The sequence below is a fragment of the Fibrella rubiginis genome (assembly GCF_017353185.1).
Lineage (GTDB): Bacteria > Bacteroidota > Bacteroidia > Cytophagales > Spirosomataceae > Fibrella > Fibrella rubiginis.
This window is the reverse complement of record NZ_JAFMYV010000012.1, coordinates 1-115,343: the sequence shown is the minus strand read 5'-3', so window position 1 is coordinate 115,343 and position 115,343 is coordinate 1. Positions and strand designations below refer to the sequence as shown.

General features: G+C 53.9%; 97 protein-coding genes (1 of these 97 running past the window's edge). 43 read left to right on the top strand and 54 right to left on the bottom strand.

The window, feature by feature from the left end; translation table 11 throughout:
* Positions 1-716, bottom strand: partial view of a helix-turn-helix domain-containing protein gene (locus J2I47_RS21285; protein ID WP_207366636.1) — the 5' end (the start) only. 778 nt of this gene lie to the left of the window's left edge; the window shows 716 of its 1,494 coding nt (coding positions 1-716); its start codon is at positions 714-716; the stop codon falls past the left edge of the window.
* A 215-nt stretch (positions 717-931) separates the two neighbouring features.
* Here J2I47_RS21285 and J2I47_RS21280 point away from each other — a divergent pair, with 215 nt between their 5' ends.
* Entirely contained in the window at positions 932-1,801 is an 870-nt protein-coding gene (locus J2I47_RS21280; RefSeq protein ID WP_207366635.1) for an SDR family oxidoreductase, read from the top strand.
* A gap of 79 nt (positions 1,802-1,880) precedes the next feature.
* Here the strand turns inward: J2I47_RS21280 and J2I47_RS21275 are convergent, their stop codons facing one another.
* From J2I47_RS21275 to J2I47_RS21235, 9 genes are all read right to left on the bottom strand, one after another.
* Positions 1,881-2,525 (bottom strand): NAD(P)-dependent oxidoreductase, encoded by a 645-nt coding sequence (locus tag J2I47_RS21275; RefSeq protein WP_207366634.1) that lies wholly within the window; start codon positions 2,523-2,525, stop codon positions 1,881-1,883.
* A 428-nt stretch (positions 2,526-2,953) separates the two neighbouring features.
* The gene (locus J2I47_RS21270; RefSeq protein WP_207366633.1) at positions 2,954-4,147 is read right to left on the bottom strand and encodes an MFS transporter; all 1,194 of its coding nucleotides are present in this window, start codon (positions 4,145-4,147) and stop codon (positions 2,954-2,956) included.
* Positions 4,148-4,429: 282 nt separating this feature from the next.
* The gene (locus J2I47_RS21265) at positions 4,430-5,170 is read right to left on the bottom strand and encodes a hypothetical protein (RefSeq protein WP_207366632.1); all 741 of its coding nucleotides are present in this window, start codon (positions 5,168-5,170) and stop codon (positions 4,430-4,432) included.
* A 175-nt stretch (positions 5,171-5,345) separates the two neighbouring features.
* Entirely contained in the window at positions 5,346-6,836 is a 1,491-nt protein-coding gene (locus tag J2I47_RS21260; RefSeq protein WP_207366631.1) for a glutamate synthase subunit beta, read from the bottom strand.
* Between the two features lie 147 nt (positions 6,837-6,983).
* Entirely contained in the window at positions 6,984-11,585 is a 4,602-nt protein-coding gene (gene gltB / locus J2I47_RS21255) for a glutamate synthase large subunit (RefSeq protein ID WP_207366630.1), read from the bottom strand.
* Between the two features lie 438 nt (positions 11,586-12,023).
* Positions 12,024-12,674 carry an NAD(P)-dependent oxidoreductase gene (locus J2I47_RS21250; protein ID WP_207366629.1) on the bottom strand — a complete coding sequence of 217 codons (651 nt, stop codon included), beginning with the start codon at positions 12,672-12,674 and terminating at the stop codon, positions 12,024-12,026.
* 96 nt (positions 12,675-12,770) lie between these two features.
* Positions 12,771-13,562 carry an FHA domain-containing protein gene (locus tag J2I47_RS21245; RefSeq protein WP_207366628.1) on the bottom strand — a complete coding sequence of 264 codons (792 nt, stop codon included), beginning with the start codon at positions 13,560-13,562 and terminating at the stop codon, positions 12,771-12,773.
* Between the two features lie 97 nt (positions 13,563-13,659).
* Positions 13,660-14,280: an FHA domain-containing protein gene (locus J2I47_RS21240; protein WP_207366627.1), complete on the bottom strand. Its 621-nt coding sequence runs from the start codon at positions 14,278-14,280 to the stop codon at positions 13,660-13,662.
* Positions 14,281-14,395: 115 nt separating this feature from the next.
* Complete coding sequence (locus J2I47_RS21235) at positions 14,396-15,256, bottom strand: hypothetical protein (RefSeq protein ID WP_207366626.1); 861 nt, start codon at positions 15,254-15,256, stop codon at positions 14,396-14,398.
* Positions 15,257-15,536: 280 nt separating this feature from the next.
* On the opposite strand from J2I47_RS21235, the gene J2I47_RS21230 reads away from it, so the two are divergent.
* Positions 15,537-17,210: a glycoside hydrolase family 5 protein gene (locus J2I47_RS21230; protein WP_207366625.1), complete on the top strand. Its 1,674-nt coding sequence runs from the start codon at positions 15,537-15,539 to the stop codon at positions 17,208-17,210.
* A 9-nt stretch (positions 17,211-17,219) separates the two neighbouring features.
* On the opposite strand, the gene J2I47_RS21225 is transcribed toward J2I47_RS21230, so the two are convergent.
* Entirely contained in the window at positions 17,220-18,716 is a 1,497-nt protein-coding gene (locus tag J2I47_RS21225) for a capsule assembly Wzi family protein (RefSeq protein WP_207366624.1), read from the bottom strand.
* Between the two features lie 221 nt (positions 18,717-18,937).
* On the opposite strand from J2I47_RS21225, the gene J2I47_RS21220 reads away from it, so the two are divergent.
* The gene (locus tag J2I47_RS21220) at positions 18,938-22,102 is read left to right on the top strand and encodes a TonB-dependent receptor (RefSeq protein ID WP_207366623.1); all 3,165 of its coding nucleotides are present in this window, start codon (positions 18,938-18,940) and stop codon (positions 22,100-22,102) included.
* Between the two features lie 124 nt (positions 22,103-22,226).
* Here the strand turns inward: J2I47_RS21220 and J2I47_RS21215 are convergent, their stop codons facing one another.
* The 10 genes from J2I47_RS21215 to J2I47_RS21170 all read right to left on the bottom strand — a co-directional run bounded on the left by J2I47_RS21215 (position 22,227) and on the right by J2I47_RS21170 (position 34,123).
* Positions 22,227-22,676 (bottom strand): hypothetical protein, encoded by a 450-nt coding sequence (locus J2I47_RS21215; protein ID WP_207366622.1) that lies wholly within the window; start codon positions 22,674-22,676, stop codon positions 22,227-22,229.
* 430 nt (positions 22,677-23,106) lie between these two features.
* A complete protein-coding gene (locus J2I47_RS21210; RefSeq protein WP_207366621.1) occupies positions 23,107-23,787 on the bottom strand; it encodes a HEPN domain-containing protein in 681 nt (226 codons plus the stop codon).
* Between the two features lie 668 nt (positions 23,788-24,455).
* Positions 24,456-24,965 carry an SgcJ/EcaC family oxidoreductase gene (locus J2I47_RS21205; RefSeq protein WP_207366620.1) on the bottom strand — a complete coding sequence of 170 codons (510 nt, stop codon included), beginning with the start codon at positions 24,963-24,965 and terminating at the stop codon, positions 24,456-24,458.
* A 77-nt stretch (positions 24,966-25,042) separates the two neighbouring features.
* Positions 25,043-25,873 carry a helix-turn-helix domain-containing protein gene (locus tag J2I47_RS21200; RefSeq protein WP_207366619.1) on the bottom strand — a complete coding sequence of 277 codons (831 nt, stop codon included), beginning with the start codon at positions 25,871-25,873 and terminating at the stop codon, positions 25,043-25,045.
* Between the two features lie 436 nt (positions 25,874-26,309).
* Positions 26,310-26,747: a hypothetical protein gene (locus J2I47_RS21195; protein WP_207366618.1), complete on the bottom strand. Its 438-nt coding sequence runs from the start codon at positions 26,745-26,747 to the stop codon at positions 26,310-26,312.
* A 493-nt stretch (positions 26,748-27,240) separates the two neighbouring features.
* Positions 27,241-27,747 carry an ester cyclase gene (locus tag J2I47_RS21190; protein ID WP_207366617.1) on the bottom strand — a complete coding sequence of 169 codons (507 nt, stop codon included), beginning with the start codon at positions 27,745-27,747 and terminating at the stop codon, positions 27,241-27,243.
* A gap of 624 nt (positions 27,748-28,371) precedes the next feature.
* A complete protein-coding gene (locus tag J2I47_RS21185; protein ID WP_207366616.1) occupies positions 28,372-29,562 on the bottom strand; it encodes a tyrosine-type recombinase/integrase in 1,191 nt (396 codons plus the stop codon).
* Positions 29,563-29,651: 89 nt separating this feature from the next.
* Positions 29,652-31,175, bottom strand: coding sequence for an L-piperidine-6-carboxylate dehydrogenase (amaB, locus tag J2I47_RS21180; RefSeq protein ID WP_207366615.1), 1,524 nt, complete (start codon positions 31,173-31,175; stop codon positions 29,652-29,654).
* 111 nt (positions 31,176-31,286) lie between these two features.
* Entirely contained in the window at positions 31,287-32,537 is a 1,251-nt protein-coding gene (gene nspC, locus J2I47_RS21175) for a carboxynorspermidine decarboxylase (protein ID WP_207366614.1), read from the bottom strand.
* Positions 32,538-32,692: 155 nt separating this feature from the next.
* Positions 32,693-34,123 (bottom strand): aldehyde dehydrogenase family protein, encoded by a 1,431-nt coding sequence (locus tag J2I47_RS21170; protein ID WP_207366613.1) that lies wholly within the window; start codon positions 34,121-34,123, stop codon positions 32,693-32,695.
* Between the two features lie 321 nt (positions 34,124-34,444).
* Between J2I47_RS21170 and J2I47_RS21165 the strand changes: the two genes are divergently transcribed.
* From J2I47_RS21165 to J2I47_RS21150, 4 genes are all read left to right on the top strand, one after another.
* Positions 34,445-35,644: a helix-turn-helix transcriptional regulator gene (locus J2I47_RS21165; RefSeq protein ID WP_207366612.1), complete on the top strand. Its 1,200-nt coding sequence runs from the start codon at positions 34,445-34,447 to the stop codon at positions 35,642-35,644.
* 227 nt (positions 35,645-35,871) lie between these two features.
* Positions 35,872-36,147: a 30S ribosomal protein S15 gene (gene rpsO, locus J2I47_RS21160; RefSeq protein ID WP_207366611.1), complete on the top strand. Its 276-nt coding sequence runs from the start codon at positions 35,872-35,874 to the stop codon at positions 36,145-36,147.
* A gap of 290 nt (positions 36,148-36,437) precedes the next feature.
* A complete protein-coding gene (pnp, locus tag J2I47_RS21155) occupies positions 36,438-38,573 on the top strand; it encodes a polyribonucleotide nucleotidyltransferase (protein ID WP_207366610.1) in 2,136 nt (711 codons plus the stop codon).
* A 72-nt stretch (positions 38,574-38,645) separates the two neighbouring features.
* Positions 38,646-39,509 (top strand): sigma-70 family RNA polymerase sigma factor, encoded by an 864-nt coding sequence (locus tag J2I47_RS21150; protein ID WP_015331426.1) that lies wholly within the window; start codon positions 38,646-38,648, stop codon positions 39,507-39,509.
* 77 nt (positions 39,510-39,586) lie between these two features.
* Here the strand turns inward: J2I47_RS21150 and J2I47_RS21145 are convergent, their stop codons facing one another.
* From J2I47_RS21145 to J2I47_RS21115, 7 genes are all read right to left on the bottom strand, one after another.
* Positions 39,587-40,846, bottom strand: coding sequence for a hypothetical protein (locus J2I47_RS21145; RefSeq protein WP_207366609.1), 1,260 nt, complete (start codon positions 40,844-40,846; stop codon positions 39,587-39,589).
* Positions 40,847-40,885: 39 nt separating this feature from the next.
* Entirely contained in the window at positions 40,886-41,242 is a 357-nt protein-coding gene (locus J2I47_RS21140; protein WP_207366608.1) for a hypothetical protein, read from the bottom strand.
* A 72-nt stretch (positions 41,243-41,314) separates the two neighbouring features.
* Positions 41,315-42,592, bottom strand: coding sequence for a hypothetical protein (locus J2I47_RS21135; RefSeq protein WP_207366607.1), 1,278 nt, complete (start codon positions 42,590-42,592; stop codon positions 41,315-41,317).
* A gap of 8 nt (positions 42,593-42,600) precedes the next feature.
* Entirely contained in the window at positions 42,601-45,240 is a 2,640-nt protein-coding gene (locus J2I47_RS21130; RefSeq protein ID WP_207366606.1) for a hypothetical protein, read from the bottom strand.
* A 351-nt stretch (positions 45,241-45,591) separates the two neighbouring features.
* Positions 45,592-45,951, bottom strand: a complete 360-nt coding sequence (locus tag J2I47_RS21125; protein WP_207366605.1) for a hypothetical protein — start codon at positions 45,949-45,951, stop codon at positions 45,592-45,594.
* A gap of 174 nt (positions 45,952-46,125) precedes the next feature.
* Positions 46,126-48,660, bottom strand: a complete 2,535-nt coding sequence (gene uvrA, locus J2I47_RS21120; RefSeq protein WP_207366604.1) for an excinuclease ABC subunit UvrA — start codon at positions 48,658-48,660, stop codon at positions 46,126-46,128.
* 91 nt (positions 48,661-48,751) lie between these two features.
* Positions 48,752-49,366 carry a 3'-5' exonuclease gene (locus J2I47_RS21115; RefSeq protein WP_207366603.1) on the bottom strand — a complete coding sequence of 205 codons (615 nt, stop codon included), beginning with the start codon at positions 49,364-49,366 and terminating at the stop codon, positions 48,752-48,754.
* A gap of 197 nt (positions 49,367-49,563) precedes the next feature.
* On the opposite strand from J2I47_RS21115, the gene J2I47_RS21110 reads away from it, so the two are divergent.
* Positions 49,564-50,448, top strand: coding sequence for an NAD(P)H-binding protein (locus J2I47_RS21110; RefSeq protein WP_207366602.1), 885 nt, complete (start codon positions 49,564-49,566; stop codon positions 50,446-50,448).
* Between the two features lie 99 nt (positions 50,449-50,547).
* On the opposite strand, the gene J2I47_RS21105 is transcribed toward J2I47_RS21110, so the two are convergent.
* Positions 50,548-50,988 (bottom strand): cold-shock protein, encoded by a 441-nt coding sequence (locus tag J2I47_RS21105; protein WP_207366601.1) that lies wholly within the window; start codon positions 50,986-50,988, stop codon positions 50,548-50,550.
* Between the two features lie 192 nt (positions 50,989-51,180).
* Here J2I47_RS21105 and J2I47_RS21100 point away from each other — a divergent pair, with 192 nt between their 5' ends.
* The 3 genes from J2I47_RS21100 (at position 51,181) to J2I47_RS21090 (ending at position 53,648) form a co-directional block, all read left to right on the top strand.
* Positions 51,181-52,074 carry a helix-turn-helix domain-containing protein gene (locus J2I47_RS21100; RefSeq protein WP_207366600.1) on the top strand — a complete coding sequence of 298 codons (894 nt, stop codon included), beginning with the start codon at positions 51,181-51,183 and terminating at the stop codon, positions 52,072-52,074.
* Positions 52,075-52,167: 93 nt separating this feature from the next.
* Positions 52,168-52,824 (top strand): NADPH-dependent F420 reductase, encoded by a 657-nt coding sequence (locus J2I47_RS21095; RefSeq protein ID WP_207366599.1) that lies wholly within the window; start codon positions 52,168-52,170, stop codon positions 52,822-52,824.
* A complete protein-coding gene (locus J2I47_RS21090) occupies positions 52,821-53,648 on the top strand; it encodes an SDR family NAD(P)-dependent oxidoreductase (protein WP_207366598.1) in 828 nt (275 codons plus the stop codon). The genes J2I47_RS21095 and J2I47_RS21090 overlap by 4 nt, the downstream gene beginning before the upstream one ends.
* Here the strand turns inward: J2I47_RS21090 and J2I47_RS21085 are convergent.
* Together J2I47_RS21085 and J2I47_RS21080 are read right to left on the bottom strand one after the other, a co-directional pair.
* Positions 53,645-54,097, bottom strand: a complete 453-nt coding sequence (locus tag J2I47_RS21085) for a GNAT family N-acetyltransferase (RefSeq protein ID WP_207366721.1) — start codon at positions 54,095-54,097, stop codon at positions 53,645-53,647. The genes J2I47_RS21090 and J2I47_RS21085 overlap by 4 nt on opposite strands.
* 127 nt (positions 54,098-54,224) lie before the next feature.
* A complete protein-coding gene (locus tag J2I47_RS21080) occupies positions 54,225-55,262 on the bottom strand; it encodes an RluA family pseudouridine synthase (RefSeq protein ID WP_207366597.1) in 1,038 nt (345 codons plus the stop codon).
* Positions 55,263-55,390: 128 nt separating this feature from the next.
* Between J2I47_RS21080 and J2I47_RS21075 the strand changes: the two genes are divergently transcribed.
* On the top strand, positions 55,391-56,341 hold the full coding sequence (locus tag J2I47_RS21075; RefSeq protein WP_207366596.1) for a 1-aminocyclopropane-1-carboxylate deaminase/D-cysteine desulfhydrase: 951 nt from the start codon (positions 55,391-55,393) through the stop codon (positions 56,339-56,341).
* Positions 56,342-56,418: 77 nt separating this feature from the next.
* Here the strand turns inward: J2I47_RS21075 and J2I47_RS21070 are convergent, their stop codons facing one another.
* The gene (locus J2I47_RS21070; RefSeq protein ID WP_207366595.1) at positions 56,419-57,573 is read right to left on the bottom strand and encodes a hypothetical protein; all 1,155 of its coding nucleotides are present in this window, start codon (positions 57,571-57,573) and stop codon (positions 56,419-56,421) included.
* Complete coding sequence (locus J2I47_RS21065) at positions 57,570-57,800, bottom strand: hypothetical protein (protein ID WP_207366594.1); 231 nt, start codon at positions 57,798-57,800, stop codon at positions 57,570-57,572. The genes J2I47_RS21070 and J2I47_RS21065 overlap by 4 nt, the downstream gene beginning before the upstream one ends.
* Positions 57,801-57,938: 138 nt before the next feature.
* On the opposite strand from J2I47_RS21065, the gene J2I47_RS21060 reads away from it, so the two are divergent.
* Positions 57,939-58,550, top strand: a complete 612-nt coding sequence (locus tag J2I47_RS21060) for a DUF4136 domain-containing protein (protein ID WP_207366593.1) — start codon at positions 57,939-57,941, stop codon at positions 58,548-58,550.
* A gap of 110 nt (positions 58,551-58,660) precedes the next feature.
* Positions 58,661-59,935, top strand: a complete 1,275-nt coding sequence (locus J2I47_RS21055; RefSeq protein WP_207366592.1) for an ABC transporter permease — start codon at positions 58,661-58,663, stop codon at positions 59,933-59,935.
* A gap of 63 nt (positions 59,936-59,998) precedes the next feature.
* Here the strand turns inward: J2I47_RS21055 and J2I47_RS21050 are convergent, their stop codons facing one another.
* Positions 59,999-60,862, bottom strand: coding sequence for a TraB/GumN family protein (locus J2I47_RS21050; RefSeq protein ID WP_207366591.1), 864 nt, complete (start codon positions 60,860-60,862; stop codon positions 59,999-60,001).
* A gap of 137 nt (positions 60,863-60,999) precedes the next feature.
* Here J2I47_RS21050 and J2I47_RS21045 point away from each other — a divergent pair, with 137 nt between their 5' ends.
* The 10 genes from J2I47_RS21045 (at position 61,000) to pheA (ending at position 74,828) form a co-directional block, all read left to right on the top strand.
* Positions 61,000-64,347, top strand: coding sequence for a methylmalonyl-CoA mutase family protein (locus tag J2I47_RS21045; protein ID WP_207366590.1), 3,348 nt, complete (start codon positions 61,000-61,002; stop codon positions 64,345-64,347).
* Between the two features lie 758 nt (positions 64,348-65,105).
* The gene (locus J2I47_RS21040; protein WP_207366589.1) at positions 65,106-65,975 is read left to right on the top strand and encodes an FAD binding domain-containing protein; all 870 of its coding nucleotides are present in this window, start codon (positions 65,106-65,108) and stop codon (positions 65,973-65,975) included.
* A 21-nt stretch (positions 65,976-65,996) separates the two neighbouring features.
* The gene (locus tag J2I47_RS21035) at positions 65,997-66,500 is read left to right on the top strand and encodes a (2Fe-2S)-binding protein (RefSeq protein ID WP_207366588.1); all 504 of its coding nucleotides are present in this window, start codon (positions 65,997-65,999) and stop codon (positions 66,498-66,500) included.
* 136 nt (positions 66,501-66,636) lie between these two features.
* Positions 66,637-69,006 (top strand): aerobic carbon-monoxide dehydrogenase large subunit, encoded by a 2,370-nt coding sequence (locus J2I47_RS21030; protein WP_207366587.1) that lies wholly within the window; start codon positions 66,637-66,639, stop codon positions 69,004-69,006.
* A gap of 75 nt (positions 69,007-69,081) precedes the next feature.
* A complete protein-coding gene (locus J2I47_RS21025; RefSeq protein ID WP_207366586.1) occupies positions 69,082-69,621 on the top strand; it encodes an SRPBCC family protein in 540 nt (179 codons plus the stop codon).
* A complete protein-coding gene (locus J2I47_RS21020; protein ID WP_207366585.1) occupies positions 69,596-70,471 on the top strand; it encodes an AAA family ATPase in 876 nt (291 codons plus the stop codon). Before J2I47_RS21025 ends, J2I47_RS21020 begins: the two co-directional genes overlap by 26 nt.
* A complete protein-coding gene (locus J2I47_RS21015) occupies positions 70,443-71,582 on the top strand; it encodes a vWA domain-containing protein (protein ID WP_207366584.1) in 1,140 nt (379 codons plus the stop codon). The genes J2I47_RS21020 and J2I47_RS21015 overlap by 29 nt, the downstream gene beginning before the upstream one ends.
* On the top strand, positions 71,575-72,558 hold the full coding sequence (locus J2I47_RS21010; protein WP_207366583.1) for an XdhC family protein: 984 nt from the start codon (positions 71,575-71,577) through the stop codon (positions 72,556-72,558). The genes J2I47_RS21015 and J2I47_RS21010 overlap by 8 nt, the downstream gene beginning before the upstream one ends.
* Entirely contained in the window at positions 72,555-73,682 is a 1,128-nt protein-coding gene (locus J2I47_RS21005) for an XdhC family protein (protein WP_207366582.1), read from the top strand. The genes J2I47_RS21010 and J2I47_RS21005 overlap by 4 nt, the downstream gene beginning before the upstream one ends.
* Before the next feature lie 72 nt (positions 73,683-73,754).
* Positions 73,755-74,828 carry a prephenate dehydratase gene (gene pheA / locus J2I47_RS21000; protein ID WP_207366581.1) on the top strand — a complete coding sequence of 358 codons (1,074 nt, stop codon included), beginning with the start codon at positions 73,755-73,757 and terminating at the stop codon, positions 74,826-74,828.
* Between the two features lie 185 nt (positions 74,829-75,013).
* Here the strand turns inward: pheA and J2I47_RS20995 are convergent, their stop codons facing one another.
* Genes J2I47_RS20995 through J2I47_RS20985 form a run of 3 tightly spaced genes read right to left on the bottom strand, consistent with a single transcriptional unit; the run spans position 75,014 to position 77,396 of the window.
* The gene (locus tag J2I47_RS20995; protein WP_207366580.1) at positions 75,014-76,351 is read right to left on the bottom strand and encodes a spinster family MFS transporter; all 1,338 of its coding nucleotides are present in this window, start codon (positions 76,349-76,351) and stop codon (positions 75,014-75,016) included.
* A gap of 28 nt (positions 76,352-76,379) precedes the next feature.
* The gene (locus J2I47_RS20990; protein WP_207366579.1) at positions 76,380-76,790 is read right to left on the bottom strand and encodes a GNAT family N-acetyltransferase; all 411 of its coding nucleotides are present in this window, start codon (positions 76,788-76,790) and stop codon (positions 76,380-76,382) included.
* Positions 76,791-76,799: 9 nt separating this feature from the next.
* Positions 76,800-77,396 (bottom strand): Uma2 family endonuclease, encoded by a 597-nt coding sequence (locus J2I47_RS20985; RefSeq protein WP_207366578.1) that lies wholly within the window; start codon positions 77,394-77,396, stop codon positions 76,800-76,802.
* 228 nt (positions 77,397-77,624) lie between these two features.
* On the opposite strand from J2I47_RS20985, the gene dnaK reads away from it, so the two are divergent.
* The 6 genes from dnaK (at position 77,625) to J2I47_RS20955 (ending at position 83,529) form a co-directional block, all read left to right on the top strand.
* Positions 77,625-79,565 carry a molecular chaperone DnaK gene (gene dnaK, locus J2I47_RS20980; protein ID WP_207366577.1) on the top strand — a complete coding sequence of 647 codons (1,941 nt, stop codon included), beginning with the start codon at positions 77,625-77,627 and terminating at the stop codon, positions 79,563-79,565.
* A gap of 114 nt (positions 79,566-79,679) precedes the next feature.
* Positions 79,680-80,120 (top strand): DUF6934 family protein, encoded by a 441-nt coding sequence (locus J2I47_RS20975; protein WP_207366576.1) that lies wholly within the window; start codon positions 79,680-79,682, stop codon positions 80,118-80,120.
* 25 nt (positions 80,121-80,145) lie between these two features.
* Positions 80,146-80,346 (top strand): hypothetical protein, encoded by a 201-nt coding sequence (locus tag J2I47_RS20970; RefSeq protein ID WP_207366575.1) that lies wholly within the window; start codon positions 80,146-80,148, stop codon positions 80,344-80,346.
* Between the two features lie 508 nt (positions 80,347-80,854).
* The gene (locus J2I47_RS20965; RefSeq protein WP_207366574.1) at positions 80,855-81,742 is read left to right on the top strand and encodes an AbiTii domain-containing protein; all 888 of its coding nucleotides are present in this window, start codon (positions 80,855-80,857) and stop codon (positions 81,740-81,742) included.
* Positions 81,743-81,944: 202 nt separating this feature from the next.
* Positions 81,945-82,160 carry a hypothetical protein gene (locus J2I47_RS20960; RefSeq protein ID WP_207366573.1) on the top strand — a complete coding sequence of 72 codons (216 nt, stop codon included), beginning with the start codon at positions 81,945-81,947 and terminating at the stop codon, positions 82,158-82,160.
* Between the two features lie 430 nt (positions 82,161-82,590).
* Positions 82,591-83,529 carry an NAD(P)-dependent alcohol dehydrogenase gene (locus J2I47_RS20955; RefSeq protein ID WP_207366572.1) on the top strand — a complete coding sequence of 313 codons (939 nt, stop codon included), beginning with the start codon at positions 82,591-82,593 and terminating at the stop codon, positions 83,527-83,529.
* A 71-nt stretch (positions 83,530-83,600) separates the two neighbouring features.
* Here J2I47_RS20955 and J2I47_RS20950 read toward each other — a convergent pair whose 3' ends face one another.
* Together J2I47_RS20950 and J2I47_RS20945 are read right to left on the bottom strand one after the other, a co-directional pair.
* Entirely contained in the window at positions 83,601-83,798 is a 198-nt protein-coding gene (locus J2I47_RS20950) for a hypothetical protein (protein ID WP_207366571.1), read from the bottom strand.
* Between the two features lie 97 nt (positions 83,799-83,895).
* Complete coding sequence (locus J2I47_RS20945) at positions 83,896-84,153, bottom strand: hypothetical protein (protein ID WP_207366570.1); 258 nt, start codon at positions 84,151-84,153, stop codon at positions 83,896-83,898.
* 237 nt (positions 84,154-84,390) lie between these two features.
* Between J2I47_RS20945 and J2I47_RS20940 the strand changes: the two genes are divergently transcribed.
* Both J2I47_RS20940 and corA read left to right on the top strand, forming a co-directional pair.
* Positions 84,391-85,587 carry an MFS transporter gene (locus J2I47_RS20940; RefSeq protein WP_229374841.1) on the top strand — a complete coding sequence of 399 codons (1,197 nt, stop codon included), beginning with the start codon at positions 84,391-84,393 and terminating at the stop codon, positions 85,585-85,587.
* 92 nt (positions 85,588-85,679) lie between these two features.
* Positions 85,680-86,630 carry a magnesium/cobalt transporter CorA gene (gene corA, locus J2I47_RS20935; RefSeq protein ID WP_207366569.1) on the top strand — a complete coding sequence of 317 codons (951 nt, stop codon included), beginning with the start codon at positions 85,680-85,682 and terminating at the stop codon, positions 86,628-86,630.
* A 105-nt stretch (positions 86,631-86,735) separates the two neighbouring features.
* Here corA and J2I47_RS20930 read toward each other — a convergent pair whose 3' ends face one another.
* The 3 genes from J2I47_RS20930 to J2I47_RS20920 all read right to left on the bottom strand — a co-directional run bounded on the left by J2I47_RS20930 (position 86,736) and on the right by J2I47_RS20920 (position 90,625).
* Positions 86,736-87,221, bottom strand: coding sequence for a Dps family protein (locus tag J2I47_RS20930; RefSeq protein ID WP_207366568.1), 486 nt, complete (start codon positions 87,219-87,221; stop codon positions 86,736-86,738).
* Positions 87,222-87,344: 123 nt separating this feature from the next.
* Entirely contained in the window at positions 87,345-89,810 is a 2,466-nt protein-coding gene (locus tag J2I47_RS20925; protein WP_207366567.1) for a TonB-dependent receptor, read from the bottom strand.
* Between the two features lie 11 nt (positions 89,811-89,821).
* On the bottom strand, positions 89,822-90,625 hold the full coding sequence (locus J2I47_RS20920) for a hypothetical protein (RefSeq protein ID WP_207366566.1): 804 nt from the start codon (positions 90,623-90,625) through the stop codon (positions 89,822-89,824).
* Between the two features lie 224 nt (positions 90,626-90,849).
* Between J2I47_RS20920 and J2I47_RS20915 the strand changes: the two genes are divergently transcribed.
* The 3 genes from J2I47_RS20915 (at position 90,850) to J2I47_RS20905 (ending at position 93,819) form a co-directional block, all read left to right on the top strand.
* Positions 90,850-92,319, top strand: a complete 1,470-nt coding sequence (locus J2I47_RS20915) for an arginine deiminase family protein (protein WP_207366565.1) — start codon at positions 90,850-90,852, stop codon at positions 92,317-92,319.
* 68 nt (positions 92,320-92,387) lie between these two features.
* A complete protein-coding gene (ctlX, locus tag J2I47_RS20910) occupies positions 92,388-93,317 on the top strand; it encodes a citrulline utilization hydrolase CtlX (protein ID WP_207366564.1) in 930 nt (309 codons plus the stop codon).
* Between the two features lie 40 nt (positions 93,318-93,357).
* Positions 93,358-93,819, top strand: coding sequence for a MarR family winged helix-turn-helix transcriptional regulator (locus J2I47_RS20905; RefSeq protein WP_207366563.1), 462 nt, complete (start codon positions 93,358-93,360; stop codon positions 93,817-93,819).
* Positions 93,820-93,889: 70 nt separating this feature from the next.
* Here J2I47_RS20905 and J2I47_RS20900 read toward each other — a convergent pair whose 3' ends face one another.
* Positions 93,890-94,477: a hypothetical protein gene (locus J2I47_RS20900; RefSeq protein WP_207366562.1), complete on the bottom strand. Its 588-nt coding sequence runs from the start codon at positions 94,475-94,477 to the stop codon at positions 93,890-93,892.
* 58 nt (positions 94,478-94,535) lie between these two features.
* Between J2I47_RS20900 and J2I47_RS20895 the strand changes: the two genes are divergently transcribed.
* Both J2I47_RS20895 and J2I47_RS20890 read left to right on the top strand, forming a co-directional pair.
* Positions 94,536-94,982, top strand: coding sequence for a hypothetical protein (locus tag J2I47_RS20895; protein WP_207366561.1), 447 nt, complete (start codon positions 94,536-94,538; stop codon positions 94,980-94,982).
* A 103-nt stretch (positions 94,983-95,085) separates the two neighbouring features.
* A complete protein-coding gene (locus J2I47_RS20890) occupies positions 95,086-95,568 on the top strand; it encodes an MOSC domain-containing protein (protein ID WP_207366560.1) in 483 nt (160 codons plus the stop codon).
* A 17-nt stretch (positions 95,569-95,585) separates the two neighbouring features.
* Here the strand turns inward: J2I47_RS20890 and J2I47_RS20885 are convergent, their stop codons facing one another.
* Positions 95,586-96,242 carry an HAD family hydrolase gene (locus J2I47_RS20885; protein ID WP_207366559.1) on the bottom strand — a complete coding sequence of 219 codons (657 nt, stop codon included), beginning with the start codon at positions 96,240-96,242 and terminating at the stop codon, positions 95,586-95,588.
* A 57-nt stretch (positions 96,243-96,299) separates the two neighbouring features.
* Positions 96,300-97,481 carry an MFS transporter gene (locus J2I47_RS20880; RefSeq protein WP_207366558.1) on the bottom strand — a complete coding sequence of 394 codons (1,182 nt, stop codon included), beginning with the start codon at positions 97,479-97,481 and terminating at the stop codon, positions 96,300-96,302.
* 137 nt (positions 97,482-97,618) lie between these two features.
* On the opposite strand from J2I47_RS20880, the gene J2I47_RS20875 reads away from it, so the two are divergent.
* Complete coding sequence (locus J2I47_RS20875; RefSeq protein WP_310587701.1) at positions 97,619-98,470, top strand: AraC family transcriptional regulator; 852 nt, start codon at positions 97,619-97,621, stop codon at positions 98,468-98,470.
* Between the two features lie 8 nt (positions 98,471-98,478).
* On the opposite strand, the gene J2I47_RS20870 is transcribed toward J2I47_RS20875, so the two are convergent.
* From J2I47_RS20870 to murI, 6 genes are all read right to left on the bottom strand, one after another.
* Positions 98,479-99,645, bottom strand: coding sequence for an ATP-binding protein (locus J2I47_RS20870; protein ID WP_207366557.1), 1,167 nt, complete (start codon positions 99,643-99,645; stop codon positions 98,479-98,481).
* A gap of 57 nt (positions 99,646-99,702) precedes the next feature.
* Entirely contained in the window at positions 99,703-100,335 is a 633-nt protein-coding gene (locus J2I47_RS20865; protein ID WP_207366556.1) for a ribonuclease H1 domain-containing protein, read from the bottom strand.
* Between the two features lie 110 nt (positions 100,336-100,445).
* Positions 100,446-100,793, bottom strand: a complete 348-nt coding sequence (locus J2I47_RS20860; RefSeq protein WP_207366555.1) for a DoxX family protein — start codon at positions 100,791-100,793, stop codon at positions 100,446-100,448.
* Between the two features lie 48 nt (positions 100,794-100,841).
* Complete coding sequence (locus J2I47_RS20855) at positions 100,842-102,395, bottom strand: hypothetical protein (RefSeq protein ID WP_207366554.1); 1,554 nt, start codon at positions 102,393-102,395, stop codon at positions 100,842-100,844.
* 167 nt (positions 102,396-102,562) lie between these two features.
* Positions 102,563-103,669, bottom strand: a complete 1,107-nt coding sequence (locus J2I47_RS20850; protein ID WP_207366553.1) for an acyltransferase family protein — start codon at positions 103,667-103,669, stop codon at positions 102,563-102,565.
* Between the two features lie 138 nt (positions 103,670-103,807).
* Entirely contained in the window at positions 103,808-104,671 is an 864-nt protein-coding gene (gene murI, locus J2I47_RS20845) for a glutamate racemase (protein WP_207366552.1), read from the bottom strand.
* A gap of 102 nt (positions 104,672-104,773) precedes the next feature.
* Between murI and J2I47_RS20840 the strand changes: the two genes are divergently transcribed.
* Positions 104,774-106,474, top strand: a complete 1,701-nt coding sequence (locus J2I47_RS20840; RefSeq protein WP_207366551.1) for an IlvD/Edd family dehydratase — start codon at positions 104,774-104,776, stop codon at positions 106,472-106,474.
* Between the two features lie 94 nt (positions 106,475-106,568).
* Positions 106,569-107,354: an SDR family NAD(P)-dependent oxidoreductase gene (locus J2I47_RS20835; RefSeq protein ID WP_207366550.1), complete on the top strand. Its 786-nt coding sequence runs from the start codon at positions 106,569-106,571 to the stop codon at positions 107,352-107,354.
* A gap of 110 nt (positions 107,355-107,464) precedes the next feature.
* Here J2I47_RS20835 and J2I47_RS20830 read toward each other — a convergent pair whose 3' ends face one another.
* A complete protein-coding gene (locus J2I47_RS20830) occupies positions 107,465-108,664 on the bottom strand; it encodes a saccharopine dehydrogenase family protein (RefSeq protein ID WP_207366549.1) in 1,200 nt (399 codons plus the stop codon).
* A 358-nt stretch (positions 108,665-109,022) separates the two neighbouring features.
* Here J2I47_RS20830 and J2I47_RS20825 point away from each other — a divergent pair, with 358 nt between their 5' ends.
* Complete coding sequence (locus J2I47_RS20825; RefSeq protein WP_229374839.1) at positions 109,023-109,664, top strand: TetR/AcrR family transcriptional regulator; 642 nt, start codon at positions 109,023-109,025, stop codon at positions 109,662-109,664.
* 116 nt (positions 109,665-109,780) lie between these two features.
* On the opposite strand, the gene J2I47_RS20820 is transcribed toward J2I47_RS20825, so the two are convergent.
* Complete coding sequence (locus tag J2I47_RS20820; RefSeq protein ID WP_207366548.1) at positions 109,781-111,073, bottom strand: aminopeptidase P N-terminal domain-containing protein; 1,293 nt, start codon at positions 111,071-111,073, stop codon at positions 109,781-109,783.
* A gap of 129 nt (positions 111,074-111,202) precedes the next feature.
* On the opposite strand from J2I47_RS20820, the gene J2I47_RS20815 reads away from it, so the two are divergent.
* Positions 111,203-112,762 carry a S8 family serine peptidase gene (locus J2I47_RS20815; protein WP_207366547.1) on the top strand — a complete coding sequence of 520 codons (1,560 nt, stop codon included), beginning with the start codon at positions 111,203-111,205 and terminating at the stop codon, positions 112,760-112,762.
* Between the two features lies 1 nt (position 112,763).
* Here J2I47_RS20815 and J2I47_RS20810 read toward each other — a convergent pair whose 3' ends face one another.
* On the bottom strand, positions 112,764-113,891 hold the full coding sequence (locus J2I47_RS20810) for a glycoside hydrolase family 10-like protein (protein WP_207366546.1): 1,128 nt from the start codon (positions 113,889-113,891) through the stop codon (positions 112,764-112,766).
* Positions 113,892-113,993: 102 nt separating this feature from the next.
* Here J2I47_RS20810 and J2I47_RS20805 point away from each other — a divergent pair, with 102 nt between their 5' ends.
* Positions 113,994-115,283: an OmpA family protein gene (locus tag J2I47_RS20805; RefSeq protein WP_207366545.1), complete on the top strand. Its 1,290-nt coding sequence runs from the start codon at positions 113,994-113,996 to the stop codon at positions 115,281-115,283.
* Positions 115,284-115,343 lie beyond the last annotated feature (60 nt).

Genomic DNA, 115,343 nt, shown 5'->3' with positions numbered 1-115,343 from the left:
TGAAAACCGGCTTCACGCGCCAGGATGTAGGCTTTTTGCGCTTCCGACAAACTCACGTTCAGGTGTAGGGTGCGTGATTCGGGCTTATAGACGGAGCGTAGCTGGGCCAGATCCGGCTGCTGAATGGGGTCGAATAGGACCAGCGACACGTCGTAGCGTGTTTTGAGCAGGTTGGTCAATAGCCCGGCGTCAACGCGTTGACCGGCGGGGGCAAACTCGTCCAGGAACCGCACGGCATCGGCTTCGATATCCTCAAAATGGTTGTCGTTAATCTCCTGATACGACCGCAACATGGCGAGGTACAGCCGCTCCACGCTCATGTTGTAGCTCAGCGCAATGTCCATAAACGTGCGGATCATGGCGCTCACTTTATCGGGTGCTTCGGCCAGCAGTTCGATCAGATCCGACGGGTCGATGCCGAAGAGTTCAAGGGGTATTTCGGTCAGGAACTTCGAGCGGAGCAGGTCGGCGATGGGGGCCAGTTTCTTGTTGACTTTCAGCGACACCAGCGTGTCATAGTCTACGTTAAGGGCGTTGGCCAAGCCCGAAATCTTGTCCGCTTTGGGGTATTTACGGCCTTTTTCAATTTCAGATATATAGGAAATCGCCATGCCCGACCGCCCGGCCAGTTCACTCACAGAAAGGCCTTTCTCCAGGCGAAGTTGACGAAGTTTCAGCCCAAACAGCAGGCGAATGTGATCGGTGGGGTGTGTCACGCGGGTACGTTTAAATTACCCTAAAGATAGCAGTGCGCCGGTTTAGTAGTTGCAGGGTGGGTGCTGTTGCGCCCCAAAGCCCTACACGCTATGACTGTAACCGTTGTTAGGCCGTTTCCTCCTATTCGTTGAACAAAAACGTTCATCACGACTATATAGGATGGGGTTGCGGCACCTTTGACCGCCGTATGACCAGCCAACAATTGTTTAATGCTATGGAACAACAAGAAAATTATCCGCAGGCCGAGGAGCTTAAAAGTGACGTTCAGGAATTTCCGGCTATTCAGGCCAAAATGACGCCCGAACCCAACAGTGATTTGTCGAATTACAAAGCTGCGGGAAAGCTGGCTGGTAAAGTGGCCCTGATCACCGGTGGCGACAGCGGCATTGGTCGGGCGGTGGCGGTGGCGTTTGCCAAAGAAGGAGCCAACGTAGCCATCGTTTACCTCGATGCTGAGGAAGAAGACGCCCGGGAAACGAAGCGGCTGGCCGAACAGTTTGGTACGAAATGCCTGTTGCTGCCGTCGGATGTACGGAGTAAGGCGAAGTGTCAGGAGGCTGTAGACCAGACAGTTAATGAATTTGGTAAGCTGAATATCCTGGTGAATAACGCGGCGTATCAGCATATTCAGCAAAAGATTGCCGACATCACCGAAGAGCAGCTTCGGCGCACGTTCGATACCAATATTCTGGGGTATTTTTTCATGGTGCAGGCCGCCCTGCCACACCTGCACGAAGGTGATTCAATCATCAACACAGGCAGTATCGTAGGAAAGAAAGGCGAACCGCAGCTAGTCGATTACGCCTCTACGAAAGGGGCTATTCACGCATTTACCCTGTCGTTGGCCAATCAGCTTGGTGAACAAAAGATCCGGGTAAACGCCGTGTTGCCCGGCCCGATCTACACGCCATTTTTGCCCGGCGCCGGCATGGGTCCGGAAGGCGTAGTGAAAGCGTCGAGCAAGACAACGCTGCAACGTCCCGGTCAGCCCGAAGAACTGGCCCCCGCCTACGTGCTGCTTGCCTCAACCGATGGTTCCTACATCACGGGCAGCCTGCTGGATGTAAATGGTGGTAACGCGTAGGAACACGTTGTTAGCCATGAAGTTGTCCGTACAGGGCTACGTCTGCGCAGACGTAGCCCTGTACGGACAACTTCTTTTTTTACGTATTCGCTACAAAGGGCGATTTCCTGATAAACGCTTCACTGTCAAGTTGTTTTAGCAGAAATGTTGCCAGGTCGGCCACCGCTAACTGGCTTCCGGGCATATACCCCAGCTGTGTTTGAACGGTACCCACCACGGGAGACTGCACGAGGTAGGGAATACGCACGTACGTCCAGTCCAGATCACTGTTTTGCAGCAGTTGGTATTCACGAACACGGTCGGCCATGAAAGCCGGAAAATGCTGCTGCATAAACGCCGCCGACAGCCGGGTTTTTTCATCGGCTTGCTCTCCTTCCGTCGCATACAGACTAGTCAGGGTTATGTATCGACTGATGCCTTCTGCTTTCAGCGCAGGTAGTAGTTGCTCAGTTACCTGACTCAGTATAGGCGTGTTCTCGCCCCTGGGGTTGCCCAGCGTGCTGACCAGAGCAGCACTGCCTTTTACTACGTGTCTTATAGCCAGGGGGTCCCGTGCATCGCCGGTAATGATGGTGAGTCGGTTGTGACTAAGCTCAAACTGGCTGGGGTGACGCAGCAACGCCCGGACGGTATATCCCTGCCGCAACGCTTCTTCGATCAGCGGACGACCAGCCTTGCCCGCCCCGCCCAATACGGCGACAGTTGGTTTTATGGAGATTGACATTAACGTAATGGGTTGATTAACGATTGGTTAATTATGGATTCCATGTCTTGCTGGTGCTGGAGGTGGCCAGGGGCTAGTGTGGCTATGTGCTCTAGGTTGCTGCCGCCTGGCCCTTCGACAAGCTCAGGGTGACAGCCCATTTGAAACAATTCGAGGAGCTGATTCTAGTTTCCTGTCACCCTGAGCTTGTCGAAGGGCCAGGCGGCAGCAACCTAGAGCGTGTCAGCCACATTAGCCCCTAGCCACCTCCACCTCCAGCAAGACAGCAAAAAATAAATAGAAGTCAAAGACCGGAATCGATCTTCAAATAGGTTCCAAGGCGCAGTGCGTCAGTGCTTCCGCAGGTGAGAAGCAGGAACCGTGGGGCGATATATTAGCCGAGTAGAATAAGTCAAATGTACGGGAGGTAATTGACTTTTCATGACTGCCTACCCGTTGCTGTGGTCTTTCCGACCAGCCCAGACACCCAGCATCGGTCCCGGTAGGAGCAGGTAAAATAACCAGACCGACGGGCTATAGTGAGCTGTCAACCACGCCATGGTTTGAATGGAAAGCACGGTGATCAGGAAGCCGATGCTGACCACGAGCGTGATAACGCTGCCTTTGGTGGCTACCGGTGCCCCGTTCGCCACCAGCGTTGAAAACTGCGGTGAGTCGCCCGCTGCGGTCAGGCCCCAGATAAAGAGAAACAACCCAAACAAAAGCGGAGGGAGAGATAACAGCCAGGGAACAAGGGCGATGCAGGCTCCTGAAATGGCCAAGAACGTACGGGCTACGTGGCGGCTACCGCTCTGCAAGGCCCAAAATCCGCCCGCTACGCACCCAACTGCCCCTGCCGCAATAGTGCCAAATGACCAGATCGACACGTTTATCCGGGCCAGCGGGTGCTGCGTGGCATAGAGCGAAATCAGCATCGGTGCAAAGGCCCACAGGGTGTACAATTCCCACATGTGCCCGAAATAACCCAGCATGGCCGGTCGATAAGTTGATGGCCTGAACAACGCCGATAGCTGCGTGAACTGGAACCCGCCGGGCTGTTTAGTAGTGGGTTTCGACGGAATAAAAAGGGCCAACACCAAACCACCGATGACGGATAAGGCACTGACGAACAGCAGTATAGTACGGTAGGGGAGAGTAGCGCCTAGCCCACGGACAAGGTGCGGAAATGCCGTACCAACAACTAATGCGCCCACTAGAAATCCCATAGCCCGGCCCAATACCGGCCTGAACCAGTCGGCGGCGATTTTCATGCCTACAGGATACACTCCCGCCAGAAAGAAGCCCGTGAAAAAGCGGCTTGCCAGGATGTTATCGGCCCTGACCGGCCCCAGCAGCCAGGCTATGTTGGCCACCGCCGCCAGCGCCACCGAGACCACAAACACACGCGAAGCCGGGAACCGGTCGGGAATGGCCAGCAGGGCATACAGCAAGGTGCCGCACACAAAGCCAACCTGCACCGCCGAGGTAATCCAGCCCGTCAGGCCGGGCAGCGTCCGGACCAGATCAGGTAGTACGGCGTTGCCCGCAAACCAAAGCGACGTGCCGGCAAATTGCGCAAGGACTATGATGAGCAGATGACCATTGCTGAGGGCTCGGTGGGCGGGGGCAGTCGTTGTTTCCAAGGGAGCAAAGTAAGGCGCTTACCCCGCCCGCCGCACCAGTTGTTTCCGATTATTTGTCCGGTTAGCCTCCGGCCAGGCACCCGGCGGCTCAATAACCACGGTAGCCGCGTTGGCCGGGCGGGGGAGCCAGATTGCTTATGGACCAGTTGTTCGGTCCCGCCGTATTGAGCGTTATTTGCTTGCCGCAGATGAGGCGATTATTGGCATCGAGCAGGATAAACGGCTACCATAGCTCAAACCTGGTAATGCGTAATAAATCATGCATGGGGTTGAAAGGTTGAGTTACAGGAAATCGCTCATTTGCTTGAAAATAACGGCGTATTCGAGGATGAGATGACCTTTTTCCGGGTAATAGCGTATTGATTTGATGGCCTTCCTGAAGCATCGATGCGCCTTTTTGGCATTCTCCTCGTTGGCGTACAAGCCTTTCCAGGGCCTGTTTTCTTCGAAATTGGCCAGTCGCAGGGCACCGTTGTAAAAGCGGATAGGCATGCCCACAGCGGCCGGCTTGAACCGGTTGAGCTGATTGGCATAAATAGCCTTGAAATAAAGGGCATAAAAAGCCAGGCAGTTCTTTACCCGAACCCGAATCTGATCGTCTGTTTCAGGGCCTGAAGGATGGCTAAACACCGCCTCTGCCAGCGCCAGCAGCCGTTGCTTGTCATGGCCGAATTCAATCTTATGCAAGGCGCACCGCAGTCCGATGCTTCCGGAATCGACCGAAACGGGAATGGTCATGGTGAAGCCGGTTCCCGTTTGCCGCACGTTCTGGTATGATAGCCTGGGCGTGATTAATTGCTTTTCCTGAAGGCTGTAGCGGCTTTTTAACAGCCTGTTGCGCTGAATCAGGTCACAGGTGCCGTCTGGCGAAAACGCAAACAAACTAAACTCCATAGCCCCGATAACCGAATCGGCCTGTTGTTGCTCCGGCTGCGTTAAGGAGACGACGTAGGGCAGTGGCTCAACTGCCGTCACCAGATACGTACTGGCTGAATAACGGGGAGTCAGCCAGTCGGCCGTCATTTGCTGGGTAGGAGCATCGGATTGGCAAGACCAAAACAGGGGAAAAAGCCCAATGGCTGTAATAAAGAGGCAGCGCCGTGTCATTAACCAATACTACTAAAAAAAGCCGCCAGTCAGAAGACGGGCGGCTTGGTTACAAGTAGTTTATTAGCTTACGGCGGTATCCTTACTCGTCTTAGGCTATAGTCAGCATCGACACGGCTTTGGCTTCCAGGAACGATTCGCCCATGAGGTATTCGTCGGCGGCGCGGGCAGCTTCACGGCCTTCCGAAATAGCCCACACTACCAGCGACTGTCCCCGACGCATATCACCCGCCGCAAAGACGTTGGGATTGGTTACGGTCTGGTAGTTCATCGTTTTCACGTTGCCCCGCTCGTCGCGCTCCAGGTCGAGGTCGGTAAGCAGGCCTTCGTGTTGTGGGTGCAGGAAACCCGCCGCCAGCAGAGCCAGTTCGCAGGGAACGTCGCGTTCAGTGCCGGGAATTTCGACCATTTGCATCCGACCGTTTTCGCTTTTCCATTCCAGATCTACCAGCCGCAGGGCTTTCAGATGGCCGTTCTCATCGCCGATGAATGCTTTCGTGTTGATGCTCCAGTGGCGGTCGCAACCTTCTTCGTGGCTGGTGCTGGTGCGGAGCATCATGGGCCAATGCGGCCAGGGCGTGCTGGCGGCGCGTTCCACGGGGGGCATTGGCAGTAGTTCAATCTGCGTCACGCTTGCAGCGCCGTGCCGGTTCGAGGTGCCCACGCAGTCGGAACCCGTATCGCCGCCGCCAATTACCACCACATGTTTACCCGTTGCCAGTAGGTCGCCGTTGGCATAGGCCACGCCCCGGTGGTCGACGGTAACGGGTCGGTTGGCGTTGCGTTTGTTTTGCTGACTCAGGAATTCCATCGCCGGGTAAATACCCTTGAGGTCACGCCCCGGAATAGGCAGATCGCGCGGAACGGTGGCCCCACCCGTAAGCATGACGAGGTCGAAATCGGCCAGCAGTTCTTTGGCTTTGATGTCGACGCCTACGTTCACCCCCGTACGGAAAACAATGCCCTCGGCTTCCATCACGGCCAGCCGACGGTCGATAGTCCATTTTTCGAGCTTGAAATCGGGGATACCGTAGCGCAGCAGCCCACCAATCTGATCGGCCCGTTCAAAGAGCGTCACGCTGTGGCCTGCCTTGTTCAACTGCGTCGCGGCGGCCATGCCCGCGGGGCCGGAGCCTACCACGGCTACGGTTTTGCCGGTGCGTTTCACGGGCGGTTGTGGCGTCACGTAGCCATTGGCGAAAGCTACTTCGGCAATCGATTTTTCGATAAACTCAATCGCCACGGGCGGCTTGTTGATGCCCAACACGCAGGCCGACTCGCAGGGAGCCGGGCAGATACGCCCCGTAAACTCCGGAAAGTTGTTTGTCGACGACAGGATCTCCCAGGCATACTGCCAGTTCTGCTCATACACGGCGTCGTTAAACTCCGGGATGATGTTACCCAGCGGACAGCCACTATGGCAGAATGGCGTACCACAGTCCATACAGCGGGCGGCCTGTTTCTGGGTGATCTCCTCAGAATACGGCTGCTCAATTTCTTTGTAGTCGTGTACCCGCTCGGCAGCGTCGCGCTTCTTTGGCAGTTCGCGGGTAAATTCCAAAAATCCGGTAGGTTTGCCCATTTGGTGAAAGAGCGAAAGAGTTAATGAGTGAATCAAAAAAGGTTTTAGACAGGATTTCAGGATTTGCAGGATGAACAGGATCTTTAAATTCAATCAAATCAATCAATCCTGTTCATCCTGCAAATCCTGTCTAAAATTATTTTATAACTACCCCTGCACCACGTCAACCGTAATGTCTTGGTAAACAACACTTTTGTCGCGGATCTGGTCGGCGAGGGAGATGCCCCGGCTGGCGAGGGCGGCCTTGAAATCGGCGGGGAGCACCTTCACAAACTTGCTCAGTTGCGCGTCCCAGTCCTGCATCAGGGCCAGGGCTACGTTGCTGGTGGTGTGCTGAAAGTGCTTTTCTACAAAATCGCGCAGGATCGTCTGGTCTTCCTCGTTCAGCGGTTCCAGACTCACCATTTCGCGGTTGACATGGGTTGGGAAGGTGCCGTCGACGTCATACACATAGGCCACCCCACCACTCATACCCGCCGCGAAGTTGCGACCGGTTTTGCCCAGCACCACCGCCACGCCACCCGTCATGTATTCGAGGCCGTGGTCGCCCACACCTTCCACTACCACTTTCGCGCCGGAGTTACGCACGGCAAAGCGTTCGCCCGCCATGCCGCGGATGTAAGCCTCGCCCGAGGTGGCACCGTAGAATGACACATTGCCCACAATGCTGTTTTCTTCAGGCTTGAACGTAGCCGTGCGATCGGGGTAAACAATCAGTTCAGCACCGCAGAGGCCTTTTCCGAAGTAGTCGTTGGCATCGCCCTCCAGTTCGAGACGCACCCCGGCGGTATTGAACGCGCCGAAACTTTGGCCCGCCGTACCCCGGAATTTGATGTGAATCGTATTCGTCGGCAGGCCGGGACCACCGTAGTTTTTCGATATCTCGTTCGACAGCATGGTGCCAATAGCCCGGTTGATGTTCTGCACCGGAAATTCAGCGTAGACTGATTCTCCGTGTTGCAGCGCGGGTTGGGCCACCTCAATTAGTTGACGATCAAGGATATGGTCAATGCCGTGATCCTGATCTTCCTGCTTGTACAGGGCCACGTCGAGGTTAGCCGGTTCGCGGTAGAGCAGCGCCGACAGGTCCAGCGTTTTGTATTTCCAGTTGGTAATATCGGACCGCATGTCGAGCAACTGCGCCTGACCAATCATCTCAGCCACCGTGCGGAAACCCAGTTCAGCCATGATCTCGCGGAGTTCCTGCGCCATGAACGTAAACATATTCACCACGTGTTCGGGCTTGCCGGTAAACAGAGCGCGGAGTTCCTTGTTTTGCGTGGCTACGCCCACCGGGCAGGTGTTCAGGTGGCATTTGCGCATCATAATACAGCCAGCGGCCACCAGCGCGGCGGTGGCCACGCCAAATTCTTCGGCCCCCAGCATGGCCGCAATGGCAATGTCACGCCCGGTACGAATCTGCCCGTCGGCCTGCACCGTGACGCGGCCCCGGAGCTTGTTTTTCACCAGCGTCTGGTGTGTTTCGGCCAGACCCAGTTCCCAGGGGAGACCCGCGTGACGAATACTCGACAGCGGCGATGCACCCGTGCCACCGTCGTGGCCCGACACCAGGATATGGTCGGCGTGGGCTTTGGCAACACCTGCCGCAATGGTGCCCACGCCTGCTTCCGACACCAGCTTCACGCTGATGCGGGCGGCCCGGTTGGCGTTTTTCAGGTCGAAAATAAGCTGCGCTAAATCCTCAATAGAATAGATGTCGTGGTGGGGTGGGGGCGAAATCAGGCCCACGCCGGGAGTGCTGTGGCGGGTACGGCCAATCCAGTCGTCGACCTTGTGGCCGGGCAGCTGTCCACCCTCGCCGGGTTTGGCACCCTGCGCCATTTTGATCTGCAACTCGCGGGCGTTGCTCAGGTAGTGGCTCGTAACCCCAAACCGGCCCGACGCCACCTGCTTGATGGCCGAGTTCATGTTGTCGCCGTTGGGCAGCGGGCTGAACCGAAGCTCGTCCTCACCGCCTTCGCCCGAGTTGCTTTTGCCGCCAATGCGGTTCATGGCAATGGCCAGCGTGGTATGCGCCTCCCACGAAATAGACCCAAACGACATGGCTCCCGTGGCAAACCGTTTAAAGATCGCCTCGACTGGTTCAACCTCTTCGATAGGCACCGGTGTGGCTTTCTTGAATGTTAGTAAGCCACGCAGGGTAAGTGCATTTTTGGTTTGATCGTCAATGAGTTGGCTGTATTTTTTGAACAGTTTATAATCACCTTTTTGTGTCGACTGCTGCAGCAGGTGGATGGTGTCGGGGTTGAAAATATGCCGTTCGCCGCGCTGTTTCCACTGGTAGATACCACCTACTTCGAGCCGCCGCGTCGCCACCGAAGGCACCGGCGGGAAGGCCGTGTGGTGCCGCACCAGCACCTCGCGGGCAATTTCGGCAAGACCCATGCCCCCAATGCGTGACACTGTGCCCGTGAAATAGCGGTCAACCACCGATTTGTTAAGCCCAAGGCACTCGAAAATCATGGAACCCTGATACGACTGCAAGGTCGAGATGCCCATCTTCGAGAAAATCTTCAGCAACTCGCCGTTGACCGCCTTGATGTAGTTCTTGTTCAGCTTATCAACGTCATACTCAACCTGTAGCTGGTTCTTCTCCTTTAAACTGGCAATCGTTTCAAACGCCATGTAGGGGTTCACCGCCGAGGCACCGTAACCAATCAACGTAGTTACGTGGTGCGTTTCCCAGACGTCGCCCGCCTCTACCAGAATACCCACCTTACCCCGCAGGCCTTCCCGGATCAGGTAGTGATGCACCGCCGACGTAGCCAGCAAGGACGGAATGGGCGCGTGGCAGGAGTCGATGGCGCGATCGGAGAGGATCACGATGGTGTAGCCGTCTTCAATGGCGTCTTTGGCGTAGCGGCATACCCGATCCAGCGCCCGTTCGAGCGATTCGCCCTTGCCGTCGGCCAGAAACAGGGTGTTGATGGTCTTGGCCTGAAACTTACGGCGGTCGATGAACCGCAGCTTGTCGAATTCCTGGATGGTCAACACCGGCTGATCCAGTTCCACCTGCCGGCAGTGTTCGGGTGACTCAGACAGCAGGTTGCTGGTGGCTCCCACGAATGAGATCAGCGACATGATGGCCCGCTCCCGGATCGAGTCGATAGGCGGGTTGGTGACCTGGGCAAAAAGCTGTTTGAAGTAGTGGCTCAGGTGCTGACTCTGCTCCGATAAGATAGCCAGTGGCACGTCGGTACCCATCGAGCCGAGGGCTTCTTTGCCGGTCTCGACCATCGGAGCCAGTATCATGCGGAGGTCTTCGGAGGTGAAGCCAAAGGCCTGTTGCAGTTTCAGGAGCGTGTTTTCGTCGTAACGGCTGTAGGTTCGGGCGGGAGCGGTGAGGTCGGCAATCTTCACCTTGTTCTCATCCAGCCACTGCTGATAGGGCTGCGCTGAACAGATGGTATGCTTGATTTCTTCGTCGGCGATGATGCGGCCCTGCTCCATGTCGACAACAAACATTTTGCCCGGCTGCAACCGCCCTTTGCTCACCACGTTGGCCTGGTCCACGTCGATCACCCCGGCTTCGGAAGCCATAATTACCACGTCGTCATTGGTGACCCAAAAACGCGAAGGACGCAGGCCGTTACGGTCGAGGGTGGCCCCCACGATGCGGCCGTCGGTAAACGAAATGGAGGCGGGGCCATCCCAGGGTTCAATCAGGGCGGCGTGGTATTCGTAGAATGCGTGACGCTCAGGGTCCATGTCGGCGTTGCCGTCCCAGGCTTCGGGAATGAGCATCATCATCACGTGCGGCAACGACCGGCCGCTCATCACCAGCAACTCAATGGCATTGTCAAGGTTGGCCGAATCAGACTGACTATGGTCGCAGATGGGCAGGAGCATGTCCATCTCTTCGCGGGTAAACTGACTCGACTCCAGCAGTGCTTCGGCAGCCTTCATCCAGTTTACGTTGCCTTTCACGGTGTTGATTTCACCATTATGGGCAATGTAGCGGAATGGCTGTGCCAGTTTCCACGAGGGAAACGTATTTGTCGAGAACCGCGAATGCACCACGCCCAGGGCCGATACAACAGCGTCGTTTTCCAGGTCAGGGAAATATGGCTCGAGTTGTTCGGTAGTCAGTTGGCCCTTGTAGGTGATGGTACGGCACGACAGCGACGAGAAATAAAAGTTCTCCACGCCCGCCACAGTCTCGTTGACCATGCGGGTGCTGACGTTGCGCAGAATGTATAGTTTTCGCTCGAAATCGTCGGTGGTTAACACCGTTGCGGGACGCCGGACGAAGAGTTGCTCCATCTGTGGCTCTGCCGAGCGTGAGGTCTCGCCCAGGTCGCTGTTGTTGACCGGTACCACACGGTAGCAGAGCAGTTCGAGGCCCAGCTTCTTCATTTTCCGGTTCAGCACGGCGCGGCACTCTTCGCGCAGCCACACATCTTTCGGGAAATAGACCATGCCCACGCCATACTGACCGGCGGCGGGCAGGTGAACACCCAGTTTGCGGCATTCGTCCACGAAGAATTCGTGTGGTAACTGAATCAGCAGACCGGCTCCGTCGCCCGAATTGCCTTCGGCACCTACCGCACCCCGGTGTTCCATCCGCCGCAGCATCGACAGCGCATTGGCCACGATGGTGTGCGACTTACGGCCCTTGATGTGGGCAACAAAGCCAATGCCACAGTTATCGTGTTCAAATTCGGGATGATACAGGCCCGCCTGCGTAGCAGAAAACGGGTCGCTGGGTTGGTCGACTTGATCAGACATGAACAGTTGAACGGGTTAGCAGGTTGGCGTATCCGAATAGATGGATCAGCCCACGCTGGATGACGACATTGACAAGGAACGGGTCAGCTACATTAGTCGCAGAGACGCTCTGAACAGGTTGACTAACGAGTGATAATGATGAAGGCTATGCAATATAATAGGTGTTTTGTATGGAGAAAAGAAGGTTTGCCCAAATTTCATTCGTTAAAAGGGCACATATTGCTACGATTATAAAAGTTCATGGAAAATGAATAGTACATAAGGATAAGGGCCGGCGATTGCCGTATTTGTAACAGATGGATACATTTGTTGACGCTTTACTAAAAATAGACGGTGGTTACTGCAATATGTGTTATATGTATAAATTAGTAGTTTAACGAATTTTATAAAAGCTACTGTCGCTGACCTGCTAACAGCAGGTCAGCGACAGTTTATTGATTATCCATTGGTCACAAACGGGAATTTACCCTTCCATTGGCCCGTTTCCCATTCCTTTAGAATAAAAGCAGCCAGATCAGCGCGGGTTAGTTTGATGCCCTTAACCGTACCGACATACCCTACCTGATAAATGCCTTTGGTGGGTTCATCGGTGAGCATAGGCCCACGCACAATGGTCCAGTCGAGGCCACTTTGACGAATAAGCTCTGCATGGCTGATGCCATCCATAAGGGCATTGCGTGCACCGGCACCGGCCACGTTTTTCATGATAAAAACGATCAGGTTATCCACAAAGCCGGGCTTGTCATGCGCCTGGTCGCGTACTCCGCCGCCCGTCAGGCTAATAAGCCGACGAAGGTTATGCTGCTTTAAACTGTGGATGATCAACTGAGTAGCCCGGGTTTGCAGATCGGGCTGACTGGCTTTATCCTGCCCCAGTAGACTCACCACGCCGTTGCTGCCCCTGATCGTTCTGTCAACGTCTGCCGGGTTAAGCGCGTCGCCTTTTATGAGCTTAAGCTGGGGGTGAGCCATGGGCATCTTGGTGGGATTTCGCACCAATGCCTGAATGGAGTGTCCGGCATCAAGCGCCTGCCTGACAAAATGAATGCCGGTGCGCCCTGTACCGCCAAAGACAGCAATAGTTGCCATAGAATAGATAGATTGTGTTTGTACATACAAACAAGATTTGCGTTCTTTTGTCTACCAATCTTCTTTGTTTTTATTACCGGCAGCCAGCGGCGTATTCTAAAATACGGTTGTCCGGTTAGGGTCGTAGTTGGCCTGGTCGGGCGTATCGTTCATGGAGAACGTCGATTTAGCCACACTATCGATGGTGAAACGCAGGATGGTGCTTCCCGCCATGATGAGGTCGTTGGGTTCGAGGCAAATGCCGTCCAAGGCCTGCTTGTTATCTTTTTCAGCGTAGAGTTGAATGTTGCTCACTCCGTTCATGCCCTGCCGCGAGAGGCGGGTACCGTGAACGCTGCCCAGGTCCGAAATAATGTAGGACGGCTGACGGTTGTGCAGCCGCGTTTCGATCTGAAAGTGCAGCCGGCTCATCTTTTTGTCGTCGGTTTGAATTGGGTGATCGCTCAGGTCAAAGTCCGACTTGCGACCGTAGGTCTGCACCATCCCTTCGCCAATGGCCAGTCGTAGAATGCCCCCATCCATGCTCTGCATTTCCAGATACGCTACGCGCCTGGTGGGCATGTCTGGCTCCTCAAGCTGAATGGTGGGAGTAGACGAAGGAGGGGGGGGCGGGGTAGTGGCTTTGGGGGGTGTGTCCTGCTTCGGTGGGGCGGTGCTGGCGGCAGGCGGTGTGGCTGGTGGTGCCGTGGTGCGCGGGTCGGCAGGGGGAGGCACTTCCGCAATGGACTGCTGAAGTGCCTCCGATAATCCCAGACACACAACGGTACACTTCGGCTGCTTACCCGACAGGCAATTCACCGACGCTTTCTGGTCGGCCTGCCAGTTGATATCGCTGTCGACGTCGAACTGTTTAAGGCAATCGGGGCAGCTGAATTTATAAATTCCCATGGTGGTGAACGAGTGGATAGCAGATGCTAAATATTGGACATCAGATAGTCAGTTTTTGGCTTCAGACGTCCAGCATCCAACGCCCAAGATCCAGTATCTATATTGTCCAGATAGCTCCACAACCGGCCAGGCAATGGCCCTGTTTCTGGTTAATCGACCGTTGCATGAGCATCTGATAACTCGAGTCGCGGGTGAGGGGAAAGGGCGTGCCGCATTTGGGGCAGGCATATACCTGGGTCATGTGCGCTTCCAGGTCGGCCAGTTCGCGGCGTTTACGGGCACTGCGCTCGGCACCTACCAACCGGCCCAGTGCCAAGCCTATGAGCGGGACACCCACGGCCAGGTCCGCAATCTGATCGGAAATGCCCCGGTTTTCCAGTTGCGCCTTCAGGGCTACGTATTCATTCCAGACGCCCTCCAACTCGGCAAATTCGCGGGTGTAATCATCTGGGTTGCGTGAGAACGCCTTAATCAACCGGCGGTAGGTGATCGGCTGGTTACCAATCCGCACCTGATCGTCGGGTTGAAGGCGTCGTTTCAGAATCCGAAACTCGTTGACGTAGGTACCATTGGAACTGTTGTTATCTTCCAGCCAGTATTCGTTACCCACCTTCGTCACCCGCGCGTGCAGATCGGTAACGGAGAGCGTCGGCACCACAATATGGTTTGTTTTCCCCCGTCCAATGGTGATGTACTTGGCGTTTTCGGTTGCTTGCATGGCAGATAGGTTACAGGTCAATGGGTAAGGTCCAACCGCTGAAGCTGACTGACGCAAGCGTGTTAGTGCGTAAGTGAACTTCAGCGGTTGGACCTTAAACGTTAGACGCTATTACTCAGTGTCCAAAATGATGGGCATCGGCCAGCGGATCACCATCGGTATAGTGGTTGGCATCATGCGCCACCTGCTCGTGCATATCCACCGATTCGATGGGCGTACCGTCGATAGTGCCGTTATGGTTGGCGGCGAAGTCGTCGTGGTGCACGGGCTGCGGCGTCGATTCGGGCGCGGGTAGCTGATCGGGCGTGTGGGCCAGCGGCACCAGCGTAGGGGCAGTAGCGGCCATGGGTACCACCGTCAGCGTGGGCTCTGGCGTAGTTTTTGGCTCTGCAGGTTCCTGCTCGGCCACCACCTCATGCGGCGCTTCGGCCGCCTTGTGGCTATGGTGTACTCCTTTATGAGCAGCCATCCGGGGGGCATCATCCGGCGTGCTGTCGGGTGTTTTGACCCCGCCCATGTTGGGTAACGTGGCCAGAAACGCCAGCCTGTCGGCCCGGCTGAGGCCATCCAGTTCTGGCTCGTAGTAGGTGTTGTAGAGGCCGTTATGCCAGGTAAAATGATGTCCGGCGCCAAGCTGATGCCGGGCAGCCGCAAAGGCTTCGTCGAACGTGAGGCTGTCCAGATCATCCAGCGACGTGTTCAGGTTGTTGTCACCCACCGGCGTTACCAGCGGCAGGGCCGATGCCTGGGCCCGCGCGTCGGCGGCTGCTGCCGCGGCCTGCGCGGAGGAATTGTCTTCAACAGGTTCGCTGTCGCCCTCATCGAGCATACTTAACCCATAGGCGGCTGCCCCCAGCACAACCGTACCGGCGGTGGCAGTGGCAACGGCTCGCTTCTGGTCTGCCGGTTGCTCAATAGTTGACGGATCGGGCGTCACTTCTGGATATTCGGCACTGTTGGGGTTGTTTTCGTACATGGATATGAGCGTTTAAACGAGTCAAACAGGCTGAAAACAGACTAGCCCGCACGGTATAAGTGATAAGTCTACTAAACTAATGAATAACTCCGATATAACAACGTATGCCTATCGGCCTACCGTATTTTGCAGATCTGAAAAATACGGTAGGTCAGTGCAACACCTCAGGCTGCCCGTTTAGTGTACCGTACCCACCAAGAATGTGCCCACAAACCAATAATATGCCTGCACGTTCGTATCAACTATATACACATGTTAGTTTTGTCTGATCCGCTATACCATGAAAGCTATCCTGTTCATAATAAGCCTGGTGGCCCTCGTAACGGGTGCCTGCCGGAAACCTACCGATGACGTGGCCAGTAACCCTGGTCAGTCAGACTCCGATACGCTCAGCGGGGCACGCCTGGCCACCCTTGTTCGTCGCGAGGGGCGCGGACTGGTGGTCAACGGGCAGCCTATCCAGCTTAACGGCGTGGCCTTTGGCAACTGGGTGTGGGACAACAGCCCCGTTCCTCCCACGCTACACCACAATGAGCAGGACTTTGCGCGCCTTCAGCAGAGCGGCCTCAACTGCGTACGGTTCTACCTGAACTACCGCTATTTTGAAGAAGACAGTCAGCCCTACGTGTACAAACAAACCGGTTGGGATTGGCTGAATCAGAACATAGCCTGGGCCAAAAAATACGGCGTCTACCTTATCCTCAACATGCACGTGCCGCAGGGTGGCTACCAGTCGCAGGGGAAGGGTGGGGCTTTGTGGGACGTGGTGGAAAACCAGAACCGCCTCACCAGACTCTGGCGCGAAATTGCCCGTCGTTACCGAACCGAGCCAGCCATTGCCGGGTTCGATCTGGTCAACGAACCCGTAACCACCCAATCCATTGACCAGTGGAAAAACCTGGCTCAGCGCCTCACAACGGCCATTCGGGAGGTCGACAAGGGGCATCTGGTGGTGGTGGAGCGGCTCAACGCCGTGGCTGGCAACTGGAAAGATTACAACGGTGAACACAACCTGTTTCTGGTCAACGACGCCAACGTGATGTACCAGTTTCATACCTACGACCCCTTCGAGTTTACCCACCAGACGTTTAGTTGGGCGGGCCGTTCGCCCACCGATTTTGAGCGGTATCCCGACGAGACCAAACTATCCGTTCCGGGCGATGCTACCTGGTACTCGGCCGTCTTCTCCAACCCCGCCCTGCCTGCCGGCACCTCCGGCTGGACCTATTACGAAGGCGTGAAATTTACGGCCAATGACCCGAAAATGAAGCTGGGCCAGGCTGTTTGTCAGGCGTCGGCGCTGGGCGCGGGCAAGGCGTATTTTGATGAACTGGTGGTGCGCGAATATGCCCCCGACGGCTCACTGGCGCGCACTGTGCTTACCGCCGACATGAGCAGCAACAATGGCTGGTATTTCTGGAGTAAAGCCAACACGGGCACCGCCACCACCATCGACGCCGGGCAAACGGGTAAGGCCCTGCAAATCACCCAAACCACCGACGACGCCAACAACGGCAATGGCAGCCAGCCGTTTTTGATCCGCCCCGGCTACAGTTACCAAATCAGCGGCTGGATGAAAGGCGAGGGTATTCCGGCCACGGCCACCGTTCGGTTGCGCATTGATTTTCAGACTACCCAACAGCCTATTCTGGCCCGCAACAAAGAATACCTGCGTCAGTCGCTGGCGTTCTATGCCGACTGGGGCAGGAAAAACAACGTACCGATCTACCTGGGCGAATACGGAGCCGGAGCACCCTGCTTCAACGACGGCCGGGGCGGACTGGCCTGGACCGCCGATATGATTGACCTGAACCGGGAGTTTGGCTTCCACACGACTTACCACGCCTACCATGAAGATTCGTTTGGCTGGTATTTCGGCTATAACAGCCTGCCCGACCCGGCCAACGCCAATACAGCGCTGATTGACCTTTTCAGGCAGAAGTTTGGTAAATAACGGCCCTGTTTACCACATCTTGCGAATGCCCAGATACCCACCCACGGCGTTGGTGAGCAGGTTGCCCTGGTCAAGCGCGACGCTGGCCGACAGGCTGGTGTTACCAAGCCGGGGCAGGGGGACCCTGGCCTGAAGCATGGCCGAAAACTGACCAACCGGGCTGCTGTATGGGTAGGTAAACAGGCCGTAGTTCCGGCTGTATGAAAACCGCCCCTGCACCGTGGCCCGCCCACCTGCCAGGGCCTCGAAAGCACCGTAGAAAGCTGTAACCCGGTTATTTGGGTAAAAGAGCGGGGCATTGGGCAGGGCTATGTCACGGGCGGGCATAATAAAGGGGGTGCCAATAGTGCGCCGGAAGTACGAATACCCCTCAATGTACTGGCCGTGGTTGTAGTAATTGTCGTCGCCCTTATAGTACTGCCCCGGCACGTTGAATTCGCTGCCCGACTGGTTCATTGTCGACAGAAACTCGCCCAGTACGCGCTGCCATATCCAGAACCGACCGGCCGTGGCGACTGGCTTTGCCCGTTGCCAGCGCAACCCGTACAAGCCATCCGGGGCATTCTGAAAAATCAGGCCGCTGGCATCGTCGTAGGGATGTTGCAGGTACAGCAGCCAGTTGGCCCTGGGCCGTTTCAGCGTAAAACCCAGGTCGATACTGCCCACGTGGTTCCCCACGCGGTTGGCCCCGTCGAAACTGGTGAACCGGCTGTTGTCCCAGTCATTGGGAATGAAGCCGAGAAACACGCTTCTGAAGAAGTCGCCGAAATCGCTGGTCAGGTAACCATTGATGGCATAGGGTGTGCCCACCAGATACGGCGCGTAGCCGCCCCACTGCACCATGTGGTTGATGCCCAGCACCCCGTGCAGCGGTGATTGTGGCCTGCCAAAACGCAGGAACAGGGTTTTCTGATGCACATACGCGTTTTGCACGTAGGGCACGTTAAACCAGATATGCGCCAGCTGGCCTTTGAACGCGACGGCTTTCCCCAAAAAACCAATGGGCACGTAGTTGGGAATGGCAAGCTGCACCTGCGGCATGGGGAGCGCATTGTCAGACACCGAGTAGGACCCCGACGATAGCAGTGTATCGACCAGGCCCAGGATCTGCCGCCGTCGGCCAGCCCAAAGCTCCAGCTGACCAAACCGGACCTTGGCGTAGGCTTCGGGCAGGAGCACCTGTTGCTGGCCAAACCGGGCCTGATCCTGGTTCAGGTTGCCCACCGCCTCCAGCCCAAACCCCCAGCCAAACCGGCGGCGCGGATGGAGGGTATCGGTGGGTGTGTAGTCCCGAAAAATGCCCGCCCTGAGGGTGGCTGCCGGCGTCGACAGCGGGGCCGTACCCCAGGAATTGGTGCGTTGCCAGAACGGCGTACGGTCGGAGGTGGAGCCATAAGCACCCACTTCGGCAGTAGCATGTAGCTGACCGTCAGAAGATTGAGAAAACGCCGATGGTGCGATCAGGGAACAGACCAGCAGGCTGGCGTAGCGTAGTTGTTTTGGCATATGGGGCATTGCGATACCCTACTTACGCAAAAGGAAAGACAAAAGGATGCGTAAGGCCCAAAATTGACAATACGGCCCATAAATCAGCCATGATCTGAAAAGTGGGTAAGGCATACTTTATAGATTAAGATAAGAACAGGTGTAATTAATTCTAGATAAACAGAGAGTCTGTTAATTGAGTATTAATTTTAACCCCCGTAGTTAACCTAATCAACACAACTATGCTACGGGTATTTTTATTAAGTATAGCGGCACTCTTTTTGTGCCTGACCGCTGCCATCGGGCAGGTCACTACGGCCTCTATTGCAGGCCAGATCATAGACGCTGAAACTAATCAGCCGTTGTTGGGAGCCACTGTTCAGGCTACGCATCAACCTACGGGTACACAGTATGGCGGTGTCACCCGCGAAGAGGGACGGTTCACCATTCCAAACATGCGCGTGGGCGGACCTTATCTGGTCACTATTACTTACGTAGGTTACAAGACCGAGACCATCGACAATGTGTCGCTAGTGTTGGGGCAGCGGTTGCCGCTCAACGTCTCGCTGCGTAGTGAATCATCGACCCTGCAAACGGTGACCGTTCGGGCTGCCTCTGGTGACGTGATGAGCAGCAACCGTACCGGGGCCAGCACCAACATTGGCTCAGAACAGTTGCGTACACTGCCTACCATCAAGCGGTCGGTGTTCGACTACACCCGCCTGACGCCCATGTCGGGTGGCGACGGGTCGTTTGGGGGGCGCAACAGCCGGTTTAACAACTTTGCGCTGAACGGGGCCATTTTCGTCAACCCCTTTGGCCTCGACGCTGCCACGCCGGGTGGGCAGGCTGATGCGCAACCCGTTTCGCTCGACGCCATTGAGCAGGTGCAGGTGGCCCTCTCGCCCTACGACGTGACGCAGGCGGGCTTCACCGGTGCGGGTATCAACGCCGTGACAAAATCGGGCACCAACCAACTGCACGGTACGGCCTTTGTCTTCTCCCGAAATCAGGACCTGACGGGCAAACGTATAAAGGGTACCGACATCACCGTGCCCAGTTCCAGCCAGGACCAGTTTGGCTTTAGTGTGGGCGGGCCGATCATCAAAAACAAACTGTTTTTCTTTGTCAACGCCGAGTTCGACCGGCGGTCTGACCTGGGTACGGCGGGTTGGGTGGCTAGTCGCCCTGGCCTGACGGGCGCCAACGTGTCGCGGGTAGCGGCGGCTGATCTCGATCTGGTGGCCAATACGCTGAAAACACTCTATGGCTACGATCCGGGTGCCTACGAAAACTTTACTCACAAGACGCAGAACAGCAAGGGCATTCTGAAACTGGACTGGAACATCAACCGGGTGCACAAGCTGTCGTTCATGTACAACTTCCTCGACGCCAGCCGCGATCTGCCCGCCAACCCCTCGGCCATTGGTCGGCGCGGGCCGGACTTCCTGACGCTGCAATATTACACGTCGGGCTACCGGATCAACAACAAGCTGAACGGCGGCATTCTGGAACTGAACTCGAACTTCAACGGGCGCTACGCCAACAAGTTGCAGGTGGGCTATACGGCCTTCCGCGACACCCGCGACCCGTTTTCGTCGCCGTTTCCGACCATCAACATTGGTAAAGACGGCGTGCGGTACATCGTGGCCGGGCACGAGCCGTTTTCGATCAACAACCGCCTTACGCAGGATGTAACGCAGATTACCGACAACTTTAACATCTACGCGGGCAAGCACACGCTGACGCTGGGCGGCAGCTTCGAGAAATTCAGCTTCGGCAACTCGTTTAACCTAGGGGCCTATGCGGGCGTGTTTGGGCCTGAGTTTGCTTCCGTTGCCGATTTTATTAAAACGGCCAACAACACGGTTCCTTACGGCCAGGATTTCAATGGCAAAGACACTTACTTCAAAGACGCGGTGGCCGGGGCCCAAGCCACCTTCGCGGCGGGCAAGTGGGCACTGGCCGAAACAAACGTGGGTCAGCTGGGCCTGTATGCGCAGGACGAATGGCAGGCCACGCAGAAACTGGTTTTGACCTACGGCCTAAAAGTAGACCTGCCGATGTATTTCAACACCCAGGACAAGATTCGGGAAAATATTAGCCCAGACCGTAACTGTTGCTACTTCCCCGACCGGACGTACTTCAACGAAAACGGTCAGACTGTCAAGCTTAACTCGCTCGAATTACCCACCACGGCACCGTTGTTCTCGCCTCGTGTGGGCTTCAACTATGACCTGAAAGGCGACGGCAAACAAAAACTGCGCGGTGGCACGGGCGTGTTTACGGGCCGCTTCCCATTTGTGTGGATCGGCAACCAGGTAGCCAACCCCAACTTCTTCTTCTACTGCACCACCTCGCCCGATTTCCGGTTCCCGCAGGTGTGGAAAAGCAGCCTGGGCTACGACCACAAGTTCGCCAACGGCTGGACTACCTCTGTCGATGTGCTGTATAACAAGGACATAAACGCCATGATTGTGCGCAACTACGGTCTGAACAAACCCACCGGCAAACTGAACACGCCCGACAGTCGTCCGTACTATCAGGCTAGCGACAAAGCGCAGAATGATGCCTACGTGTTCACCAATACCAGCCTGGGCTACACCTTCAACGCCAGTATTCAGGTGCAGCGGTCGTTTCAGAACGGCTTCTTTTTCAGCGGGGCCTACAACTACCTGAACGCGCAGGATGCCTCGTCGCTGAGCGCCGAAATCTCATCGGATGCCTACGCCCGCAACCCCGCCTACGGCAACGTGAATCAGGCTGTGGCCGGGCCGTCGTACTACGGCAACCGCCACCGGTTTGTGGGGTCGCTCTCGAAGCGGTTTGTCTATGGCAACGGCGGCCGTTGGGCCACCACGGTGTCGGGCGTGGCCGAATACGCCGAAGGGAGCCGGTTTAGCTTCACCTACGGTGGCGACATCAACAACGACGGAGCCTTCGACAATGACCTGATGTACATACCAACCGCCGCGCAGGTAGGGCAGATGAAGTTTTCGGGCGATGATGCCGCGCAGGCTGCCCAGCGGGCCGGCCTGGAACAATACATTCAGCAAGACGATTACCTCAGTAGCCACCGCGGCGAAGTGGCGGGCAAATTTGCCTCAACGACCCCCTGGTTCTCAACCCTCGACCTGCGCCTGATGCAGGACCTACGCCTGAAAAATGCCCACGCCATCCAGTTCAGCCTCGACGTACTCAACTTCGGCAACCTGCTCAACAGCAACTGGGGTGTGCGGCAGATTGCCTCCTACACCGGCCTGGCCCAGCCGCTGGGTGCGGCCACCGATGTCAAGACGGGTGCCGTGGTCTACAGCTTCGATGCTAACCAGAAAAGCACGTTCTTCAACGACACCCAACTCATCTCGCGCTGGCGGATGCAGTTTGGCATGCGCTATTCATTCTGAGTCGAACACCTTTTCTTCACACAAAAGGGGCCGCTGCATCGTGTAGCGGCCCCTTTTGTGTGAAGAAGGCGCCGGTGGAGTGAAAACGTTGCTTCGGAAACGCGCTTCTTGTTGCCCGGCAGCCTTACTCAATACGTGTAAATGTCTGATTCAAATCGCTTTTCCATGTTGTGCCATCGTCACACAGTTCACCTTTGCTGATTATGGTTTTACCATTGTCTGTAATGGTCAAGGAGTAGCGTTGCGAAAAATCGGGTGTATTTCGCCACCACCTCACAACGTTATTATCAATGGCAACCTCGTACTTTCTTGAAATTTTCCGCTCGTCAAAGTAGAGCATGAACTGTGCTCCGGTGGCATCGTCACTGCCGAAGATGGCAATACCAGCCGGAAAACCATCCTCATCCATTTCTGAGTACCAGCGCAGGAAAGCACCACCCTCGATCCAACTGAATGATGATTTTCCGGTTAACGTTTTGTTCGGAAGTGAGGGATGGGTACCAACGGTTTTCCACTCGCCAACAAGTTGGCTAAGCTCACGTAGCGCAGGATTCGGAATTTGTGCCTTGTGCATAGCTTGACCCTGTTTTCTATTTCTTGTCAAATAACATTTCTCTCGAACCTGCCCAACTTGGGGGTTTAACCAATTGCCCACTTATGAGCGAAATACGGAAGTCCTGGCAGTTCCGCCCTCAGCTTTGACAGGCAACATAACTAATTGACCAGCAACAAATTAAGGCTAACAGTGATCGTGAGAAAACGGAGCTACAGCTCATCGTTCTCTTTACGGTAGCCCTCAAAATAATAGGACTGTTCAATGCCTTTGAAACTAATCTCGCGATTGTTGATCTCATCGGTTAAATGCGCGGCTGGTAGCGTTCTCAACTCCAGATAGATGGTAGCGCGGAGCGACTTCTACTTTATCTCTGACCTAACTTTAATCACATCTGTAAAATTAGTGGCCTTTTCCTCATTTAGGGAAGGTGTGAAACATATAATTGGCCTCAGAGTAGATCAGATTCACTTGAACTAACTCCTTTGTACAGAAATTTACCGTCATTTTTTACATCCTTGGTCAAATAATTTAGCTGAAATGAAATATTTGGTTCAATAATGCCAAACTGAATCACGTTATCCAACTGCTCAATAAAATGGGTTTTGTCATGTTTAAGCAAGTAGTAATTTAGATTGTGAAGCAGTAATTCGTTACTTGCTATGTCGGCCCTGTATCGATTGGGCTTGTCTGTATCGCCTACTCTAAAACTCTCCTCAATACTGCAAATTGTAAAATCCAACTCCGCTAAAGTTTTCAATCGTACGATTGCAATGGAATATCCCGCTTTCAGGTCATCTAAATACCTTGTCCTATAAGCTTCTGAAGTGAATTTTATAAACTCCCAGTTGATAAGACTGTACAATCTTCTATAGTGGCTTTTTATCGTGTTACCGTACTTTTTTGTTGAAATATCGTGTCTACGGGGTACAGGAACGTTAACTGCGGTTAACATGCCTTTGAAATATTTTTCTATTGAGGTATTTGCTAATACAGCTCCTTGTAAGAGCAATCCATTTACTAAAAGGGTTCTTGCCCCCAAATAATCCGCGTATCCGTTGATAAAGTAGGAGATTACCAGTTGACCTTGTCTTGCTGACAAACTCAACGTTTTCAGCTTACGATTTTCCATTGTTAAACTTTGTCATTTATCAAATTAACAGCCTTTTTCCTCATCTCGGCGTGCGTACTGTCAACGAAGTGATGGACTTTGAAGCCCTCAATTTGACCCACTCAGGCGTGCGAACCGTCAGCCGGAACTGCACTAACGGACCACCCAACGGCTCCACAGGCGTGCAACCTGTCGCGCGAAAGCTAGAACACACTCAAGCCCTTTTGATTGCTAGCTCCGCCCAACACCCACAGGGGTTGATGGATGATGACGCAAACTCACTGAACGCGAGAGGCTTGCAACCTTTACACCCCTGTTTTCGTTGGGTTGAAACTCAACTTCGGGACGTGCGGCCTGTCGCCGGAAGCCCGCCCACGCGGAGCGGACAATAACGCAGTGCCAAACTTTTTTACCGATTGGCGAAGCTCAATAACGCAAGGTCAATCTTTTGTACCGAGCCTTGTCAAACCTCGGCTGTCGAGACGTGCACCCTGTCGCTGGGACGCTGGCCCATAAACCTAAACTTGGCCTGTCCGGGCGTTCAAACTGTCACATGGAATCCGGAAATGGAAGCCTAAAACCTAATCTTCGAGAAGTCTAACCTGCCGACCCCAACGATTTGCACATAAGTGCTTCCCGTCCAACCATGCTATTGCAAATGACTTGTTGTGCGTCCATATTTCTCAATGTCAATGTTTATCCGATGAATTATGAGGTGAAACGATTTGGTTAATAAGCGTAAGCTGTGCGGCAGTGACTCTCCATTCATTGTTTGTCTTAACAAAAACATCTGTCACCATCTTGTAATCTGTTTCTCCTTTTTTATAATGGCGGAATGGCACATCATAGTCTCTATCAGCTATAAGTGTTTCTTCAATATAAACCACGGCAATGTTTGGTGTAAGAAACTTGGCACTCTTAAATTCAAACTTTAAGGAAGTAGGGGACAGGCAACAATCACCCAGAAGCTTGAAATGTTCAACGATGTCATTCCTGCCTTTCCAAAATTGCCCCACAAAATTTATCAACGTCCCATCATCCGTAAAATAACCGCTGAACGCTTCCCAATCATGCCTGTTCCAGGCGGCTTCTTGTTGCTTGATGACCTGTTTAATGGCCGCTTCATCGGTTCTGTTGTTTTGGGCAAACAGCTTGGTTGCCAAAAGAACATACATACAAACTATTAGCAGATGTTTCATACTTGATCGAGGTTTGATTAGCACAAACATACCCGGTTCCGGTAGCTAATAGGGGTACAAAAACGACATGTTTATCGCTAAAAATTGTGGGACGTGTAAGGCCGAACGATCGTATGGGTTTCTTGCTGCAAGAGAAGGGTTGGGGTAGCACCCGCAAACTTGGTAAAGTCCCGACGCATATGGGACAGATCATAGTAACCACAGCACAGAGCCACCTCCAACCAGTCCATGTCTGGATGCTGTTCTTTTAAGCGAACGGCTTTGCTAAAGCGCACCTGTCGCGTGAAGGTTTTGAGACCCAGCCCCAAGCGCTCATAGAATTTTCGCTCAAACTGTCGAGGGCTTAGACAGGCTTGACTTGCCAAATAATCCAGGGATGCGGGACGAGTTGGATCTTCCAACATCCGGAATGCCGCATCAATAGGGTGCTTCTCGACCTGTTTTTGCTGTAGTCGACGGACTAAAAAAGCTTCGACAATCTGCTGCATCTGATTGTAGTCGGTCGTTTCTCGCAGTTGTTGATCGACTTGGCGAATCTGGGCGTTCCAAAGCAGAGAGGCATCTAAGGCTTGATCCAGGAGTTCATACATGGGAATACCGAGCAGTCGGTGTAAGCCACCGGGTTCAAAAAAGGTAGCTATGATTAACAAGTCTGGTCCCATCGTCAGGTCAACTCGCGAAATCTGTGGACCAACAATGACGCAACTGGGCGCGGTGGCTGTCTGACGGGTGCCGTAATGAAAGACTTCGATTGGATTGCGTGGATAGAACGATAGGTTCTGTACCGCATGAGGAGGAAATGGATGCGTTGGCAAAGACAAGCCAGCGGGAGACTGGACATGCACAATTTGATAGCCTTTTATAAAGCTGGCGAGAAAGGGTTTAGGTGGATAGAACCGAATGAACATCGTCCTCAAGTTAGATGAAAAGCTGTACTTTATCGAAGATACTTTATATCCGTTTATGCAACCCGTACACGGGCGAAACAGTAAACACCGTAACAAAACCGCTTTGTCTAACCTGCCTAACCGGGGCGTTCGGCTTGTCGACCGAAAGTTGGAAATGGAAGCTAAACCCCGACCTCTGTGGGACGTACGGCCTGTCGCACAGACCCACCCCGAAAGCACTTATTGAATTTCCGCCCAACGACCCGGGGGGCTGATGGCGACGAAGGAGCCTTTACACCCCCCGACGGTTGGGAGCCAAGTCTTCGCTTCGCAGGCGAGCAACCTGTCAACGGAACGATGGCAGCGCGGAGCGAAAAACGGCTCTACCAAGCTACATCTTTATTGTGAACCAAAACACAATCTAAAGCCACATGCCTCGATTTCAAATAAGGTTCATTTATTTCTTCAAAGCATAGGTTGGCAGCGTTTTCCAACCCTCTTTAGGTATGAAACTCACACTATCGGGTACTCGATAATCCCATAGGAGCTTATGCGTCTTGGGATCACCACAATCCAACTGTACCCAAAAACGACGATGTCGCAGACTGTCAGGTTTTTGACTTAACCAATCACCTGTATCGTTAGGACCGGTACGGTCGTCATATTCAATTTGCTTCTCATTAATGGAAAACGAATAAATAATTTCATAACGGAGTTTACGGTACTTCAAACGATCCACTTTGGCAATCGTAAAGCGACTACACTGTGCAAATTCCTTTTCCCTGCTTTGCTTTTTAACGTATTCAAAAGTTAAGAAAAATGCGATCACACAAAGCAGAAAAAATGCGACTTGTGATTTAGTAGCAAGCTCTTTTTCCCACCATTTAGTCTTCATGTAAGTTTTGATTTATTGAGGGCTTTCTGAGCTATTAGAAAGCACAGCGTCAATCCCTAGTTCAATACTTTCAACCCTCTATTTAAGGCTGTACCCTTTGTCACGCGAAACCCGGTTTTTAAGCCCAACTTGCCCAAATCAGGCCTACCCTCTGTCAACGGAGCGATGGACCTGGAAGCCCTCCACTTGCCTTACTCAGGCGTGCGCTTTGTCACACGGAAGCGGGCAACGGACCAACCCGACGTCTCCACAGGCGTACGGCCAGTCACACGCCTGAGGCCCACGCCCAAGCCCTTTTCTGGCTGGCCCCGCCCAACACCCACAGGGGTTGATGGATGAGGAAGCTACTCGACTGAAAAACAGCAACTTGAAACCTTTACACCCCTGTTTGAGTTGGGCTGAAACTCGACTTCGGGACGTGCGGCCTGTCGCCCGAACGACGGCAGCGCGGAGCGGGCAACAACGCACTTTCCGCTTTGTGAGCAGCACCTAATTATCGCTTTCCTAACTGAGCTTTGAGGCCATCCACGTCAACGACCTCCCATTCTTCAGTTATCTTGTCGTTGGCAAACCGAAAGAAGAACATTTGTTTGAAGCGAACTTTCTTTTCAGCGGCTGGAAACCCAAACATTTCACTCTTGGCAGTACCTGTAACACTTGAATTAACGGCAACCATATCGCCTTCGGCTACTACATTATCAATTGTGTAATGAATGTCAGGGATGGCTTTGTACAGGAATCTTAACATAGAAATATGCGAACTATCCTGGCTGCTACGAACGTCGGTTCCGTTCATGCGATGCCAAATGTAGTCTGATGCAAAGAACTCCCTGATGCGGTTCATCTTTTGGGGATTGATACCCTCGTCAAAATACGTGGCAATTGTTTTCTTATTGGCATTTGGCAATGTGGCATCTTGTCCAAAAGTAGGTAAATACAAAAAGTAACCTAATACGACAGCGATAAGTCTGAAAGTCAGAACCTGAAAGATAGTTGCCATAGAAAGTGTTTTTGTTAGTTATTGTTGTATGCTTCTTTTACCGAGTCTTGTCCCAACCTACCTAACGGGGGCGTTCGCCTTGTCGCCAGAGCCGCCGAAATGGAAGCCCAAACTTGCCTAATCCGGCGTTTGGCTTGTCGAACGCGACTGCCCTGACGGACCACCGGACGGCTGCGGGACGTGCAACCTGTCACACACGCGACGGAACACGCACAAGCCAAACGGCATTGACAGCACCCAACATATTATTGTACGTCAACTCAATTAATGACACTGTGTTGATAATGAGCTTGTTATCATTAATTGAGCGTAGCTTTGTCGGGACAAACGCTCCACAAGCGGTTAGCTGCCGAGCCAGTCTGCAAGCATACTCATACCACCGAACTTTTGCAACTACTATGAGTCAACATATCAGCCTACACAATCAGCTACTGCGTGTGTGGGACATTGAGGGGTACCCAGACTATTTTTTTGCCAATGACAGTAACCTGTATCGCTATGACTCAAGGGGAACAGTTCGGCACAACAAGCTTACCGTGATTGGCTATACGAAAGGCTACGTATTGAAAAGCAAGTTTTTTAGCCAAACGAAACTGCGGACTATGCTACGGAGGCATGTGCCGACTACAGATCGTCTAATGGACTCTTGAGGGTACTAATCTTATGAGCCGTCACATGGGTGTAGCGCATCGTGGTCAGGATACTGCTATGGCCGAGCAACTGCTGAATGTAGCGAATGTCGTAGCCTGCCTCCAGCATGTGCGTGGCAAAACTGTGGCGTAAGGCATGAATACCACCTCGTTTCTGAATCCCCGCCGTGTGTGTGGCAAGACTGTAGGCCCGTTGAATTGTTCGTTCCCAAAGTGGCTCTGCCACGTTACCGTGGCGGGGTTCATTGTTTTCAAACAAATACACCTGCGGGTCATAAATAATCAGATACACATTAATCGTGGCCTCCAATTTTTCCGTAAGCATGACTACGCGGTCTTTTTTGCCTTTACCGCTGCGTACCATAATGAGCCGCCGGACGCGGTCGATGTCAACAAGGCGCAGGTGGGCTACTTCGCTCAGGCGCAGGCCGGTGGCGTAGACGAGCTTGAACAATGTCCGGTATTTCAAGCTGGTGGTGGCGGCGAAAATGGCCTTTACTTCGCCCACGCTGTAGACCGTGGGGAGCTTAGTGGGGAGGCGTGGGTACTGCACATCGTAATAGGTCTTATCGCGGCCAAGCACTTTCTCTTGATAGAATTTCCACGCATTGATATGCACGTTGATAGTGGATGGGCTGAAGCGTTTTTTCTGGATCAGGAAGAGCAGGTACGTCTGAAAAGCAGCTTTATCGAGCGTATCGACGGGTTTCGAGTCGGTATACCGGATCAGCGCGATCAGGGCCTGCCGGTAGTTTTTGATCGTTTTATAGCTGTAGGTCAGCCGTACCAGCGTCTCGCAAAGGGCTACGATGACCGGGTGCTGATTGAACGCGCTGTCGGGCGGAACGTGGCGAAAGGGTTTCGGTTTGGTCGGTGGAACGTGGGCAGGGGGCCATGTGGGGTTGGTGGCCTGTTCCAGTTCGGTGGGGGTGGCATCGGGTTTGTAGAGCCGCACCACGGCTTCGTCGAATCGGCAGTAGTATCTGCCAAACAGTTGGCCGATCTTCACGATGCTCTCGCGGGTGTTGGGTACGGTCCAGCAACGGCGGCTGTAACTCCATTGGCGACCCGGTACCTGCCCAATGAGGTCGTTGCCAACGGGGTCGGTCGGGAAAGTAACAGTGAGCAGGGCGGGGTCGCGGTGGTCCAGAGAAATGGTGAGCATGTACTATAGAAGCAAGAAATAAGAGGCAAGAAACAAGAAAATGGTATAGCTCACCTCATCTTGGTTCTTGCCTATTACTTCTCACTCACCTACAACTCAAACGTGATGCCCTGCGCCAGCGGCATGGTGGTGCCGTAATTGATGGTGTTGGTTTGGCGGCGCATGTAGGCTTTCCAGGCGTCGGAGCCCGATTCGCGGCCACCGCCGGTTTCTTTTTCGCCGCCAAACGCGCCGCCAATTTCGGCCCCCGACGTGCCGATGTTCACGTTGGCAATGCCACAGTCGGACCCGGCCACGCACAAAAACTGCTCGGCTTCGCGGAGGTTCAGCGTGAAGATCGCCGACGACAGGCCCTGAGGTACGCCGTTTTGCAGAGCAATGGCCTCGTCGATGGTGGTGTATGGCATGACGTAGAGGATGGGGGCGAAGGTTTCGCGCTGCACCACCGGCCACTGATTTTGTGCCTCAGCCACGCAGGGCTTCACATAACAGCCTGACTCATAGCCAACTCCTTCCAGTACGCCCGGCTCGACAATGAATTTGCCGCCCGCCGCTTTGATCTCCGTCACCGCTTTCTGGTAACTCGACACCGCGTCTTTGTCGATCAGCGGACCCACGTGGATACCCATTTCCAGCGGGTCACCGATGTGGAGTTGGGCGTAGGCGCGGGCCAGTCGGGTGCGCAGTTCGGGCAGGATGCTTTCGTGCACGATCAGGCGGCGGGTGGTGGTGCAGCGTTGCCCGGCGGTGCCTACCGCGCCGAAGACAATGGCCGGAATGGCAATGTCGAGGTCGGCATGGGGCGACACGATAATGGCGTTGTTGCCACCCAGTTCAAGCAAGCTCCGGCCCATGCGTTCGGCCACCGCCACGCCCACCGCCTTGCCCATGCGGGTGCTGCCCGTAGCCGACACCAGTGCCACGCGCGGGTCGCGGGCCAGCCACTCGCCTGCGTCACGCCCCCCCGAAACGAGGCACGAGACGCCTTCGGGCACGTCGTTGTTGCGCAGCACATCCTGGATAATCTGCTGACAGGCGAGGGCCGTCAGCGGTGTTTTCTCCGACGGTTTCCAGATACACACGTCGCCGCACACGAAGGCCAGCATGGCGTTCCACGACCAGACCGCGACGGGAAAGTTGAACGCCGAAATGATGCCGACAATGCCCAGCGGGTGGTACTGTTCATACATCCGGTGGGCGGGCCGCTCGGAGTGCATGGTGAGGCCATATAACTGCCGCGACTGCCCCACGGCGAAATCGCAGATATCGATGATCTCCTGCACTTCGCCCAGACCCTCTTGTAAGGATTTACCCATTTCGTAGCTCACCAGGCGACCCAGGTCGTTTTTGTACTGCCGAAACTGGTCGCCCATCTGCCGCACAATGTCGCCGCGTTTGGGGGCGGGCACCAGTCGCCATTGCCTGAACGCCGCCTGTGCCGTTTCCACCACGCGGTCATAATCGGCGCGGGTAGTGGCATAGACACGGGCAATAAACTTGCCATCGACGGGCGAATACGAGTCGATGGTTTTGTCAGATGAATGCCAGAACTGCTGACCGGTGCTGGTGCCGGGCTTGGAGCTTTGCTGAGGTACGGGGAGGATGTTGTTCATAAAAGGGCGGAGGAATGGAGGAAGGAGGAAAGGAGGAACGGTTGCTGACGCGAAAGCAATACTGACTCGTCAGCAACCGTTCCTCCTTTCCTCCTTCCTCCATTCCTCCTTTTAACTTAATCGATCTTTAAAACTGTCGTAGCCATATTCCCTAACCAGGTTAAACGACCCGTCTTCTTTGTGGATACCAATGGCGGGGAGGCCCACGCCGTTGAAGGTGGTTGTTTTCACCATCGTGTAGTGAATCATATCCTCAAACACAATGCGGTCGCCCACCTTCAGGGGTTCGTCGAAGGAGTAGTCGCCCATGAAATCGCCGGCGAGGCAGGTCATGCCGCCGAGACGGTAGGTGGGTTTGCCCGCTACAGGTTCCTGGTAGGCGTCGCGGATGATGGGTTTGTAGGGCATCTCCAGCGTATCGGGCATGTGGGCGGCAAACGAGGTATCCAGAATAGCCACGTCAATGCCCTGACTGTCGAACACATCGAGCACGGTGCTGACCAGCACACCCGTCTGCCACGCAATAGCCGAACCGGGCTCCATGATGATGTCGACGTTGTATTTTTCGCGGAATGCTTTCAGCAAGCCAATCAGGTGTTGCGTATCGTAGCCTTCGCGGGTCATGAGGTGTCCGCCGCCCATATTCACCCATTTGGCCTGGTGCAGTAGGTCGCCGAAACGTTCTTCCAGCGCCGTGAGGGTGCGCTCCAGCGTGTACGAATCGTTTTCGCAGAGGGTATGAAAATGCAATCCTTCCAACCCCTCCGGCAACTGATCGGGCAGTTTATCGCGCGTAACACCCAACCGCGACCCCGGCACGCAGGGGTTATACATATCCGTAGCCACCTCCGAATACTGCGGATTCACGCGGATACCGAAAGAGGGGGAGGAGAGGTTTAATGGAGGAAAGGAGGAAGGGGAGAGAGATTCACGCGAAGCCCCCTTTCCTCCTTTCCGCATCGGCGGACCGCTCCTCTCCTCATTTCCTCCATTAAACCGTTCCCATTGACTCCACGAGTTGAAGGTGACGTGGCTGCTGCGGGCCAGGATCTCGTCGAACTCATCGTCGCGGTAGGCGGGTACGTAGGCGTGGGCGGGTACGTGCATGTACTCGTTCACCAGCTTGATCTCGTTGAGGCTGCTGGCCGTGGCCCCGCTTAGGTATTCGCGCACAAGGGGAAAGGCGCTGAACATGGAAAAGCCTTTCAGGGCCAGAATAATGGTAACCCCGGCTTCGCGCTGAACGGCGTCAATCAACGCTAAATTCTTCCGGAGTTTGGCCTCGTCGAGCACAAAACAGGGCGAGGGCACGGCATGTATATCAAAAGGCCGCGTCTGTGGGGCGGCATGCGTCGTTGTCATGGAGCAAAGTTAATGAGTGAATGAGCGATTGAGTGAATGAGTGAATAGTCTGGACTGCTGCGCGAGCGTTTCTTTAATTTATTCTGACGTAACGACAATAGAAAGAAACGCTCGCGCAGCAGTCCAGACTATTCACTCAATCGCTCATTCACTCATTAAAAGTATTTCACCAGCCAGCCCATGATCGTCTTTACCCGGTTGGTGTATGGGGGGAAGAGGAATTTCATCGTGCCGAAGTCGCGGCGGAGGACGCCCCGGCGGTGCGAGAGTTCCTGGAAACCGAAGTAGCCGTGGTAGCTGCCAATACCGCTGTTGTTAACCCCGCCAAAGGGCAGCTCGGCGTGAGTGAAGTGGATCAGCGCATCGTTAATGACTGTGTCGCCCGCCGAGGTGCGGTCCATGACGTAGTCGATGTTTTTTTGTTTGCGGCTGTGCAGGTAAAGCGCCAGTGGTTTCTCGCGGCTGTTGATGTGGCGCAGGGCTTCGTCCAGGTTTTTCACGCTCACCACGGGCAGGAGAGGACCAAAGATCTCGTCCTGCATAATCGTCATCTCGTCGGTTACGCCGTCGATCATGGTGGGTTCAATGTAATTGTCGTCGGCGTTGGTGCGTCCGCCCATGCGCACGGTGGCACCCTTGGCTACGGCGTTTTCAATCAGGCCTTTCACCCGTTGAAAATGCCGTGGGTTCACAATCCGGGCGTAGCTCTCTGAAGCAGCGCGGGTGGCCGCATCGGGTCCATACATGCGGTCAACGGCGTTTTTGACTTCGTTAATCAGCGGAATCTTCACCGACTCATGCACCAGCAGGTAGTCAGGCGCAATGCAGGTCTGGCCGTTGTTGAAGAACTTGGCCCACGCCAGGATCTCGGCGGCCTTCACGATGTTGGCTGTCTCGTCGACCACAAACGGTGATTTGCCGCCCAATTCCAGCGTCACCGAAGCGAGGTGTTTAGCCGCGGCGGTCATCACGATCTTGCCCAGGGCGGGACTGCCCGTAAAGAAAATGTGGTTAAACGGCAGTTCCAGCATGGCCTGCGCCGTGTCGGCATCGCCTTCAAACAGCACCACTTCGTCGGGCGAAAATAGGTCGGCAATCATCTGTTTCATCACAGCCGATGTGTGGGGCGTTAGCTCGGAAGGTTTTAGCATGCAGACGTTTCCCGCCGCAATGGCCGTGGCCAGAGGGCCAATCAGCAGATCAAACGGGTAGTTCCAGGGGGCAATGATGAGGACCACGCCTTTGGGTTCGTATTTCAAATAGCCGCTTGTGCCCACCATCGATAGGGGCGTGGGTACGCGTTGGGGCCGCATCCACTGTTTCAGGTGCTTGATCATGTAGCGCAGTTCGCTCATCAGGCCCACCATTTCACCCAGATCCACTTCGGCCGACGGCTTCCGAAAATCGGCATACATGGCTTTGTAAAGCGTGATTTTGTTTGCCTCAATCCAGGTTTGGAGACGTTTCAGGCGCTCGATGCGTTCGGCGGCGGTGGTAAGTGCCATTGCCTGCGCACCTTGCCGGAGGCGGTCAAAGGCCGCTCGTATGGTTGCTTTCTGGTCGGTTTGAGGATCCTGCGCGATCATATATGTTAGCTATTTTTTAGGAAAAATACGAAAAAAGAAAGAGAAAGGGGGCCGCGGATTTTTATGATTGATACGGACTATTTTGGACAGGATTTGCAGGATTTCAGGATGGACAGGATTTCTTTTAATCCAACCATTTACTGTAGAGTGAAAGGAAAATCCTGTCCATCCTGAAATCCTGCAAATCCTGTCCAAAATAGTCCGTATCAATCCCGCACCGGCGGACCGGCCCAATCATAAAAATCCGCGTTCTATTGCTCTTGTTTGAAACGAAAAAATCAGTTGTTTTACTAAAAATTTTGTCAGAACCTACTCCCAACCATGACGCTCGTCAGCACCAACATCAAATACCTCCGAAAGCTCAATGGCTTAACGCAGGAGCAGTTTTCGCAGCGCATTGGCATTAAACGGTCATTGTTGGGGGCGTATGAAGAGGCCCGCGCCAACCCCAACTGGAACACGCTGATCACGATTGCTAAACTGTTCAACACCTCCGTCGACCAACTGCTGAAACAGGATCTGCGCAAAATTCGCGAAACGCCCGACCTCAGCCTGCCGATGGGCAAGAATGGTCCCGCCCCCCGAGCGGCCAATACACCCGCGCCCATTTTCAGCGATGATGCCGAGGATGAAGAAGCCGACTTCACCACGGCCCCGCTCATCAGCGACCCCGTACTGCCTGGCGCTGTTCCCGAACCGCAACCACTCTCGAACGTGCTGGAAAAATATTACCGCCCCCCCGGCGAACAGCGCCCCACTGAGCGTACTGAAATACGTGAGTCGCGCCCGGTACAGGCGGGGCCAACGCCTGTAGAGCGCAGCCCAACCATGACGGGTGCCAGCACCGTGGTAGACCGGGGCGTGCCCATCCAGCGCAACCCGCCACTAGCCGACGAACCCTTGCCCACGAATCGGGGTACTATGCCGCCGCAACAACCCGCCTTCACGGCCAGTTATGGCAACGAACCCGTCCCCGCCTTCAATAATCACTATTCAAACCCGCCTCAGGCGGGAGCTGCTGCCCCCATTGCCATGACCAATGACCAGTCGGCGCAGACGATTCATTATGTACAGCGGGGGCAGTATGACGAGTACCAGCAGCGGTTTCAGCAGCCGGATTACCTTACGCGCCTGCCTACCATGCGCCTGCCCATGCTGCCCGTGGGCCAGTACCGCGCCTTTGAGGCCGACGGCGATTTTCTGTTTCCCGGCGCGTGGCTCATCGGACAGTTTGTGCGCAATTGGTTCGACATCACCGACGGACAGTTTTACGTGCTCCTGATTCAGCATCAGGGTATTCTGGCGCGGCGGGTGGTGAACCAGGTGAAAAACAAAGGCACACTGCTCCTCACCGCCGACCGCCCCAACGTGCCCAGCCGCGAGGTGGCCCTGAAAGACGTGCTGGAAGTCTGGGATGTGAAAGCTTTCGTGAGCCAGCAACTTCCCCCGCCCGCTCCCAGCTACGACCGTATCCGCCAGCTCGCCGACGAATTACGCTTTGAGGTAGACAGACTGAAATGATTTGGGATTTTGGATTGGGGATACATGATTTCGGATTGGGGATTGCGGATTGCGGATTATTGCTGACGCCAGCGCAGGCTTACTCGGGAACAAACCCATGCGTCAGCAATAATCCGCAATCCGCAATCCCCAATCCGAAATCATGTATCCCCAATCCAAAATCCCAAATCATTTCCTTACCTTTGCGGCTCTTTAAACAAATGTTGTAAACAAAAAGCTGTCTGACGATGTATTTACCATCTGAAAAAAAACAGGAAATTTTCGCCACGCAGGGTGCCCAGAAGACTCCGGGGGACACTGGTTCGGCAGAATCTCAGATCGCGTTGTTTACGTACCGGATCAATCATTTGACTGAGCACCTCAAAGCGCACAAGCATGATTACAGCACCCGTCAGGGATTGCTGAAACTGGTAGGTAAGCGGCGTCGCATGTTGGATTACCTCCAGCAAAAAGATATTACCCGCTACCGGGCCATTCTAGCAGCACTAAACATTCGTAAGTAAGCGGATGCAGCTGCACCAAACAGGGAACTCATTACCGGGTTCCCTGTTTTCTTATAGACCCCTTTAGGTGGTTCGAAGGCCAATCTACGTAACGACGAATAGGGTGACTTTTGCCCCTGTTCAAACTCTTAACTTTAAATCGAAGACCTTGTGGGTGTACCCCCAGCCATCGTTAGTTGTATGCGTTGGGTTGAAAATCATTAACGGTGCTTCTTTTTGTGGTGAAAGCGGTAGGAGTAGGATAAACCGATGTTTTTAAAGCTGTTGTAGCGAGAATCAAAACCTGTAGTATGTTTCAAATCACCACGCAAACTGTTGCGCTGCCCGATGGTCGGGAGATCACCATCGAAACCGGAAAATTGGCCCGCCAGGCTGATGGAGCCGTTGTTGTTCGCCTCGGCGACACCATGCTGCTAGCCACCGTAGTGGCCAGCAAAGATGCCCGCGAAGGCATTGATTTTTTGCCCCTTTCGGTCGATTATCAGGAAAAATTTGCTTCTGCCGGTAAAATCCCCGGTAGCTTCCAGCGCCGCGAAGGTCGGCTGTCAGATTATGAGATCCTGATCTCCCGTCTGGTAGACCGTGCGCTGCGCCCCACCTTCCCCGAAGATTTTCACGGCGATACCCAGGTCATGATCACCATGATCTCAGCTGACCCCGAAGTACAGCCCGATCAACTTGCCGCCCTGGCCGCCTCGGCTGCCCTTGCCGTTTCTGACATTCCCTTCAACGGGCCGATTTCGGAGGTGCGCGTGGCCAAGATTGATGGTCAGTACAAAATCAACCCGCTTACTTCTGAACTGGAACGCGCTACACTCGACCTGATCGTAGCCGCCAACGCCAATGACATCAACATGGTGGAAGGCGAAATGAAAGAATGTTCGGAAGAAGAAGTAGTTGAGGCCCTGAAAATAGCCCATGACGCTATTAAGGTGCAGGTAGCTGCGCAGAAAGAACTGGAAGCCAAAGTAGGCAAGACCGAAAAGCGGACGTACAACCACGAAACGCACGACGAAGACCTGCGCAAAGCCGTTCACGCCGCTACGTATGATAAGGTATATGAGGTAGCGCTGAAAGGCCAGGCAAGCAAAAAAGCGCGTTCGGAAGGCTTCAAGGCCGTTCGTGAAGAATACATTGCTTCATTGCCCGAAGGCACGGAAGTAAATACTGGTCTGATCAAAACATATTTCAGCGACGTGGTGTGGGAAGCCTCACGGAACCTGGTACTCAACGAACGTTACCGCCTTGATAGCCGCAAGCTCGACGAGATCCGGCCTATTCAGTGCGAAGTCGATTACCTGCCCCGTGCTCACGGTTCGGCGGTGTTTACCCGCGGCGAAACGCAGTCGATGACGACCGTAACGCTGGGAACCAAGCTCGATGAGCAGATTGTGGATCAGGCCTTGCAGCAGGGTTACAACAAATTCCTGTTGCACTATAACTTCCCCGGCTTCTCAACGGGTGAGGTGAAACCTAACCGGGGGGCATCCCGCCGCGAAATTGGTCACGGTAATCTGGCCCACCGCGCCCTGAAAGGCATGTTGCCCGAAGGTCAGGATAACCCGTATACCATCCGTATCGTATCCGACATTCTGGAGTCGAACGGGTCGTCGTCAATGGCAACGGTATGCGCTGGTACGCTGGCCCTGATGGACGCCGGTATCAAAATCAAAGCACCCGTAGCCGGTATTGCCATGGGCCTGATTACCGACGAAGCCACCGGCAAGTACGCTGTGCTGTCGGACATCCTGGGTGATGAAGATCACCTCGGCGACATGGACTTCAAGGTAACGGGTAGTGAAAAAGGAATCACCGCCGTGCAGATGGACATGAAAGTGAATGGGCTTTCGTACGAAATCCTGACCGAAGCCCTGCATCAGGCGAAGGCTGGCCGGCTGCACATCCTGGGCGAAATGATGAAGGGTCTGTCTGCGGTGAAGCCCGACCTGAAACCGTTTGCTCCCCGTGCCTACGTGATCAAGATTGCGCAGGACCAGATCGGCTCGGTTATCGGACCCGGCGGCAAGGTGGTACAGGAAATTCAGCGCGAATCGGGGGCTACGGTCAACATTGAAGAGCGCGATGGTGCTGGCTTTGTGAGCATTTATGCTACCAACAAAGAAAGCATGGATAAGGCCGTTAGCCGCGTAAAAGGCATCACGGCCACTGCCGAAGTAGGCGAAATCTACGACGGCAAAGTGAAAACGATTCAGCCATTTGGTGCCTTTGTGGAGTTCCTACCGGGAAAAGACGGACTATTACACATTTCTGAAGTGAAATGGGAACGTCTCGAAACGATGGATGGTGTTTTCCAGGTGGGTGAAACCGTGCGGGTTAAATTAGTTGAAATCGACAAAAAGACGGGCAAATATCGTTTATCTCGTAAGGCATTGCTGCCCCGCCCGGAGAACAATACCAAGGCGTAACTTGTTGAAAATATAGGTAGTAGGTAGGCAACGCGCCTATTTACTACCTGTGCATACCATCCTCAGCACATCATGAGACAGCTAAAGATTTCAAAACAGATTACCAACCGCGAAAGCCAGTCGCTGGATAAGTACCTCCAGGAGATTGGTAAGGTTGACCTGCTGACGCCCGACGAGGAGGTTACGCTGGCCCAGAAGATCCGGGAAGGCGACCAACTGTCGCTGGAGCGACTCACCAAGGCCAACTTGCGTTTCGTAGTATCTGTTGCCAAGCAATACCAGAACCAGGGTTTGTCACTGGGCGATTTGATCAACGAGGGCAACCTCGGCCTGATCAAAGCCGCGCAGCGTTTCGACGAAACCCGCGGTTTTAAATTCATTTCGTACGCCGTTTGGTGGATCCGTCAGTCTATTTTGCAAGCCCTTGCTGAACAGTCACGTATTGTGCGGCTGCCCCTGAACCGGGTAGGTTCGCTGAACAAAATATCGAAGACGTTCTCTGACCTGGAGCAGAAATTCGAGCGGGAGCCGTCGCCGGAAGAACTGGCTGCAGTGCTTGATATTTCGCCTGCTGAAGTAGTCGATACGCTGAAAATTTCGGGTCGCCACGTGTCGATGGATGCGCCGTTTGTGCAGGGTGAAGAAAACAGCCTGCTCGACGTGCTCGAAAACGATGGCGAAGACAAGCCTGATTCGGGCCTTATCAACGACTCGCTGCGCAAGGAAGTACAACGTGCCCTCTCGACGCTCACCCAGCGCGAAGCCGACGTGATCACGCTCTACTTCGGCCTCAACGGCGAACACGCTATGACGCTGGAAGAGATCGGGGAGAAGTTTAACCTCACCCGCGAGCGCGTTCGGCAGATCAAGGAGAAAGCCATCCGCCGCCTGCGCCATACGTCAAGGTCAAAAGCCTTGAAGACGTATTTGGGATAAGGTATTCAAGTTGAACCTTACAAAAAAAGCCCGCTAGAGCGGGCTTTTTTTGTAAGGTAGTGAATTCTGTAGTCAACTTACCTCACCAGCACGGCACTGTTGGCCATGCGTTGGCCGTTGCTGGCATAAGAGGTGTTCGGCATTTGTTTCAGGTTACGACCCGTGGTTTTTTGCCAGAGTGTAATGATGAGCGAGATTTCTTTGGCGAAGGTATTGGGCACGCTGGGGTCGAAAAGGGCGTTAATATTCGCTGGATCATCGTAATAACCTTCTTCCATGAGTCGCAGGAAAATGGCCAGCAGTGGAGCCAATTCAAATAGATCGCGTGATTTAGAATGGGGCGTAATACCAACTAATTTACCGAGAATAGCCAACCGTTCGTGCGGCATGACGGCTTCTGCGTTCAACTCCCTCACCAGATCGGTGTTGGAGGCAATAACCTGGTAAAACCACTCGAGCATGATGACCGAGAAAAACTCCTCTTTCGAGAGGCTGCTGGTTTCGTAAAGCGAGAGGTCTAAGCTGGCGTTACGGCGAGACAGGAGCAGGTCTTTGAGCAACCGGGCCGAATCAGCCAGTGCAACCACGTCTGTGGTGTTAGCACCGCTGGTGTTGCGATGGTTGATAATACCCTGCCAGATCTCGCGTAATAAGTTTTCCAGCAGTGGTACAAAGCTCTGGTTGAAGCTGGATGGTTTCACAAACGGTACCGGCGAGTTATCCTGGTTACCGTGGCTCAGCTCTAGGCCAAACAAACGGTAATACGCGTTACGTCGGCTGGCGTCGAAACTGGGTAAAAGGGATGAAATCAACGGCCGGAAATTCGGAATATGCATGTCTTTGTAGAACAGACTCTGCGTATTGCGAATCCAGTGAGCGGTAAACTCGCTGGCATGCCCAAAATCTTCGCTCGTCATGAATTTTTGAATGAGCCGCTCGAATATGGGAATGATGCGGGTGTTTTCGATCAGATAAGCGAAGATCAGGTGATAAGGTGGAAATTGTTTTTCAGGTTGCGCTCCAAGGGCAAGTCCATTAACGCGTCTGGGATCGTTGAAACTGATGTTAAACATTAAATCATACCAATGGAAGCCAATGCAGTTTTCGATAACACCGGCGTCAGGCATTGAGATGAACTGGTTGATGCTCGCTTCGCTTTCCACCTCATCAATTTTCCCCGGACCTAAGGCTGGTGGCCCAGGGAAAGTCCATCGGGAAATGATTGGCCCCATCGTGTTTCTGTAGTTAGGCAGCGAGGCTGGAGGGGGATTGGCCGGCGAAATTTCGTTGACATACAACGCATTATAGGCTTTGATGAGGTTCAGGGTAGCTGACATGACGAGGAGATGATTAAGAGGGAAGGGGTATGTGAGGGGCTAAATCAGGGTGTTAGGGTAATTGGTGCGCAGCACCTCCAGCCGTTTTTTGAGGTTGTCGGTTGGCTGGTTGTTTTGTCTGCCAGGTAAGTCATCCGTTAGTTTGTGTATTGCCTGGACAAGCGCCTGCGTTAAACTCTCCGATGTCTGCTTGGTTAATGCATCTACCTTTTTGCTCAGGTCGTTATAGTTCTGCGTTAACCAGGCATTTCGTTTTATAACCTCTTCAATGTCAGCCTCATTATGCACCTGTGGGTACAACGAAGACGTATTGCCGGTTTTCGTTGCGGTAGCTTCCGGCGTGTCTGTGGCTGGCTGGTCTTCAGCGTTTTTCGTTTGCTCCTGTGTCGTTTCCATGTTTGTATTGGTTGATTGGGTTGGACCACTTTTTTTAGATGAGGTTGCCATGATCGGAACTTGGTTAGGGGGTTAGTTAAGATTCACAGACCAGCCGAGTTTCTGCATCCAGTCTTCCTGTTGCTTATATTCCTCGGCAGGATTATCGCTGATGGCAATTTTATAGCCGCTAAGTGCCAATAGGCGAAGGGCCTCTTTCCAAATCCAGCCGTGGTTGGTAAACAGCCCCGGTCCGGCAATACGCTCCAGCTTTAACAACTCCTCAGGCTTGACCCTCAATGGGTTAATGATATCTGACAACGCTCGCTGACCAAACGCTTTATACCGTTGTTTAAGAATGATACCAACGGCCTGGGGTAGTAGCGGCACACAGCTGTCAATGACCTGCGCCCCGTGGCCTGCCCGGTTGCGGGGTTGATAAAAACCCGTCCACGACGTTTCCAGATCATCCCACGGGCCAAGTCCAAACCATTGTCGACACATTTCGAGGCCAAGCAGCACCCGCAGGTAGGAGATGGGGTGCGGATCGCCGATGTTGTATTGCGTTACGGCACCCGCCGAACCCGCTACTACGTCGTGCAGGGCAGCCACGGCGGCATAGCCCGTGTGTACAAAGGCAAACGCATCGGCGGCAATCTCCGACGCCCAGCCCGCAAACTCGTCGGCCGCCAACGCTGACCGTTCACGTAAGCCTGCCCGCAGGGCGTGTGACAGTTCACGGTTCCAGTCGAGTATGTGCGCCACCTGGTGACCCGTTTCGTGGATGGCCGCCGTGGGTCGGAACAGGTTATGCTGCGTTATCTTGACTACCGCCACAGGACTGGTAGACTGGTCCCAGAGCCGGAGCCCCGCTTTCAGAATAGACGCGCCGAGACCTTTATCGATGTAGGTCATCACGGGTGGCGGCGGTGTGTTGTTTATTCGCGACAGTAATTCCTGCATGCTTTGCATACAGAGTACGTCGCAGGCTCGCATCAGCGCCGCGATGTAGGCTGTGGTGCGCGAATTGATCGCATCAGTGTAGAGATGAACCGTTGTTTCGCACTGCACATAGTGCTGACGAAACTGAATCAGATCGCTTCGGATAGCAGTTAGGTCGGCTTCAGATTTAGCGTTGCCCAGCCGGGTCTCCAACTGCTGTCCATTTAGTTTCAGATTGGTAATAGCCTGAGTCAGGAACTGCCGGATATTAACACTCAGCGTATGGTCAATTCCCTGCCAGGCACCCGGCGAGGCCAGTTGCTCGAACGCCGCCAGCCGGCGGGTGGCCTGTAGCCAGTGTTCCAGTTGGCGCCGCACCAGTTGCCGTGACCGGGCCAACGTGAGCGGAGCGAGGGTTGCTGTGGTCATAGCCTTGATCAGTCAAAACGGCGGCCACCCACAATGATGATCGCAGGCGAAGGCAGCGAAGGCAGCGTAAAGTCAGTGAGGTCGCCGAGGCTGGCTTTGCCTTTCATGGCGTTGATGATCAGCCTTATTTTTGCCATCACCGGCACGTTGGTGAAACTCACTTTCACGGTAACCCCATCCTGATGAGTGGCGGCGCTGATGAACTCCTGCTTCCGGTTGCGCAGGTAGGTAACCACCGCATTGCGCACCACCTCGGCAAATTTCTCGATCAGCTTCTCAACCAGTTTGGTCAATGCTGCTTTCCCATATTTCACCACGGCCCCGCCAATGGCACGCCCCACGCCCCCCAGAAATTGCTCTTGGGCGGGCTCAAAGTTTTCAAGATACAGCTCTGGAACAGCCTCGTGAATGATTTTCACTTTGCTGGGTACGTTGCGAAGAAGGGTATTAGTTAGGATGTCACGCACCACTTCGCGCACTGTGCCTGCCGCGGAGAGGTAGTCTCCACCAGCCAGCTTCTGTCCAATGATACGGGCATCTTCGTTGCTGAAAAAGAAGTTGAAATGTATATCGCTCTTCAGGAAATTCAGCACCGCCTGCGCATCGCTTGACCGGGGAATGGGCATTTGCACCTTTGGCGACGGCATTATACTTCCCGGACTACTCGGTAGTTGTGGCCGCACCACATGGCCAGCTCCGAGCGGTATTTGGACGCGGGCTCCAGGAACTTCGAGGAAATAGAACCGTTGCCCAGTGCTGATGCGGCTCCGTGACTGTAGGAACTTGGCATCGACGTCTTTGCCCAGTAGGGGTTCGTGTAGCAAAAGTGAAGCTGCCTCAACGGTCAGCGGGTGGAACTGACAGTAAGCCGACCAGTGTGAACTATTCAGACCCGGTAGTTTTTCGGCGCGGGCAATAAGGGGTAGCTTAGTAAGGTGAATTGCCTCATACACGTGTACAGTGGCCTTAATGGGCTGGTTGATGGGCAACCCCAGTTTATCTTTCAAAAAACTCGCCAGCGACTGTCCCTTGAACGTTTTGATAAGATGGGCCACCCGCGGCGCGATGGTGACAGGAAACGGGTGCGAAAACTTGCGGTAGGTTTTCTGGGCCCCCCGGCTGCGTGGCATCCGCATCCACATGCCTTTCACCGATACCTGCCGAAGCGTGGGCTTCACCATACCGGTCGGAAAATTATTTGCGGCAGCCCGCTCAAAGGCTTCAGCCACTAGGTTTTGCACCGTTTCGGAGTCGGCAGTGTAGTTTTCGGGTTTCGAGCCAATCTCAGTCAAAATCTCTTCTACAGTCGAGGCATAGGCTTCGTAGCTCACCGTTTCTTGGGTTTGTCCAGGCGTTTCGAGCGTCAATAGTTTCAGACCAATATCGGCTACGGCGTTGCCCAGCGCACCATGATATTGCTTCAGGGTATTGCCCAACAGCTTACCAATAAGTTGCGATACCAGCCCCCCCAGGAAGTTGACTACTTTGTCGCGCCCAATGATTCTGAGGGCGATACGCAAAACGGGTAATATCGCCGGCAGGAACCGCTGAATGGCGGGTGTAGGGTCTTCGCCGTCTTTTAGCTCGCTTAGTTCACGCACAAACTGCTCGCGTGCCAAGGCCAGCGTGTCGGCTTCGTCTTCCTGCTGCGGCTGTTCGTTTTCCTGCACGTACTGTTGCACCGTAACCTCGTTTTCCTGCTCATTGGCCGAAAACAGCAGATTGGCCACGCGGGCATTAAATTCCTGCTGTATCTCGTTGATTTCGTAGGTGGTAGATTGCTCACCCTCAGATTCATCGGTGTAGTTTTCCAGTTCATACGTCGACTGGGTCTCGAACGATTCGCGGTTCATGAGCTTGTTCACAAACTGCCGGGCTACAGGCTGCAACGGTGCTGGAATCTTGTTGATGGCAAAGTTGATAACCTTGTTTACCAGAGGCATCACCAGCTTTTTGAGCTGATTCAGCAGCGTACCGATAGGCAGGAATTTTCCGGCAAACTCAACCCCCTTTTTTACGACGTTAACCACCGTTGAGCCTACCTTTCTAGCCGCGTCGACCGCCCGTCTCGCTACACTTTTCACTGCCCGAAAGACTTTGCCAAAAAACAGTTCGAAGCGCGGTGAGAAGCCTTCGTGTTCGGTGAGGTATTTGTCGAAAAACTGTTCCAGTTCGGCTTCGCTCTTGCTGGCCAGATCAGTAGTTTCGGCTTCGTCGGCCATCTTACCAATCATGGTTTCAAGCTCGTAGATGAGCGGGGCGGCGTGGTTACGCAACTCACTGACCGTGCGAAGCGAATAACCCCCACCTGCTTCGTTCACTACCCGGCTCATGGCAACGTCTTCAAACTCGGTAGCCAGTTCAAACAGCGCTTCATTCATTTCGTGGTCGTGCAACTCGGCCAGCAGGCTCACCATCTGCTCGGCCATTGGGTTAGGAGCCGTCCTGCTATCGCCATTACTTTCGAACTCCGATATGAATGGGCTTTCGGGCTCTATCGAAAACGACTGCGACTGTTCGTATCCTACCTCTTCGTAGGCGGGCTCGAAGGCTTCTAGGATTACCTCGTCGACGAAGGGGTTGTTGGGTAGCAGGTGGTCGGTGTGTTCACCGGCGTAGCCATTAGAGTAGGTTGGAGACGGGTTCATGGGCGAAAAAGAAAGAGGTTTAGTAGGAAAAGTAGGGGGCATATTAATCAACTAAAAGACTGGCAATGAGTTGATAGTATCAAATTCGGTGGTGAACACTAGTTACTATGTATAGTATTGATTTATCGGTCTCCCCTTCATGTAAGCGGTTTTATATCTACAAAAAATACGTCCGGCAGACTAAAAAGAAAGCCATCCACCGCCTGCGTCACACCGCCCGATCGAAAGTGTTGAAGACGCACCTGGGGCAGTCTCCACTCTATGGCGTTTTGAAAGCAATACAGGTTTTTTCACACAAAAACGCCTCGACCAGCAACGGTCGAGGCGTTTTTACATGGAATGTTTGACCGCTTACTGCAATGTTACTGTGCGATTCTCCTGAATTACTTTGGTGGCGATTTTGATCTCGCGGGTGATCGTGTCGAGGCCGTTGGTAACGTTCAGGATGTAATTATTGTCGGTGAGGTGGCTGAGGTCCAGGCTAAGGCGGAGGACATCTTCATCGGCGCGAAGCGTTTGGTTGAAGTAAAGGTTGCCGCCACGGTCTGTCAGTTGCACATAGACCAGTCCGCCCAGTTGCTTGTCGACGTTGAGGCGGAGCTTGGTTCCGTTGGCGGCAATGTAGGCCCCAATATCGAAGTGGACAAGCCTGGTAGGGCGGCCGTGTTTACCTTCCTGTTGAATAGGGTCAGCAGGGGCGGTTGCGTTCATTGAGCAGAAAAGAAGGAGAGAGCAGACCAGGGTGTTCATCGTTGATAATTAGTTAAGGGTCAAGGAACTGCGTGAGCCCATTCTCACACAGACACCCCAAAGATGAAAGCATCCCCGGCAGAGTTGCACGGGTGGTACAAACGGTTAATCAACTACATGAATGGATTTTGTGGTCTACCCTAAAAACCGTTTCAGGTACGTTGCCGTGCGGCTTTTTTCTGATTCTGCCAAAGCCAGCGGTGGCCCCGCCGCCACTACCTGCCCACCGGCTTCGCCCGCTCCGGGGCCAATATCAATCACCCAGTCGCTGCCCGCCACCACACGCATATCATGCTCTACCACAATCACCGTGTTTCTGGCTTCAACCAGGCCGTTGAGTTGGGTAACGAGCCGTTCCACGTCGGCAGGATGTAGTCCGGTGGTGGGTTCGTCGAGGATGTAGAGCGTGTTGCCATGACCGCTGCGTTGTAGTTCAGTTGCCAGCTTGATGCGTTGTGCCTCGCCGCCCGACAGTTCGGTGGCGGGCTGTCCCAGCCGCAGGTAGCCCAGGCCTACTTCGCGCAGCACATGCAGCGACCGGCGAACGGGGGGCTCCTCACCGAAAAAATCGTAGGCTTCATCAACGGTTAGCCTCAGTACATCGGCGATGGTTTTGTCGCGGTACGTAATCTCCAGTGTTTGGGCGTTGTAGCGTGCCCCCTGGCAAACCGGGCAGGGTGTGTAGACGCTGGGCAGGAACAGCAGCTCGACCATGACGAAACCCTCGCCCTGGCATTTTTCGCAACGGCCTTTTGGCACGTTAAACGAGAAACGTCCGGCATCGTAGCGGCGGGATTTAGCCAGTTTAGTGCTTGCAAACAGCTTCCTGACGTGATCAAACAGGCCGGTATAGGTTGCTAAGTTGGAACGTGGTGTGCGGCCAATGGGCTTCTGGTCTACCTGTACCAGTCGTTTGATACCGGCCATCCCCGACGCGATACGACCACCCAGTGTAACCGGGGCAACATCCTGCAGGGGGTCGGCTTCGTCTTCATCGGGTAAGGCATCGCCCAGGGCGTCGGCCACCAATTCAACCAGTACCTGACTGACCAAACTCGATTTGCCGGAGCCGGATATGCCCGTTACGCTGGTTAGTACACCAAGTGGAAAAGCTACGTCGAGGTTGTCAAGGTTGTTCCGGCTTACGCCTTCCAGCCGCAACCAGCCGTTGGCAGGCCGTGGCTCGGGGCTGGTAAATGAATGATTGTCAAAAAGATACTGGCGCGTTTTGGACTGGGCCACATGAGCCAGGCCAGCAGGTGGCCCGCTATATAGAATGTGACCACCCTGCTCGCCTGCGGCTGGACCAACATCAACGATCCAGTCGGCCTGCCGGACAACGTCGAGTTCATGTTCCACCACAAACAGTGAATTGCCCGACGCTTTTAGCCGGTCGAGCGCCCGCAGTAAGGCTTCGGTGTCGGCGGGGTGGAGGCCCGCCGAAGGTTCATCGAGCACGTAGACCACTCCAAACAGATTAGACCGTACCTGCGTGGCCAGACGCAAGCGCTGATGTTCACCGGGTGAGAGTGTGGGTGTGCTGCGTTCGAGCGACAGGTAACCCAGGCCAAGATCAAGCAGCACATCGAGCCGACCCACCAGATCGGCAGCAATGCGTTGCACCACCAGGGCTTTTTCGGGCGCTTCCCGTTTCATTTGGTCCACGTTGCCGGTCGTTTGGTCGGCGTAGGGGCGCATGATGTCGGCTAGTTTGCTAAGCGAAATCCGGGATATGTCGGTGATGTCAAGACCGGCAAAGGTGATCGAGAGCGACTCGCGGCGCAGCCGTTTGCCATGGCAAAGCGGGCATTCGGTGCTCAGCATGTATTGCGACACCCGTTTTTTCATCAGTGGGCTGGTGGTGTTGGCAAAGGTTTGCACCACGTATTTGCGCACGCCGGTGAAGGTGCCCATGTAGCTGGGCGTAAGGTTGCGTTTTATGGCTCGTTGCACCTGTTCGCGTTCCCAGCCCGAATATACCGGCACGACGGGTTGCTCATCGGTAAACAGAATCCAGTCGCGGTCTTTTTTGGGTAGGTCGCGCCAGGGGGTGTCGATGTCGTAACCCAGCGTGATCAGAATTTCGCGCAGGTTCTGGCCGTGCCAGGCGGTGGGCCATGCCGCAATGGCCCGTTCGCGGATGGTCAGCGAATCGTCGGGAACCATCGTTCGTTCAGTGACTTCATAAACCCGCCCCAACCCGTGGCATTGCGGGCAGGCTCCTTCGGGCGTGTTGGCCGAAAAGGATTCGGCGTAGAGAATCGACTGCCCGTCCGGGTACGTGCCCGCCCGCGAATACAACATGCGGAGGAGGTTGGAGAGGGTGGTGACACTGCCCACCGATGAACGCGTGGTGGGTGCCCCCCGCTGCTGTTGCAGGGCCACGGCGGGTGGCAACCCGTCGATCTCGTCCACCTCCGGTACGGCCATCTGGTTGAAGAGCCGCCGCGCGTAGGGCGACACCGATTCGAGGTAACGCCGTTGGGCTTCAGCATATAAGGTGCCAAACGCCAGCGACGATTTGCCCGACCCCGACACGCCGGTAAACACAACAAGTGCGTTACGCGGAATGGTAAGCGATACGTTTTTGAGGTTATTTTCCCGTGCTCCCGTTACCCGGACAAAGCCCGTTTCGGTAGCCAATTCGGGCTGGTCAACTACAGTCTGCATGCAGTAAAGCTGGATATACTGCTGCTGTAACCCCAAGCAGCCCCAACCCGGTAGATTACGCTACCAGAAGATTAGGCTACGGGCATTGGTGCTACCCCATCACAAACCCGTCGCCGAGTTTATAAATAGCTTTCAGGCACTGCGCCGTCAGGATCGCATCTTCCAGGGCATTATGAAAACTGTCTTCGCGCTCAAAACCGAAGTAGGCCGCAATAGCCGTGAGGCTAAGGCCTTTAGGCGTGGACTTACCGTTTTTACGGAGGATGCGGAACACAAAATAACTGAGCGTGTGCAGGTCGACGAGGGTACGCGAGAAGGGCCATTTCATTTTCTCGTTGAGGTAGGCCTCTTTCAGAAAGTTAATGTCGTGCATCACGCTTTGACCGCAGATGACCACGTCGCGCAGGAGGGGTGTCTTATCCACCTGGTTGGGCGGCACGCGGATATTGAGTTTCTCGCAGATCCAGGTTTCCATGGCAGGCAGCACATCGTAGATCATCGGCGCATCGTCGAGGTCAGCGAGGGAGAGGTTATGGACTTTCTCGGCAGAGGCGGTAAAGGCATCGGCATTTTCGGGGTAGACGTTGGTGAGATATTGGCCTTTTTCAACCCAGTCGTCATCGAAGAGAACGGCACCAACCTGAATAATTTCGTTGTAGCCTGGATCGGGGCCAGACATTTCAAGATCAAGGACTAAGAAAGGCATAGATGGCTGTTGGCTGCTGGATACCAGACGAGAAGTTGGAAAACGCTGTCTGACAGCCAATGGTCAATAGCCATTGTCCTGTTCATGCACCGTCCAGACAAAAATAAGGGGAATGCTGCGCGATTGCGAACTATTCAGTCAGCTTATCACTTCATTTGTATGTACAAATATCACGCACAACTAACCAATCAATTACCATGCATTACGTCATAACCGGTTCACTGGGCCATACCGGAAAACCCATTACAGCAGGATTAGTCAAAGCGGGTCATACCGTAACGTTAGTGACGAGCAAGGCCGAAAATGTGGCCAGGATTGAAGCGTTGGGCGCTCAAGCGGCTGTGGGTGATGTAGAAGATGCCGCGTTCGTCTCAGAGGCTTTTGCCAACGCCGATGCCGTGTACCTGATGATTCCGCCGAAGTGGGGAGTAACTAACTGGCGTGCCTATCAGAACGGTGTTGCCGATAACTACGTTGCCGCCCTCCGGGCCAACGACGTGCGGTTTGTGGTCATGCTCAGCAGTGTGGGAGCGCACCTGCCGCAGGGGGTTGGGCCGGTAACGGGTCTCCACGACCTGGAAGAGAAATTGAAGACCGTTGAGGGGCTGAATGTAAAGGTGTTACGTCCGTCATACTTCATGCAAAACCTGTTCAGCATGACGGGCATGGTCAAAGGCATGGGCATCATGGGCAGCAACTTCGGCGACGACAAGGTAGTGCTGGTGCATACCAACGACATCGCCGAAGCCGCCCTGCAGGAACTGCTGAACCTCGACTTCACGGGTACACAAATCCGCTACGTGGCCGGTGACGAAAAAACGGGGGCTGAAATCGCCAAAATATTAGGTGAAGCCATTGGCAAACCCGAAACGCCCTGGGTAGTATTCTCCGACGAGCAAAATAAACAGGGCATGCTACAGGCCGGGCTAAACGAGGAAATGGCCAATAACTATACGGAGATGGGCGTGGCCCTGCGCGACGGCTCAATGCAGGCCGACTACATGGAAAACCGCCCTACGCCGAGCAAAACCAAGCTCGAAGACTTCGCCAAAAACGAATTTGCCGCGGCGTATCAGGGGTGAAATGGGTTTAACGTTTAAGGTCTAAAGTCCAAGGTTGGCTGACGCACACGCTTTTGCGTCAGCCAACCTTGGACTTTAGACCTTAAACGTTAAACTCGTTTATATCTTCTTCACGTCGACTGCGTTGGGCCCTTTGGGGGTCTGCGTGGTCGAGAACGTCACTTTGTCCTGCTCGTTGAGCGGCTCGGTGAGGGCGTTGACGTGGACGAAAATGCTTTCCTGCGTTTGCAGGTCTTTAATGAAACCGTATCCTTTCGAGGCGTTGAAGAACGTAACTACACCATTCCGGACCAGCACCTCTGCCGGTACGTCGGATTGCCGGGGTACGCCAATCTGGATGCTCGCCTCGTTGACGGAGCGGATACGACGGGGGTCGGGTGGAGTAGTAGAAATGTTGCCGTTTTCATCAACGTAGGCCAGCATTTGATCAAGTGACTGACCTTTCTGGGCATTGGCTTTCCGGTCTTCCTTCTTCTCCTGCTTATCTTTCCGCTTCTTTTGTCTTAACTTTTCTTTCTCTTTTTTACTGAACGTCTCCATAGTGTGCGTTTAATCTCGCGGGCAGGTCGGGCGCATGAGCGGCCTGATTTAAGGCGAGGATGATGCCCTGTCAACAGTGAATGGTTTGATTGTAGGTAACTGTGAATCAGGCCATCAATGAATCAACCGTATATCGACCAAATAAGTTGATTATTGGAGGGCGTTTCGACCGATTAATTGGATAATACCAGTATGCTTCCCCATTACAACACCATCAACGAGTTTCTGGAAGCGGCGGGGTTCGCCGGGCGCACCACCAATCCGTATTTCTACATGGTGCGGCTGGAAGACACCTACCCCCATGTGCGGGCGGTGATGCCCCCGTTTCGGAAGGATTTTTATCTGGTAGCGCTCGTTTACAACCCCGGTGCACGATCCATCTTTCAAATTGACGGTGCCGGACGCTCGCAACTGCCTTATTATCTGGTGTTTCAGTCGCCGGGGCACGTGCTGGCCTGGCAGCGGCAGCCGGGTTTGGCGGGGTACCTGATCTATTTCAAGGCCGAGTGCTTCACGTTTATGCGCTCTGTGCTGGCCGACGAGTTTCCGTTTTTCGATCTGCTGCACACCAATTTTTTTCAGATCAGCGCCAACCTCTTCACCGATTTATCCGTCGATTTTGACGGGTTGCTGCAGGAGCAGGAGGGCAAGCATCTGTTTAGTGAACAGGTGCTTTATGCCCGGTTGCTGGCGGTGCTCTACCGGTGCCGGGCGGCCTACCAGACGTTTCAGGAAAGTCAGCTGAACCAATCGGCAGCCACTCTGCTCACCACCCGGTTCGTTGGTCTGGTGCAGGCCAACTACCTCCAGAAACGCACCGTAGAGGCGTATGCCAGTCTGCTGGCCGTCACGCCCAACCACCTCAACGATTCGGTGCGCAAGGCTACGGGCCACAATGCCTATTGGTTTATTACCAGCAAACTGGCGCAGGAAGCCCAGAGCCTGATCCGCTTCACCACCGCCGATATCAGCGAGATTGCCTATCAGCTTAACTTCTCTGGTCCGGCGCACTTCGCCAAATTCTTCAAGAAGCACACGGGGCAAACACCCGGCGATTTTCGGCGGGAAGCTGAATCGGTGAAATAGACAAGTGGTTCCCCGAATGGGAGTAACGCCCCGGCGTATGGCGGCTGCACCTTTGTGGCGTTCAAAAACGAATCACGTAAACACGCACAAGCCATGCATATTGCTGTATTAGGAACCGGAATGGTAGGCGAAACCATCGCCAGCCGATTACTCGAAGTAGGTCATACCGTTGTGATGGGGTCGCGCTCGGCCACCAACGAAAAAGCCGCCGCCTGGGTGGATAAAGCAGGAGCAGGGGCCAGTCAGGGCACATTTGCCGATGCCATTGCGGCGGGCGAACTGATTATGCTGGCCACCAAAGGCGAAACCGGCATTGAGGCTATTGCGTCGGCTCCCGCCCAGGCCGTTGCCGGAAAAACAATCATCGACATCTCGAATCCGCTTGATTTCTCGAAGGGTATGCCCCCCACGCTGTCGACTGTGAACGATGATTCATTCGGCGAAAAGCTGCAACGGGCGTTTCCCGATGCCCACGTGGTAAAAACCCTCAATACCATGTGGTGTGGCCTGATGGTCAACCCCGCGATGCTGGCCGACGGTGATCACACGGTATTTATGAGTGGCAATGATGCTGGTGCCAAAACGCAAGCCAAGCGCATCCTGACGCAGTTTGGCTGGCAAGACAGCGCCGTTCTGGACCTGGGCGACATTACTACGGCGCGGGGTACCGAAATGCTGCTACCACTCTGGCTGCGCATATACGGCGCGCTGGGTATTGGTGCCTTCAATTTCAAGGTGGTGAAACCATGAAGACAGCGCTGATTACGGGGGCCAACTCAGGCATTGGGTTGGCCACAGCCAAAGCCCTGGCTGCACAGGGCTTCGGGCTTATACTGCTGTGCCGTTCTGCCAAAAAAGGAGAAGCCGCCGTTGCCGACATCAGGGCCAATACGCCAGGTGCCTCTGTCGATCTGGTAGTGGCGGCGCTGGACGATGCGGCTTCGGTCAGGGCGGCGGCAGCGGCGGTGTTGGCTCGGCATACGGCATTGGATGTGCTGATCAACAATGCCGGTTATTCGCCCGACCAGATCGAGTTCACCAAAGAAGGCGTTGAGCGGTCGTTCTACGCCAACCACCTGGGCCACTTTATCCTGACCCGTGAGCTGGCTCCGCTGCTGCTCGGTACGCCTGATGCGCGGGTCATCAACGTATCGTCATCGGCGCTGAACCTGGGGAAGGCCAGCCGCTTTTTTCAGACCGACAGAAAGCTGGGTACGTTAGCGGCCTATGGCGACGGAAAACTAGCCAACGTGCTGTTTACGATGGGCTTAGCTGCTGGTAGGTTGGGTAAGCCAGTCATAGCCTATGCCGTGCACCCTGGTGTGGTAAACAGCAATTTCGGCAGCAACTTCACCGGTATCAGTAAGGTGCTGGTCACGCTGTTTCGCCCCCTGATGCGGTCGGTAGAGAAAGGCGCAGCCACCTCTGTTTTTTTGGCCACAAGCCCCACCCGCCAGATCGACGGTGGTCGCAACGGCGGGTTTTTTGCCGACAGCAAGCCCAAAAAACTAACCCACAAAGACCTGACCGATGCCAACGTGAAGGCGTTGTGGGAGAAGAGTTCAGCCTACTAAAAATCGAGGTGGCAGTTGGTCCAGCCATCGTCGAAGCGGGTACCGAACTGTTCGTAGAAGCCAATGGCGGGCTTATTCCAGTCCAGCACCTGCCACATCATACCCGTACAATGGGTCTCTTTGGCTTTGGCAATGGTGGCGTCGAGCAGTTCTTTGCCGAGGCCCATACCGCGGTGCGTTTCGGTCACGATGATGTCTTCCAGATAGAGCCGCTTGCCTTTCCAGGTCGAATAGCGGTAGTAATAAAGCGCAATACCGACGAGCTTGTGGGTCGATTCGTCTTCCGCTACCAGAATGCCGTAGAGCGGATTAGGTCCGAAACCATCTTCCAATAGTTGCTCAACGGTGTTGGTGACCTGATCGGGTGCTTCTTCGTAAACAGCCAGTTCAACAATTAAATCGAATACCTGCGGAACATCGTTGCGGGTGCCGGGGCGGATGGTCATAATTAATGAGCGAATGAGTGATTGAGTGAATGAGCGAATGTTGCTTACGCACGGGTTTATTTTGGCCACACCGGCGGACCGGTAAGCAACATTCGCTCATTCACTCAATCACTCATTCGCTCATTAGAATTCACTCATTCGCAATTTTTTTGCGCCACCGGTCCAGGGCGGCCTGGAAATCGGGGGGGAGGGGAGAGTCGAATTGGAGCCACTCACCGGTGCGGGGGTGGGTAAAGCCCAGTGATTTGGCGTGCAGGGCCTGTCGGGGTAGCATGGCAAACGTGTTGTCGACGAATGATTTGAACGAGCCATTGACCGCTCCGCGTAGTACCCGGTTGCCGCCATACATTTCGTCGTTGAAGAGGGGGTGGCCAATGTGCCTAAAGTGCGCCCGAATCTGGTGGGTACGACCCGTTTCGAGGTTGCATTGCACAAGCGTTACGAAATTAAGCGGCTCCAGCGTCTTGTAGTGCGTCACCGACCACTTGCCCTTGCTCTCGTCGTCATAGATCGTCATTACCTTCCGGTCGGCGGCTGACCGGCCAATATAGCCTGTGATGGTGCCGTCTTCGGGTTTGGGCTGCCCCCACACCAGCGCGTTGTAGGTCCGTTCGATGGTATGCTCGAAAAACTGCCGGGCCAGGTGGCTCATGGCAAATTCGGTTTTGGCAATGACCATCAGGCCCGACGTGTCTTTGTCAATCCGGTGAACCAGTCCCGGGCGCCCCTCTCCGTTGCGGGTGGTGGGCAGGTTTTGCAGGTAGTAGACCAGCGCATTCACCAGCGTGCCATCCCAGTTGCCGTGGGCGGGATGGACCACCATGCCGGCGGGCTTGTTCAGCACGATCAACTCGTCGTCCTCAAAAATAATGTCGAGCGGAATGTGCTGCGGCACAATGTCGGTGTTGCGCGGCGGGTGGGGTAGGGAGACCGTGATCAGATCGCCGGGCTTTACTTTATAGCTGGCCTTGATAGGCTGCTCATTGACTCGGATACCCCCCGCGTCGATGGCCGACTGAAGCTTCGTTCGCGACGTGTGCGCTAATTTTGTATCCAGAAACCGGTCGATCCGCACCAGCGCCTGCCCCTGATCTACAACCAGGCGGTGGTGTTCATAGAGGTCGTCTTCATCGTTTTCGTCGGGGGTGGGGTGGAGAGAGTCGAGCATATGTTAGGTCAAGGTCTGATGTCTACAGTTTACGGTCTACTGTCTAAGGTTAAAGACGCCCCCTCTCGAAGAAGCCGAGTGCGCAGCAACTTTGAACCTTAGATAGTAGACCGTAAACTTATCTTGTCTTGCAAAATTACGACCCCGCCCCTGATTTAGCCGTTCGCATCGACCAGATTGTCGGGCCGTCGCCGCTAACGTATCTGCCCGATCCGTTTCCGCAGCCTGTGCCTGTTCGGCTGTATCTGAAACGCGACGAACTGCTGCACCCTACGGTGTCGGGTAATAAATGGCGGAAGTTGAAGTACAATCTGATTGAAGCTAACCGGTTGGGATTTAAGCGCATAGTGACGTTTGGTGGGGCGTATTCCAACCATCTGTATGCCACGGCGGCAGCGGGTCATCTGTTTGGTTTCGAGACTGTTGGCGTTGTGCGGGGCGACGAACTGGCCGGATCGCCCGACTGCAACAAACCGCTGAACGCCACTCTGCAATTTTGCCGCGACCACGGCATGACCCTCCACTTCGTATCCCGCACCGATTACCGCCGCGCCGCCGAACCCGCTTATCTGGCTCAGCTACAGGAGCAGTTCGGCCCCTGCTATATCCTGCCCGAAGGCGGCACCAATAACCTGGCCATTCACGGCACCGCCGAGATCATGCCCGAAATCGTTGCCCAGATGGGTCATAACCCCGACGTGGTGGCGTGTGCGGTTGGTACGGGTGGTACGTTGGCGGGCATGGTTGAAAGCACGTCGCCCACGGTGTCTGTTGTGGGTGTTCTGGCCATTAAACTGGCCGATGGTGAGCCGCTACACTTGCCCGGATTGCCCCAGTCACTCCCGCCGAACGTGACGATTCAGCGCAATTATAGCTTTCGTGGCTACGCACGCACCACACCAGAATTGCTGGATTTCATGCAGGCCTTCGAAGCAAAAAACAGCATCCTGCTCGATCCGGTGTATACCGCCAAGCTGCTCTTTGCTATCTACGATTTAGCGCAAAAGGGAGGCTTCCCTGATGAGGCTACCGTCGTGGCTGTGCATACCGGCGGGTTGCAGGGGCGGGTTTCTGAATGATGAGCGATGAATGATGAATTTGCTTACGCCAGCCAACTACTCTGGCGTAAGCAAATTCATCATTCATCGCTCATCATTCAGAAACCCGCCAGCAATTCCCTCACCGACGTGTTCAATTGCGACCGTTTCAAACCCAAAAACTGCTCCAGCGCGGCGTAATAAGCCGTATCGGTCTGGCCCGACTGCATGAATTGTTTTAGCAGTGGCAGGCCACCTTTCTTGAAGACAGCCCGGGCAAATAACCCGCCGAGGGCGTAGCGGTAGTCGGTGAACTCGTCGAGCGTAACGAGCGATAGCATGGAGGTGAGGTCGATAGTAGGGTAGGTGCGGAGATGGGCTGCCACGCGGGCAAGGTGCCAGTCGAGCGATTCGCCGCGGCTGCCGCCCAGAAACGTAGCTACGCCCTCGGTCACCCACGGGTGCTTATTGAGGTAGTGCGGATCAACGTAGACGTGCACCAGTTCGTGGGGGTAGAACTCGTCGAGGCCAGAGCAAAACACCCGGTTGTCGATGGCCCTTCCTGTAGGTTTCAGCAGACCGCTGCCCGTGATCTGGTAGTCGAACCCGCGCAGTTGACGCAATTCATCGGGTGTGTCGGCAAGGTAGTATTCAACGGGTTTGGCCGGTACACCAAACTGCTGGCAAAGGTTGTCGATAAAGCCGTTTAACTGCCTGGCTTTCTGTTTATTGAACGTATGGTATGGCGGAAAATAATAGGTTACGGCGCCCAGTTGCTGGCTATTCCAAAACCGCGACCGGTTAATGGGCAGGGCGTTGTAGAGCAACCACCGGCCATTGGAATCGGGCCGGGCGTAGACGTTGGCAATGCAGAAAACGATGGGGCTACGGCTCTTCGGGTTGTTGCCCCCGAAGAGTGATTTGATCTGGTAAAACCCGTCAGGGTAGCCCACCACACTCAGTATTTGCACAGGATAACCCCGGTAGAGCGTCGGCTCAAATTCGCGTTCGAGTAGGTCGAACCGGGGTGATTGTGCCTGTTCGGCTTCGTTCCAGAACGGACTGTGCCGGATGCTGTCGGGCCGCGTCCGGTCGGGCCGCGTTCGGTCGGGCTGCGTTCGCAAATACGCCGACCACACGGCCACCGCCTGCCGGATGTCCGTCCGCGAGGTATCGACCAGTGGATGCACCGAAATGACTGATTGTGCGTGTGACGCGGCGACAAGAAAAACGAGCAAAATGCCGCTGACAAAAATCCTGAAAGCTGGCGTCATCGAACGGTATCCCGTTTGTTAAACCCTTTGATGACGGTGTCTTTGGGCGGAGCAGGCCGTTGCCGGTAGTAGCGTGGACTGGGCATGGGTTTGGCGGTTCCGCGGCCCCGGCGCGTGGGCATATTTTCCTGCATGCGCTGGGTTGGTTTTTTCACCGAAATAGAATCCTGCGCCCTACCCACCAGGGTCGATAACAGCATAATGCCGATGATGAGAAACGATTTCATAGTCAGGTTATGGATTTGTTTAACAGGTAACGAACGTGAGGAGAAAATGCTTGTTTGTTGGCTCTGTCCAGGCTAGAAATCAACCTTTTTAATTTGCAATATGTTATGTCTATAGATTAACAAGACTCAGCAAATACCATGAAGAACATACTCATCGCCGCCGCCCTTTTGGTTGGCATAGCGGCCTGTGCACCACGGGTAGCCGTTGACAAAGCGCAGAACATAGATTTCACCAAGTACCGCACGTTTGCCTGGATGCAGTCGGACGTGGCCGGTAGTAAAAACCCCGTGTATTACAACCAGCTAGCCACGGACCAGGTGGAAAGTACGGTTAATGCCGAACTGGCTAAAAAAGGGTTGAAGGAAACGACCCGTAAGCCTGATCTGCTGATTGGCTACCACTTTTTCGTGGAGGAAAAGACCCGCACCGTTGCTAATAACAACTACGGTGCCTACCCCTTGTATGGCCCTTACTACGGTTGGGGACGCTGGGGATATGCCGGTTGGGGACCAGCCTGGTACGGTGGCAACTTCGGTCCGTCATACACCCAGGAAAAGTATGAAGCCGGTACGGTCGTGGTCGATATGGTCGACAACCGGACGAAGCGCCTGATCTGGCGTGGTTCAGTACAAAACGCCGTTGGTGACCCTACCAAAATCAGCAACAAGCTTGCCCGTGAGGTAGAGCGCATCGTCGAGAAATTTCCGCAGGTGAGTGCCGCTGTAACCGTGAGCAACCCACGGGGCTAACCTCACCTTAGCGTAACGTAATGAAGCCTGCAAACCCCGCCCATTGTGGCGGGGTTTTGCGTTTATCGGGCTGTTGGGCATACCTTGCAGCGGTTGTAACTACATACGGTTTGAATCTTCCAGTTTTCATTGCCAGTCGGGTGCGGAACGCGCCGTTGGGCAGTTTCTCGGCTACCGTCACACGGGTAGGCATTGGCAGCGTGGCCGTTGGACTGGCGGTGCTTATCATTGCCTTTGCGGTGCTGTTTGGCTTTAAGCGCACTATCCAGCAAAAGATTTTTGCCTTTGGGGCACACCTGCAGGTGGTCAAGTTTTCTAATAACCAGTCCTACGACGCGCCGCCTATTTCTCTACGGGACCCTGCCTTTGCGCGGATCAAAAAACTGCCGGGTATCCGGCATGTACAGGGCACCGCCAACAAAGCGGGTATTCTGCAAACCGATTCCGACCTGGCGGGGGTGGTGCTCAAAGGCGTTGGCCCTGACTACGACTGGCAGCTTTTACGCGAAGCGCTGATTGCAGGTAAACTGCCCCGCTATGATTCGGTAACCGCGTCGGGTTATTCAACAGATCTACTGATCAGTCAGACCATTGCAAGCCAGTTGAAACTAAGCGTGGGGCAATCGGCGATCCTGTACTTCACCGAACAGGCCCCGCCGCGCCCCAACGAACTGGCTCCACCCTCCGCCGCAACGGGGTTACGTCCCCGCAAGATGACGGTGGTGGGGATTTACGAAACAGGTCTGGAAGAAGGCGACAAAGCGTTTGTGGTGGGTGACCTTCGGCTGGTGCAGCGCCTTAACAAATGGACACCCGATCTGATCGGTACGGGTGAAGTGTTCGTTCGTGATTTTGCCGAACTGAGCCCTAACTACAAAGCCGTTATTGAACAAACGCCACCCGACATGCGCGTGACACGGGTAGACGATCAGTACCGTGATCTGTTCGACTGGATGCTGTTACTGGATCGCAACACAGCCGTGTTTATTGTGCTGATTCTGTTCGTGGCCTGTTTCAATATGGTGTCGGTGCTGCTGGTGCTGATGATGGAACGTACCCCCATGATTGGCCTGCTGAAGGCCCTAGGTAGTCCGAATTCGTTGCTGAGGCGATTGTTTGTGGTGGTGGGCCTGAATATCGTAGCCTGGGGGCTGGTACTGGGCAATGGTCTGGGGCTGGGTCTCTGCTGGCTGCAATCGCGCTTCCAGTTCATTCCCCTCGACCGCAAAAACTACTTCATGGACTACGTCCCCATTGCCTGGGACTGGCCCGTTATTGCACTCCTCAACGTAGCCATAATTGCCTTAATTGCGCTGGCCCTCTGGCTCCCCACCCTCGTCATCAACCGCATCGACCCGGTAAAGGCGTTAGTGTTTAAGAAATGATGAATGATAAATGGTGAGCGGCGGCGGACCGCTCACCATTTATCATTCATCACTCATCCTTTCTTAATTCACCGCTTTTACCGAATAGCCCTGCTTTTTCAGTAGGGCGATTACGCCTTTGTCGCCGATGAGGTGGCCGGCACCGAAGGCGAAGAACGTGGGCGTGGTTTTGGCCGCTTTTTCAATGACCGGAATCCAGTTGGCATTGCGTTCGTTGAGCAAAGGCCCTTCCATTTCGGCAAACTCACCGGCGGTGCTGCTCTTCTTCATGACCTCTTTCATCTGATTCAGATTTTTGGCTTTGTAAGCGGCCAGTAGGTCAGCAAATTCCTTCTGGGCTTTTTCGGGGTCACGGGCCAGGTCGGCGAGTTCTTTGAATTGTTTTTCCAGCGGCTTTTTATCCAGCACGGCCAGTTGCGACTCCATCGTTTCCAGACCCAGCACCTCTTTTTTGTCTTTTGCCGCCATCTGGGCAAAGGTCATGTCGTAGGAGGCGGGTTGACAGTGAAGCATACCCATTACCAGAAACGAAGTCAGCCCGATAGGCCGAAACGTATTGACCAGATCGAGCTTTACGCTCATGGTTTTGGTCATGTAATCGTTCAACAGCTTATAGTCGTCGGCAGAGAGGTAGTCTTTGGCGGTTTTGCCCTGGGGAAGCACCATGGCCTTCTGCATGTTGGCCATCAGCGAGGGATCGTCCATATCTACTTCCAGATAAACCTGCCTGGTGTCGGCCATTGCTTTTTTCATCGCGTCGGTAATGACCAGGTCGTTGGGGCAGACCAGGTGAAACGTGCCGTAGAGGTAGGAGGGGGCTGTTAGTCCGTTGCCCGTCACTTCATAAAGCAGGGCATTGTCGGTTTGCGCAATTGCGCTGGTTGTCAGTAAGGAAAGGCCTATAAGGGCTGATTTGAATCTGTTCATGAAGCAATGTCTGAATAATGATATGTATAAAGCAAAGGTAACCTGCCCATGGCGATGCTTCAATGTAAGCAACGAGCTTACCCTCAGATTTGGGATAAACGGCGGAAACGATGGGACAAAACGGGTATATTTGACCTATGACTACTTCATCTCAACAAGCCCTCACGCCACCCGTTCTGCCGACGCCGTCTACAGCCCGGATTCGGCTTGTCACGGCGGCTTCGCTCTTCGACGGGCATGATGCGGCCATCAACCTCATGCGGCGGCTGTTGCAGTCGTCGGGGGCCGAGGTTATTCACCTGGGGCACAACCGGTCAGTGGCCGAAATCGTGGACTGCGCCATTCAGGAAGATGTACAGGGCATCGCCATCACCAGCTATCAGGGCGGCCATATCGAGTTCTTCAAATACATGTATGACCTGCTCCATGAACGCGGCGCGGGGCACATCAACATCTTCGGTGGGGGCGGTGGCACCATTTTGCCCCGCGAGATCGACGAGTTACACGCCTACGGTATTACCCGCCTCTACAGCCCCGACGATGGCCGCACGCTGGGCCTCCAGGGTATGATCGACGATTTGCTGAACCACTGCCGCGACGTGGTTTTACCCACAACCCTGCCCCAGGACGACACGGTTTTGCGCGTAGCCAGAATGATTACGCAGGCGGAGAGTGGCAACATGCCGGACAGGCAAACAGCCAACCAGCCAAACAGGCAAGCCCCCCCTGTACTGGGTATCACCGGCACGGGTGGCGCGGGCAAATCGTCGTTGGTCGATGAGTTGATATTAAGGTATCTGCGCACCTTCCCCGACAAAACGATGGCCATTATTTCGGTCGATCCGTCGAAGCGGAAAACGGGCGGGGCGTTGCTGGGCGACCGGATACGGATGAATACACTGAACCCATCGGTGAGTCAGGGACGGGTCTACATGCGGTCGCTGGCCACGCGGCAGGCGAACCTTGCCCTGAGCCGTCACGTGCAGGACGCCATTGATATCTGTAAGTCGGCAGGGTTCGACCTGATCATCGTGGAAACGTCGGGCATTGGGCAGTCGGATACCGAGATCACCGAACACGCCGACAAGACACTGTACGTAATGACCGCCGAGTATGGCGCGGCAACGCAGCTGGAGAAAATCGACATGCTCGATTTCGCCGATCTCATTGCCATCAATAAGTTCGACAAGCGCGGTTCGCTCGACGCCCTCCGCGACGTGCGGAAGCAGTACCGCCGCAACCACAACGACTGGGATACCCCCGACGAAGCCCTGCCAATTGTCGGCACGATGGCGGCTCAGTTCAACGATGAGGGCATGAATGGCTTGTTCGACCGGGTGATGAAGAATTTGGGATTTGGGATTGGGGATGTCGGATTTGTTGCTGACGCCAGCGCAAACCCTCGCGTCAGCAACAAATCCGACATCCCCAATCCCAAATCCCAAATCATACCTGGTGATCGGGTGCGGTATCTGGCCGAGATCGTGGAAGAGAGCCGCCGCTACGATGCCTTTGTGAATGAGCAGGTTACGTTAGCGCGCAAGCTGTATCAACTGGATGGGGTGCTTAAGATGGGGGTGGAGGAAGTTCGCCCGCTTTATGAAAAGGCTGAGGCTCAACTGCACCCCACCACTCGCGCATTGCTAGCGCAGTGGCCGGAAATGCAACGGCGCTACACGGCTGATTTTTACGAGTTTACTGTGCGCGATAAGGTAATCCGGCAGCCGTTATATACCGAAACGCTGTCGCATTTACGGGTACCGAAAGTGTCGCTGCCGAAATATTCCGACTGGGGCGACGTGCTGCGGTGGCTGCTGACCGAAAACGTACCGGGCGAGTTTCCGTATGCGGCGGGTGTGTTTCCGCTCAAGCGCGAAGGCGAAGACCCCACCCGCATGTTCGCGGGCGAAGGGGGGCCAGAGCGCACGAATCGCCGGTTCCATTACGTCTCGAAAGGAATGCCCGCCAAACGCCTCAGCACGGCTTTCGATTCTGTCACGCTCTATGGTGAAGACCCCGCCATGCGCCCCGATATTTTCGGGAAAGTGGGCAACTCCGGCGTGAGCATCGCCACCCTCGACGACGCCAAAAAACTTTATTCCGGTTTTGACCTCTGCGACCCCAGCACGAGCGTTTCCATGACCATCAACGGGCCTGCCCCTATGCTGCTCGCCTTCTTTCTCAACACGGCGATTGATCAGCAGGTGGAGAAGTGGTTGGCGAGTGAAAATGGTCAGAAAATGCCCGATTCTGGCATCCAATACCAAGGTGACCTTCCTGAAGGTAACAACGGCCTTGGCCTCGCGTTGCTAGGCACGACCGGCGACAAAGTGGTACCTGCTGACGTGTATGAGCAGATCAAAAAAGATACCCTGCGGAAAGTACGCGGCACGGTGCAGGCCGATATTCTGAAGGAAGACCAGGCGCAGAACACCTGTATTTTCTCCACCGAATTTGCCCTGCGCATGATGGGCGATATTCAGCAGTATTTCACCACCAACCGCGTTCAGAACTTCTATTCGGTTTCTATTTCGGGCTATCACATTGCCGAGGCGGGCGCAAACCCCATCAGCCAGCTGGCGTTTACGCTCTCCAACGGCTTCACGTTCGTGGAGTACTACCTGAGCCGGGGCCTGAAAATCGATGACTTCGCGCCCAACCTGTCGTTCTTTTTCTCGAACGGGATGGACGCCGAATATACGGTATTGGGCCGGGTGGCGCGACGCATCTGGGCCAAGGCCATGAAGCATAAGTACGGTGCCAACGACCGGAGTCAGAAACTGAAATACCATATCCAGACATCGGGGCGGAGCCTGCACGCACAGGAAATTGCCTTCAACGACATTCGCACCACGTTGCAGGCCCTACTGGCGATCTACGACAACACCAACTCACTGCATACCAACGCCTATGACGAGGCCATCACGACCCCCACGGAAGAGTCGGTACGGCGGGCGATGGCTATTCAACTCGTTATCAACCGCGAGTTTGGCCTGACCAAGAATGAGAATCCGTTACAGGGTGCGTTTGTGGTGGAAGAGCTGACGGAACTAGTGGAACAGGCTGTTTATCAGGAATTCATTGCCATAAACGAGCGTGGCGGTGTGCTGGGTGCGATGGAACGGATGTATCAGCGCAGCAAGATTCAGGAAGAGTCGATGTATTACGAAACGCTGAAACACAACGGTGAACTGCCTATCGTGGGCGTCAACACCTTCCTCGACCCCAATGGCTCACCCACGATCACGCCCGCCGAAGTGATTCGCAGTACAGACGATGAAAAACGGGCGCAGGTGGAGAGCGTGCGGGCATTCCAGGAGCGGCATAAAGACAAATCGGAAGCTGCTTTGGCGTACCTGCAGCAAACGGCTTTGACGGGTGGAAATATCTTTGAGAGTTTAATGGAGGCCGCCAAGGTCTGTTCACTGGGACAAATGAGTCAGGCCCTGTATGCCGTTGGCGGGCAGTACCGGCGGAATATGTAACAAATTGCCAGGTTCAAAAGAATGGAAAGAGCAGGTCAGATGTAATTGACCTGCTCTTTCTTTTTATACAGTAGCACGTCTGGAATAAGTCCCGTATAAATACTCGATACTAGTAATAGTAAATACTACGCTGAATTAGTATGAAGGTGAGGCGAATTAAATAGCGTCGACGGTTTAAATTATATTTTATATAAAAAAAATTATCTTACATTGTTCCGCTAAATGCCATCCCAGAAAGGTCTACCAACATCGTAACTCTCTTTATTGGACCACATGAATCATCTTCAGGAAGAAGCCTGTTCAGTATGCGTTGGGGGCGCACCAGCACACAAGCAATTGGTAAAGCCTTGGTATACAGGGATTTCGGCTATACTATTGTTGCTTTTGCCTAAATGTCCGTTTTGCATAGTGGCTTACACCACCTCAATGACGCTCTGTGGAGCACCGGCTGTGGTAGAGCATCACACCAGTTGGGGCACCTGGCTGGTGTCTATACTCGCCACGGTATGCTTAAGTAGTATTCTGATAAACTACCGGGGTCGTGGTACGAGGCGGGCAATTTTTATTGCTTCTGTAGGTATTTTTCTAATTGCCACGGGGCTGTATGCTCCCAATGCGATGGTCTGCTATTATATAGGTTCAGTGCTGCTCTTGCTGGGCAGCCTCTATAATGGCCGGGGGTATCGATGGCTGAGTTCTATTCATTAACCATTCATAAACAAGCGTATTCACTTAAACCTAAACGTGCTACTGTTACCATGATTGCAGCTGATTTCAATTACGAAGCCCCCACCTCGCTGGACGAAGCGTTTACGCTCCTCCGAAAGTATGGCGACGAGGCTAAAATTCTGTCGGGGGGGCATAGCCTCATCCCCATGATGAAACTTCGGTTTGCCTCGCCGGAGTGCATCATCGACATCAACAATATTCCGGGGTTGTCGGACATCACCCGCGAAGGTGACATCATGAAAATTGGGGCACTGGTGCGCGAGGCGCAGGTAGAGCATGCTGCCGAACTGCTGGAGCACTTCCCCATTTTTGCTGATGTGACTAAACTCATTGCCGACCCTCAGGTGCGGAACATGGGTACTGTGGGGGGGAATCTGGCTCATGGCGACGCCGCCAATGACCACCCGGCCGTGATGATGGCCCTGCGTGCCAGCGTGGTCATTGCGGGAGCCGATGGCACCCGTGTAGTGCCCATCGACGAGTTCTTCTTCGGATTCTACAGCACAGCCATTCAGCCCGATGAGATCCTGACGGAGATTCAAATTCCAATGCCCTCACCCTATACGGGTAGCGCCTATCACAAGCTGGAGCGCAAAGTGGGCGACTACGCCACCGCCGGTGTGGCCGTTCAGCTAACCATCGACGCCAATGGCATCTGCACCTATGCGGGCATTGGTCTCACCAACGTAAATCCCCTGCCCATGCGGGCGGCCCGGTCTGAGGAGGCCCTGGTGGGTAAAAAAATCACCGACGAAACAATTGCCGAAGCCGCCCGATACGCATCGGACGATTGCAATCCTTCAGCCGACCTGCGTGGTGATGTCGAGTACAAACGCGCAATGGTGGGTGTACTGACCAAACGCATGATTCACAAAGCCGCCCAACGCGCCGTAGCTTAAAAACAGCCCAATCCTATTCCTATGAAACAAATAACTGTTACCGTAAACGGCCAACCCCATTCGGCGGAGGTTGAGCCTCGTCTGTTGCTGGTCCACCTGATCCGCGAAAACCTGAATCTGACCGGCACCCACATTGGCTGTGATACCAGTAGCTGCGGCGCCTGCACCGTTCTGCTGGATGGCAAATCGGTGAAATCCTGCACCGTGCTCGCCGTACAGGCCAATGGTAAGTCTGTCTCCACGGTAGAGGGCCTCTGTGCGCCGGGTGCCGCCCTGAATCCACTGCAGGAAGGATTCAAAGAAAACCACGGTCTGCACTGCGGATTCTGCACCCCCGGCATGATGATGCGCGCCACTGAACTGCTGGAACACAACCCCGATCCCACCGAAGACGAAATCCGCTGGGGCATTTCGGGCAACCTCTGCCGCTGCACGGGCTATAACAATATTGTGAAGGCCATTCTCTACGCCGGTGCCAAGATGCGCGGGGAGGAGCCCGCCTCTACCGAACCCCAATTTGTCTAAAACCACTAAAAATGAGGAAAGTAGACTGAAGAATGTAACAGGTAAAATGAGCTAACGCAACAGCTGTCCGTGTGTTGGCCCAGAGGCGCCAGCTCATTTTACCTGCTACATTCTTCAGTCTACTTTCTCTACCACTATGACACAAGTATGTAAAACATCAAAGGCTATCGGCGGCATGGGTCACTCCATGAAGCGGAAAGAAGATGGCCGTTTTCTGCAGGGTAAAGGCAACTACGTCGATGACATCAAGCTCGACGGCATGCTTTACATGGACATTGTCAGGAGTCCGTATGCCTATGCCAAAATCAAGAAAATCGACAGTGAAGCAGCGCTGAAAGTGCCTGGCGTACTGGCCGTGATAACAGGGCGCGACCTGGAGCAGTATAACCTTCACTGGATGCCCACCCTAATGTCGGATACGCAGATGGTACTGCCTACCGATACGGTGATGTACCAGGCGCAGGAAGTAGCCGCCATCATTGCCACAAGTCGCTATGCCGCCCGCGACGGTCGTGAAGCCGTGCGGGTTGAGTATGAGGTGATGAAGCCCGTGATCGACCCGTTTAAGGCACTCGACCCGTCGGCACCCGTGTTGCGGACCGATAAACCCGGCAAAACCGATAACCACATCTGGCACTGGGAGGTAGGTGACAAAGCCAGGACAGAGGCCGTTTTCGCCAGTGCCGACGTGGTGGTGAAGGAGCAGATGCACATTCCGCGTATCCATGTGGCCTCTATTGAAACCTGCGGCTGCGTGGCCGACTACAGCAAGGTCAACAACCACCTCACCATGTACATGACCACGCAGGCACCCCACGCCATCCGCACGGTGATTGCCCTGGTGGCGGGTCATGTGGGCCTGACAGAAGAAAAAGTCCGCGTTATCTCGCCCGATATAGGGGGTGGGTTTGGCGGTAAAGTGCCGGTGTATCCAGGCTACGTAATAGCCATTGCTGCCTCGTTTCTCATTGGCAAGCCCGTGAAGTGGATCGAAGACCGGAGCGAAAACCTGCAGGCCGATTCGTTCGCCCGCGACTACCACATTACCGCCGAAATGGCTGGTACCAAAGACGGCAAAATCCTGGCCACCCGCTTCAAAGTGCTGGCCGACCACGGCTACACCGATGCCTCGGCTAACCCGTCGAAATTCCCGACAGGTATGTTTTCCATTGCCACCGGGTCGTATGATTATGGCACCACGTTTATGGAAGCCGACGCCATTTACACTAACAAACCACCGGGCGGCGTGGCCTACCGCTGCTCGTTCCGTGTGACGGAGGCCGTGCACGCCATTGAGCGTATGACCGATCGCTACGCACTGGAAATTGGCAAAGACCCCGCTCAATTGCGTTTCGACAATTTTATTCCGAAGGAAGCTTTCCCCTGGCATTCGCCTACCGGCTGGATTTACGACAGCGGCGACTATGAAGCGGGCCTCCGCAAAGCGATGGACGCCATTGACTACGAAGGTCTCCGCAAAGAACAGACGGAGAAGCGGGCCAAAGGCGAGCTGATGGGTATCGGCATTTCCACGTTTACCGAAGTGGTAGGGGCGGGGCCATCCAAAGATTTCGACATCCTGGGCATCAAAATGTTCGACAGTGCCGAGATCCGGGTTCACCCAACCGGCAAAGCCATCGCCCGCTTTGGCACCAAATCGCAGGGGCAGGGTCACGAAACCACGTACGCACAAATCATCGCCGAGGAACTGGGCATCCCTGCTGAAAACATTCAGATTGAGGAAGGAGACACCGACACGGCCCCTTACGGGCTGGGTACGTATGCCAGCCGAAGCACCCCAACAGCCGGTGCCGCCGCCGCTGTGGCCGCCCGCAAACTCCGCGACAAGGCCCGCAAAATTGCGGCGTATTTGCTGGAGGTAAGCGAAGACGACCTGGAGTGGGAGCCGGGTAAGTTCTTCGTGAAAGGTGCCCCCGAAAAGTCAAAAACGATTCAGGAACTGGTCTTTGCGGCCTATACCAACCATCCGCAGGGTATGGAAGCCGGTTTTGAAGCGACACACTACTACGATCCGCCGAACCTCACGTTCCCCTCAGGTGCCTATATCTGCGTGGTCGACATTGACAAGGAGACGGGCGAAATCAAGGTGCGCCGGTTTGTGGCCATCGACGACTGCGGCAATATTATCAACCCGATGATTGTGCAGGGGCAGGTGCATGGCGGACTCACTCAGGGTATTGCCCCCGCCATGTACGAATCGCTGATTTACGACGACGATGGTAACATTCTGAACGGTACGCTAATGGATTACCTCGTGCCCACGGCGGTTGAGTCGCCCAACTGGGAAACAGGCCATACCATCACGCCGTCGCCGCACCACCCCATTGGGGCCAAGGGCGTGGGCGAATCGCCAACGGTTGGGGCACCCCCCGCCATTGCCAACGCCATCGTGGATGCTCTCTCGCCCTACGGCATCACCCACCTCGACATTCCCATCACGCCCTTCAAAGTCTGGAAGGCCCTGAAAGAGAAAGGAGCCATCTGATTTGGGATTGGGGATTTCGGATTGCTTGCTGCGGTCCAAAATCCGCAATCCCCAATCCGCAATCCCCAATCCATTATGACAACCAACCTTACAAAATCATTTGATGTCGAGCAGCCCATCGACCTGGTCTGGGCCACGCTGACCAACCCGCCCCAAATCGTGGATTGCGTGCCGGGTGCTTCGCTCACCGAGCAGGTTGACGCCGACAATTACAAGGGCTACGTGGGCCTGAAATTCGGCCCGGTCAAAGCGGGCTACGATGGCCTCGTCACGTTTGTGGAGCGCGATGAGGTTAACAAGAAAATGTCGCTCAAAGGCCTGGGGCTGGATAGCAAAGGCAAAGGCAGCGCCGAAATGCTCATGAACGCTACCCTCTCGGAAGTGAACGGCCAAACCCACGTTGACGCCACAATGGACATCAGCATTACGGGCATGCTGGCCCAATTTGGTGCCCGGCTCATCAACGACGTCTCGAATCAGGTATTCGACCAGTTTGTGGCCAATTTCAAGAAAAAGTTAGCCAGCGCGGGTGCCTCTGAGGTCGATGCTACCGCCGACAGTACAACCGAAGAATCAACGTCTGGCATTGGTGGATTCCTTAAAAAACTCTTCTGAGATCCTGGCGGCCTTAGCTGACCATAAGTACGTCGCCGATGATGAATTGGCGACGGCACTTTTTCTGATGCTGAGGCTCGGTAAGCCCCTGCTGCTGGAAGGCCCACCGGGGGTGGGTAAAACCGAGATAGCGTTGGTTATGAGTGAGTTGCTTCAGGCGCCGCTCATCCGGTTGCAGTGCTACGAAGGGCTCGATGTGAACGCGGCGGTGTATGAGTGGAACTACCAGAAACAACTGCTTGGCATCAAATTGCAGGAGGGCAGCGGGCTGTCGGTGGCCGAAAAAGAGAAGCATATTTTCGGGCCAGACTACCTGCTCAAACGGCCTTTGTTACAGTCGATTATGCACGAGACCAAATCGCCGGTATTGTTGATTGATGAACTGGACCGGTCGGATGAAGAGTTTGAGGCGTTCCTGCTCGAACTGCTGTCGGCGTTTCAGATCAGCATTCCCGAAATTGGCACGATCCGGGCCACGCACAGGCCCTATATTATCCTGACTTCCAACCGGACGCGCGAGCTAAGCGATGCCCTGAAACGGCGGTGCCTCTATCACTGGATTGACTACCCGTCATTGGAAAAGGAAATGGCTATCGTGCAGAAACGGTTGCCGCACATCGACGCGCAGTTGCTGACGCAGGTGGTTGATTTTGTGCAGGACATCCGGCAAAAAAAGCTTCTGAAAACGCCGGGTATTTCCGAGACCATCGATTGGGCCGAGTCGCTGCTGGCGCTGGGCTATCGAAACGTACACCAACAGGCCATTCAGCGAACTTTGGGCAGCCTGCTCAAATCAGTGGATGACATACGCCTCGTAACCGATGAAACGGCAAGCGTTCGCGACCACTAGCCTGACTGAGGCTATTGTTGGGTTCGCACAATTTGTGCGGAGCCACGGCCTCAACGTGGGTATTCAGGAAACCCAGGATGCACTGACGGCTGCCAATAAGTTGCTGTTAACCAACAAGTTGTTGCTTAAGCACTCACTAAAGGTTCTTTTCTGTATATCACCCGAAGAGCGAGGTTTGTTCGACCGGCTCTTTAGTTTGTACTGGGACACGAACCCGATTGACCTAGGCGAAACCAAGAACAAAACCACGCTTCAGGGGTCGGTCAACAAAAAGGCAAACAGCCACCTGGTTATGCTGGGGCAGGGCAATACCACCGCCACTGTAGAAGAAGCCAAAAACGTGTCGGGGGCTAACGGGGCTGAGCGGTTACAGCAAACCGATTTTGCGAAAGTAGACGAAGTAAATGCCCGCAAGCTGGACGAACTGGCACAACGGTTGTTTCACGAAATTGCCCTGCGCCTGCGTCGACGGATGAAAGCAAGCCGAACTGACGGCCACATCAACCTGCGCCGAACGATCCGCCGGAGCCTGTGCTACGGTGGCGAACCGCTGGATTTGTACCGGCGGGCGCGGAAACCGAAAAAACAACGCTTGATTGTCCTGCTCGACGTGAGCGGCTCGATGGACAAGTACAGTTTCTTTTTGCTCCGGTTTATTGTGGCCCTGCGTGCGCATTTCCGCCAACTCGAAGCCTTTGTGTTCAGTACGTCGCTTATCCGGATCAGCAGGGCCATTCAGGCCAACCGGATCGAAACGGTGCTGACCATGCTGTCGCAGCAGGCCAACAACTGGTCGAGCGGTACCAAAATTGGCGAGTGCCTGGAAACTTTCGTCGACACCTATGGCAAGCGTACGCTGAACGGTTCGCCTACGGTGATTATCCTGAGCGACGGCCTGGAAACGGGTAGCGCCGACCACCTGGCCCACCAGATGCGGCGCATTCACCGACGGGCAAAAAAAGTGATCTGGCTCAACCCGTTGAAGGGCATGCGAGGCTACGAACCCATTGCCAAAGGCATGGCCGCCGCGCTGCCCTCGGTCGACGAGTTCAGGCCCGCCCACACATTGCAGAGTTTAATAGACCTTGAAACCATCTTAGCCCATGCTTGACGATTTTTTAGCCCAATATAATCGCCGTCGCCAGCGAAACGAATTGTTTGCGACGGCCACCGTGGTGTGGCGCGAAGCGCCCAGTTCGGGCAAAGCGGGCGACCGGGCCATCATCGATCCCCACGGCGACGTGTGGGGCTGGGTGGGCGGCGGCTGTACAAGGGGCATTGTGCTGAAAGAAGCCAGTGCGGCCATGCAGGAAGGTAAATCGCGTCTGGTGCGGGTCAGCCCCGACCCTGCTACCGTAGCGCAACAGGGAATCAACCAATATAAAATGACCTGCCAAAGCGGCGGTAGCGTCGATATATTTATCGAACCGGTGATGCCGAAAATACACCTGATCATCCTGGGGAAATCGGCTATTGCGCAGGCGCTGGCGTCAATGGCCAAACTGCTCGATTACCGCATTACCGTGATGGCGATGGGCGTGACGGAAGGTATGTTCAGAGAGGCCGACGAGGTGAAAATGGCCTTCAGCTTCTCAAAAACGCCCGTTGGCAAACATACGTTTGTGGTGGTAGCCACGCAGGGTGAACAGGACGAAATGGCCCTGAAATCGGCTTTGAAGGTTAACCTGGGCTACCTGGCGTTTGTGGCCAGCCGCAAAAAGCGCGACGCCGTTTTTGACTATCTTCGCTTATCGGGCGTGGATGAGCGCGAACTGGCCAGGGTGAAAACACCGGCGGGTCTCGACATCAAAGCGGCCACGCCACACGAAGTAGCGATTAGTATTTTGGCCGAAATTATTCAAACCGCCCGTACTGAAGTGGCCGCCCCCACCGCTCCCCTGAACCTGGTTGGCACCGATAAATTTTATATCAATCCCGTTTGCGGCGTTCCCGTAGACAAGACGGCACCCAAACACATCGTTGCCTACAAAGACGAAGCGGTTTATTTCTGCTGTGACGGCTGTAAGGTAAAGTTTGAGGCCCAACCAGAGAAGTACATGACCATGACTACGACCACCAACTCATGAACGAAATAAAAGCCATCATTGACGCCTACGACCACATCGACTGGGCCACCACGCAGGCCGCCCTGGCTACGGTGGTACGGGTGGAAGGGTCTTCGTACCGGCGAACGGGTGCCCGGATGCTCGTTATGAGCAATGGCGTCTGGATCGGCGGTATCAGCGGCGGCTGTCTGGAAGGCGACGCCCTCAACCGCGCCCGGCTGGCCATTGCCAAAGCCAGTCCGTCGAAGATAACGTACGATACCACCACCGACGATGAACATCAGATCGGCGTGGGCCTGGGCTGTAATGGCATCATCGACGTGCTGTTTACGCCGCTCATTGCCCATGATGCTGCCAACCCTGTTAACGTGCTTAAAGCCTGCATGAACGAACCCCGCCAAACCCATGTACTCATCACCGTTACGGGCTTGAGAGGCAACTGGTCCACCATTAAAGAGGGCGACGTGATTCGCTATCACGCTGCCGACAGCCTGAACGTGCTGGACAACGCCGCCATTCAGGCGCAGGTAGACGAGCAGGTACACCGCCGTATGGCCCGGAAGATGTCGGCCCCATTGCGGTTTGAGGGGCTGGCGGGTGAGGTGCTGGACGCCTTTATTGAGATTCTGCCGCCCGAAATTCACCTCGTGCTGTGGGGCCACCAATACGATGTTTACCCCCTGTCGAGGCTGGTCAAGCAACTGGGCTGGCGCGTGACACTGGTAGCTAACCCCTTAAAAGTCAACGCAAAAATTGTGGCCCTGGTTGATGCCATTGTGCCGCCCGACCAGTTCGATACCCTTGTCTTTGACGAACATACGGCCCTGGTTTTGATGTCGCACGATTACAAGACCGACAAAACCAACCTGCCCAGGGTACTGGCTACGCCGGTATCGTATGTGGGCATGTTGGGGCCGCGGGTGCGTTCGGAGCGTATCTGGGCCGAACTTGCCGACGAAGGCCAGCCCATTGCCGATGCCGACATGGTCCGGATTCACGCCCCCGTTGGCCTGGACATTGGCGCGGTGTCGCCCGAAGAAATTGCGCTGTCGCTGGCTGCCGAAATTCGGGCCGATTTTTCGGGGCGCGACGGTTCGTACCTACGACTCCGGCAAAGCAGCATCCACGTTCGGGAGACCAGTTAGCCCGTCAGGCAGTGGGTACGTACCTCAACCGGATGCGGTTTATTATTCGGCTTTCATGCCCATTTTTGCACCATGACTCTCGAATCCCTCCGCAACGGCATCGACGCCCTTGATGATCAACTGCTGGACCTCCTCAACCAGCGCATGGAACTGGTGCGCAAAGTGGGCGAGGTGAAGCGCACGGCCAACACTGTCATCTACCGCCCCGAACGGGAAAAGCAGATCCTGGACCGCCTGCACAATCAGAACAGTGGGTTGCTGAACCGGTCGGCCATCGAGGCCATTTTTCTGGAGATCTTTGCCGTATCGCGTAACCTCGAACTGCCCGAACGGGTGGCGTACCTGGGGCCGGAGGGCAGCTTCACCCACCAGGCCGCCGAAAGCCGGTTTGGGGCCATGAGCGCCTATATGGCCCTGCCCACGATCCGGTCGGTGTTTGAAAGCGTGGAAACGGGTCGGGTGCGGTTTGGGGTAGTGCCCATTGAAAACAATCAGGAAGGTGTGGTAAGCGAGGCCATTGACCTGCTGCTGGAAAAAGACCTGCGCATTGCCGCCGAAGCTCAGATTCCGGTGCATTTTACCTTCGCCACCCAGGCCGAAAACCTCGCCGACATCACCCATATCTATTCCAAAGACATTGCCTTCCGGCAGTGCAGTCGGTTTCTGGCCGATTCGTTCGACGGTCTCAAAGCCGAGTTTGTCCCCGTTGAATCGACGTCGAAAGCGGCGAAGATGGCGGCACAAAACCCCAAAACGGCGGCTCTGTGTTCGCACATTGCGGCCAAACTGTTCGACGTGCCGGTGCTGTTCGACAACATTGAAGACAGCGACCTGAACCGGACGCGCTTCCTGATTCTGGCCAAAGATTTTGCGAATCAGCCTAGTGGTCAGGACAAAACCACGCTCATTGCCAAGCTACCCAACACCGAATCGCCGGGGGTACTCGCCGAGTTTTTGCAGGAATTCAACGCCCGACGCATCAACATCACCAAGATCGAGAGTCGCCCGCTGCGCAACGGGGCCACGTTTCAGTACTGGTTTCTCCTCGAATGCGAAGGCCACGCCGACGAACCACAACTGCAGGAAATCCTGAATCATCACACCGCCGATGTGAAACTGCTGGGCAGCTACGTGCGGGTGTCGTAGGGGATAAGTTAACTGTTGCTTGTGGCTTGGCGCTGAAGGTTGCTGACGCGAGGCCCTTCGACAGGCTCAGGGTGACAGGCAAATAAGAAAGTATCCTAATTTGATTCAGTGTCGTTGTCACCCTGAGCCTGTCGAAGGGCCTCGCGTCAGCAACCTTCAGCGCCAAGCCACAAGCAACAGTTAACCTAGACGCCGTCCGCTACTGCTTTTCGGTATGGCTTCAGCCCATATGCATAAGCGCAGAAAGCAAGCAGTCCACTAGCAAACACCACAATAGACAGCGAGTAGCGTACTGCTTTTTCGTCGTGGAAAACATAATCGGTGAGCAGGGCAACGGCCGTGGGGCCAAAGCCAAGGGCGATGATGTTCAAAATGAATAAATACACCGCCGAAGCCAGCGCACGGGCCTGATTGGGCATGATAGACTGGATGGCCGCCGAGGATGCGCCAAATGGAAACGCCACAAAAAAGCAGGGAACAGGCAGCAGGACCATAGCCAGCGTGGGGTTGGTGATCAACGGAAAACACGCCCCCAGCGCTACGCCAACAGCTGAATACAAACCAATCCTGAGTTTACCGTCGGTGATGCCCCGGCGCGTGAGGTGGTCGGCATAACGACCGCCCAGCAAAATGCCCGACGTGGAGAAAATGGCCACCAGCGTACCATAGAAGCCGCCCGCTTTGCCAATGCTCCAGCCAAACGTGCGGACAAAATAAGTGGGCGTCCAGGCCGACGAAGCATAGGCCGCCAGCGACAGAAACGTGATGCCGAGGGTGACCGACAAAAACGCCGCCTGCTTCTGGCGAATTAATGCCAGCACATCGCCTACCGACAGGTGTTGCACCTGCCCCCCTGCGGTGGTGAGCATACCGCGCCGGAGTGGCTCTTTCACCGTCAGTACCAGCAGTGAAATAAGCAGTCCTGGCAGGCCGATGTAGAAGAACAGTGTCTGCCAGCCAAATACCTCGCCGATGACGGGCAGCGTAACAATGTGCGGGGCGGTGCCACCACTGCTCACGAGCCATGCCCCCAGCAACACCGCAATACCCGACCCAATATAGATTCCCGCCGAATAAACGCTGATGGCCGTGGCCAGTTTTTCTTTCGGGAAATAGTCGGCCAGCATCGAGTAGGCCGCGGGCGAAAGGGTTGCTTCGCCCACGCCAACACCCACGCGGGCCAGAAAAAACTGCCCGTAGCCCCGCGCCACCCCACACAGGGCGGTCATCAGGCTCCAGACGGCAATACCGCCTACCACCAGGTTTCGGCGGTTGCGTCGGTCTGCCCAGCGGCCAACGGGAATACCCAGCAGGGTGTAGAAAAGGGCAAAGCTGAGACCCATAAGCAGGCTCACCTGTGTGTCGGAGAGGTGGAAATCGCGCTTGATGGGGGCTACCAGCAGGCTTAGGATCTGGCGGTCAATGAATGATGAAATGTAGGCCAGCAACAGAATAATAACGGTGTACCAGCCGGCGCGAAGTGAGGGGGGCGTGGCCGTGAGCGGGGTAGCAGCAGGGGTCATGAAGCGGTAGGTTTAGGAGTTGGCAACGTTATAGCAAGCACTGATACTGCTGGTATGGAATAGGCCCTTTGTAGAAAACGTCGCCAAGGGGTTGCATTCCCCGACGAGCGTAAAAAGAGGCCGCAATCAGCCGTGCATCGCAACATAACCGATTGGCGTTCAATTGCTTTGCTTTATCAATTACGTGGTTTAGCAGCAACGAACCAATACCCTGCCCCTGAAAATTGGGATGCGTGGCAAACTTGCGAAACTGCGCCCGCTCGCCCTCCACAAACAGCGAGATAACAGCTATCAACTGCCCATCTACAAAGGCCCCTATATGATGCCCTTCGCCGTCATTCGGTAGCCGAACGGCTTCAATTGGTTTGTCGGGCCAAAGCACTGATTGGCGCAAAGCAAGGGTATCGTCGGCAGTGATGGGGGCAATTATGAGTTGCATACCGGGCCATTATCCGAACAGCTTTTCCAGGTCGATGATCAGGTCTGGGAAAAGGCTTGATGTGAGGGTCTCGGTCATGGGGCGCAGGCCAATGTACTGCCCATGCTCATTTAGCACGTAGACAAAGACCACTTCATCGGCTGGCTCAACCAACCAATACTCCTGCACGCCTGCCTCCTGATAGAGGTCAAATTTCTGGTTCATTTCGCGCTTGGTATTCCCCGGCGAAAGCACTTCAACGACAATGTCGGGTGCTCCATTACAACCCTGTTCATCAAGCTTAGTGCTGTCGCAAATAACGCAGAGATCAGGCTGTACAACGGTGTAAATGTCCTTACTAGCCTTGATCGACTTCTTCCGGTTATAGAGCCGCACATCAAAAGGGGCAATAAAAAGCTGATAGGGCTCACCAGTAAAATAGGTAAAAAGATTGCCGTGAATCATGCCTACGATTCGTTGATGGCGGACACTAGGTGCCGGCGACATTTCGAAAAGTTTGCCCCGAAGTAGTTCCACGCGTTGCTCAAATTGCCATTTTATATAGTCGGCGTAGGAATAGGTGCCCGATGGGTCTAACTGACTCAGATCGGTAATTACGGTTGTCATGACAGCTTCTTTTGGGCTAATGTACGCGTTTCGCTAGTTACTCTCCCCGCCCCACTCTGCCAACGGCTACAGCCCACGGCGGCTACTTCCTGTCAACTCGGCCCGTTGAGTATGAAGATGCTGCCAATCTGTCACAATTTCAAACAAAAAACAGGGCTGGCATTTTGCTTGATAGATAGTGCTCAAGTGATCGAATCAAACTTAAATCAGCATACAACTTAACCAATTATGGGAAAGATTATTGGCATTGACCTGGGTACCACCAACTCTTGCGTGGCCGTTATGGAAGGTAACGAGCCTGTGGTAATCCCCAACAGCGAAGGTCGGCGGACAACGCCTTCCGTGGTCGCTTTTATGGACAACGGCAACGGCGAACGCAAAGTGGGTGACCCAGCTAAACGTCAGGCAATCACCAACCCACAGAACACGATCTCGTCGATCAAGCGGTTCATGGGTAAACGCTTTAATGAAGTAGCCAACGAAATCGGTCAGATGTCGTACAAAGTGGAGAAGGGTCCGAATGACACCCCCCGCGTACGTATCGGCGACCGTCAGTATACGCCACAGGAGATTTCGGCGCTGATTCTGCAAAAGATGAAGCAAACCGCCGAAGACTACCTTGGCCAAACCGTAACCGAAGCCGTGATCACGGTGCCCGCTTACTTTAATGATGCCGAACGTCAGGCCACTAAAGAGGCTGGTCAGATTGCCGGTCTCGACGTGAAGCGGATCATCAACGAGCCTACCGCAGCGGCCCTGGCCTACGGTCTCGACAAGGTTCACAAAGACATGAAGATCGCCGTGTTTGACCTCGGCGGTGGTACGTTCGATATTTCGATTCTGGAACTGGGCGACGGTGTGTTTGAAGTAAAATCAACCGACGGTGATACCCACCTCGGCGGTGACGACTTCGACCAGGTGATCATCGGCTGGCTGGCCCAGGAGTTCATCAACGACGAAAACATTGACCTGCGCAAAGACCCGATGGCCTTGCAGCGCCTGAAGGAAGCCGCCGAGAAGGCTAAGATCGAGCTGTCAAGCTCATCGTCGACGGAGATCAACCTGCCCTATATCATGCCGGTTGATGGTATTCCCAAGCACTTAGTCCGCACCCTGACCCGCGCCAAGTTCGAGCAACTCGCCGACTCGCTGATTCAGCGGAGCCTGGAGCCTTGCCGCCGTGCCCTGAAAAATTCAGGTCTGAGCGCCAGCCAGATCGACGAAGTCATTCTGGTGGGTGGTTCAACCCGGATTCCGAAAGTGCAGGAAGAAGTAGAAAAGCTGTTTGGCCGCAAGCCTTCGAAAGCCGTTAACCCCGACGAAGCTGTAGCCATTGGTGCTGCTATTCAGGGTGGCGTGCTGACGGGTGAAGTGAAAGACGTACTCCTTCTCGACGTGATACCCCTGTCATTGGGTATCGAAACGATGGGTGGCGTATTCACCAAGATGGTGGAATCGAACACGACCATCCCAAGCAAGAAAACGGAGGTGTACTCAACTGCGTCAGACAACCAGCCGAGCGTAGAAATCAATGTGTTGCAGGGTGAGCGGCCCATGGCAGCGCAGAACCGTCAGCTAGGCCGGTTTATCCTCGCCGACATCCCGCCCGCACCGCGCGGTGTGCCCCAGATTGAAGTGACCTTCGACGTGGATGCCAATGGTATTCTGAACGTGACGGCCCGCGACAAAGGCACCGGCAAGGAGCAGAAGATTCGTATCGAAGCCAGCAGCGGCCTTACCGAAGCCGAGATCACCCGGATGCGTGAAGAAGCCAAAGCCAACGAGGCGTCGGATAAAGCCGAGAAGGAAAAAGTAGAGAAAGTCAATCAGGCCGACTCGATGATTTTCCAGACCGAGAAGCAGTTGAAAGACTACGGCGACAAGCTCTCTGCCGGTAACAAAACGGCCATTGAAGACGCCCTCGGTAAGTTGCGTACGGCCCACGGCTCACGCGACGCCGCCTCGATTGACACGGCCCTCGAAGCCCTGACTGCCGCTTGGAATGCTGCCTCGCAGGAAATCTACGCCGCCACCCAAGGCGGCGCTGACGGAGCCAACCCAATGGACGGTTTCGGTGGTCAGCCCGGCGGCAACGGCCAGCCTAACGGCAACGCCAACCAACCCACTGACGGCGACGTGTCAGACGTACCGTATGAAGAGGTGAAGTAAAATAGTAAACCTATAAGGCTTCCGAAACCTTATAGGTTCTTAATAAAAAAATGCCCTACTGGTCACAGTAGGGCATTTTTTTGTAGGGTTAGCAAGTTAATGTATCATTGTGATATGAACCACCCATCCTATGCGTTCACTCTGTCTGACGATTTGTTAACCTTCCGTTTTGAGAGTATCAGTGACCAGAAACGTATCACGAAATTGATTGTATACACGCCTATTCCGGGGCTTAACGGCGTGTACAACTTAGCTTTGCTTGACTTTTTATCGGATGGCACGACAGATGACCTTACTGTTAGCAACAACGGAGATATGCCACAAATACTAGCGACTGTGGCTCAAACTATGTTACAGTTTCTAAGACAGCATCCGGGGGCTACGATAGCGTTTGCGGGAAGTACACCAGTGAGAACTCGCTTATACCGCGTTGCCATTTCGCAAAATATACAGTTGATTGAACCGATGTTACTTATAGAAGGTTTTGTGGGTGGCGTATTCGAACCCTTCCGACCAAACCGACCATACGACGCTTTCTTTATTCGTTTGAAATAGAGTCACTATATGATTGCGCATGGCTATGAACACGACAGCAACAAAGAAATCAGATACTTCTACGAAGCGGGGGCGTTACCAATCCGTTGAGGATGCCGTTCGGCAAAAGCAAGCGGCTTTGGTGCAGATATTGGCGGGGGCTGATCTCACGCGGTTCACTGGCCAACCCAACGGCAACCAACCCACCGACGGCGACGTGTCAGACGTACCGTATGAGGTGAAGTAATAACAAAACTAAAAAGCCCCGCCAGAGAAATTTGGCGGGGCTTCATAATAATTAGTGTCTTTGGTGTACGGATTCTAATAAATATATATACCCTCGATCTAGTGTTGCTCACCAAAATAACTATTTGAATAAATGGAAACGAAGGTTGTAAGAGAAGGGGTATGTAGAGCATTTGGTATTGTACAGGATGATAGAGGACTTGTAGATGCCTTCGAGGTTAACCCAGCCACTGGAGAAATGAGTATATACGCGATACGAGTAGGTTGGTTTAGGGACTTGGCAGACCCAGCAGTATGGGCCAAAATGGAAAAGAAATTAGCTAGCCTTATTTAACCAAAACTTTACCACAAAAGCAAACGCCAAAATCTGCAAAAATACACGATTAATTCATCTACTCAGACTATTCACCACAAATTATGAGCTGACGCCAAACATCTTTTATTATTAATACCGGCGAATCCATATCTTATTATTTCTGTGCAGTTACGTTCACATGTATATTTGTAAAATGATCAAACATCTAATTGAAGATTTAGCTTATGACAAAATAACACTTAGTCAGGGGCTGACAAGGGCAAAACTAATTGCAGGGAGGACACAAGCTTCCAATTTAAGAGAGTGGGTCAACCAAGAACTCCAAGGTTATAAAGATGATTTGCACTTACCTGACTATAGAGTTATACCGTGCCAAACCTACTTGGTCATTAGGTTACCATTTGGTGGACAGGATGTTGTACCTGTCTATATGGGTAAAGATAGCTTGTCCAAATACTATGACACACATCAGTTATATGACTCTGTAAATATTATCGAATCCTTACTGAGTAGCCTTAAAGATGAACTCGTCATTACATTGTCATTGCCTGCTAATTTGACTCTCCCGATGGCTAAACCGTTCGAACAAGATATACAAGATAGGATGGGAGCTGTAAGGTCAGTGATAAAAAAGATTAGTAGAAGTCAATATGAAAGAGTCGTCGATCTAACTAAGCATAAGTTATTAGATACTCTGCTCGAACTATACGCGCAATTTCCTAATTTAGAAAATGATTTTAATCCAACCGAAGAAAATCTTAATAAAGTGGAAAACATTGTAAACAACCATATCTGGGGTAACAACAATCCCATTACTGTAGCTGCAGGGCAGAACGTAGTACAGAAGGACATTACGAACAATGTAGGTTTGACTGACTATTCTAAGCTCGAAGCTCTTGGTGTTGAGAAAGCTGAGGTAGAAGAGCTACAGACCATTCTGACGACACATCAAGGCGACAAACAGGTTCTGAAAGAGAAAGTTATGAAGTGGGTCATGCCAGTGATGACGGGAGCGATGGCCCGAGGTTTGTATGAGCAAGCTCCGAAGATTATGGAGTTCGTTACAAAGCTTATAGAATAATTCTATTGTTAAATCGCATTCGTTGTTCAGAAACTTTGACCCCTGTCACTTCTCCCAACTGGGGTCTTAGCCGATAGCTGAGGCAGGACGATAGCGACGTGTGCGGTGGAAGCGGAGAATCTGTTGAGGCTCACGCACGAGTGCGCGAACCAGTAGTGTATAGAATCGCTGAATTTGAATATCAAGCAACGAAGCCAAGACAATGACAACTGGAGAACTAAGACAAGGTATTCACCAATTGGTTGACAGCGTTCAGAATGAAGTGACGCTCATTGATATTCACCGCGTGATTGCCTTGCACGTTGAACAGCAGGATATGCCATTGGATGATGACGAGCCGATTCTGCGGGAACGGATGAGCCGCCTTACGGGGCAACTAGAGCGGGGTGAGTACATCACCAACGAGGCTATGAAGTAACGAGTACAACAGTGGCTCGGCAAATAATCTGGACGCCTGAAGCGCAGGAAGATTACCGTGATGTTGTTTCCTACTTGCTTGATCGATATGATGATGAAGATGCCTTATATCGGTAGAGCACATCCTGAATTTAGTGCGGTTCGTCAGCAACTTGTTCGGCCCTACAATAAGATCAGTTACGTCGTTTTGCCTGATTTTTTGGTAGTTGTCAATCTGAAAGATTCCCGCAGTGGAAACGAAAAATGACTCGATGAACGAATAAAGATGGTAGCAAAAATGCCCCTGCTGATGCTAGTTGGGGTATTTTTATGCATCAATAGGATTGACCTTGTTGCCCCCGACGGGGCAACAAGGCCAAACACCTGAACCCGGCCCGGCGTTACTGATTGATAGCATGTTTCCGACGAGACTGCGCGAAACCAGCAACGACATGAAAGCAGCAATTATCAACCAATATGGCCCGGCAAGCGAACTGCACGTGGCCGATGTGCCCAAGCCCGAACCCGATACCCACGAGGTGCTCATTCGCGTACACGCCACCTGCGTAAACCCGTTTGAGACGCATCAGCGTGCGGGTGATATGAAACTGATGATGTCGAGCGATTTTCCGAAGATTTTGGGGGCCGACGTGGCGGGGGTAGTGGAAGCTGTGGGCCTGATGATCACCGATTTCCAGCCCGGCGACCGCGTCGTGGCTACATTGGGCATGAGTGGTGGTGCCTATGCCGAGTATGCCGTGGCTAAGGAAACCAACCTGGTGAAGCTCCCCGACACGATCACGTTCGAGCAGGCCGCCGCCATGCCCGTTGCTGCCGGAACGGCCCTGCAAGCCATGCGCGACAAAGGCCACCTGCGACCCATGGACCGGGTGCTTATCAACGGAGCTGCCGGAGGCGTAGGTCATTATGCCGTGCAACTGGCCAAGATTCTGGGAGCTACCGTTACGGCGGTGTGTGGTCCCGACGCGGTAACGATGGTGAAAGAACTGGGTGCCGACCGGGTGATTAATTATCGTGAAATTGACTTCACGAAAGAAGATGAGACCTATGACCTGGTATTCGATGCCGTGGCCAAAAGCTCGTTTGATGAATGCCACGCAATCCTGACCCCAACGGGCACCTACGTGACAACCAGGCCCTCGCCGAAAGGGGTGCTGGAAAAAGTAACGAGCCTGTTCGCCGACCAGAAGGCTGATTTCATCCTGTTTAGCTTCACCCAGACAGATATGAACTGGATGCTGAAGCACACAGCCGAAGGTCGGCTAAAATCAGTGATTCAGCATACCTATCCGTTGGCCGAGATAGCGCAGGCGCATACCGAAAGGGAAGCTGGACATGTAAAAGGAAAACTGGTCGTAACGATTGACTAAGGTGGGCAGGGCACATGCATAAAAAAAGCTCAGCAACCATTGCTGAGCTTTTTTTATGTGTTGCAGAAAGCCTAGGTATTGCTATTACCGCCGCCGCCGAAGAGCTTGGAGATAAGCCAGATGACCAGGGCAATTCCCACGATCACGAACAGAGCACCCGTCCAGGCACCGGCTTTGAATATATCGCCGATGGCGGCGCAGCTGCTCATCGAGAACAGCAGAAAAAACATGAAAGAGAGAATGACGTAGCGTTGTACTGGCGTTTTCATGGCGTTGAGTGATTTATAGGATGCAATCACTTCTGCAAACACGCTGCCCGCCGCGTTGTTGCTATTTCTGAGCTAACGCACTCATTTTAACCAAGATTCAATCCTGATCGACCAGTTCCGACGCTGATGAAACCACTCTTTTGTTCCGATAGGCCGAGTCGGTATGCACTGGTCTCGACCGGCGATTCAACTGGGAAGAAGCCCACCCCACGCCAAGTACGGTGGCGATCAGGGCCAGGTCGCTCAGAATTATTTCAGCAACGGGGGCTTCGCGGAAAAGAGTGAGCCCGGCGATGAACAGAAGTATGACCAAAAATGTGGCCGAATAGAGCAAGTGACGAGTGAGCGTTTTCATAGGTTAAGTTGATTTTTGCCCGGCAGCTATCAACTACAGAACGCATGCCGACACCAAAAGATGACGTCACAGTTGGGGTGAGTGGCAACTTTAATAGCATTTAAATCAGGCTTCGGGGGCTGTATTCAGCCTTTCGATACTTCACCCATCGACCGCGCCAGCGGCTCTATTGAGTCAATGGGCAGGGTATCTGGGTTGTGGGTTTGTATCTTTGCACCTCACCCAAACAGGTCAACGTTGCTCGCTCGCCAACCCACTGTCGGCTCATCTCGTCCTACCCTTTATACGCTGCCGTTCTGGTTGCTGTGTATCAGTAACTTCTTGTTTTCGGCCAGTTTTTCGATGATGATCCCTGAACTGCCCGGCTACCTGAAGCAGATCGGTGGGCAGGACTATCTGGGTTGGGTTATTGCACTGTTTACCCTGACGGCGGGGCTGTCGCGGCCATTCAGCGGCAAAATAACCGACACCGTGGGCCGGGTGCCCGTGATGGCGTTTGGGTCTGTCGTTTGCTTCATCTGCGGTTTGCTCTACCCATTTCTGATTACCGTGGCGGGGTTCCTCACCCTGCGCCTCGTTCACGGCTTTTCCACGGGCACCAAACCCACGGGTACGTCAGCCTACGTGGCCGATGTGGTTCCTGCCGACCGTCGGGGTGAGGCCATGGGTGCGCTGGGATTATTCACGGCCACGGGCATGTCGCTGGGGCCGGTTATTGGCTCGTTTCTGGTAAACAACGCCTCAATGAATACCATGTTTTATACCTCGTCGGGCTTTGCGTTACTGTCTATCGGTATTTTGCTGCGCCTGCCCGAAACGTTGGAAAACCCGCAGCCATTCCGGTTCAACCTGCTTCGCCTCCAGAAAGATGAGTGGTTTGACTGGGGCGTGCGGTGGCCGTTTTTTGTGCAGCTACTGGCCTCATTCGCGTCGGGGGCGGTGATCACGCTGGCCCCGGCTCTGAGCGAATCAGTAGGGGTGGCCAACAAAGGCTGGTTTTTTGCGGTCTACACGCTGGCTTCATTGCTGGTGCGGCTCACGCTGTCAAAATCCTCGGACCGTTACGGGCGGGTGCCCGTACTGATCGGGGCTAACGTCATTTTGGCGGTTTCGCTGGTGATGTTGTCCATGACCGATTCCATTGCGCTCTTCTATGCCTCGGCCATTCTCTATGGTATGGCGTGGGGTATGAATTCGCCAACGGTACAAGCCTGGACAGTGGACCTGAGCGACGATGCTACGCGGGGCCGGGCCGTGGCTACCACGTATATTGCGCTGGAGGCGGGCATTGGTATTGGGGCCCTGGCGGCGGGCTGGTTCTATACGCATATGCCCGACAGCGCACTGCAAACCGCTTTTGGGTTATCAGCCGCCCTGGCAACGGTGGGCGTGATTTTTTTGTTCTGGGTGAAAGGAAAGACGTTTAATGTCTAAAGTTCAAAGTTCAACGTTCAACCTTGCTTCGCGCGTTGCGGTAGGGCGCGAAGCAACTTTAGACATTGAACGTTAAACCTTGAACTCATACTATGATTCGCATATTTCAGCAGGACGAAACGGCGGTGCGGAAAGTCCGCGACATGGACTCGTTTCAGGATACCGAACGCACTCTTTGGGTTGATCTACAAAATCCCACGTCCGACGAGATTCGGAGTGTAGAAGAAAAATTTGACATCAGCTTCCAGAGTCAGCAGGAGCAGGCCGAGATTGAAAGCAGTTCGCGTTTTATTGAGGAAGATGAGGTGCTGGTGGCCAACTCCAATTTCATGGTGCCCGACCGTGAGCAACAGTATCGCACGGTGCCAGTCAACTTTTTGCTCAAAGACGACGTACTCTTTACCTATCGCAACGCTGATTTGCGCTCCTTTGCCGACATGGTAAAGAAGATCAAATCGAAGCGTGCGGCCTTTAGTGATGGCGCGCAAATCCTGATTTCCATCTTCGAATCGCGCATCGACTACGACGCGGATATTTTGGAGGGGTTGTCGTCGGCGGTGAAAGCGATCAATAAGCAGATGGACCTGGACGCCAAGCTGGAACGGCAAATGCTCTTGCAAATAAATGATTACCAAGAGCTGACAATGTCAATTCGGGAAAATGTGGTGGATAAGCAGCGCGTTATATCGGCCATGATCCGGTCCGACGGCTGGTTTACCTCGGAAGAACAGCAGCGTCTGCGAACGCTGATAAAAGACATCAACTCACTGGTTGATCACACGAATTTCGTGTTTGAGCGCCTGGAATTTCTGCAGAATACCTTTCTGGGTCTGGTTAATCTGGAGCAAAACAACATCATCAAGATATTTACCGTACTCTCGCTGGTACTGTTGCCGCCCACGCTCATTGCCAGTGTCTACGGCATGAATTTTCCTAACATGCCGGAAGTAAACTGGCGCTATGGTTACGCCTTTGCCATCGCCCTCATGGTGCTCTCCTCTGGCGCAACGTACTATTTCTTCAAGAAAAAGAATTGGCTGTGAAATTAGTGGTAAGTGATAAACGGTGAGTGGTAAGTGGGCTGACGCATAACTGAAAGCGCGTCAGCCCACTTACCACTCACCGTTTATCACTTACCACTAAAAAATCTATCCCCGCTCGTCGCTCAGGTATTTGCGGAGCATCCAGGCCATTTTCTCATGGGCTTCCATCAGGCCCGTCAGGAAGTCGGCGGTACCGGCGTCTTTCAAATCGTCGGTGCAGGTGTCTACATCTTCGCGAAGTTCACGGATCACCTGCTCGTGGTCACCCAACAGCCGCTTGAACATCTCCTGCGTATGAATGTGACCATCGTGGTCTTCCTTAAGACTCGATGTCGACAGGAAATCTTTCATGGTGGCAATCGGGCGACCGCCCAACTGGCGAATACGTTCGGCTACCTGATCAATTTCTTCTTCCAGCGCTTCATACTGCTCCTGGAAAAATTCGTGGTATTCCTTGAAGCTTGGACCCGACACATCCCAGTGGAACTTGCGGGTTTTGATGTAAAGCACGTGAAGGTCGGCTAAAAAGCCATTCAGCAATTCGTTGTCTTGTTGGAGGACTTCCTTGTCAAGGCCAATGTTGGGTTGCATAGCGCGTTGAGTGTGTTGTTAAAAAATGGACTCGCTGATCGAGTTATTCCACTAATTAACTGGAAGGGACGAAAAGAGTTTGTCGTTCGGAGTTAGTGGTTCGAAATTTGGATATGCTGGTCGTTAACGAAAATTGAGGTATACCTCAACACCATAGTAGCGGGGGCGGCTCCAGGCAATCTGGTCACCAAATTCATATTCCCAACCGTGCTGAATGTAGAGTTTGTTGGTCAGATTTTTCCCCCAGAAAGCAACGCTCCATTTCCCATTGGCAGGTACAATAGCCACCCGTCCGTTGACAATACTGGCCGGTACACGGGCAAGGATCTCCGAGTTCGATATGTCGTTGTAGGCTTTGCCCGTGTGATTTATGTTTAGCCCCATATACATCCGCAGCTTGTCGTTCAACTGTATGTTGTATTCAGGGGCAACCGAAAATGTCCAGTCGGGAGCCTTCAGCAGCCGGTTACCTGCGTAGTTAACCGGGTTGCCATTGTCGTCGGTGCCGAAGGGGAAATCAACAAATCTCAGGTTCAGATAGCCCGCCGACACGTCGATCCGAAATCGCTTAAGCATAGCCAAAAACTCGACTTCGGCCCCGTAGCCCCGCGTCAGGGGGGCGTTGGCTACCCGCACCCGTGTGCCCTGGTCGAGCAGTTCCTGTTTGTCTTTGTAGTCGGTATAAAAAACGGCACCATTCACCTGAATTCGCTCGGTGGGTTTGGCTTTCAGCCCAATTTCATAATTGTTTACGTATTCTGGTCGAAAAACCAGTCCCCCGCTTTCGCTGTCTTTGATCGGGGCTGTATTGAATCCTGCTCCTTTGAAGCCCCGTACAAATTTGGCGTATCCCATCAAGTTCGACGTGAACCGGTAGTCAAGTCCCATATCGTACGATAGGGCTACGTTGGAGGTTTGGCGCGTTTCAGGGTTGGTCTTACTGCCTATGTTAGCGGCGTATAGGTTTATGATATTGAAGGATTTGCCATTTACCACCTGATTCCGGATCTTCTGGTAATAAGCCAGTTCACGGGTTTCTGCCGTGAGTCGCAATCCACCGCTCAGTCGAAGTTTAGGTGTAAGTTCTAAAGCGCCAGATATAAATCCGGCGGCGCTCTGTGACCGAATGACTGCGTTTGTGGTGTAGCCCTCACTGATAAACTTGCTGGCGTTGGCAATGGGCGCGCCCAGTAATCTGGCCGCAACGGGCACAAAGTCTTTATTGAGCGTGAAAGTATCTGTGACACTTATGCGTTCATTGAGGTAGTACAGCCCGGCCACGTAGGCAAATTTCTGGTCGCGGGGCGAGTTGATGCGGAGTTCCTGACTAAACGTCCGCAGGCCCTGAGCCCGGCCCCAGCGCGACGCGTCGGCAGCCGATATGTCGTTGTCGCTGAAGTAGCTGTCTGTCGAGCTATTGAGTGCTGAAATGGCCGTGAGCGTGTTTCGCCCCAGTTTGACTTCCAGCTTACCCATGCCTCCGTACTGGTCGCGGTTAAACTCGACCGGGACGTTCTGATTGGTAGTCAGGCCTTCGTCAGCCCGAACACCTACTGGGTTGTAATCGGGCTTGCTAAGATACACAAAGGTGTTTTCGGCTTTGCCATCGCGCCCGTAGTTGCCTCGCAGTGTCAGCGTTAAGCGGTTGGATGGGGTGTAGAGCAGCGAACCGCGAAACCCGAAAAAGTCGGTTTTATTGAGAGCTTCGTTGGCTGCTACGCGGTCAGTAACGTAGCCATCACGCAGGCTCAGCGCACCCGTCAGCCGGACGGCCAGTTTATTTTTGATAAGCTGCCGGTTGAGTTTAGCCCTGATTTGCCGGAAGTTATAGTTACCGTAGTTGAGTTCAATCTGCCCGGAGTTGTTCATGTCGGGCTTTTCGGAGATGACGTGAATCACCCCACCAATGGTGTTTTTGCCAAACAGCGTTCCCTGCGGGCCGCGCAACACCTCTACGCGGTCAATGTCCATGAGGGTTTGGTTGTAGGCAAAACTGCGCGAGAAATACACGTCGTCGATATACAGCGCCACCGTCGATTCAAATCCCACGTTATCGAATACAGTTGACAGCCCCCGAATTGAAAACGACACCTGCGAATTCAGCCACGAATCGGTCATGAGGTTGGGCGTGTTGTTCAGGGCTTCCATGGTGTTGTAGATGCTACGCCGTTCGAGGTCGCGCCGACCCACTACCGAAGCCGCTACAGGCACTTGCTGCAGGTATTCGTCCTGCCGGTTAGCAGCTACCAGTACATCGGCCAGTTGCGTCTCGTTGCTGACCAGTTCGAAGTTCTGCTCAATAGATTTGCCAGTTGGCTCTAACGGGATTTCTATATCACGAAAGCCTACAAAGCGAACGACAACGGTTACGGGTTCGGTGAAAGCGAGCCGGTAGCGGCCTAGCCGGTTCGTGATCGTTCCACGCTTGGTTCCTTTCACAAATACCGACGCGCCCACCAACGGGTCGCCGTTGGAAGCCCGCGTAATACGCCCGGATAGCACGGTAGATTGACTCTGTGCCTGAACCGGGCCGACACACCACCACAAGGCCAGCCCAAAGGCCAGCCATAAACGTATACTTGATCTCATGCCAGCAGGGGTTATTTGTCAGAAAATCTGCGGAGATTGCCCTCCAGCAGTTTCAGGGTTTTGTCGCGATAAAGGGCGATTTTTTCGCTATCGGTCTGCTCCTCAAACGGCTTGTTGCTGTAGCGGGTCTTTTGCAACAGACGCGAATTGGCAAACACCAGCGTACGCTTCCGGTCGAATCGATCACGTTTGAACTGCAGAGTCAGTTCAAGTATGGTATCTACCGTTTTGTCGAACACCCACCAGGCTTCGGTCTGACCGTCGAAGTGGCGGATAATTTTGAGTTCGCTGGCCGTGGAATCGACACTATACTGGAATTCTGATTCAGCCTGATTGAGGTTTCGAATCAGAACGGCCTGCGTTTCGGCAGGAGTAACCCGGTAAATCCGAATCAGGTCGGGGATGGTCAGCAGATTGCGCTCGTAGGTGAGCCGAGCGACTTTGGCCAGGGCTGTATCGCGGATCACTTCGATACGGGTGCGGGCTGCTTCGGCCTCGCGCTGGGCAAGCTGCATTTGTGAGAGCCGCCCGTTCAGATCGCTTATCACCTGAATGTACCGGCCGATGGAGTCGTTACGGCTTTCGATGGTTTTCTCCGTTACCACCAGCCGTTCCTCGGCCTGTCGGCTTCGGCGTTCTTCCTGTCGTAGCCGGTTGCGCAGCGCGGTCTGTTGCTGTTGCAACGTGTTAATGCGCTCCCGTTGCGACTCGATAAGTTTGGCATCAGCTTCCGATTGGTCTGGGGTGGGTGATTGAGCAAAAAGGGGTAGGGTAGCCAGTTGCAACAAGATAACTGTCACCCATCTAATTTGCATAAGGTGCATACAAAAAGGATTTATACTTATACAAAAGTAGTAATTTATACGATAGGACAAAGAAAATACGGCTACATCCATCCCCGCAAATATCCGTATAAACACGTAATTCGAGCAATTATCCTGCCAAATTCCGAATGATAAACCGCCCCGGCAAGGCCCTGTCGGCAGACCGTTACAAACGCTTTCCGCCGTACCTTGCGATTTTCCAACGTACCCAACATATGCTTGCCCAGGACATCCCCGTTGCTATTAACCAGATTCACGTTTCGTCCGAAATCGGTACGCTCCGCCGCCTGCTCATTCACAGCCCCGACCGGGGGTTAGGCAAAGTGGTCCCTTCCAAAGCTCAGGACTGGCTCTTCGAAGATATCGTGAACCTCGACATGATGCGGCGTGACGAGTATGATTTCTACGTGAAACTGCTGCTCTATTTTCTTGACCCTGACAAAATAAAGGGACGTGTAGAAGCCCTGGCACCCGGCACCGACAGGGGCTTCTTCAAACCCGACCATGCTGATTATTTTGCTTCTGATAAAGTAGTTGATATTCAGTGCCTTCTGTCTGATATTTTAACCAGCGAAAGCATTCGTACCAAGCTCATTGCCGTTATCTGCGGGATTGAACGAACCTCATTTCAGACCCAGTTCAACATCAATCAGTTTAGCCCTACAGAACTGGCCAAGATCCTGATTTCGGGTTCATTACCCGACAAGACAATGCTGTTTGCCCCCCTGCCTAACTTCATTTTCACGCGAGACATCGGCATTGTCATCAACGACCATATTCTGCTCAACAAACCTGCCAAACAGGCCCGGACCCGCGAGGCGCTGCTGGCCCAGTATATCTTTTTCAACCACCCGATATTTGCTGATTATCGCGACAAAATCATCGAGATTCCCGACAACGAACATAGCTTTCTCCTGCCCGACAGCGAGGTGGCACATGACCTCACCCGCGCCACACTGGAAGGCGGCGACGTGATGATGATTGCGCCCCGGCACCTGATCATTGGCTGTAGCGAACGCACTACACTCTATGCCGCGCAGCAGGTGATGCGGCTGGTATTTGAGAAAGGCGTAGTTGACAAGCTGACGATTGTGAAGATTCCAAAAAAGCGCGATTATATGCACATAGACACAATTTTTACGCAGGTAAAGCGCAATGTCTGGGTGCTGCTGGGCTCATTGGCCCGCACCGGCGATGAGGCAAAAAAGCGTGACGTAATGCATTTTTTCGCGCCCAAAGATTTGTCGGAAGACCTAAAAATCCTTCAGTTCACAAAGGGGCAGGAACAGAAACCTGTCACTATCGACAATCTCGAAGACCTGCTAACTGACATCAGCCAGCATGAATTGGGCGCCACTGAACCTGTGCAGTTTATTTATTCAGGTAACAACGAATTTCCCTTTGGAGCCCGCGAACAGTGGACAGACTCCTGCAACCTCCTGGCCCTGAAAGATGGCGTGGTAGTGGGCTATGACCGCAACGACAAAACGGCGCAGGCTTTCCGCGAAGCCGGTTTTGAGGTCATCACCGCTGCCGCCATTCTGGATCGCTTCGAGCGGGGCGAATCGTGGCCGGACACGGTTGAAAATACCTTCATCATGCTGCCTTCGGCGGAACTGAGCCGGGCAAGAGGCGGTAGTCACTGCATGAGTTTGCCCCTGCTAAGGGATACCGTAAAGTCGTAACGCAGACTTCGGCCTGTGTTACGCCACTCTTTAGTTTTTGTATTTTTAAGCACAAGATTACAACCGATATGCAATCACAAACTACCTCACGCATTCTCATGATTCGGCCCGTGCGGTTTGGGTTCAACGACCAGACCGCCGCTTCGAACGCGTTCCAGGATACCACACTGGCCGGGCAACCGTCTGAACTAGCGCAGGCCGAAGCGCAGCGCGAGTTCGACGAAATGGTACGCCAACTGCGGGCGTCGGGGGTAGATGTCATGGTCTACGATGACACCGCTGATCCGCACACGCCCGACTCTATTTTTCCCAACAACTGGGTGTCGTTTCACTACAGCGGCACGGTGGTACTGTATCCTATGCAGGCCGAAAATCGCCGTCTGGAACGTCGACAGGACATTATTGATGATTTGGCGCAACGCTTTCACGTATCGAAGGTGGTAGACCTGACTCACTTTGAAAATGAGGGAAAATACCTTGAAGGCACGGGCAGCATGGTTCTCGACCGGATGCACCGCATTGCCTTCGCCTGCCTCTCGCCCCGCACTGATATTGACGCACTGGCCGAGTTTCGGCAGCGAACGGGCTACCAGACGGTGGCCTTCCGGGCAGTAGACCAGACCGGCAAGGCGGTGTACCACACCAACGTGCTCATGTCCATCGGCGACACGTTTGTGGTGATCTGCCTGCAGGCTATCACCGACCTCGATGAGCGCCTCATGGTTCGTCAGGCGCTGGAAGGGTTGAACAAACGCATCGTGGAGATCACGCTGGAACAGATGAACGCCTTTGCCGGAAACATGCTGCAGGTGCAGACTACGCGCGGGCAAAAGCTGCTTGTGATGTCAAAACGGGCACTCAACTCACTGACAGAAAAACAGATTGACGTACTCGATGATTACGCTACCTTGCAGGCCTTCGACCTGTCGGCCATTGAAGCGAATGGGGGAGGATCGGCCCGGTGTATGATGGCCGAAGTTCACCTACCGCTTAAGTAGCGTAGTGCAACTACAACGCCAGTCGGCTTGTTAATTGACCATGGAAACTGCCAACCCCCTTGTTTCACCTGCTGCATCTACCTCGCGCTATGGGGCCTGTTTGCTCTTTGCGGCCAATGCACTGGCACGGGCGGTAACGGTCATTGGTGATGCCGAATTTGCCAAGCTGGGGCTGTCTTATTCACACGCGTATTTGCTCAACGAAGTAGCCGAACAGCCGGGGCAAACGCCAACGGCACTCAGCGAAACGCTGTTTTTGTCGCCATCGACGATTACAAGGCTGATTGAAAAGCTGGAAGGAAAGGGGCTGGTGCGCCGACAACCAGAAGGCAAGCGCACACTGGTGTTTGCCACCGACGCCGGGCAGGTGCTGGCACCGGCTGTAGCTACGGCCTGGCAGGAAAACTGGGCTAAATTTGCCAACAGTCTCGGCGAAGAGGAAGCTATTCAGTTAACCAGACAGATTATCGCCGCCGCTGAAAAATTTAGCGCAGCGGAATAGGGAGTTTAAGGTTCAATGGCCAGGGTCTAGGCGACCCCTTCTAAAGTTGGCTATTAAACCTTAAACTTCCTTAGTTCTCCGGATTCTCGATGTGCATATCGGTTACGCGCCAGAAGCTGAGCGTGGAGGTATCTTCGCCTTCATAGAGAGCAAATTCTTCTATACCGGGTGTCAATCGCTCGAAGTAAAGCACAAATTTCACTTTATCATTCGCCTCTACTTTGCGGCTCTCCGGTGAAAGCGGTATGCCTTCAGCCTTTACGAATGCAAACGTACTTTTGCCGTCGGGGGCGAGCAGCTTCGCTTTTGGATCAATGGAGATTTCGGTGCCCGCGTTGTTACCAAACCCTGCCGCCGTGTGGTCGAAGGTGAGGTAAAGCACAGTATACTGCGCTGTGAGCCGCATGTCCGTCACGCGCAACTGCGGGTCGTTGCTGTGGCCAAGCCCACCGATGGGGTCGGGCAGAATACGGCGATTGATGATGTCGTCGGGAACAGCCTGCACGTAATATTCCGAGTCATCGGCGGCGCGGTGGGTATGAACGGGAGCAGTTGGTGCGCAGGCGTTTAGCCACGCACCCACGCCCAGCAACAGCCAGCGCGTTGGACGGAAGGGCCACTGACGAAGCGACCGGTTGGGGTAGTTCAGGCGTGCCATAAAGTGAATATACAACCAAAGCGTTGTTAATTCGTTTTCTACAACAAACGCTCAACCCATGCGCACGCTACTTTTTCTGGCCTTTTTTTGTTTCGCAGGTCTGGCCGCCTGCAAAAAGGACGACACCATTCAGACCCCCTCCGCTGCCCGCGCCGATGTGCTGGTAGCTAATAAATGGCGCATGGAACGCATCACCAGAGCCGATGACGGCACGGTTGTACCCGTAAATCAGCTTGGTGTGTCGGCCCTGGCGCTCAACTTTATCGACATCCAGTTTACCGAGGCTAACATTGCCCGCGCTATCGACCGTAACACCAAGCAGATCATTAACGCGGGTAGCTGGAAACTGACCCAGGACTACCAGGGCCTCGACGTTGACGTGACGGGTTTCAAAGGCATCTTCCCCATCATCGAGTTGAGCCGTACCAAACTGATTCTCCGTCAGAACACCACGATTAATAATGTCAAAACCGACGTTAATCTGGAGTTTGTCCCATCGGTGTAAGAACAAAGTTTACTGTATACCGTTTTCTGTTGCTTAACCCTGGAACAGTCTACGCTAATGAAGTAACGGAAAACGGTAAACTAATAATAGCAAACTACTTCCCGTGCCTGCCAATATCAAAGATTTGTTCGAAGTGTTTCCGCGCATTGGAAAGCTCGATTACATCAGTATCAGACCTGCTCGTAATGAAGCCGTTAGCTCATTGTCGGAAGTAAAGGTTGAGTTGGATGGAGGATTAGCGGGCGACCATTACAGCGGCCAAAATGGCAAGCGTCACGTCACACTGCTCCAGGCCGAACACCTACCCGTCATTGCCTCCTTCATGGGCTGGCCCTCTCTGGACCCGGCCCTTACGCGGCGTAATCTGGTAGTATCGGGCCTGAATCTGCTGGCACTCAAAGGCCAGACAGTTCAGATCGGCGACGAAGTGCAACTGGAATATACCGGCGAATGCTACCCCTGCTCGAAAATGGAAACGGCCTTCGGTGCAGGTGGCTACAACGCCCTGCGCGGCCACGGCGGCATCACCGCACGGGTGATCCGCGGGGGAGTCATTCGCGTAGGTGATGCAGTGAGGGTAGTCTAAGGTTTTACTCTTGGACCTTAAACTGCCTTTGACACTCGCTCCCAGGTCATTTCGGTAAAATCAACGATAGCGTCATTTGTAAATACCTCTAACTCGCTGATGCTGTGAGTAGTAGCCACGCCAATGACGCGTGCACCGGCTGCACGGGCGGCTTGCAAACCTGTCATGGAATCTTCGAAAATGACCGACTCTGCTGCCGACACCCCCAACATTGCCATGGCCTTGAGGTAAATCTCCGGATCAGGTTTGGGTCGGGTAACGAGTTTTTCGTGCAGTAACTCGTCGAAGAGGGAGCGCAATTGCAGGGTGTCTATCACGAAATCAAGGTTTTCGACAGGGGCCGATGTAGCCACAGCGGTCTTGATGCCGTGTGCTTTCAGCATGCTCAAAAACGCGGGTAATCCAGGTACGGGCTTGATATCGGGCGCATAGATTTCGCGGAAAAGGGCTTCTTTTTCGTAGCCCAGCCGGTGTATATCGTCGGGGGGAAGAACTTGTCCGGGAAACAGATGGCCTACAATGGCGTTGTTGTGTTTGCCCGCAATGTGTTCCACAAACTCAGCGTCGGAGAGCGTCCGGCCGTGTTGTTCGTAGTAGGCCCGCCAGGCAATCTGGTGGTGCGCGTTGGTGTCGGCAATGACACCATCCATATCGAAAATAACCGCTTTAAGCATAAGAAAGGGAGTCGATTGCCGATGCAAGCGTGATCACGCAACAACTATCGACTTGTATTAAAATAAATTCACAAACCGGCTCACGATAGCCGAACCGAGCAACATCAGGGCGACGAACAGCAAACCCCACGGCAGTCCGAAGGCATCGGCAATAAACCCGATGAGCGGCGGACCGGCGAGGAAACCCACAAAACTGAATGTAGCGAAGGTAGCCAGCCCCGCGGCGGGGGCAATGCCCGGCACCCGCAACGCTGCCGAATACAGAATGGGTGCGCCCAGTGAACTGCCCGCCCCCAGTAGCGCAAAACCCAGCAGGGCCACTGGTGCGTAGGGAACAACCACCGCCAGCACCAACCCCGATGCGGCAATCAGTCCACCCAGCAACAGCCAGCGTTTGGCCCCGATGCGCGGAATAATGGCGTCGCCAAGAAACCGGCCCAGGGTCATGGTTAGCGAAAAAGCACCAAAGCCCAGTGCCGCCACCTGACTGCTGGTTTTGAGCGTGTCGCGGAGGTAGATACCGCTCCAGTCAAACGCCAGCCCTTCGCCCATAGCCACCGCCAGACCAATAAAAATCATCAGGAGCAGATCGAGGTTTGGCCTCACGAAGGCCGCCGACTTTTCGGGCGGTACCACTTTGATGGATTGCAAAACGGGCCGGACTAAAAATGTGCAGAGCAGCACAAATGCCGATATACTCGCCACGTGCAGGGCAGGGGGGACGTGGTTGGCAATGGCAATGCCCGCGATGACCGAACTGATGATGCCGCCTACGCTCCACATGCCGTGGCACGACGACATGATCACAATGTTGCGAGCCTTTTCTACGTCGGTAGCCAGGGTGTTCATCGCCACGTTGATTAGGGCGCTACACAGGCCCACCACATACAAACCAGCCACGAGGACGTAGACGTTGGGTGCCGTGACAGGTATGAGCAACGCTGCACAAAAGGCTATTGCGGCCCAGAAACAGGCATTTACCTGTCCCATCTTACCCACAAGCCAGCCCGTTAGCGGGTTCATGGTGATCAGGCCGGCGGGGAGTGCAAAGAGCGTCATGCCCAGTTGGGCGTCGGTGAGTTGCAGCGTGTCTTTTACGTGGGGAATGTGTGCTACCCAACTACCGAACAGCATACTTTCAGTGGCAAACACCAACCCCACCGCCCGCGCCTGGGCATCGCCGAAGAACACGGCAAGATGTCGGGTGAGGGAATGAACAGGTTGCAGGGATGTATTCATGGCACAAAGATACGGGCCGACAATTGGCCGAAGTTTGAACCCATTTACCAGTACTAATGCTGTATTGACAACAAATAGGATCAAACAGTGCAGGTTCAGGTAATGAGCGCGTAATTTGAGCAATAGTTAACCGAAAAATGATGCGCTTACAGTTCGAGAAAATAGAGCCGGAGTCGGGCAGTTCGTTTCGGGTGGTGCATCTCACCGACCCGCAGACATGCTGGGTCTACTGGCATTACCATCCTGAATATGAGATTGTGTACATTCCTGAAGGCAGCGGGCGGCGGCACGTAGGGCAAAACATATCGGCCTATGATGGGGGCGAACTGGTGTTTATTGGCCCCAATGTACCGCACCTCAATTTCAGCCATGGTAAAGAAGGTCCCTACGAAGAAGTGGTAGTGCAGATGCGGTCCGATTTTCTGGGTGAGGCCTTTCTGCAAACCCCCGAAATGGCGGCCGTCCAACGCCTGTTTGAGCGGGCCGGACAGGGACTGGCTTTCGGAAAAGCGACGAAGGAAGCTCTGGGGCCACGCTTACTCCAACTTCCGCACCAGACAGGCTTCGACAGGCTATTGAGTTTACTCACTATTTTTCAGTACCTCGCCCTCGCACCTGACGTGCAGCCCCTGCAAGCCGATGGTATCCGGTTCGAGCTAAACCCGAAAGAAGAGGGTCGCATCAACCGGATATACGCCTACGTGGCGGCTCATTATGCGGAAGCCATTGAACTGCCCACCGTGGCTGATTTGGCCAACCTGACGGTACCCGCGTTCTGCCGCTATTTCAAGCGCATGACGCAGCTCACCTTCTCCGATTTTGTGAACGAATACCGAGTGAGTCAGGCCCGCCGCCTGCTCCATACCGATCAGCCCGTTGCCACCATCGGCAGCAGCGTGGGCTATACTAACCTGTCGCATTTTAACAAGACGTTTAAAGCAATAGCCGGTCAGACCCCAACCGCCTACCGGAAAGCACTGGTGGGGTGAAGGCTAAATCAGTGTAGCAATTTTGCCAATTGATCAGGCAGATCAACTACGGAACAGACCGTGACGTTTTGCCGAAGCTGATAGGTTACCGATGAGGGCGTGACGACCAACAAAGGTGGATTGCCAAGATCCTGCAACGCTACAGTAACACCCTTTGACAGCGTTGGCGTGTCGGATAATTTAATCTCAACGGCCAACTGAATTTTTCCCTGACTTTCAACCACAAGATCAAGCTCGGCACCATCGGCTGTGCGGTAGAAAAAAGGCAGTTGATCATAGCGCAACAGCGGAATAATCTGTTCCAGTACATACCCTTCCCACGACCCCCCTACCACGGGATGACCAAACAACGATGATGTATCGTAGAGGCGGAGTAACTGATGCAACAGGCCACTATCGCGCAGGTAAAGTTTAGGTGCTTTGGTCAGTCGTTTGCCAACGTTTGTGTAGTAGGGTTGAAGCCGCCTAACTAAAAATGCCTGTTCCAAAAAACTCAGGTACGAGGTCATGACCGGATTGCGCACTTGCAGCGCATTAGCCAACGCCGACTGATTGAGTAAACCACCCTGCTGATTGGCCAGCAGGGTCAGCAATCGTTGCGATTGGGTAGGGCTGGCCGGCAACCCCAGCTGAGGCAAGTCTCGCTCCACATAATTTCGGATGAAATCTTCGCGCCATATGACCGATATATCAGTGGTGGGAGCCAGCATACTGTTTGGAAAACCGCCCCGAAGCCAGTGAGTCTGGTAATCGGCAACGGGTAATTCACGCAGTAGAAACGGCGTTAGCTCAACGTAAGCAATTCGGCCGGTCAGCGATTCTGAGGTGTTTTTTAGCAAGTCAGGTGAAGCGGACCCCAGCAGTATAAAGCGGCCTGGTAGCCTGTTGCGGTCAATCAGCCCGCGCAAATCAGGAAAGAGGTTAGGCAACCGGTGGATCTCGTCGAGGATAACGGTCTGATTGGCAAACTGCTCCAGAAACAGAACGGGGTCATGCTGAAACTTGGCTAAATCGCTGCTACGCTCTAAATCAAAATAGACAGAAGGCCGTCCAACATTAATCTGAACCAGTTGCGCTAAGGTGGTTTTGCCTGCTTGCCGAGGGCCAAGCAAGGCCACAGCAGGAAAATAAGCCAGCCGTTGCAACAAGTCACTTTGGGCAAGACGTGGGATCATAACCGTAATTATTCCCGCAAATTTATCAGAGAAAAACAAATTTGCGGGAATAATGAATTATTTACGGCCAAAGTCGGCGGGGTTTTCGCCCCATTGAGTGGTTTCCCATTTCAGAATCGCGTTGGCAAACCGGTGGGTATTGAGCCAGGTTTCGGCGCGTTCAATCAACTCAAAAAGCTCGGCGTTGCGGGGCGTAGGGTCTAGCTTGGTATTGGCCTTTTTCTTTTTCACCCAGCTAATAGCCGTGCGCGAGTCAGAGTAGACAGGCAGGTTCGAGTCGCGCTGATGAAGCAGGGCCAGGGCATGAACCACCGCCAGAAACTCACCGATGTTGTTGGTGCCGTCATGGTAGGGGCCGCGGTGAAAAATTTTCTCGCGCGTGGGCAGGTAAATGCCCTGATATTCCATGTCGCCGGTGGCGGTGTTCCAGGCGGCATCTACCACTACGCTATCTTCGATGGGTGGGCGGTGCAGGTCGGTGAGCTTTAGTTGCGGGGCGGTCTTCCCCTTGCTACCCATATACCGCGATGGCTTGTCGGTATAGGCCTTCAGGGCTTCTACTTTGCTATCGAAGGATTTAAAAACGGCCTTGTCGAAGCCCTCCACCTGTTTTTTGCACGTATCCCAGCTATCGAACACGCCCGTTTGCCGCCCGCTCCAGACCACATAATATTTCTGCTTCTTCGCCATATCGAGGGCAAAAATAGTTTTTTGTCTTTTGTTGCGGACTGGCTAGTTGCTGTGGCAGTCGCGCTGGGCCAAGCGACAGCCACAGCAACTAGCTGGGTGAAACACTAAACTCACTTCGTGTACTGGTACGCCCACCAGATCAATAAACCCTGAACGGGCAATCGACCCCACCGAATCCAGGGCGACATAGCCTGAAATTTTTCGCCAATAGCCATGTAATAATTGGCCGGGAAAACGGCGATGAGCAAGGCAATCAGGCCCCACGCCGCCCAAACACGAGTGGCCGGAAACAGCAGACCGATACCCAGCGCCAGTTCGGCCACGCCGCTCCAGAACACCAGTGCTGTATGGGCGGGCAGGTAAGGCGGCATGATGTAGAGGTAAAATTTTGGCCGGACAAAGTGCCAGATGCCCGCCAGCATGTAGAGCGCGGCCATTACGTACATAGAGATTTTCATCGCGGTAAGGTAACGACGAGACTGTTGGTTGCCACTATTGCCACCTGCCTAACGACGGCTTTTTTCTGCGGAAGGTTTTGCCAGTAGTCTGTAAAAAAAGCGATGTTGGGGTTCGATTGAGTAAAAATTTGACAAGCTAGAGCCAAGACCTTCCGGATCATGGTTATCACTGATCTGTGGGTTTCCAAATGAACCGATGCCGTCACGAATGGTCGGTTTTGCCGTAAGGGCCGGTGCTTTGGTTAATAGCCATGCTGGTGTGATCCATGAAATACCTAGTACCAGTACGGTCAGCATAAGTGCTAAGCTAAAACCGTTCTTTTTGTAAGCATCCAGCATTGCTTTGCCCATCAAAACAGCCAATATAGTTAAGCAGGGAATGGACCCTCTGGAGGCAAAGTCACGCCATACACCAAATTCCCAAAAAGGAATGAAAAGCAGTAACCAAAAGCAGATCCAGTAACTGATTTTGTTATCCCGATAAACGGAACGAGACAACAAGGGAATAAGCAAAAAATAAAAACCTGTTTCAACCAGACATGTCAGTAAGTAATTTATGACCAGCTTAAGCTGGTCTGACAATGCCAGTCCAACAAGGCGTTGCCCAATAAATTGGCTAAACAGGCCAGGAAGATGCGCCTTATAAAAAGCCAAATAGGGCGCTCCAAGGACAAATACAGCAACGGCTGTGCCAACCCAATCTAGTTGTAGCCAAGCTTGATTTATAACCGTCGCCCAGGTAGTTCCGTATTTTTGTTGATACAGACTAATCAACACATAAATGCCGTAGAACAACGCCAGTCCGATAAATGGCAACGGTCCGTAGGCAAACAGAATCGCAATAGGAAAAAGAGAAATTGTTTTTTTATTATTCAGTAGCCAGAGCGTAATTAACCAGGTTGGTATGACTTGATTAAAGACGTTGTATAAATCAGTTGTGAATGATGTGTACGAAAAATAAGAATATATTTCGATAGATGCCTTGTAGTTGGCCAATGCGTGGTGAATCAATAAATGACCGATACTGTCAAGGCCACTCCACAACCCGAAAAGTAACGTTACGAAAATAATATGCCTGGCATGTATCAACCTAACAAGCTGAAACAAAATTAGTAAGAGACCTAAATATGACCAGCCTAGCAAGCACAAGTCGCCGATACCGCGGCCAAAGTACGAGCCTACCAGTGCCGCTGGTAGCCAAAAGGTAAAATAATAATTTAATGCTGCTTTATGTCCTGCCAGAAAGCCGATATGATAGCCAGGGGAGAAATTATAGTAAACAGGCCATTTGTAAGTAATCAGGTCAGTGAAGATGGCGTTTCGGCAATGATGATCCCAATCTTGGTTTGCATAACCGCCAATACCTGAAAAATAAACCCAAATAAATAATAGTAGTACGCTAACTACCGTTGGCAAAACCGGTAAAGTAGTCCAAGACGCCTCCTTGTTTATTCGTTTTAAGTAGAAAAAGACACCCAATACCAAACCAATTGTCAATAAGATTGAGTAAACTAGTTGCAGCCAGCCCAGAAAAAAAAGTATGATGGGTAGACACAAATAACCGGCTGTTAACCAGTTCAACAGTTTATTATTCAGGCGCATAAACAGGAGATAAGCAGAAAACGTGAGTATTGACCAACAAGATAAACATACAGGATTACAAACCAACCGTACACAGCAACCTGCCTGCTACATAAGGTCAGTTTAATTATTAACGACCAATCCTGCGCGGTGATGTTGGATACAGCAATACAAGTGTATTCAGTAGGTTAAACCGATGACCTAGCTGGATAGTATTTGTCACGAATATTCAGAAAAAAAGTTTCTATATACGTGGTCATAAATATACCTGTAATTGAACTTATTACTAATGACAAAGTGAAATTAACAATGTTGCTTTCTATATCAAAGCGGTCAATGATGTTATTTATAAATACATGTATGATATATATTGAATAAGAAGAAAATCCGATTTTACTTATTATAGACGAGCCTGTTTTCGTAAAGAGCAAATCTAATTTTTTGTTTATAGTATCGTCTAATAAGAAGTAGGTTAGTAATAAACCAAAAGCAATGTAAAGAAGCGAGAAACCAAAAGTTTTTACAAAATAAGAAAAGACCGGATCGATGAAGGGCGTAAACGATAAACACGCGATAATTATCGGAAAGATGTATGATTTGTAACGAGCGAACAGAGATTCTAGCCAAGTTAGTCTGAACGTATAGAAGTAAGAAATCAGCACGCCCATTAATAACGAATCTATTCTAAGGTGCGTCATCGTAAACGTCCGGGCAATATCAAGATTTGAGGATGCTATTAAGTTGGCCACTAGTCGAAGGCATAAACAGAAGGCTAAAATGATCAGCACACCCGTTTCGAACGACCTAAATCTGAACGGTAAGCGGTTGTCGTTCAATACAATAACCTTTTTAGTCAGGCCGAGCCAGAGTAGTAACGAAAAACCAATATAAAAATGCTCTTCAATGGCTAATGACCAGGTAGACTCGTTGGCATAACCCCACCCATACACATAATTCTGAATAAAAAATAGATCGGGCAGTAACTTGCTTAAGCTTGTATCTTTTTCTACGGGTGCAATCAATAAATAAACCGGATAAAAAAGATAATAGATGGGGTATATTTTAAACCCACGCCTAATCAAAAACCTTGATGGTTTTATATTGCCAAATTTTATGTATTCTTTAAAAAGTAGTCCTGAAACTAAAAAACCACTAAGTACAAAAAATAAATCAACTCCGATCCAGCCGAATCGGGATGTGTATTCAACTAATTCCTGATGTCTTAGCAACACAAGTAGAATAGCTATGCCTCTGAGAAAATCTAATTGTTTAAGCCTGTTAACGCGTTGATTCATTCGGTACTGATCTAATTAGAGAGCACTAAAAAACAAATATATACCTTTTGCCGGTCTTCAGTTAGCCTTATGCCTGGTAAATGAGATCAAGGCTGTAAGCGCCAGAAAGAAGCCATGGCACATGCTATGGTTGCCAGTTCAAAGCTCGACTTTCTGGGCCTCAACCGCTTCGCCCCAGAACAGGCTGGCCTGGCGGCTAAAATCATGGGCCGAATCGGTCGTCAGAAAACGGCGATGCCCTTGTGTATTAATCGGCATTGGTGCTGGCGAAAGTGCAAATTCGGGGTGACGAGCCAGATACTGGACCAGGCTGGCGGCCACAATCGGCCCCTGGCTGAGCAATGTGATCCCCGTAGGCAACACCGCCCGTATTTTGTTGGTCAGCAGCGGATAGTGCGTACAGGCCAGCAGCAGCGTATCGATGAGCGGGTCGCGGGAGAGCAGCCGGTCAATGTGTTGCTTCACAAAATAATCGGCTCCGGCAAAACGATGTTCACCGTTTTCAATCAGCGGCACCCACATGGGGCAGGCCTCCTGGGTGACCGTTAATTCGGGGAAGAAATTGCCGATTTCCACCAGGTACGACTCCGACGTGACGGTGCCTTTGGTAGCCAGTACACCTACGTGCCCCGACGCCGAATACTGCCCGATTACCTCTGCCGTGGGCCGAATCACGCCCAGCACCCGCCGTGTAGGTCCCGAATCAGGCGTTGGTCCGGGATAGAGCCGGGGCAGGTCGAGTTGCTGAATATTGCGCAGAGCCTTGGCTGAGGCCGTATTGCAGGCCAGTACTACTAACTCGCAGCCTTGCGAGAACAGGTATTGCACACATTCAAGCGTGTAATCATACACGGTTTCGAACGAGCGGGTACCGTAGGGCGTACGGGCGTTGTCGCCGAGGTAAATGTAGTCGTACTGTGGCAGTGCCAGCACGATTTCGCGCATCACGGTCAGCCCGCCGTAGCCCGAATCAAAGATGCCAATGGGGGAAGGAGTGTCCAAAGTTTAAAGTCTAAAGTTCAACGTTGCGCTACTATAGTACGACAAGGTCGTTAGAGCGAAGCAACATTAGACTTTGAACGTTAAACGTTGAACTTTCTACACATGCGTTCACAGGAATGGTTTGGCCGCACCGGCAAAGATGGCTTCATATACCGGGCCTGGATGAAAAATCAGGGTTTCCCCCACCACGAATTTGAGGGCAAACCCGTCATTGGCATCTGTAACACCTGGTCGGAACTGACACCCTGCAACGCGCACTTCCGCGAGCTGGCCGAGGCCGTGAAGCGCGGCGTTTGGGAGGCGGGCGGCTTTCCGCTCGAATTTCCGGTGATGTCGCTGGGCGAATGCCAGATCAAACCCACGGCCATGCTGTTTCGGAATCTGGCCAGTATGGACGTGGAAGAAAGCATCCGGGGCAATTCCATCGACGGGGTGATCCTGCTCTGCGGCTGCGACAAAACCACGCCCTCGCTCGTGATGGGGGCTTGCTCGGTCGATATTCCCACGATGGTAGTATCGGGCGGACCCATGTTGGCGGGGCGTTTTCAGGGGCGTAAAATTGGCACGTCGGACCTCTGGCGGTTTGCCGAAGACTTCAAAATGGGCCGCATGACCCAGGCCGAATTTACCGCCGCCGAAGCCGCCATGGCCCGCAGTCAGGGACATTGCGCCGTGATGGGCACGGCCAGCACGATGGCCGCGATGGTGGAAAGTCTGGGCCTCGCCCTGCCCGACAACGCCACAATTCCCGCCGCCGATTCACGCCGAAAAGTACTGGCCCACATGACGGGCGTGCGGGCGGTAGAACTGGTGCGGGAAGGCATCACACCCTCGAAGATTCTGACCCGACAGGCGTTTGAAAATGCTATCATGGTTAATGCCGCTTTGGGTGGCTCAACCAATTTTATCCTGCACCTGATTGCCATTGCCGGACGCATCGGGGTGGATTTGTCGCTCGATGATTTTGATGCCTTGTCCGACAAGATTCCGCTGCTGGCTAACCTGCAACCGTCTGGTGAGCATTTCGTGGAAGATTTATTCTACGCTGGTGGCCTGCCCGCTATCATCCGCGAACTATTGCCGCACCTAAATGGTAACACCTTGACGGTCAACGGAAAAACGCTGGCCGACAACTGCGCCGAGGCTCAGAATTATGATCCGGCGGTGATTGCGTCGTTGGACAAACCGTTTAAACCGGAGTCGGGTATTGCCGTGCTGCGGGGAAATCTCTGTCCCGACGGGGCGGTGCTCAAACCCTCGGCTGCCACGCCCGCGCTGATGCAGCATACGGGCCGGGCGGTGGTGTTCGAGAATATAGACGATTACAAAGCCCGCATCGACGACCCCGACCTCGACGTGGATGCCGACTGTGTGCTGGTGCTGAAAAACGTGGGGCCGCGCGGCTACCCCGGCATGCCCGAAGTAGGCAACATGACCCTGCCCGCTAAAGTGCTGGCGCAGGGTGTTCACGACATGGTCCGCATCTCCGACGGGCGCATGAGTGGCACCGGCTTCGGCACCGTCGTCCTGCACGTCTCGCCCGAATCGGCGGTGGGGGGAAACCTCGCCTTCGTACAAAACGGCGACCTCATCACCCTCGACGTACCGAACCGTAGCCTACACCTGCACGTGTCGGACGAAGAACTGGCCGGGCGGCTGGTGCATTTCAAACCCCTCGATTTGGGCTATGACCGGGGCTACGTGAACCTATTCATCCGCCACGTTACGCAAGCCCACGAAGGCGTCGATTTCGATTTCTTAAAGGGGGGGTCAGGGAGTGTAGTCAAGCGCGATTCGCACTAGGTTATTCTTTAAATCTAATGAATTTACGGCTGTTGGTGTGGGTCTGGGTAAGCGGTGGGAGGGTGGCTCTTTGGCTTTCAGACTACATTTGTCTATGACCTTTCATAACCAAACCGCCATCATTACCGGGGCCGGGCAGGGCATTGGCTTTGCCATGGCAAGCGAATTGGCCCGGCAGGGGGCCAACGTGTTGCTCAATGACTTCGATCCAGAACTGGCCCGGCAGGCCGCAGCGGCCATTCAGCAGGCGGGCGGGCGGTGTGCGGCCCTACCCGGCGATGCATCAGACGTGACGTTTATTCGGCAGATGGTGGCTACGGCGGTGGACCTGTTCGGGCGGCTCGATATGGCCATTGCTAACGCGGGCATCACTGTCTTCGGCGACGTGTTTACCACCACGCCCGAAGCGTTTCAGACCATCGTGGATCTGAATTTGCGGGGCAGCTTTTTTCTGGTGCAGGCGGCGGCCACGCAGATGCGGGCGCAGCCACGGTCGTTGGTGGGCAATGAACAGGGCATCGCCGGGCGAATTTTACTTATGTCGTCGGTAGTGGGGCAGTTGGGGCATCCGGGCTTGCCCGTCTATAGCATGACCAAAGCAGGGTTGCAGATGCTGGCCCGGCAGTCGGTGATCGACCTATCGCCAGCGGGCATCACCATCAACGCCGTGGCCCCCGGCGCTACCCTCACCGAACGTACCACCGACGATCCCGATTATATTCCGATCTGGTCGCGGATTACGCCGATGGGTCGCCCCGCTACGGTGGCCGATATCACCGCCGCCGCACTCTTTCTGCTCTCGCCGCAGGCCAGCCACATCACCGGCCAAACCCTCACCATCGACGGCGGATGGACCAGCGTGGGGGTGCCACCGGAATGAATTGGGATTGGGGATTGGGGATTTCGGATTGTTGCTGACGCGTCAGCTACGCCAGAGCAAGCTGACGCGTCAGCAACAATCCGAAATCCCCAATCCCCAATCCCAAATCCTTATGCTAGCGTCACGTTCACGGCGTGTTGAACGGGGAGGCCCTGCTTGTTCATTTGCTCGATGAAGGGGTCTGGGTCGAGTTCTTCGCAGTTCCAGACGCCGGGTTTCAACCACGTTCCATTTACTAAAAGCATGGCCCCAATCATGGCGGGTACGCCGGTGGTGTAGCTCACGGCCTGTCCGCGTACCTCTTTGTAGGTCTCGGCGTGGTCGCAGTTATTCCAGATAAAATAGGTCTTCTCCTCGCCGTCTTTGATACCCCGAATCTGGCAGCCAATGCTGGTCTGGCCCGTATAGTTTTCGCCCAAGCTGTCGGGAGCGGGGAGTACGGCTTTCAGAAATTCGAGCGGAATAATGTCCATGCCGTTGAATTTGACGGGGTCGATGCGGGTCATACCCACGTTCTGGAGCACCTCCAGGTGTGTCAGATACGCCTGTCCGAAGGTCATCCAGAACCGCGCCCGTTTCAGCGTAGGGAAGTTTTTTACCAGCGATTCCAGTTCTTCGTGATACAATACGTACGACTCTTTAGGGCCAATGCCGGGGTATTCGATGGCTTTGTGGATGCTCATGGCCGGAATCTCGATCCACTCGCCGTTTTCCCAGTAACGGCCCGGCTGTGTGATCTCGCGGATATTGATCTCGGGGTTGAAGTTGGTGGCGAAGGCCTTGCCGTGGTTGCCCGCGTTGCAGTCGATGATGTCGAGGTAGTGCATCTCATCGAACTGATGTTTGGCGGCGTATGCCGTAAACACCTGCGTGGCACCGGGGTCGAACCCGCAGCCGAGCAGAGCCATGATACCGGCTTCCTCAAAACGCTGTTTGTAGGCCCATTGCCAGCTGTACTCAAATTTGGCTACATCTTTCGGCTCATAATTGGCCGTGTCCATGTAGTGTGTTTTGGTGGCCAAGCAAGCATCCATGATCGGAAGGTCCTGATAGGGCAGGGCTACGTTAATGACCAGGAAAGGCTTAACCCGTCCAATTAATGCTACCATATCGGCCACTACATCGGCATCGACCTGGGCGGTTTCTATTTCAACGCCATGCATCTGGGCTACTTCGGCGGCAATTTTATCACACTTAGCAAGGGTTCGGCTGGCAAGAGTGATGCGCGTGAAAACGCTGGCGTTAAGGGCACATTTATGCGCCACGACACTGCCCACTCCACCGGCTCCAATAATCAGCACATTGGCCATAATTAGGTTGACTGGTTGGTTTCAAAATGATGGCCGCAAAGATACGAAGCAAGCGAATGTGGCATGGCTTGGGTTCAGAATAGGACCTTGTCGCTTTCTAATTGACTGGAAAACAGCTTGTAGGGATTTTTATTGAACGGTTACAGCCAATTTTGTTATACTTTCTTTTATGTAAGTAGCTGACCGTCAACTCATTTTAACATACCGTTGACTATATATATCTACGTTTGTCACATGAATTTGTACTAATATAAATGAATTTTTCACGTTACCAGTTGGTAACAATAAGCTAATTCTACAGCTTTGCAGGAGAAGCGTATCAATTAGTCCAGTAACCCTTTTAAAACATGACAGTAATATGAAAATTGTAAAACGTAGAAACCGGGCAATGACCATGGAGCGCATCCTACGCGCTATGGGCGACGTGATGGCCGAGAAAGGTACCAAGAAAGCGGGTATCAATGCGGTCGCCGAGAAGGCAGGTGTAAATAAGGTGTTGATCTACCGTTACTTTGGTGGTTGGAATGGGTTACTGGAAGCCTATGTGCAACGAGGCTTTTTCCTGTCGATGTTTAATGAACGGTTCCTGGACACGGTTCCCTCAAATCCGGGACCCGAAGAGCGGAGCAAAGTTTGGTCGGAATACGTAATCAAGCTGGCCCGCGAATTCCGGGATCGTAAATCGTCGCAGGAACTGATTCGTTGGGAGATGCAAAACGGCGAAACGGAGTTAGCCCGTCGTCTGTCGGCATTCCGTAACGAATCATACAAGAAGATTATCGATAAGCTGGCTCCCTTCCCTAGTTATGATCCAACAGCCCTCACGGCGGTGGTACTTGGTGGCGTAACCTACCTAACGTTGATTAGCGATAATCGGAATAAAATTGTGGATATTGACGTGAGTACCCCCGAAGGTTGGGAGCGCATCGAAACCGCTATTCGACGTATTTTCAGTAGCCTCAATACTGCATTAAGTGCCCAAGAGACGATGGCCAAGTAGTAAAGCAGCCGTCCTACACAAACAGAAAATTTAATGAACAATGTACAATGATTGGCTCTTAGTCATGCTCGGTTAGCCATCATTGTACATTGTTCATTGTACATTGTTCATTCTCTTTAATTCATCAACGCCTCAATCTCATCGGGGTCAAGGGGGATGTCCTTCATCAAATCGAGGTTGCCGGTTTCGGTGATCAGAATGTTGTTTTCGAGCCGAATACCCAGTCCTTCTTCGGGAATGTAGATGCCCGGCTCACAGGTAAACACCATGCCCGGCTCAAACCGGCGGTATTTGTTGCCCACATCGTGCACATCGAGGCCCAGAAAATGGGATGTGCCATGCATGAAGTATTTCTTGTAGAGCGGTGCGTCAGGATCCTGTTTCGCCACTGCCTCACGATCCAGCAGGCCCAGCCCAATTAGCTCCGATTCCATGATCCTGCCCACTTCACGGTGGTATTCGTCCCAGACGTTGCCCGTGACGAGCAGGGCGGTGGCTTCTTTCATCACGCGCAGAACTGCATCATACACGGCCCGTTGCCGGGGGGTAAACCGACCGCTAACGGGAATAGAGCGGGTCATGTCGGCGTTGTAATTGGCATATTCAGCCCCCAAATCCAGCAGAATCACATCGCCCGCCTGGCACTGCGCCGAATTGTCGATGTAGTGCAGAATGCAGGCGTTCTTCCCCGACGCAATGATGGGCGTGTAGGCCGCCCGCCGCGACCGGTTGCGGATGAATTCGTGCATCATTTCGGCCTCGATTTCATATTCCCATACACCCGGTTTCACAAACCCCAGCAGCCGCCGGAACATGCCGTTGGTGATGTCAATGGCGCGTTGGAGTAGCGCTACTTCCTGTGGCAACTTAATGGCCCGCAACTGATGCATAAGTGGGGCCAGCCGCCCCAACCTGTGCAGGGGATACAGCCGCCTGATCTCATCAATAAACCGGTCTTCGCGGGTTTGCACCCCACCGCTGAAACGGGTATGTTCATTAGTATTCAGGTAGATAGCGTCGGCTTCAAACACCATCTGGGTAAAAATGGTCTCAAACTGATGCGTCCAGTACATCTGTTTGGCGGGAATACCCGATGTGGTTTCGGCTTCGGTTTTGGTCAGCTTATGACCTTCCCAGACGGCAATCAAGTCCGACGTTTCGCGCAGGAACAGCACCTGCCTGAACTTCGGGTCGGGATGGTCGGGGAAGAGCACCAGCCGGGTTTCTTCCTGGTCAACCCCCGTGAGGTAGAACAGATCCGTATTTTGGACAAACGGCAGGGTGCCGTCGGCGTTGGTGGGCAGGACGTCATTGGCGTTGAGTACGACCAGCGATTTGGGTGGTAGTAACTGGGTAAGCCGCTCCCGATTTTGCACAAACAGGGCGTTGTCGATGGGCAAATAGCGCATGTAGAAATAGATTTACGAATTACGAGGTACGATTTACGATTTTTGCTGGCGCAAGCCCGCTTTCGCATCAGCAAAAATCGTGACCGGGGCGGACGGCTCGTACCTCATATTTCGTAAATCTATTTCTACATGCGCTATTTATCCAGTCTGGTTCTGGTGAAACTACTGCTGGCGGCTTCCGGGTCATTGCTGGCACAGCCACTTGCGTTGCCATCGGTAGCTAAATACTGGATCTATCTCGCCGACAAAGACCCGTTGGTGGCTCCGTCCCTTTCCCCTCAGGCATTGGCAAATCGGCAGGCCCGGCATCTGCCTGTCGATGAGACAGACAAACCCGTTTCGGCGGCGTACATAGCGCAGCTGCGGGCGCTGGGCATTGCGCCGACAGGGCAGTCGCGGTGGTTCAATGCGGTGTCGGCTCCGCTCACGGCGGCGCAGCGGCAGCAGGTGGCCCGGTTACCGTTTGTGCGTGATGTGCAGGCACTCAATCCGGGGCTAATCATTACCAGCATTCCCCACGCCAGTGCGCCAAAGCTGGCGGCTGTGATGACGCAGATGCAGGCCGATTCGTTTGCGGCGGCGGGTCTGACGGGTCGTTTCGTGCAGATCGGCGTAATCGACGCGGGCTTTTTTGGGGCCGATTCTATGTCGTGGCTAAAGCCTATTGCCCAGCGCGGCGGGTTTCGGCAAATCCGCGATTTTGTCAACCGGGCCGGTACGCATAACGATCTGATTCACACCCGCGAAACCCGCTCCGACGACCACGGCACGGAGGTACTGGGGGCCATTGGCGGCTATGATCCCGTGGGTGGTCTGCAACTTGGCCTGGGCTACGATGCCAGCTTCTACCTGGCCCGTACCGATGCCGGTAACCGCGAATTCCGGGGTGAAGAAGATAACTGGGTGCAGGCTATCGAGTGGATGGACAGCCTCGGTGTGCGGCTCATCAACACGTCGCTGGGTTATGCCAAGGGCTTTACCAATCCCCGCGAAAACTACGCCCCCGCCCAGATGGATGGCCACACCAGCCTCATCAGCCGCGCTGCCCAAATGGCCGTCGATAAGAAAGGGATGCTCGTGATTGTGTCGGCGGGCAACGAGGGCGACGACCACACCTGGCGCGTGATCAGCACCCCCGCCGACGCCGAGGGTGTGCTGGCTGTGGGGGCCACCAACAACCGCCTCTGGAACCGCATTGGCTACAGTAGCATTGGTCCCGAAGCGCTGCCGTACCTGAAGCCCAACATCTCGTGCTTTTCATTGTATGGAACCTCGCTGGCGGCCCCGGCCATTACGGGTTTTGCGGCCTGTCTGATGCAGGCTAACCCCAAACTGACCAACAAACAACTGCGCGACATTATTCAGCAATCGGCTCATCTGTATCCATACGGCAACAATTATGTAGGCTATGGTGTGCCGCAGGCTTCACGGGCGTTGCTGCTGTTACGTGGTCAGCCTTTGCCCAATACTACCCGACTGGTGAAAGCAACGGGCAAACAGATTGACGTGGACCTATCCGCCAGCGTGGAACAAACAGTTTCGGTTTTTCGGAAGAAAAGTGCCCGGCATGTGCTCCGGCAGGAAGCCCTGCGTGCCAACAAGGGTAAGCTTGTGCTGCGGCGGCTAACGGGCGAAACCCATACGACCGTCGACATGAAAGACGCGGTGATTGAAGTAGTCTGGGAGTAGACTAGTTGTAGATGCCCTCGAAAAAGGCCGTTCGGGTGCGGGTACCTTCATAGTGAAAGAAAATTTCGCCGGGTAGTCCCGCCGCCCGGTTGGCGTTGATCTGCTGGCGCAGCAGGGTGTCGGGGGCCACGTAGCTACCAACTTTCAGCAACATACCCGGCACAACGAGTGCCTTTTGCGCGGGCGACACCTGCGTGTTTACAATCTTGTTTAACTCGTTCTGGTAGGCCGTCAAATCGCGGCGGTAGATCTGAGGGGCCACCATATCGACCGAGCCGTTTTTAACCCAGCTGGGCCAGTCCTGCAAATAATTGGCGAGGCTGAATGGATAGACGCTGGGGGCCATCGACACCTGGCAAGCTGGTTTGGTGCGTTTGACGAGGGCCGTAAGCCGACGCAGAAAATCGGTTAGCTGATTTGCCCGCCACGCCACCCAGGCGGTGTCCTGCGCATTGGTCGGCACATTGTTGCCCGTTTCCTGCGTGTAGCGGTTTTTGGTCTCCACATCGTAGCCTCCCTCGGTAGGCATGGCGGGCAGGCGGTCGTCGCCCTGAATACCATCTACATCATACTTACTGACCACCTCGGTGATCATATCGAGCATGAACGATTGAACGGCCGGGTTGAGTGCGTTCATCCAGCGGAAGCCGTTTTTGGTGGTCACCGACCCATCGGCAGAGCGGGCGGCCCAGTCTGGTTTTTGGGTCAGTATGTGGGCGTTAATACCACTGTAGTCGGCCGCAAAACCAAATTCAAACCAGGCATATACCTTGATGTTCCGTTTGTGCGCTTCCTCAATAACTTCTTGTAGCGGATCACGCCCGGCAAAACGTGGGTCAATGAGTTTGCCAAACGTACGCTGCATAACCGCGCTGGGATATTGCGTGAAACCACCCGTCCAGGTGACCACAAACAGGTGGTTGATGCCGTGACGGGCGCAGTCGTCGACCATGCGGCGGATATTATCGCGGGAGAAAAGTGCGTCTGAATCGCTGGCGGGAAGCCATACGCCGCGGATAGGAGTGGGGTTGGCGGGCGGCGTGAGTTGGCTGGCAGTGGTCGCGTTTTTACAGCCGAGGGTGGGTACTGCCAGCAAACAAGCTGCGAACAGAAGGGTGTTAATGGTCATAATCAATCATGATGTTGAGCACCTAAAGATGCACCCGGCTTCTTGGAACGCCCCATATTTCCTGTACTTTCGGGCCTTATTCACCGTAATTCGTTGACTAGTATGCGCTACCGTTTATTGATTTTTTGCCTGCTAACAGGTTCACTTTGTAGCTGTGTAGACCCATTTCCGCGCACTGGTGGCTCTTCGGGTGGCGGTAGCACCGGCGATGGTCGGGGTAATTACCCCAACGGCGACGACACCTACGGACAACCCACCTCGACCGGACCGTCGCAATCAGCCGAGAAGGGTGTTAGGGTTGATGACATTCAACTCACCCGCGACTATACCATACTTTACCTGACGTATACGGATACCAATAAGCCTCAGTTTGATCAAAATCGGAGGCAGATTCCCACGGGGGTTATGGCGTTTCAGCCTCAGGGGCGGCTCGTGGCAGCTAATGGCGCCCGAATTTTTAAGTTCGTAAAAGCCGACAACATTCCTATCGAACCCAAACGGCAGTCTACGTATGGCGGGCAGTCTTACTCGTTTACTGTCTATTTCGAGCGGCTTGACAAAGGCCTGGAAAACTTCGATCTCTTTGAATGCAATGACTACGACCACCTTATCTGCTGGAACATTTATAATCTGTATGTGCGAAATCCGGCCAGCCCGGTAGTCAATCAGCCGTTGCCCCCGGCCCCGACGCCAACGAACCCCAGCAGGTTGCCCGGCGAAACGCCAATACCTGCCCCAGCTCCCAAGCCCGTTGAATCACCCGCTGTGCAGACGGTCATGATATCGGGGGTGGTGAGCAACTCGCTAACCAACAAGCCCATCACGGCCACGATAGATTACCAGTTGTCGAATAAATCGACGCCGGTAGATTCGGTGCAAAGCTTTGCCTCTGACGGGTCGTACCGGATGCAGTTGTTGCGGAATCAGGTGTACACCTATGTGGCTTCGGCGAAGGGTTATTTGCCTGCCAGCGGCACCATTGATCTGATGAAAGCGTCTAACAATCAGAAGATTACGCGAAATATTCAGCTGAAGCCTCTGGCGGTGGGTACCAAAATTACGTTGCAGAACATCTACTTCGCCATGTCGAAATCAGACCTGCTGCCGGCGTCTTTTGCCGAACTCGACCGGCTGGTGACGCTAATGAATGACAACCCGCAGGCCCGCATCCGGCTGGAAGGACATACCGACATCATCGGCGATAAAGAGGCTAACCTGCAACTCTCGCGCGACCGGGTGCTGGCCTGCCAGCGCTACCTCGTCGGCAAGCGCATCGACGTAGACCGGATCGAAACCGTTGGCTATGGCGACACCCGCCCGATCTTGACCAAAGGCACCGACGAAGAACGCAAAGTAAACCGACGGGTGGAGTTTGTGATCCTTTCTTTGTGATGGAGTAGGATTAATGTACAATGCAGAATGTACAATGAACAATGGCTTCGCGAACGTACC

What these genes read in the sequence shown, in the direction of transcription:
- J2I47_RS21280 (WP_207366635.1), top strand. Translation starts at nt 932, where the DNA reads ATGGAACAACAAGAAAATTATCCGCAGGCCGAGGAGCTTAAAAGTGAC.
- J2I47_RS21275 (WP_207366634.1), bottom strand. Translation starts at nt 2,525, where the DNA reads ATGTCAATCTCCATAAAACCAACTGTCGCCGTATTGGGCGGGGCGGGC.
- J2I47_RS21265 (WP_207366632.1), bottom strand. Translation starts at nt 5,170, where the DNA reads ATGACGGCCGACTGGCTGACTCCCCGTTATTCAGCCAGTACGTATCTG.
- J2I47_RS21260 (WP_207366631.1), bottom strand. Translation starts at nt 6,836, where the DNA reads ATGGGCAAACCTACCGGATTTTTGGAATTTACCCGCGAACTGCCAAAG.
- gltB (WP_207366630.1), bottom strand. Translation starts at nt 11,585, where the DNA reads ATGTCTGATCAAGTCGACCAACCCAGCGACCCGTTTTCTGCTACGCAG.
- J2I47_RS21250 (WP_207366629.1), bottom strand. Translation starts at nt 12,674, where the DNA reads ATGGCAACTATTGCTGTCTTTGGCGGTACAGGGCGCACCGGCATTCAT.
- J2I47_RS21245 (WP_207366628.1), bottom strand. Translation starts at nt 13,562, where the DNA reads ATGGGAATTTATAAATTCAGCTGCCCCGATTGCCTTAAACAGTTCGAC.
- J2I47_RS21240 (WP_207366627.1), bottom strand. Translation starts at nt 14,280, where the DNA reads ATGCAAGCAACCGAAAACGCCAAGTACATCACCATTGGACGGGGGAAA.
- J2I47_RS21235 (WP_207366626.1), bottom strand. Translation starts at nt 15,256, where the DNA reads ATGTACGAAAACAACCCCAACAGTGCCGAATATCCAGAAGTGACGCCC.
- J2I47_RS21230 (WP_207366625.1), top strand. Translation starts at nt 15,537, where the DNA reads ATGAAAGCTATCCTGTTCATAATAAGCCTGGTGGCCCTCGTAACGGGT.
- J2I47_RS21225 (WP_207366624.1), bottom strand. Translation starts at nt 18,716, where the DNA reads ATGCCAAAACAACTACGCTACGCCAGCCTGCTGGTCTGTTCCCTGATC.
- J2I47_RS21220 (WP_207366623.1), top strand. Translation starts at nt 18,938, where the DNA reads ATGCTACGGGTATTTTTATTAAGTATAGCGGCACTCTTTTTGTGCCTG.
- J2I47_RS21215 (WP_207366622.1), bottom strand. Translation starts at nt 22,676, where the DNA reads ATGCACAAGGCACAAATTCCGAATCCTGCGCTACGTGAGCTTAGCCAA.
- J2I47_RS21210 (WP_207366621.1), bottom strand. Translation starts at nt 23,787, where the DNA reads ATGGAAAATCGTAAGCTGAAAACGTTGAGTTTGTCAGCAAGACAAGGT.
- J2I47_RS21205 (WP_207366620.1), bottom strand. Translation starts at nt 24,965, where the DNA reads ATGAAACATCTGCTAATAGTTTGTATGTATGTTCTTTTGGCAACCAAG.
- J2I47_RS21200 (WP_207366619.1), bottom strand. Translation starts at nt 25,873, where the DNA reads ATGTTCATTCGGTTCTATCCACCTAAACCCTTTCTCGCCAGCTTTATA.
- J2I47_RS21195 (WP_207366618.1), bottom strand. Translation starts at nt 26,747, where the DNA reads ATGAAGACTAAATGGTGGGAAAAAGAGCTTGCTACTAAATCACAAGTC.
- J2I47_RS21190 (WP_207366617.1), bottom strand. Translation starts at nt 27,747, where the DNA reads ATGGCAACTATCTTTCAGGTTCTGACTTTCAGACTTATCGCTGTCGTA.
- J2I47_RS21185 (WP_207366616.1), bottom strand. Translation starts at nt 29,562, where the DNA reads ATGCTCACCATTTCTCTGGACCACCGCGACCCCGCCCTGCTCACTGTT.
- amaB (WP_207366615.1), bottom strand. Translation starts at nt 31,175, where the DNA reads ATGAACAACATCCTCCCCGTACCTCAGCAAAGCTCCAAGCCCGGCACC.
- nspC (WP_207366614.1), bottom strand. Translation starts at nt 32,537, where the DNA reads ATGACAACGACGCATGCCGCCCCACAGACGCGGCCTTTTGATATACAT.
- J2I47_RS21170 (WP_207366613.1), bottom strand. Translation starts at nt 34,123, where the DNA reads ATGATCGCGCAGGATCCTCAAACCGACCAGAAAGCAACCATACGAGCG.
- J2I47_RS21165 (WP_207366612.1), top strand. Translation starts at nt 34,445, where the DNA reads ATGACGCTCGTCAGCACCAACATCAAATACCTCCGAAAGCTCAATGGC.
- rpsO (WP_207366611.1), top strand. Translation starts at nt 35,872, where the DNA reads ATGTATTTACCATCTGAAAAAAAACAGGAAATTTTCGCCACGCAGGGT.
- pnp (WP_207366610.1), top strand. Translation starts at nt 36,438, where the DNA reads ATGTTTCAAATCACCACGCAAACTGTTGCGCTGCCCGATGGTCGGGAG.
- J2I47_RS21150 (WP_015331426.1), top strand. Translation starts at nt 38,646, where the DNA reads ATGAGACAGCTAAAGATTTCAAAACAGATTACCAACCGCGAAAGCCAG.
- J2I47_RS21145 (WP_207366609.1), bottom strand. Translation starts at nt 40,846, where the DNA reads ATGTCAGCTACCCTGAACCTCATCAAAGCCTATAATGCGTTGTATGTC.
- J2I47_RS21140 (WP_207366608.1), bottom strand. Translation starts at nt 41,242, where the DNA reads ATGGAAACGACACAGGAGCAAACGAAAAACGCTGAAGACCAGCCAGCC.
- J2I47_RS21135 (WP_207366607.1), bottom strand. Translation starts at nt 42,592, where the DNA reads ATGACCACAGCAACCCTCGCTCCGCTCACGTTGGCCCGGTCACGGCAA.
- J2I47_RS21130 (WP_207366606.1), bottom strand. Translation starts at nt 45,240, where the DNA reads ATGAACCCGTCTCCAACCTACTCTAATGGCTACGCCGGTGAACACACC.
- J2I47_RS21125 (WP_207366605.1), bottom strand. Translation starts at nt 45,951, where the DNA reads ATGAACGCAACCGCCCCTGCTGACCCTATTCAACAGGAAGGTAAACAC.
- uvrA (WP_207366604.1), bottom strand. Translation starts at nt 48,660, where the DNA reads ATGCAGACTGTAGTTGACCAGCCCGAATTGGCTACCGAAACGGGCTTT.
- J2I47_RS21115 (WP_207366603.1), bottom strand. Translation starts at nt 49,366, where the DNA reads ATGCCTTTCTTAGTCCTTGATCTTGAAATGTCTGGCCCCGATCCAGGC.
- J2I47_RS21110 (WP_207366602.1), top strand. Translation starts at nt 49,564, where the DNA reads ATGCATTACGTCATAACCGGTTCACTGGGCCATACCGGAAAACCCATT.
- J2I47_RS21105 (WP_207366601.1), bottom strand. Translation starts at nt 50,988, where the DNA reads ATGGAGACGTTCAGTAAAAAAGAGAAAGAAAAGTTAAGACAAAAGAAG.
- J2I47_RS21100 (WP_207366600.1), top strand. Translation starts at nt 51,181, where the DNA reads ATGCTTCCCCATTACAACACCATCAACGAGTTTCTGGAAGCGGCGGGG.
- J2I47_RS21095 (WP_207366599.1), top strand. Translation starts at nt 52,168, where the DNA reads ATGCATATTGCTGTATTAGGAACCGGAATGGTAGGCGAAACCATCGCC.
- J2I47_RS21090 (WP_207366598.1), top strand. Translation starts at nt 52,821, where the DNA reads ATGAAGACAGCGCTGATTACGGGGGCCAACTCAGGCATTGGGTTGGCC.
- J2I47_RS21080 (WP_207366597.1), bottom strand. Translation starts at nt 55,262, where the DNA reads ATGCTCGACTCTCTCCACCCCACCCCCGACGAAAACGATGAAGACGAC.
- J2I47_RS21070 (WP_207366595.1), bottom strand. Translation starts at nt 57,573, where the DNA reads ATGACGCCAGCTTTCAGGATTTTTGTCAGCGGCATTTTGCTCGTTTTT.
- J2I47_RS21065 (WP_207366594.1), bottom strand. Translation starts at nt 57,800, where the DNA reads ATGAAATCGTTTCTCATCATCGGCATTATGCTGTTATCGACCCTGGTG.
- J2I47_RS21060 (WP_207366593.1), top strand. Translation starts at nt 57,939, where the DNA reads ATGAAGAACATACTCATCGCCGCCGCCCTTTTGGTTGGCATAGCGGCC.
- J2I47_RS21050 (WP_207366591.1), bottom strand. Translation starts at nt 60,862, where the DNA reads ATGAACAGATTCAAATCAGCCCTTATAGGCCTTTCCTTACTGACAACC.
- J2I47_RS21045 (WP_207366590.1), top strand. Translation starts at nt 61,000, where the DNA reads ATGACTACTTCATCTCAACAAGCCCTCACGCCACCCGTTCTGCCGACG.
- J2I47_RS21040 (WP_207366589.1), top strand. Translation starts at nt 65,106, where the DNA reads ATGATTGCAGCTGATTTCAATTACGAAGCCCCCACCTCGCTGGACGAA.
- J2I47_RS21035 (WP_207366588.1), top strand. Translation starts at nt 65,997, where the DNA reads ATGAAACAAATAACTGTTACCGTAAACGGCCAACCCCATTCGGCGGAG.
- J2I47_RS21030 (WP_207366587.1), top strand. Translation starts at nt 66,637, where the DNA reads ATGACACAAGTATGTAAAACATCAAAGGCTATCGGCGGCATGGGTCAC.
- J2I47_RS21025 (WP_207366586.1), top strand. Translation starts at nt 69,082, where the DNA reads ATGACAACCAACCTTACAAAATCATTTGATGTCGAGCAGCCCATCGAC.
- J2I47_RS21015 (WP_207366584.1), top strand. Translation starts at nt 70,443, where the DNA reads ATGAAACGGCAAGCGTTCGCGACCACTAGCCTGACTGAGGCTATTGTT.
- J2I47_RS21010 (WP_207366583.1), top strand. Translation starts at nt 71,575, where the DNA reads ATGCTTGACGATTTTTTAGCCCAATATAATCGCCGTCGCCAGCGAAAC.
- J2I47_RS21005 (WP_207366582.1), top strand. Translation starts at nt 72,555, where the DNA reads ATGAACGAAATAAAAGCCATCATTGACGCCTACGACCACATCGACTGG.
- pheA (WP_207366581.1), top strand. Translation starts at nt 73,755, where the DNA reads ATGACTCTCGAATCCCTCCGCAACGGCATCGACGCCCTTGATGATCAA.
- J2I47_RS20995 (WP_207366580.1), bottom strand. Translation starts at nt 76,351, where the DNA reads ATGACCCCTGCTGCTACCCCGCTCACGGCCACGCCCCCCTCACTTCGC.
- J2I47_RS20990 (WP_207366579.1), bottom strand. Translation starts at nt 76,790, where the DNA reads ATGCAACTCATAATTGCCCCCATCACTGCCGACGATACCCTTGCTTTG.
- J2I47_RS20985 (WP_207366578.1), bottom strand. Translation starts at nt 77,396, where the DNA reads ATGACAACCGTAATTACCGATCTGAGTCAGTTAGACCCATCGGGCACC.
- dnaK (WP_207366577.1), top strand. Translation starts at nt 77,625, where the DNA reads ATGGGAAAGATTATTGGCATTGACCTGGGTACCACCAACTCTTGCGTG.
- J2I47_RS20975 (WP_207366576.1), top strand. Translation starts at nt 79,680, where the DNA reads ATGAACCACCCATCCTATGCGTTCACTCTGTCTGACGATTTGTTAACC.
- J2I47_RS20970 (WP_207366575.1), top strand. Translation starts at nt 80,146, where the DNA reads ATGAACACGACAGCAACAAAGAAATCAGATACTTCTACGAAGCGGGGG.
- J2I47_RS20965 (WP_207366574.1), top strand. Translation starts at nt 80,855, where the DNA reads ATGATCAAACATCTAATTGAAGATTTAGCTTATGACAAAATAACACTT.
- J2I47_RS20960 (WP_207366573.1), top strand. Translation starts at nt 81,945, where the DNA reads ATGACAACTGGAGAACTAAGACAAGGTATTCACCAATTGGTTGACAGC.
- J2I47_RS20955 (WP_207366572.1), top strand. Translation starts at nt 82,591, where the DNA reads ATGAAAGCAGCAATTATCAACCAATATGGCCCGGCAAGCGAACTGCAC.
- J2I47_RS20950 (WP_207366571.1), bottom strand. Translation starts at nt 83,798, where the DNA reads ATGAAAACGCCAGTACAACGCTACGTCATTCTCTCTTTCATGTTTTTT.
- J2I47_RS20945 (WP_207366570.1), bottom strand. Translation starts at nt 84,153, where the DNA reads ATGAAAACGCTCACTCGTCACTTGCTCTATTCGGCCACATTTTTGGTC.
- corA (WP_207366569.1), top strand. Translation starts at nt 85,680, where the DNA reads ATGATTCGCATATTTCAGCAGGACGAAACGGCGGTGCGGAAAGTCCGC.
- J2I47_RS20930 (WP_207366568.1), bottom strand. Translation starts at nt 87,221, where the DNA reads ATGCAACCCAACATTGGCCTTGACAAGGAAGTCCTCCAACAAGACAAC.
- J2I47_RS20925 (WP_207366567.1), bottom strand. Translation starts at nt 89,810, where the DNA reads ATGAGATCAAGTATACGTTTATGGCTGGCCTTTGGGCTGGCCTTGTGG.
- J2I47_RS20920 (WP_207366566.1), bottom strand. Translation starts at nt 90,625, where the DNA reads ATGCAAATTAGATGGGTGACAGTTATCTTGTTGCAACTGGCTACCCTA.
- J2I47_RS20915 (WP_207366565.1), top strand. Translation starts at nt 90,850, where the DNA reads ATGCTTGCCCAGGACATCCCCGTTGCTATTAACCAGATTCACGTTTCG.
- ctlX (WP_207366564.1), top strand. Translation starts at nt 92,388, where the DNA reads ATGCAATCACAAACTACCTCACGCATTCTCATGATTCGGCCCGTGCGG.
- J2I47_RS20905 (WP_207366563.1), top strand. Translation starts at nt 93,358, where the DNA reads ATGGAAACTGCCAACCCCCTTGTTTCACCTGCTGCATCTACCTCGCGC.
- J2I47_RS20900 (WP_207366562.1), bottom strand. Translation starts at nt 94,477, where the DNA reads ATGGCACGCCTGAACTACCCCAACCGGTCGCTTCGTCAGTGGCCCTTC.
- J2I47_RS20895 (WP_207366561.1), top strand. Translation starts at nt 94,536, where the DNA reads ATGCGCACGCTACTTTTTCTGGCCTTTTTTTGTTTCGCAGGTCTGGCC.
- J2I47_RS20885 (WP_207366559.1), bottom strand. Translation starts at nt 96,242, where the DNA reads ATGCTTAAAGCGGTTATTTTCGATATGGATGGTGTCATTGCCGACACC.
- J2I47_RS20880 (WP_207366558.1), bottom strand. Translation starts at nt 97,481, where the DNA reads ATGAATACATCCCTGCAACCTGTTCATTCCCTCACCCGACATCTTGCC.
- J2I47_RS20875 (WP_310587701.1), top strand. Translation starts at nt 97,619, where the DNA reads ATGATGCGCTTACAGTTCGAGAAAATAGAGCCGGAGTCGGGCAGTTCG.
- J2I47_RS20870 (WP_207366557.1), bottom strand. Translation starts at nt 99,645, where the DNA reads ATGATCCCACGTCTTGCCCAAAGTGACTTGTTGCAACGGCTGGCTTAT.
- J2I47_RS20865 (WP_207366556.1), bottom strand. Translation starts at nt 100,335, where the DNA reads ATGGCGAAGAAGCAGAAATATTATGTGGTCTGGAGCGGGCGGCAAACG.
- J2I47_RS20860 (WP_207366555.1), bottom strand. Translation starts at nt 100,793, where the DNA reads ATGAAAATCTCTATGTACGTAATGGCCGCGCTCTACATGCTGGCGGGC.
- J2I47_RS20855 (WP_207366554.1), bottom strand. Translation starts at nt 102,395, where the DNA reads ATGCGCCTGAATAATAAACTGTTGAACTGGTTAACAGCCGGTTATTTG.
- J2I47_RS20850 (WP_207366553.1), bottom strand. Translation starts at nt 103,669, where the DNA reads ATGAATCAACGCGTTAACAGGCTTAAACAATTAGATTTTCTCAGAGGC.
- J2I47_RS20840 (WP_207366551.1), top strand. Translation starts at nt 104,774, where the DNA reads ATGCGTTCACAGGAATGGTTTGGCCGCACCGGCAAAGATGGCTTCATA.
- J2I47_RS20835 (WP_207366550.1), top strand. Translation starts at nt 106,569, where the DNA reads ATGACCTTTCATAACCAAACCGCCATCATTACCGGGGCCGGGCAGGGC.
- J2I47_RS20830 (WP_207366549.1), bottom strand. Translation starts at nt 108,664, where the DNA reads ATGGCCAATGTGCTGATTATTGGAGCCGGTGGAGTGGGCAGTGTCGTG.
- J2I47_RS20825 (WP_229374839.1), top strand. Translation starts at nt 109,023, where the DNA reads ATGAAAATTGTAAAACGTAGAAACCGGGCAATGACCATGGAGCGCATC.
- J2I47_RS20820 (WP_207366548.1), bottom strand. Translation starts at nt 111,073, where the DNA reads ATGCGCTATTTGCCCATCGACAACGCCCTGTTTGTGCAAAATCGGGAG.
- J2I47_RS20815 (WP_207366547.1), top strand. Translation starts at nt 111,203, where the DNA reads ATGCGCTATTTATCCAGTCTGGTTCTGGTGAAACTACTGCTGGCGGCT.
- J2I47_RS20810 (WP_207366546.1), bottom strand. Translation starts at nt 113,891, where the DNA reads ATGACCATTAACACCCTTCTGTTCGCAGCTTGTTTGCTGGCAGTACCC.
- J2I47_RS20805 (WP_207366545.1), top strand. Translation starts at nt 113,994, where the DNA reads ATGCGCTACCGTTTATTGATTTTTTGCCTGCTAACAGGTTCACTTTGT.